The 111,031-nt window shown below is 70.2% G+C and carries 107 protein-coding genes, 1 tRNA gene and 2 pseudogenes (1 of these 110 cut by a window edge); 33 read left to right on the top strand and 77 right to left on the bottom strand.

Features of this window, described 5'->3' with window-relative positions:
* Nucleotides 1-299, top strand: partial view of a D-sedoheptulose-7-phosphate isomerase gene (locus ACFQ11_RS07785; RefSeq protein WP_378297245.1) — the 3' end only. Its footprint begins 352 nt before the window's first position; the window shows 299 of its 651 coding nt (coding positions 353-651); its start codon lies off the left edge, out of view; its stop codon occupies nt 297-299.
* Nucleotides 296-2,830, top strand: coding sequence for a carbamoyltransferase HypF (hypF, locus tag ACFQ11_RS07780; RefSeq protein ID WP_378297244.1), 2,535 nt, complete (start codon nt 296-298; stop codon nt 2,828-2,830). The genes ACFQ11_RS07785 and hypF overlap by 4 nt, the downstream gene beginning before the upstream one ends.
* Before the next feature lie 30 nt (nt 2,831-2,860).
* Here hypF and hypE read toward each other — a convergent pair whose 3' ends face one another.
* From hypE to ACFQ11_RS07715, 13 genes are read right to left on the bottom strand one after another with little or no spacing between them, the layout of a single operon-like run.
* On the bottom strand, nt 2,861-3,955 hold the full coding sequence (gene hypE, locus ACFQ11_RS07775; protein WP_378297243.1) for a hydrogenase expression/formation protein HypE: 1,095 nt from the start codon (nt 3,953-3,955) through the stop codon (nt 2,861-2,863).
* A complete protein-coding gene (gene hypD / locus ACFQ11_RS07770) occupies nt 3,952-5,082 on the bottom strand; it encodes a hydrogenase formation protein HypD (protein WP_378297242.1) in 1,131 nt (376 codons plus the stop codon). Before hypD ends, hypE begins: the two co-directional genes overlap by 4 nt.
* 34 nt (nt 5,083-5,116) lie before the next feature.
* Entirely contained in the window at nt 5,117-5,401 is a 285-nt protein-coding gene (locus ACFQ11_RS07765; RefSeq protein WP_378297240.1) for a HypC/HybG/HupF family hydrogenase formation chaperone, read from the bottom strand.
* A gap of 28 nt (nt 5,402-5,429) precedes the next feature.
* Nucleotides 5,430-5,537 carry a DUF6893 family small protein gene (locus ACFQ11_RS07760; protein WP_378297238.1) on the bottom strand — a complete coding sequence of 36 codons (108 nt, stop codon included), beginning with the start codon at nt 5,535-5,537 and terminating at the stop codon, nt 5,430-5,432.
* A gap of 29 nt (nt 5,538-5,566) precedes the next feature.
* Nucleotides 5,567-5,776 carry a hypothetical protein gene (locus ACFQ11_RS07755; RefSeq protein ID WP_378297236.1) on the bottom strand — a complete coding sequence of 70 codons (210 nt, stop codon included), beginning with the start codon at nt 5,774-5,776 and terminating at the stop codon, nt 5,567-5,569.
* A 2-nt stretch (nt 5,777-5,778) separates the two neighbouring features.
* Nucleotides 5,779-6,468: a DUF5947 family protein gene (locus tag ACFQ11_RS07750; RefSeq protein ID WP_378297235.1), complete on the bottom strand. Its 690-nt coding sequence runs from the start codon at nt 6,466-6,468 to the stop codon at nt 5,779-5,781.
* A complete protein-coding gene (locus tag ACFQ11_RS07745) occupies nt 6,465-7,136 on the bottom strand; it encodes a NifU family protein (protein WP_378297234.1) in 672 nt (223 codons plus the stop codon). Before ACFQ11_RS07745 ends, ACFQ11_RS07750 begins: the two co-directional genes overlap by 4 nt.
* Complete coding sequence (locus ACFQ11_RS07740; protein WP_378297232.1) at nt 7,129-8,934, bottom strand: nickel-dependent hydrogenase large subunit; 1,806 nt, start codon at nt 8,932-8,934, stop codon at nt 7,129-7,131. The genes ACFQ11_RS07745 and ACFQ11_RS07740 overlap by 8 nt, the downstream gene beginning before the upstream one ends.
* Before the next feature lie 32 nt (nt 8,935-8,966).
* Nucleotides 8,967-10,031 carry an NADH-quinone oxidoreductase subunit B family protein gene (locus tag ACFQ11_RS07735; RefSeq protein WP_378297231.1) on the bottom strand — a complete coding sequence of 355 codons (1,065 nt, stop codon included), beginning with the start codon at nt 10,029-10,031 and terminating at the stop codon, nt 8,967-8,969.
* A complete protein-coding gene (locus ACFQ11_RS07730) occupies nt 10,028-10,588 on the bottom strand; it encodes a hemerythrin domain-containing protein (RefSeq protein ID WP_378297230.1) in 561 nt (186 codons plus the stop codon). Before ACFQ11_RS07730 ends, ACFQ11_RS07735 begins: the two co-directional genes overlap by 4 nt.
* Nucleotides 10,588-10,959, bottom strand: coding sequence for a hydrogenase maturation nickel metallochaperone HypA (locus ACFQ11_RS07725; RefSeq protein WP_378297229.1), 372 nt, complete (start codon nt 10,957-10,959; stop codon nt 10,588-10,590). Before ACFQ11_RS07725 ends, ACFQ11_RS07730 begins: the two co-directional genes overlap by 1 nt.
* Before the next feature lie 7 nt (nt 10,960-10,966).
* Nucleotides 10,967-11,539 (bottom strand): hydrogenase maturation protease, encoded by a 573-nt coding sequence (locus ACFQ11_RS07720; RefSeq protein WP_378297228.1) that lies wholly within the window; start codon nt 11,537-11,539, stop codon nt 10,967-10,969.
* Nucleotides 11,536-12,906, bottom strand: coding sequence for a hypothetical protein (locus ACFQ11_RS07715; RefSeq protein ID WP_378297227.1), 1,371 nt, complete (start codon nt 12,904-12,906; stop codon nt 11,536-11,538). The genes ACFQ11_RS07720 and ACFQ11_RS07715 overlap by 4 nt, the downstream gene beginning before the upstream one ends.
* Nucleotides 12,907-13,146: 240 nt before the next feature.
* On the opposite strand from ACFQ11_RS07715, the gene ACFQ11_RS07710 reads away from it, so the two are divergent.
* Nucleotides 13,147-13,587: a hypothetical protein gene (locus tag ACFQ11_RS07710; protein ID WP_378297226.1), complete on the top strand. Its 441-nt coding sequence runs from the start codon at nt 13,147-13,149 to the stop codon at nt 13,585-13,587.
* Here ACFQ11_RS07710 and ACFQ11_RS07705 read toward each other — a convergent pair.
* Together ACFQ11_RS07705 and ACFQ11_RS07700 are read right to left on the bottom strand one after the other, a co-directional pair.
* Nucleotides 13,538-14,119: a hypothetical protein gene (locus ACFQ11_RS07705; RefSeq protein ID WP_378297225.1), complete on the bottom strand. Its 582-nt coding sequence runs from the start codon at nt 14,117-14,119 to the stop codon at nt 13,538-13,540. The genes ACFQ11_RS07710 and ACFQ11_RS07705 overlap by 50 nt on opposite strands.
* A 116-nt stretch (nt 14,120-14,235) precedes the next feature.
* Nucleotides 14,236-14,628: a nuclear transport factor 2 family protein gene (locus ACFQ11_RS07700; RefSeq protein WP_378297224.1), complete on the bottom strand. Its 393-nt coding sequence runs from the start codon at nt 14,626-14,628 to the stop codon at nt 14,236-14,238.
* Between the two features lie 96 nt (nt 14,629-14,724).
* On the opposite strand from ACFQ11_RS07700, the gene ACFQ11_RS07695 reads away from it, so the two are divergent.
* Nucleotides 14,725-15,288, top strand: coding sequence for a PadR family transcriptional regulator (locus tag ACFQ11_RS07695; RefSeq protein WP_378297223.1), 564 nt, complete (start codon nt 14,725-14,727; stop codon nt 15,286-15,288).
* A gap of 138 nt (nt 15,289-15,426) precedes the next feature.
* On the opposite strand, the gene ACFQ11_RS07690 is transcribed toward ACFQ11_RS07695, so the two are convergent.
* Nucleotides 15,427-16,530 (bottom strand): CapA family protein, encoded by a 1,104-nt coding sequence (locus ACFQ11_RS07690; protein ID WP_378297222.1) that lies wholly within the window; start codon nt 16,528-16,530, stop codon nt 15,427-15,429.
* A 225-nt stretch (nt 16,531-16,755) separates the two neighbouring features.
* On the opposite strand from ACFQ11_RS07690, the gene ACFQ11_RS07685 reads away from it, so the two are divergent.
* Together ACFQ11_RS07685 and ACFQ11_RS07680 are read left to right on the top strand one after the other, a co-directional pair.
* Nucleotides 16,756-17,205, top strand: coding sequence for a Fur family transcriptional regulator (locus ACFQ11_RS07685; protein WP_378297221.1), 450 nt, complete (start codon nt 16,756-16,758; stop codon nt 17,203-17,205).
* Between the two features lie 95 nt (nt 17,206-17,300).
* The gene (locus ACFQ11_RS07680; RefSeq protein ID WP_378297220.1) at nt 17,301-18,746 is read left to right on the top strand and encodes a catalase; all 1,446 of its coding nucleotides are present in this window, start codon (nt 17,301-17,303) and stop codon (nt 18,744-18,746) included.
* A gap of 78 nt (nt 18,747-18,824) precedes the next feature.
* Here ACFQ11_RS07680 and ACFQ11_RS07675 read toward each other — a convergent pair whose 3' ends face one another.
* The 3 genes from ACFQ11_RS07675 to ACFQ11_RS07665 form a co-directional block, all read right to left on the bottom strand.
* The gene (locus tag ACFQ11_RS07675; protein ID WP_378297219.1) at nt 18,825-19,844 is read right to left on the bottom strand and encodes a CU044_5270 family protein; all 1,020 of its coding nucleotides are present in this window, start codon (nt 19,842-19,844) and stop codon (nt 18,825-18,827) included.
* A complete protein-coding gene (locus ACFQ11_RS07670; RefSeq protein ID WP_378297218.1) occupies nt 19,841-20,518 on the bottom strand; it encodes an RNA polymerase sigma factor in 678 nt (225 codons plus the stop codon). Before ACFQ11_RS07670 ends, ACFQ11_RS07675 begins: the two co-directional genes overlap by 4 nt.
* A 303-nt stretch (nt 20,519-20,821) precedes the next feature.
* Nucleotides 20,822-21,187 (bottom strand): hypothetical protein, encoded by a 366-nt coding sequence (locus ACFQ11_RS07665; protein WP_378297217.1) that lies wholly within the window; start codon nt 21,185-21,187, stop codon nt 20,822-20,824.
* Nucleotides 21,188-21,822: 635 nt separating this feature from the next.
* Between ACFQ11_RS07665 and ACFQ11_RS07660 the strand changes: the two genes are divergently transcribed.
* Nucleotides 21,823-24,057, top strand: a complete 2,235-nt coding sequence (locus ACFQ11_RS07660) for a molybdopterin oxidoreductase family protein (RefSeq protein WP_378297216.1) — start codon at nt 21,823-21,825, stop codon at nt 24,055-24,057.
* A gap of 6 nt (nt 24,058-24,063) precedes the next feature.
* Here the strand turns inward: ACFQ11_RS07660 and ACFQ11_RS07655 are convergent, their stop codons facing one another.
* Both ACFQ11_RS07655 and ACFQ11_RS07650 read right to left on the bottom strand, forming a co-directional pair.
* Nucleotides 24,064-25,152, bottom strand: coding sequence for an FAD-dependent oxidoreductase (locus ACFQ11_RS07655; RefSeq protein ID WP_378297215.1), 1,089 nt, complete (start codon nt 25,150-25,152; stop codon nt 24,064-24,066).
* Nucleotides 25,153-25,251: 99 nt separating this feature from the next.
* Nucleotides 25,252-26,019 carry a GbsR/MarR family transcriptional regulator gene (locus ACFQ11_RS07650; RefSeq protein ID WP_378297214.1) on the bottom strand — a complete coding sequence of 256 codons (768 nt, stop codon included), beginning with the start codon at nt 26,017-26,019 and terminating at the stop codon, nt 25,252-25,254.
* A gap of 228 nt (nt 26,020-26,247) precedes the next feature.
* Here ACFQ11_RS07650 and ACFQ11_RS07645 point away from each other — a divergent pair, with 228 nt between their 5' ends.
* Both ACFQ11_RS07645 and ACFQ11_RS07640 read left to right on the top strand, forming a co-directional pair.
* Nucleotides 26,248-26,913, top strand: a complete 666-nt coding sequence (locus ACFQ11_RS07645; protein ID WP_378297213.1) for a DUF4097 family beta strand repeat-containing protein — start codon at nt 26,248-26,250, stop codon at nt 26,911-26,913.
* A 353-nt stretch (nt 26,914-27,266) separates the two neighbouring features.
* The gene (locus tag ACFQ11_RS07640; RefSeq protein ID WP_378297212.1) at nt 27,267-28,187 is read left to right on the top strand and encodes a Rieske (2Fe-2S) protein; all 921 of its coding nucleotides are present in this window, start codon (nt 27,267-27,269) and stop codon (nt 28,185-28,187) included.
* A gap of 46 nt (nt 28,188-28,233) precedes the next feature.
* On the opposite strand, the gene ACFQ11_RS07635 is transcribed toward ACFQ11_RS07640, so the two are convergent.
* From ACFQ11_RS07635 to ACFQ11_RS07620, 4 genes are all read right to left on the bottom strand, one after another.
* On the bottom strand, nt 28,234-28,479 hold the full coding sequence (locus ACFQ11_RS07635) for a hypothetical protein (protein ID WP_378297211.1): 246 nt from the start codon (nt 28,477-28,479) through the stop codon (nt 28,234-28,236).
* A 102-nt stretch (nt 28,480-28,581) separates the two neighbouring features.
* On the bottom strand, nt 28,582-29,358 hold the full coding sequence (locus ACFQ11_RS07630; protein WP_378297210.1) for a sulfite exporter TauE/SafE family protein: 777 nt from the start codon (nt 29,356-29,358) through the stop codon (nt 28,582-28,584).
* A gap of 116 nt (nt 29,359-29,474) precedes the next feature.
* Nucleotides 29,475-30,263 (bottom strand): ABC transporter ATP-binding protein, encoded by a 789-nt coding sequence (locus ACFQ11_RS07625; RefSeq protein WP_378297209.1) that lies wholly within the window; start codon nt 30,261-30,263, stop codon nt 29,475-29,477.
* A 118-nt stretch (nt 30,264-30,381) separates the two neighbouring features.
* Nucleotides 30,382-30,885 (bottom strand): hypothetical protein, encoded by a 504-nt coding sequence (locus tag ACFQ11_RS07620; protein ID WP_378297208.1) that lies wholly within the window; start codon nt 30,883-30,885, stop codon nt 30,382-30,384.
* A 246-nt stretch (nt 30,886-31,131) separates the two neighbouring features.
* Between ACFQ11_RS07620 and ACFQ11_RS07615 the strand changes: the two genes are divergently transcribed.
* A complete protein-coding gene (locus ACFQ11_RS07615; RefSeq protein WP_378297207.1) occupies nt 31,132-31,887 on the top strand; it encodes a hypothetical protein in 756 nt (251 codons plus the stop codon).
* Nucleotides 31,888-31,960: 73 nt separating this feature from the next.
* Here the strand turns inward: ACFQ11_RS07615 and ACFQ11_RS07610 are convergent, their stop codons facing one another.
* The 5 genes from ACFQ11_RS07610 to ACFQ11_RS07590 form a co-directional block, all read right to left on the bottom strand.
* Entirely contained in the window at nt 31,961-32,713 is a 753-nt protein-coding gene (locus tag ACFQ11_RS07610) for an RDD family protein (protein WP_378297206.1), read from the bottom strand.
* 88 nt (nt 32,714-32,801) lie between these two features.
* Nucleotides 32,802-33,128: a DUF2752 domain-containing protein gene (locus tag ACFQ11_RS07605; protein ID WP_378297205.1), complete on the bottom strand. Its 327-nt coding sequence runs from the start codon at nt 33,126-33,128 to the stop codon at nt 32,802-32,804.
* 416 nt (nt 33,129-33,544) lie between these two features.
* On the bottom strand, nt 33,545-34,330 hold the full coding sequence (locus ACFQ11_RS07600; RefSeq protein ID WP_378297204.1) for a PP2C family protein-serine/threonine phosphatase: 786 nt from the start codon (nt 34,328-34,330) through the stop codon (nt 33,545-33,547).
* Between the two features lie 36 nt (nt 34,331-34,366).
* On the bottom strand, nt 34,367-35,056 hold the full coding sequence (locus tag ACFQ11_RS07595; protein WP_378297203.1) for a response regulator: 690 nt from the start codon (nt 35,054-35,056) through the stop codon (nt 34,367-34,369).
* Nucleotides 35,053-36,189, bottom strand: coding sequence for a GAF domain-containing sensor histidine kinase (locus ACFQ11_RS07590; protein ID WP_378297202.1), 1,137 nt, complete (start codon nt 36,187-36,189; stop codon nt 35,053-35,055). Before ACFQ11_RS07590 ends, ACFQ11_RS07595 begins: the two co-directional genes overlap by 4 nt.
* A gap of 248 nt (nt 36,190-36,437) precedes the next feature.
* Here ACFQ11_RS07590 and ACFQ11_RS07585 point away from each other — a divergent pair, with 248 nt between their 5' ends.
* The 5 genes from ACFQ11_RS07585 (at nt 36,438) to ACFQ11_RS07565 (ending at nt 43,137) form a co-directional block, all read left to right on the top strand.
* Nucleotides 36,438-37,112, top strand: coding sequence for an SDR family NAD(P)-dependent oxidoreductase (locus ACFQ11_RS07585; protein WP_378297201.1), 675 nt, complete (start codon nt 36,438-36,440; stop codon nt 37,110-37,112).
* The gene (locus ACFQ11_RS07580) at nt 37,109-38,479 is read left to right on the top strand and encodes an MFS transporter (RefSeq protein WP_378297200.1); all 1,371 of its coding nucleotides are present in this window, start codon (nt 37,109-37,111) and stop codon (nt 38,477-38,479) included. The genes ACFQ11_RS07585 and ACFQ11_RS07580 overlap by 4 nt, the downstream gene beginning before the upstream one ends.
* Nucleotides 38,476-39,507, top strand: coding sequence for an S-adenosylmethionine:tRNA ribosyltransferase-isomerase (locus ACFQ11_RS07575; RefSeq protein WP_378297199.1), 1,032 nt, complete (start codon nt 38,476-38,478; stop codon nt 39,505-39,507). Before ACFQ11_RS07580 ends, ACFQ11_RS07575 begins: the two co-directional genes overlap by 4 nt.
* Before the next feature lie 65 nt (nt 39,508-39,572).
* Nucleotides 39,573-40,775, top strand: coding sequence for a phosphoserine phosphatase SerB (gene serB / locus ACFQ11_RS07570; RefSeq protein WP_378297198.1), 1,203 nt, complete (start codon nt 39,573-39,575; stop codon nt 40,773-40,775).
* A gap of 112 nt (nt 40,776-40,887) precedes the next feature.
* Entirely contained in the window at nt 40,888-43,137 is a 2,250-nt protein-coding gene (locus ACFQ11_RS07565) for an FUSC family protein (protein ID WP_378297197.1), read from the top strand.
* Between the two features lie 12 nt (nt 43,138-43,149).
* Here the strand turns inward: ACFQ11_RS07565 and ACFQ11_RS07560 are convergent, their stop codons facing one another.
* The 4 genes from ACFQ11_RS07560 to ACFQ11_RS07545 all read right to left on the bottom strand — a co-directional run bounded on the left by ACFQ11_RS07560 (nt 43,150) and on the right by ACFQ11_RS07545 (nt 47,635).
* Nucleotides 43,150-43,620: a SixA phosphatase family protein gene (locus ACFQ11_RS07560; RefSeq protein ID WP_378297196.1), complete on the bottom strand. Its 471-nt coding sequence runs from the start codon at nt 43,618-43,620 to the stop codon at nt 43,150-43,152.
* A 256-nt stretch (nt 43,621-43,876) separates the two neighbouring features.
* Nucleotides 43,877-46,303, bottom strand: coding sequence for a sodium-translocating pyrophosphatase (locus ACFQ11_RS07555; protein WP_378297194.1), 2,427 nt, complete (start codon nt 46,301-46,303; stop codon nt 43,877-43,879).
* Between the two features lie 529 nt (nt 46,304-46,832).
* Nucleotides 46,833-47,270 (bottom strand): ATP-binding protein, encoded by a 438-nt coding sequence (locus ACFQ11_RS07550; RefSeq protein ID WP_378297192.1) that lies wholly within the window; start codon nt 47,268-47,270, stop codon nt 46,833-46,835.
* A gap of 11 nt (nt 47,271-47,281) precedes the next feature.
* Entirely contained in the window at nt 47,282-47,635 is a 354-nt protein-coding gene (locus ACFQ11_RS07545) for an STAS domain-containing protein (RefSeq protein ID WP_026402937.1), read from the bottom strand.
* Between the two features lie 239 nt (nt 47,636-47,874).
* On the opposite strand from ACFQ11_RS07545, the gene ACFQ11_RS07540 reads away from it, so the two are divergent.
* Nucleotides 47,875-50,160, top strand: coding sequence for a DEAD/DEAH box helicase (locus ACFQ11_RS07540; protein WP_378297189.1), 2,286 nt, complete (start codon nt 47,875-47,877; stop codon nt 50,158-50,160).
* A gap of 227 nt (nt 50,161-50,387) precedes the next feature.
* On the opposite strand, the gene ACFQ11_RS07535 is transcribed toward ACFQ11_RS07540, so the two are convergent.
* From ACFQ11_RS07535 to ACFQ11_RS07480, 12 genes are all read right to left on the bottom strand, one after another.
* The gene (locus tag ACFQ11_RS07535) at nt 50,388-51,242 is read right to left on the bottom strand and encodes a phosphotransferase family protein (protein ID WP_378297188.1); all 855 of its coding nucleotides are present in this window, start codon (nt 51,240-51,242) and stop codon (nt 50,388-50,390) included.
* A gap of 142 nt (nt 51,243-51,384) precedes the next feature.
* Complete coding sequence (locus tag ACFQ11_RS07530; protein ID WP_378297186.1) at nt 51,385-51,753, bottom strand: hypothetical protein; 369 nt, start codon at nt 51,751-51,753, stop codon at nt 51,385-51,387.
* A 78-nt stretch (nt 51,754-51,831) separates the two neighbouring features.
* A complete protein-coding gene (locus tag ACFQ11_RS07525; protein ID WP_378297185.1) occupies nt 51,832-53,091 on the bottom strand; it encodes a hypothetical protein in 1,260 nt (419 codons plus the stop codon).
* Between the two features lie 228 nt (nt 53,092-53,319).
* The gene (locus ACFQ11_RS07520; RefSeq protein ID WP_378297183.1) at nt 53,320-53,793 is read right to left on the bottom strand and encodes an Rv3654c family TadE-like protein; all 474 of its coding nucleotides are present in this window, start codon (nt 53,791-53,793) and stop codon (nt 53,320-53,322) included.
* Between the two features lie 262 nt (nt 53,794-54,055).
* A complete protein-coding gene (locus ACFQ11_RS07515; RefSeq protein WP_378297181.1) occupies nt 54,056-54,442 on the bottom strand; it encodes a TadE family type IV pilus minor pilin in 387 nt (128 codons plus the stop codon).
* 11 nt (nt 54,443-54,453) lie between these two features.
* Entirely contained in the window at nt 54,454-54,630 is a 177-nt protein-coding gene (locus ACFQ11_RS07510) for a DUF4244 domain-containing protein (protein WP_378297179.1), read from the bottom strand.
* Between the two features lie 78 nt (nt 54,631-54,708).
* The gene (locus tag ACFQ11_RS07505; protein ID WP_378297177.1) at nt 54,709-55,440 is read right to left on the bottom strand and encodes a type II secretion system F family protein; all 732 of its coding nucleotides are present in this window, start codon (nt 55,438-55,440) and stop codon (nt 54,709-54,711) included.
* Entirely contained in the window at nt 55,441-56,127 is a 687-nt protein-coding gene (locus ACFQ11_RS07500; RefSeq protein ID WP_378297175.1) for a type II secretion system F family protein, read from the bottom strand.
* The gene (locus ACFQ11_RS07495; protein WP_378297174.1) at nt 56,124-57,275 is read right to left on the bottom strand and encodes a TadA family conjugal transfer-associated ATPase; all 1,152 of its coding nucleotides are present in this window, start codon (nt 57,273-57,275) and stop codon (nt 56,124-56,126) included. Before ACFQ11_RS07495 ends, ACFQ11_RS07500 begins: the two co-directional genes overlap by 4 nt.
* Before the next feature lie 85 nt (nt 57,276-57,360).
* Complete coding sequence (ssd, locus tag ACFQ11_RS07490; RefSeq protein WP_378297173.1) at nt 57,361-58,437, bottom strand: septum site-determining protein Ssd; 1,077 nt, start codon at nt 58,435-58,437, stop codon at nt 57,361-57,363.
* An 888-nt stretch (nt 58,438-59,325) separates the two neighbouring features.
* Nucleotides 59,326-59,940, bottom strand: coding sequence for a pentapeptide repeat-containing protein (locus ACFQ11_RS07485; RefSeq protein ID WP_378297172.1), 615 nt, complete (start codon nt 59,938-59,940; stop codon nt 59,326-59,328).
* A gap of 50 nt (nt 59,941-59,990) precedes the next feature.
* Entirely contained in the window at nt 59,991-60,782 is a 792-nt protein-coding gene (locus ACFQ11_RS07480) for a Fic family protein (protein ID WP_378297171.1), read from the bottom strand.
* A 251-nt stretch (nt 60,783-61,033) separates the two neighbouring features.
* Between ACFQ11_RS07480 and acs the strand changes: the two genes are divergently transcribed.
* The 5 genes from acs to ACFQ11_RS07455 all read left to right on the top strand — a co-directional run bounded on the left by acs (nt 61,034) and on the right by ACFQ11_RS07455 (nt 66,482).
* Nucleotides 61,034-63,001, top strand: coding sequence for an acetate--CoA ligase (acs, locus tag ACFQ11_RS07475; protein ID WP_378297170.1), 1,968 nt, complete (start codon nt 61,034-61,036; stop codon nt 62,999-63,001).
* 275 nt (nt 63,002-63,276) lie between these two features.
* Nucleotides 63,277-64,533 carry a Na+/H+ antiporter NhaA gene (gene nhaA, locus ACFQ11_RS07470; protein ID WP_378297169.1) on the top strand — a complete coding sequence of 419 codons (1,257 nt, stop codon included), beginning with the start codon at nt 63,277-63,279 and terminating at the stop codon, nt 64,531-64,533.
* 94 nt (nt 64,534-64,627) lie between these two features.
* The gene (locus ACFQ11_RS07465) at nt 64,628-65,059 is read left to right on the top strand and encodes a phage holin family protein (RefSeq protein ID WP_378297168.1); all 432 of its coding nucleotides are present in this window, start codon (nt 64,628-64,630) and stop codon (nt 65,057-65,059) included.
* Nucleotides 65,060-65,090: 31 nt separating this feature from the next.
* Nucleotides 65,091-66,014 carry an alpha/beta fold hydrolase gene (locus tag ACFQ11_RS07460; protein ID WP_378297167.1) on the top strand — a complete coding sequence of 308 codons (924 nt, stop codon included), beginning with the start codon at nt 65,091-65,093 and terminating at the stop codon, nt 66,012-66,014.
* An 18-nt stretch (nt 66,015-66,032) separates the two neighbouring features.
* Nucleotides 66,033-66,482 (top strand): DUF309 domain-containing protein, encoded by a 450-nt coding sequence (locus ACFQ11_RS07455; RefSeq protein ID WP_378297166.1) that lies wholly within the window; start codon nt 66,033-66,035, stop codon nt 66,480-66,482.
* Nucleotides 66,483-66,507: 25 nt separating this feature from the next.
* Here the strand turns inward: ACFQ11_RS07455 and ACFQ11_RS07450 are convergent, their stop codons facing one another.
* From ACFQ11_RS07450 to nth, 3 genes are all read right to left on the bottom strand, one after another.
* On the bottom strand, nt 66,508-67,689 hold the full coding sequence (locus ACFQ11_RS07450; RefSeq protein ID WP_378297275.1) for a MarP family serine protease: 1,182 nt from the start codon (nt 67,687-67,689) through the stop codon (nt 66,508-66,510).
* A 197-nt stretch (nt 67,690-67,886) separates the two neighbouring features.
* Complete coding sequence (locus ACFQ11_RS07445) at nt 67,887-68,534, bottom strand: NUDIX hydrolase (RefSeq protein WP_378297274.1); 648 nt, start codon at nt 68,532-68,534, stop codon at nt 67,887-67,889.
* Between the two features lie 76 nt (nt 68,535-68,610).
* The gene (nth, locus tag ACFQ11_RS07440; RefSeq protein WP_378297273.1) at nt 68,611-69,267 is read right to left on the bottom strand and encodes an endonuclease III; all 657 of its coding nucleotides are present in this window, start codon (nt 69,265-69,267) and stop codon (nt 68,611-68,613) included.
* 359 nt (nt 69,268-69,626) lie between these two features.
* Between nth and ACFQ11_RS07435 the strand changes: the two genes are divergently transcribed.
* Complete coding sequence (locus ACFQ11_RS07435) at nt 69,627-70,313, top strand: Crp/Fnr family transcriptional regulator (protein ID WP_026402956.1); 687 nt, start codon at nt 69,627-69,629, stop codon at nt 70,311-70,313.
* A gap of 49 nt (nt 70,314-70,362) precedes the next feature.
* Here ACFQ11_RS07435 and ACFQ11_RS07430 read toward each other — a convergent pair whose 3' ends face one another.
* The 5 genes from ACFQ11_RS07430 to ACFQ11_RS07410 all read right to left on the bottom strand — a co-directional run bounded on the left by ACFQ11_RS07430 (nt 70,363) and on the right by ACFQ11_RS07410 (nt 74,162).
* Entirely contained in the window at nt 70,363-71,148 is a 786-nt protein-coding gene (locus ACFQ11_RS07430; RefSeq protein ID WP_378297272.1) for an MBL fold metallo-hydrolase, read from the bottom strand.
* 193 nt (nt 71,149-71,341) lie between these two features.
* Nucleotides 71,342-72,139 carry an NUDIX hydrolase gene (locus ACFQ11_RS07425; protein ID WP_378297271.1) on the bottom strand — a complete coding sequence of 266 codons (798 nt, stop codon included), beginning with the start codon at nt 72,137-72,139 and terminating at the stop codon, nt 71,342-71,344.
* Nucleotides 72,140-72,306: 167 nt separating this feature from the next.
* On the bottom strand, nt 72,307-72,768 hold the full coding sequence (locus tag ACFQ11_RS07420) for a RidA family protein (RefSeq protein WP_378297165.1): 462 nt from the start codon (nt 72,766-72,768) through the stop codon (nt 72,307-72,309).
* A 34-nt stretch (nt 72,769-72,802) separates the two neighbouring features.
* Nucleotides 72,803-72,961 carry a DUF4177 domain-containing protein gene (locus ACFQ11_RS07415; protein ID WP_021591512.1) on the bottom strand — a complete coding sequence of 53 codons (159 nt, stop codon included), beginning with the start codon at nt 72,959-72,961 and terminating at the stop codon, nt 72,803-72,805.
* A gap of 172 nt (nt 72,962-73,133) precedes the next feature.
* Nucleotides 73,134-74,162: a slipin family protein gene (locus ACFQ11_RS07410; protein WP_378297164.1), complete on the bottom strand. Its 1,029-nt coding sequence runs from the start codon at nt 74,160-74,162 to the stop codon at nt 73,134-73,136.
* Nucleotides 74,163-74,417: 255 nt separating this feature from the next.
* Here ACFQ11_RS07410 and ACFQ11_RS07405 point away from each other — a divergent pair, with 255 nt between their 5' ends.
* Nucleotides 74,418-75,413, top strand: a complete 996-nt coding sequence (locus tag ACFQ11_RS07405) for an ArsA-related P-loop ATPase (RefSeq protein WP_378297163.1) — start codon at nt 74,418-74,420, stop codon at nt 75,411-75,413.
* Nucleotides 75,414-75,429: 16 nt separating this feature from the next.
* Entirely contained in the window at nt 75,430-76,584 is a 1,155-nt protein-coding gene (locus tag ACFQ11_RS07400) for an ArsA family ATPase (protein ID WP_378297162.1), read from the top strand.
* Nucleotides 76,585-77,016: 432 nt separating this feature from the next.
* On the opposite strand, the gene ACFQ11_RS07395 is transcribed toward ACFQ11_RS07400, so the two are convergent.
* Complete coding sequence (locus tag ACFQ11_RS07395; protein ID WP_378297161.1) at nt 77,017-77,328, bottom strand: WhiB family transcriptional regulator; 312 nt, start codon at nt 77,326-77,328, stop codon at nt 77,017-77,019.
* A gap of 318 nt (nt 77,329-77,646) precedes the next feature.
* Between ACFQ11_RS07395 and ACFQ11_RS07390 the strand changes: the two genes are divergently transcribed.
* Nucleotides 77,647-79,920 carry a transglycosylase domain-containing protein gene (locus ACFQ11_RS07390; protein ID WP_378297160.1) on the top strand — a complete coding sequence of 758 codons (2,274 nt, stop codon included), beginning with the start codon at nt 77,647-77,649 and terminating at the stop codon, nt 79,918-79,920.
* A 34-nt stretch (nt 79,921-79,954) separates the two neighbouring features.
* Here the strand turns inward: ACFQ11_RS07390 and ACFQ11_RS07385 are convergent, their stop codons facing one another.
* A complete protein-coding gene (locus ACFQ11_RS07385; protein ID WP_378297159.1) occupies nt 79,955-80,407 on the bottom strand; it encodes a GatB/YqeY domain-containing protein in 453 nt (150 codons plus the stop codon).
* A gap of 69 nt (nt 80,408-80,476) precedes the next feature.
* Between ACFQ11_RS07385 and ACFQ11_RS07380 the strand changes: the two genes are divergently transcribed.
* The 4 genes and pseudogenes from ACFQ11_RS07380 to ACFQ11_RS07365 all read left to right on the top strand — a co-directional run.
* Complete coding sequence (locus ACFQ11_RS07380; protein WP_378297158.1) at nt 80,477-81,397, top strand: metallophosphoesterase; 921 nt, start codon at nt 80,477-80,479, stop codon at nt 81,395-81,397.
* Between the two features lie 80 nt (nt 81,398-81,477).
* Nucleotides 81,478-81,551: transfer RNA gene (locus ACFQ11_RS07375), tRNA-Pro, on the top strand.
* Between the two features lie 620 nt (nt 81,552-82,171).
* Nucleotides 82,172-83,449 carry a DNA sulfur modification protein DndB gene (locus ACFQ11_RS07370; RefSeq protein ID WP_378297157.1) on the top strand — a complete coding sequence of 426 codons (1,278 nt, stop codon included), beginning with the start codon at nt 82,172-82,174 and terminating at the stop codon, nt 83,447-83,449.
* Between the two features lie 120 nt (nt 83,450-83,569).
* A pseudogene (locus tag ACFQ11_RS07365) lies at nt 83,570-83,856 on the top strand (transposase); the annotation flags it as partial.
* Between the two features lie 8 nt (nt 83,857-83,864).
* On the opposite strand, the pseudogene ACFQ11_RS07360 reads toward ACFQ11_RS07365, so the two are convergent.
* The 6 genes and pseudogenes from ACFQ11_RS07360 to dndB form a co-directional block, all read right to left on the bottom strand.
* Nucleotides 83,865-84,249, bottom strand: a pseudogene (locus tag ACFQ11_RS07360) (helix-turn-helix domain-containing protein); the annotation flags it as partial.
* Nucleotides 84,250-84,395: 146 nt separating this feature from the next.
* Entirely contained in the window at nt 84,396-86,105 is a 1,710-nt protein-coding gene (locus ACFQ11_RS07355) for a DUF262 domain-containing protein (protein WP_378297156.1), read from the bottom strand.
* Nucleotides 86,106-87,196: 1,091 nt separating this feature from the next.
* Complete coding sequence (dndE, locus tag ACFQ11_RS07350; RefSeq protein ID WP_378297155.1) at nt 87,197-87,574, bottom strand: DNA sulfur modification protein DndE; 378 nt, start codon at nt 87,572-87,574, stop codon at nt 87,197-87,199.
* Complete coding sequence (gene dndD / locus ACFQ11_RS07345; protein WP_378297154.1) at nt 87,564-89,558, bottom strand: DNA sulfur modification protein DndD; 1,995 nt, start codon at nt 89,556-89,558, stop codon at nt 87,564-87,566. The genes dndE and dndD overlap by 11 nt, the downstream gene beginning before the upstream one ends.
* Entirely contained in the window at nt 89,545-91,068 is a 1,524-nt protein-coding gene (gene dndC / locus ACFQ11_RS07340; RefSeq protein WP_378297153.1) for a DNA phosphorothioation system sulfurtransferase DndC, read from the bottom strand. Before dndC ends, dndD begins: the two co-directional genes overlap by 14 nt.
* Complete coding sequence (gene dndB / locus ACFQ11_RS07335; RefSeq protein WP_378297152.1) at nt 91,065-92,195, bottom strand: DNA sulfur modification protein DndB; 1,131 nt, start codon at nt 92,193-92,195, stop codon at nt 91,065-91,067. Before dndB ends, dndC begins: the two co-directional genes overlap by 4 nt.
* Before the next feature lie 79 nt (nt 92,196-92,274).
* On the opposite strand from dndB, the gene dndA reads away from it, so the two are divergent.
* Nucleotides 92,275-93,426 carry a cysteine desulfurase DndA gene (dndA, locus tag ACFQ11_RS07330; protein ID WP_378297151.1) on the top strand — a complete coding sequence of 384 codons (1,152 nt, stop codon included), beginning with the start codon at nt 92,275-92,277 and terminating at the stop codon, nt 93,424-93,426.
* Here dndA and ACFQ11_RS07325 read toward each other — a convergent pair.
* The 13 genes from ACFQ11_RS07325 to ACFQ11_RS07265 form a co-directional block, all read right to left on the bottom strand.
* Complete coding sequence (locus tag ACFQ11_RS07325; protein ID WP_378297150.1) at nt 93,414-94,865, bottom strand: DNA phosphorothioation-associated putative methyltransferase; 1,452 nt, start codon at nt 94,863-94,865, stop codon at nt 93,414-93,416. The two genes, dndA and ACFQ11_RS07325, sit on opposite strands and share 13 nt — an antisense overlap.
* A gap of 103 nt (nt 94,866-94,968) precedes the next feature.
* A complete protein-coding gene (locus tag ACFQ11_RS07320; RefSeq protein ID WP_378297149.1) occupies nt 94,969-95,457 on the bottom strand; it encodes a DNA phosphorothioation-associated protein 4 in 489 nt (162 codons plus the stop codon).
* Nucleotides 95,457-97,526, bottom strand: a complete 2,070-nt coding sequence (locus tag ACFQ11_RS07315) for an AAA family ATPase (RefSeq protein WP_378297148.1) — start codon at nt 97,524-97,526, stop codon at nt 95,457-95,459. The genes ACFQ11_RS07320 and ACFQ11_RS07315 overlap by 1 nt, the downstream gene beginning before the upstream one ends.
* On the bottom strand, nt 97,526-97,714 hold the full coding sequence (locus tag ACFQ11_RS07310) for a hypothetical protein (RefSeq protein WP_378297147.1): 189 nt from the start codon (nt 97,712-97,714) through the stop codon (nt 97,526-97,528). Before ACFQ11_RS07310 ends, ACFQ11_RS07315 begins: the two co-directional genes overlap by 1 nt.
* A 12-nt stretch (nt 97,715-97,726) precedes the next feature.
* On the bottom strand, nt 97,727-99,850 hold the full coding sequence (locus ACFQ11_RS07305; protein ID WP_378297146.1) for a DEAD/DEAH box helicase family protein: 2,124 nt from the start codon (nt 99,848-99,850) through the stop codon (nt 97,727-97,729).
* A complete protein-coding gene (locus ACFQ11_RS07300) occupies nt 99,847-100,446 on the bottom strand; it encodes a hypothetical protein (protein WP_378297145.1) in 600 nt (199 codons plus the stop codon). The genes ACFQ11_RS07305 and ACFQ11_RS07300 overlap by 4 nt, the downstream gene beginning before the upstream one ends.
* Nucleotides 100,447-100,623: 177 nt before the next feature.
* Entirely contained in the window at nt 100,624-101,427 is an 804-nt protein-coding gene (locus ACFQ11_RS07295) for an Lsr2 family DNA-binding protein (RefSeq protein ID WP_378297144.1), read from the bottom strand.
* 1,419 nt (nt 101,428-102,846) lie between these two features.
* Nucleotides 102,847-103,041, bottom strand: a complete 195-nt coding sequence (locus ACFQ11_RS07290) for a DNA-binding protein (RefSeq protein WP_378297143.1) — start codon at nt 103,039-103,041, stop codon at nt 102,847-102,849.
* Nucleotides 103,042-103,052: 11 nt separating this feature from the next.
* Nucleotides 103,053-103,619, bottom strand: coding sequence for a hypothetical protein (locus tag ACFQ11_RS07285; RefSeq protein ID WP_378297142.1), 567 nt, complete (start codon nt 103,617-103,619; stop codon nt 103,053-103,055).
* Nucleotides 103,620-104,491: 872 nt separating this feature from the next.
* Nucleotides 104,492-104,893, bottom strand: coding sequence for a DUF6879 family protein (locus tag ACFQ11_RS07280; protein ID WP_378297141.1), 402 nt, complete (start codon nt 104,891-104,893; stop codon nt 104,492-104,494).
* 129 nt (nt 104,894-105,022) lie between these two features.
* Nucleotides 105,023-106,390, bottom strand: a complete 1,368-nt coding sequence (gene hisS, locus ACFQ11_RS07275; protein WP_378297140.1) for a histidine--tRNA ligase — start codon at nt 106,388-106,390, stop codon at nt 105,023-105,025.
* Nucleotides 106,391-106,508: 118 nt separating this feature from the next.
* Complete coding sequence (locus ACFQ11_RS07270; protein ID WP_378297139.1) at nt 106,509-106,970, bottom strand: NUDIX domain-containing protein; 462 nt, start codon at nt 106,968-106,970, stop codon at nt 106,509-106,511.
* On the bottom strand, nt 106,967-107,122 hold the full coding sequence (locus tag ACFQ11_RS07265) for a hypothetical protein (protein ID WP_378297138.1): 156 nt from the start codon (nt 107,120-107,122) through the stop codon (nt 106,967-106,969). Before ACFQ11_RS07265 ends, ACFQ11_RS07270 begins: the two co-directional genes overlap by 4 nt.
* A 195-nt stretch (nt 107,123-107,317) precedes the next feature.
* On the opposite strand from ACFQ11_RS07265, the gene ACFQ11_RS07260 reads away from it, so the two are divergent.
* The gene (locus ACFQ11_RS07260; RefSeq protein ID WP_378297137.1) at nt 107,318-107,857 is read left to right on the top strand and encodes a hypothetical protein; all 540 of its coding nucleotides are present in this window, start codon (nt 107,318-107,320) and stop codon (nt 107,855-107,857) included.
* Between the two features lie 85 nt (nt 107,858-107,942).
* Here the strand turns inward: ACFQ11_RS07260 and ACFQ11_RS07255 are convergent, their stop codons facing one another.
* Together ACFQ11_RS07255 and ACFQ11_RS07250 are read right to left on the bottom strand one after the other, a co-directional pair.
* The gene (locus ACFQ11_RS07255; RefSeq protein WP_378297136.1) at nt 107,943-108,521 is read right to left on the bottom strand and encodes a DUF6939 family protein; all 579 of its coding nucleotides are present in this window, start codon (nt 108,519-108,521) and stop codon (nt 107,943-107,945) included.
* A 507-nt stretch (nt 108,522-109,028) separates the two neighbouring features.
* Entirely contained in the window at nt 109,029-109,478 is a 450-nt protein-coding gene (locus ACFQ11_RS07250) for a hypothetical protein (RefSeq protein ID WP_378297135.1), read from the bottom strand.
* 54 nt (nt 109,479-109,532) lie between these two features.
* Between ACFQ11_RS07250 and ACFQ11_RS07245 the strand changes: the two genes are divergently transcribed.
* Nucleotides 109,533-110,183 (top strand): hypothetical protein, encoded by a 651-nt coding sequence (locus ACFQ11_RS07245; protein WP_378297134.1) that lies wholly within the window; start codon nt 109,533-109,535, stop codon nt 110,181-110,183.
* Nucleotides 110,176-110,631 carry a hypothetical protein gene (locus tag ACFQ11_RS07240; protein WP_378297133.1) on the top strand — a complete coding sequence of 152 codons (456 nt, stop codon included), beginning with the start codon at nt 110,176-110,178 and terminating at the stop codon, nt 110,629-110,631. Before ACFQ11_RS07245 ends, ACFQ11_RS07240 begins: the two co-directional genes overlap by 8 nt.
* Nucleotides 110,632-111,031 lie beyond the last annotated feature (400 nt).

Raw genomic sequence — 111,031 nt, 5'->3', positions numbered from 1 at the left:
TCGAGGTGGTGTTCGCGCGGCAGCTAGCCGCGTTCGGGCGTTCGGGGGACGTCGCGGTGGGGTTCTCGACGAGCGGCGGCTCGGCGAACGTGCTGGCGGCGTTCGCGGAGGCGCGCCGCGCGGGCATGGTGACGGTCGGGTTCGCGGGGTACGGCGGGGGTTCGATGGCGGAGGCGGGCACGGTCGACCACCTGTTCACGGTGCCGTCGGCGTCGGTGCATCGGATTCAGGAGGCGCAGACGACCGTGTACCACGTGCTGTGGGAGCTGCTGCAGCGGGCGCTGGACGGCCGGCTGTGAGCCTCCACGAGAAGGCCGCGGACGGGACGGGCCCGGGCGAGAAGGGCGCGGTCGAGAAGGGCGCGGTCGAGAAGGGCTCGGTCGAGAAGGGCGCGGACGGGCGGGGGCGGCTCCGGGTCCGCGTCGAGGGGACCGTGCAGGGTGTCGGGTTCCGGCCGTTCGTGCACGAGCTGGCGGGGACGTACGGGTTGTCGGGGTTCGTGGGCAACGACGCGTCCGGGGTGTTCGCGGAGGTCGAAGGGGACTCGGCGGCGCTGGCCCGGTTCGTCGGCGACCTCGGCGGCGGGGCGGCGCCGCCGCCGCTCGCCGTCGTCGAGCGCGTCGTCACCGAGCCGCTGCCGCCGCTCGGCGACCGGGGTTTCCGGATCGTCCCGAGCGATCGCGGCACCCGTGACGGCGACACGAGCGGCCCCCTCACGGGCGGCCCCCTCACGGGCGGCGGCGACACGGGCGGCGACACGGGCGAGGGGGCCGGTCCGCCCGCCGCGGTCGTCGCGCCGGACACCGCCACCTGCGAAGCGTGCCTCGCGGAGACGTCCGACTCGGACGCGCGGCGGCACGGGTACGCGTTCACGAACTGCACCCGGTGCGGCCCGCGCTTCACGATCGTCCGGAACGTCCCGTACGACCGGTGCAACACGACGATGGACGCGTTCGCGATGTGCGACGCGTGCGCCCGCGAGTACGGGGACGAGCGGGACCGCCGGTTCCACGCCCAGCCGGTGTGCTGCCCGGACTGCGGACCGGCCCTGCGCACGGTCGGCGCGGACGGGCGTCCGGTGCCCGGCGACCCGGTCGAGACGGCGGCACGGTGGCTGCTGGACGGGGTGATCGTCGCGGTGAAGGGCCTCGGCGGGTACCACCTGGCGGCGCTCGCCGACGACGAGGCCGCGGTGGCGCGGCTGCGGGCGGGCAAGCACCGGGAGCGCAAGCCGTTCGCCGTCATGGCGCCCGACCTGGAGGGCGCCCGCGCGCTCGTGCACGCGGACGCCGCCGCGGAGGCGCTGCTCGCCTCCCCGGCGCGGCCGATCGTGCTCGCCCCGCGCCGCCGCGGCGCGCGCGTCGCCGCCGCCGTCGCGCCGGGCAACCGGGAGCTGGGCGTGCTGCTGCCGTACACGCCGCTGCACCATCTGCTCGCCGCGCGCCTCGCCCGTCCGATCGTCCTGACCAGCGGGAACGTGGCGGACGAGCCGATCGTGACGGACGACGGCGAGGCGCTGCGGCGGCTCGCCGGCCTGGCCGGCGGGTTCCTGCTGCACGATCGCCGCATCCACACGCGGGCCGATGACTCGGTCGTCCGGGCGTTCCGTGGACGGACGTTGCCGGTGCGGCGCTCGCGCGGGTTCGTCCCGGCGCCGCTGCGGATGCCGTGGGCGTTCCCGCGACCGGTGCTGGCGTGCGGCGCGGAACTGAAGAACACCTTCTGCGTGGCGCGCGCGCACCACGCTTTCCTCTCGCACCACATCGGCGACCTGGAGAACTACGAGACCCTGGTGTCGTACCAGGACGGCATCGAGCATTTCTGCCGGTTGTTCGGCGTGCGCCCAGAGGTCGTCGCGCACGATCTCCACCCGGAGTACCTGTCGACCAAGTACGCCCTCGGCCGCGCCGCCCTCGATCTGGACGGCGTCGAACTCGTCGGCGTCCAGCACCACCACGCGCACATCGCGTCGTGCCTCGCCGACAACGGGACGGACGGCCCGGTCATCGGGGTCGCGTTCGACGGGCTCGGCTTCGGCGACGACGGGACGCTGTGGGGCGGCGAGCTGCTCGTCGCGGACCTGGCGGGCTACCGGCGCGCCGGGCACCTGGAGGCGGTGCCGATGCCGGGCGGGGCGGCGGCCGTCCGGGAGCCGTGGCGGATGGCGGCGGCCTACCTGACGGCGGCGTTCGGTGAGCACGCGCCGTGGCTCGGCGTCGCCGGGCGCAACCGGGACCGGTGGGCGGACGTCGTCCGGATGGCCCGGTCGGGGACGAACGCGCCCCTGACGTCGAGCGCGGGACGGTTGTTCGACGCGGTCGCGGCGATCGCGGGCGTCCGCGACACGGCCGGGTACGAGGGGCAGGCCGCGATCGAGCTGCAGCAGGCCGCCGACCCGCACGAGCGCGCCGCCTACCGGGCGACCGTGACGGACGACCTGGTCGTCCGGGGCACGGACCTGGTGCGGGCGGCGGTGGACGACGTCCTCGCGGGGGCGGGCCCGGGCGCGATCGCCGCCCGCTTCCACAACGGGCTGGCGTGGGCGGTCGTCCGCGCGGTCCGGGTGCTGCGCGACCGCACGGGCCTCGGCACGGTGGCCCTGTCCGGCGGGGTGTTCCAGAACGTGCTGCTGCTGGAGCGCGTCGTGTCCGGCTTGGAGGACTCGGGGTTCCGGGTGCTGACGCACTCGCGCGTCCCGCCGAACGACGGCGGCGTCGCCCTCGGCCAGGCCGTCGTCGCGGCCGCCAGGGACGCGCAGGGGATCGCCCGGGACGCGCAGGGGATCGCCCGGGACGCGCGGGGGATCGCCCGGGACGCAGCCGCTTCCTGACCGTGTCCCGGGCGAGCGGAGACCGGGGTCTCAGCAGATGCGGGGGAGCGGGTCGCCCACCAGCGTGTCGACGATGCGGGTGCCGCCGAACGCCGTCCGGAGCAGCACCAGGCCGGGCGGGTCGTCGCGGACGGTCCCGGCGATCGCGGCGCCCGCGCCGAGCGGGTGCCCGCGCAGCGCGCGGAGCGCCGCGTCCGCCCGCGCCCCGTCCACGACCGCGACGAACCGGCCCTCGCACGCCACGTACAGCGGCTCGATGCCGAGCAGCTCGCACGCGCCCGCGACCGCCGGGCGCACCGGCACCGCCGCCTCGTCCAGCACGACGCCGCACCCGGACGCGCCCGCGATCTCGTTCAGCACCGTCGCGACCCCGCCGCGCGTCGCGTCCCGCATCATCCGGACGCCGCCCGGCACCGCGTCGAGCAGCGCGGCGGTGAGGCCGTGCAGGGCGGCCGTGTCGGACATGACGTCGGCCTCCAGGTCGAGTTCGCCGCGTGCCAGCATCACGGTGACGCCGTGGTCGCCGATCGGGCCCGACACCAGCACCGCGTCACCCGGACGGACGGCCGACGCACCGAGCTCTGCGCGCGCGCCCGCGCCGTCGAGGACGCCGATACCGGACGTGGTGATGAAGCACCCGTCGGCCTTGCCGCGCTCCACGACCTTGGTGTCCCCGGTGACGACCGAGACGTCCGCGCGCGCCGCCGCGTCCGCCATCGACCGGACGATGCGGCGCAGGTCGTCCACCGGGAAGCCCTCCTCCAGGACGAACCCCGCCGACAGGTACAGGGGCCGCGCCCCGCACACGGCGAGGTCGTTGACCGTCCCGTTCACCGCCAGCTCGCCGATGTCGCCGCCCGGGAAGAACAGGGGCGACACGACGTGCGCGTCGGTCGTGAACACGAGCCGCCCGGCGGCCGGCGGCAGGACGGCGCCGTCGTCGAGCGTCTCCAGCGCGGGGTTGCGGAACGCCTCCACGAACAGGGCCTCGACGAGCGTCTGCGTGGCCTTCCCCCCGGCGCCGTGGGCCAGCGTCACGCGTTCCTCCCGGACGCGAGGACGGCGGCGGCGCGCGCGCTCGATGCGCTCCAGGACCAGCTCTTCACGGGACGTCTCCGCGGTCATGCCCGGCTCGCCTCCCGCACGCGCTCCCGCGTGAACCGGCCGAAGTTGTAGTACGCGGCGCACGCCCCCTCGGACGACACCATGCACGTCCCGATCGGCGTCTCCGGCGTGCAGGCCGTCCCGAACACCTTGCACTCCCACGGTTTCAGGACGCCCTTCAGCACCTCGCCGCACTGGCACGCCTTCGGGTCCGCGACCCGCACCCCCGGCAGGTCGAACAGCCGCTCGGCGTCGAAGCGGGCGTAGGCGTCGCGCATCCGCAGCGCCGAGTGCGAGATGAACCCGAGGCCGCGCCACTCGAAGTACGGGCGCGGCTCCATGACCTTCGCGATCGCCTCGAGCGCGCGGGGATTGCCGTCCCACGGGACGACCCGGGCGTACTGGTTCTCGACCTCGCTGCGGCCCTCGTCGAGCTGCCGCAGCAGCATGTGCACCGACTGCAGGACGTCCAGCGGCTCGAAGCCCGCGCACACGAGCGGCTTGCGGTACTCGCCGGCGATGAACTCGTACGGGCGGCAGCCGATCACCGTCGAGACGTGGCCGGGGCCGAGGAACCCGTCGAGCCGCAGGTCCGGCGAGTCCAGGATCGCCTTGATCCCCGGGATGATCGTCACGTGGTTGCAGAAGACGGAGAAGTTGCGGACGCCGTCCGCCTCCGCGCGCAGCACGGTCATCGCGGTCGACGGCGCGGTCGTCTCGAACCCGATCGCCATGAACACGACCCGCCGCTCCGGGTTCCGCTTCGCGATCTTGAGCGCGTCCAGCGGCGAGTACACCATCCGGATGTCGGCGCCCGCCGCCTTCGCGTCCAGGAACGAGCCCGTGCCGCCCGGGACGCGCATCATGTCCCCGAACGACGTCAGGATCACGTCCGGGTGGTCGCGGGCGATCGCGATGGCGTCGTCCACCCGCCCCATCGGGAGCACGCACACCGGGCACCCGGGCCCGTGCACGAGCCGCACCGTCTCGGGCAGGTAGTCCTCGAGGCCGTGCTTGTAGATGGTGTGGGTGTGTCCCCCGCACACTTCCATGAACTTGTAGAGCCGCCCCGGCTCGCACAGGGCGGTGATGCGCGCGGACAGCATCCGGGCCTGCTCCGCGTCGCGGTACTCGTCGACGAACAGCATTGGTCGCGCCTTCCGTTCGGTTCGTGGTTCCGGTTCAGTTCCGGCCGGGATCGATGTCCGACCCGCGGAGCGCGTCCAGTTCGTCGTCGTAAGCCGCGCCGAGCCCCCGCAGGAGCTCCAGGGTCGCGGCGGCCTCCGCCTCGTCGATCTTCGACATCGCGAAGCCGACGTGCACGAGCACCCAGTCGCCGAGGACGAGCCGCTCGCCGTCGAGCAGCCCGACGTTCACGGCGCGGCGCACCCCGCCGACCTCGACCTTCGCGACGTCCGTCCCGTCCCCCGGCAGCTCGACGAGCTCCCCGGGGATCCCGAGGCACATCAGCCCCGCCCTCCGGTCGCGGCGGCGGTCACATCTTTTCCATCTTGATGTAGCGCTTCATCGCCGGGTACTCCTTCACCAGCATGGCGAGGCAGGCCAGCGCGGCCACGGCCGCGGCGATCTTCCACATTCGCATGTCGTCTCCTTTCCGGGTGGTCCCGGCGGTCAGCCGGGCGGCAGGTTGGGCATGATCGGCAGGATCGCGTCGTGCTTCTTCGGGCTGATCCCGGTCGAGCGCCGCGCGTCCGCCGTGCCGTCCTCGTGGTGGCCCGGCTGCCTGCCGTAGTTGCCCTTCTTGTTGCCCATGCGCACGCCCCTGGTGTGGGACGGCGTGTCGGTCCTGACGTGGGGCTTGCCCACCCTGATCTCGGCCATGGTCAGGTCACTCCCTTCTCGGCCAGGTGTTCCCCGGCGCGGGCGTCCGTCCCCTCACCTGCGCGGACGGCCAGGTCGGCGAAGAAGCGCGCGATCTGCGGGCGCACGTCCCGGCCGCCGGACAGCCCCTTCCACGACAGCCGGACGGCGGCCACGAGGCGGTAGCAGTCGTCGATCGGCACCAGCCAGCGCTCGTCGGCGAGCCCGTCCCGCCCGGTCGCGCCGGTGTGGACGAGCAGGGCCTCGACCCCGGGCGCCATCGACCGCAGCGGCTCGCAGCGCTCGGCGGCCGCGGCCCACGCGGCGGGGTCGACGTCGCACCGGGTGGCGCCCGCCGGGCTCGGGTAGTGCGCGGTGACCCGGCCCTCGTCCGGGCCGTCGCCGTGCCGGACGAAGAACGCCAGGCCGACCGGGACGCCGAGGCCGTCGACGGGCACGCCGGGCAGCCGGATCCGGCGGCCCGGGACGAGCCGGAAGTGGCCGCGGCCCTCGGCGTCCCGGCCCGCCGCGTCCCGCTCGAACAGCAGGGCGCAGGCGCGGCAGGCGCACAGCAGCCCGTCCCCCCGCTCGTCGAGGACGTGCGCGTGCCCGCCGCCGTGGTCGTCCGGGATCGGTTCGGCGCACAGGTCGCAGCGCTCCGCGGCGTCGCGGCGCGCGGCCGCGCGGGCGACGAGTCGTTCGAGTGCGGTCATGCGGGTCCTCCCGGCGGCGGTGCGGTGCGGAACAGCGACTCGACGGGGACGAACGCGCCCGAGCCGGCGGCCGCGGGGCGTCCGGACGGCGCCCGCACCGGCTCGATCGCCGACAGTTCGGGCGCGACGCCGAGCACCGCGTCGCGGACCGCGTCCTCGACGGTTCCGGCGGCGTTCGCGGAGCCGCCGCAGCTCCCGCAGCCGCCGCCCGGCTCGTCCGGCAGCCGCACCCGCGCGACGCCGTCCTCGATCCCGTCGAGTTCCAGTTCGACGTCCGCGCCGTGCGAGCCGAGCTGCTCGCGGATGTCGGCCAGCGCCCGCGCCACCCGTTCCTCGACGGGCGCCGGGTGCACGTCGTGGAGCGCGAGCAGGTGCCCGACGAGGTCGTCGTCGGCGAGCGCGGAGACGACCCGCGCGTCGTGCGCGGCGCGGTCCATGACGCGGGCGAGGGCCTCGCCGTAGACCTCGGCGAGGGTCGCGACCGTGTCGAGGGCGCTTTCCGCCGTCCGGCCCGGCGTCCGCTCCAGCGCGGCGAGCGCCTCCTCGATGCGGGCCAGCCGCTCGGCGACGTCGTCCTCGCCGAGCCGCCGGGCGTCCCGCCGCCCGGCCGGCCGCCCGTCGCCCCGCCGCCCGTCGGCCCGCCGCCCGGCCGGCCGCCGCTCAGCCATGGGTCGCGCCGAACATCGGCGAGTGCAGCTTCTCGAGCTTCTTCCCCTTGCCGAGGTACATGTGGACGCCGCACGGCAGGCACGGGTCGAAGCTGCGGACGGCCCGCATGATGTCGACGCCGCGGAAGTCGTCCGGGCCGTTCTCCTCGAAGATCGGCATGTCCTGGACGGCGTCCTCGTACGGGCCGGGCGTGCCGTAGCTGTCACGCGGGCTGCCGTTCCACGGCGTCGGCGGGTACGGATGGTAGTTCGCGATCTTGCCGTTCTTGATCACCATGTGGTGGGACAGGACGCCGCGGACCGCCTCGTGGAAGCCGCAGCCGATCGCCTCGTCCGGCACGTCGAAGTCCTCGAACACCTTCGTGTCGCCCGCCCGGACACGTTGCAGCGCCTCCTCGACGAACTGCACGGCCATCGCGGCCGCGTACGCCACGAAGTACACGCGCGCCCGGTTCCGCTCGATGGCGTTCGACCACGGCGGGATCCGCCATTCGAGGGTCGTCTCCGGAAGCGCCTCGCCCTTCGGCAGGGAGATCTGCACGCTCCGCCCGGTCGACTTCACGTACGGGGTGTCGACGAGCCCGGCGAGCGCCGTCGTGTAGAGGCGGGCGAACGGGCCGCCGCCGGTGTCGAGCGCGAGATGCTCGCCGGTGTTCTTGTCGAACCAGCGAGGGCTCATCACCCAGCTGTACTTGTCGTCGAAGTCGCGCTTCTGCGGCGCCGGGAGCGTCGTCTGGTTCCAGGGATGCCGCATGTCGACCGGGTTGCCGAGCGGGTCGTGGGTGACGAACGGGTCCTCGTTCACCCAGTCGTCGTAGTAGGAGCTGCCCAGCAGGATGCGGATGCCGAGGTTGATGTCGACGAGGTTCGTGGTCAGCAGCTCGCCGTCCACGACGACGCCGGGCGTCACGTACATCGCGCGGCCCCAGCGCTCCATGTTCTCGTACTTGTAGTCGACGACCTCGGGGTTCTGGAACGCGCCCCAGCAGCCGAGCAGGACGCGGCGGCGGCCGACCTCCTCGTAGCCCGGCAGGGCCTCGTAGAAGAAGTCGAACACGTCGTCGTTCATCGCGACGGCCCGCTTGACGAAGTCGAGGATCCCGATCAGCCGGCTGAGGTAGTCGGTGAAGACGGTCGGTTCCGGCATCGTCCCGACCCCGCCCGGATACACCGTGGACGGGTGCACGTGCCGTCCCTCCATCAGGCAGAACATCTCGCGGGTGACGCGGCTGACCTTGAGGGCCTCCTTGTAGAGGGCGCCCTCGAACGGGTTGAACGCCGCCATGATGTCGCCGATCGTCCGGTACCCGTGGATGCCCGCGTTGGGCGCCTCGGTGTCGCGGGCCCGGCGCAGCACGCTCGGGTTCGTGTCCTTGACCATCGCCTCGCAGTAGTCGACGAAGACGAGGTTGTCCTGGAAGATCGTGTGGTCGAACATGTACTCGGCGGCCTCGCCGAGGTTCAGGATCAGCTCGGCCAGCGGCGGGTTCTTGATGCCGTACGCCATGTTCTGCGCGTACACCGAGCACGTCGTGTGGTTGTCGCCGCAGATCCCGCAGATGCGCGAGGTGATGAACCCGGCGTCGCGCGGGTCCTTGCCCTTCATGAACACCGAGTAGCCGCGGAACAGCGAGGACGTGCTGTGGCACTCGGCCACCCGCCGGTTCGCGAAGTCGATCTTCGTGTAGATGCCGAGGTTCCCGATGATGCGGGTGATCGGATCCCACGACATCTCGACGAGCTGCCCGGAATCCTCCGCCCCGGCCGGTGCCGGCTTCGTCTGCGCGGTGTGCGCCATGGGTCGTTCCCTCTTTCCGGTGTCGCGGGCCCCTACGGGCGGTACCGCGGGTCGTAGCCGCTGGTCAGCACGTCCTTGTTGTGGTGCCACTTCGGTTCCCGGTTCGCGGCGTGGTTGGTGATGCCGCGCATCCGGCGGATGAAGGCCCCGTACGGCTTGATCAGCATCGAGGAGAGGCTGCCGCCGGGCGGCTGGTCCATGAACGGCATGAACTTGTCCGGGAAGCCCGGCATCGTGCAGGCGATGCAGATGCCGCCGACGTTCGGGCAGCCGCCGACCCCGCCCATCCAGCCGCGCTTGGTGACGTTGCAGTTCACCACCGGCCCCCAGCAGCCGATCTTCACCTGGCACTTCGGCGAGTTGTAGTCCCGGCCGAAGTCGGCCTGCTCGTAGTACGCGGCCCGGTCGCAGCCCTCGTGGACCGTCTTGCCGAAGATCCACTGCGGGCGCAGCATCGAGTCCAGCGGGGGCGGCGGCGCGGCGCCCGCCGCGTGGTACAGCACCCAGGTCAGGGTCTCCATGAAGTTCTCCGGCTGCACCGGGCAGCCGGGGACGTTCACGATCGGCAGCGCCCCCGCCGACCGGAAGTCCCAGCCGAGGTAGTCGGCGAGGCCCATGCAGCCGGTCGGGTTCCCCGCCATCGCGTGGATCCCGCCGTACGTCGCGCACGTCCCGGCCGCGACGACCGCCCACGCGCGCGGCGCGAGCATGTCGATCCAGGTGTTCAGCGTCATCGGCTCGCCGGTGTCCGGGTCGTTGCCGAACGACGTCCAGTAGCCGTCCCCGTTGATCTTCTCGTTCGGGATCGACCCCTCGATGACGAGGATGAACGGCTCCAGCTCGCCGCGCGCGGCCGCCCGGAACGCCGCGAGGAACTCCTCGCCGCCGAGCGTCGGCGACAGCACCTTGTTGTGCAGGTTCACCTTGGGCAGGCCCGGGATCAGCCCGTTCACGACGTCCTCGATCGCCGGCTGGGACGAGGCCGTCACCGACACCGTGTCGCCGTCGCAGCTCATCCCCTCGGATATCCACAGGATGTGGATTTCGTCGAAGCCCTCCGGGGCCGTCGTCTCGCCTCGCTCGCGTGTCCGCGTCATGTCCGGGGCCTCCCTTGCATCCGATCGCGCAACCGGTCGTAGACGGCGGCCACCGGGGCCGCCACCGTGAGCGCCGGGGGACGGTCCGGGGCGTGCGGGTGCGGGCGCGTCGGCGCCGTCCCCTTCGCCTTCGCCAGCGCCCGCCCGAGCTCGAGCAGCGCCGTCCCGTCCACCGCCTCGCGGAGGCGCGGCATCAGCTCGCCCTCCTCCTCTTGGACGTGCTCCTCGACGTCGCGGCGCAGCAGCTCGATCAGTTCCTCCGCGCGCCCGCCGGTCCGGCCGTCCGACCGCGCCAGGGCGTCCAGTTCGGCCAGCGCCTCCTTCACCGCCATGTGCTCCGCCAGGTGCCGCCGCACCAGCTCCTCGTCCCGCAGCGCCTTCCCGGCGAACGGGTAGAAGATCAGCTCCTCGGCGGCGGCGTGCTTGGACAGCTCGCGCACGAGGATGTCGACGACGCCGTTGCGCTGCGTCGCGGACGCCGCCGCGTGGAAGTCGCGGAAGAGCTGCTCGACCATCCGGTGGTCGTGCGTGAGCAGGTCGATCGCGTCCATCTCCATCACGCGCTCCCCCGCTCGGGCTCCGGCGCGGGCTCCGGCGCGGCGTCCGGCGCCGCGACGGTGATCGACTCCAGCACCACGTCGTCGCGGCCCCGCGTCTCCACGTCCACGCCCCCGCACACCGGGCAGGCCGCGAGCTGCGCCGCCGACCCGACGGGCGTCGTGCCGCCGCAGTCCCGGCAGTGCACCGACAGCGGCTCCATGACCAGGTCGATGCGCGCGCCCTCGATCTCGGTCCCCTCGGCCGCCAGCCGGAACCCCTGGTCGATGACCTCCGGGTCGACGGGATGGCCGCCGACGCGCACCTTCACGCCGCTCACCGGGCGCCCCTTGGCGCGCCGGCGCGCGGCGTCGACGATCGCGTCGCACATTCCCATTTCATGCACTGGTCGCCTCCGTGTCGGTTCTGCGGATCTGGACGTCGCGGGGCCTCCCGGACACGCGCGCGGCCTCCTCGCGCGCGAGCCGCCCCACCAGCCGGACGGCCTCGTCCAGCGCGGCGGTCACCGGTGCGGACAGCCCCATCCGCTCCCCGACGTCCGCGGGCCGGCACCCGACGACGAGGACGCGCCCCACCCGGCCGCCCAGCCTGTGCAGCAGGCGCAGCACCGCGAGCGGATGCATGCCGTGGCCGTCCACCGGGGGCGCGCCGAACGCGCCGCCGTCGTCCGCGCCGTCCGCGTCCGCCCCGGCGCCGGTCGCGTCGAGGACGGCCAGCTCGCCGGGCCCCGCGCCGTCGAGCGGGACGGCGTCCACCATGATCAGCGTGTCGTGGCGGCCGTCGAGCAGTTCGTAGGCGAGGTGGACGCCGCGGATGCCGTAGTCGGTGACGTCCACGTTCTCCGGCAGGCCCGGCGCGTCCAGCCGCCGGACGACCTCGACTCCGAAGCCGTCGTCGCCCAGGAAGATGTTGCCGATGCCCGCGACGAGCACCCGGCCCGGCCCCGTCACCGCACGCTCCGCTCGTCCGCGAGCGGACCGTCCGGGAGCGGCCCGTCCGGGAGCGGCTCCACCTCGTCGGGCGCGAAGTACCGGAACCGCCCGTACCAGCGGTTCAGCTCGGAGGCCGGGTCGTCCTCGAGGGAGACCGCGAGGTGGCACGCGTCGTCGACGTCGGTCAGGACGGCCTCGACGGTCGCGGCGCGGCCGTCGAGGAACCGGTCCTGCGGATCGGTGCCGTGCGGCCGCGGGCGCAGCCGCACGCGGCTGCCGCGCGTCACCGCGACGCCGTCCACCAGCACCGTGCCGGAGCCGGCCGGGCCGTCCTGCGGCTTCGGCAGCGGACCCCGGGACCGGACGGCGCCGTGCAGCCGCCCGAGCACCTCGTGCGGCATCCCGTCGACCCGGTCGAGGATCTCGGCGGCGCGGGGGTCGGTGGCCCGCGCCTCCCGCTTCTCCGCGTCGGTCAGCGTCATCGTCCGCAGCGACAGGATCTCGTCGATCTCCGTCGCGTCGTGCAGGTCGCCGGGGCTCTCCGGCGCGATCCGCGGGTGGTCGTACAGCAGGATCGGCGCGGACAGGACGAGCCCGCGCTCGCCCTCGGGCCCGGCGAGCACCGGGAACGCGTGCACGTTCGCGCATTCGCGGGTGGCGTGCTCGGCCCACTGCGGCGGGTCCAGCAGCGACACGAAGGCCCCGTCGACGGCGGCGATCATCGTGTGCGCGGCGAGCAGCGACCAGCGCAGCGCCTCGTCCCGGGACGCGGCGGCCCGGTCGGCGGTGTGCCCGTTCTCGACCCGGACCCGCAGCCGGTGCAGCGGGAACGGCGCGTCGCAGCGGGACGCGGACAGCGTCACGACCGCGTCGACGTCGAGACGGCGCCGGACGACCCGGCCGCCCCCGGGGCGCCCGGGCGGCGCGACGTCCTCGTGCTCCTCGCCCGCCGGGGCGCGGACGGCGAACCGCCGCTCGCCCGCGAGCAGGTCGGCCAGCGGCGCCGCGACGTCGAACTCGTGCGGGACCGCCTCGTCGAACGGCACGTGCGGGCCGAGCGCGGCGACGTCCTCGAACGTCCCGTCGGGGCGGCGGCGCTCGACCGTCCGGCGCTGGACCTGCAGGAACCGCAGCCGGCAGGTGATCGCGGCGTCGTCGGACGCCTCCAGCAGGCATTCGGTCTGCTGCCACCACGACTCGGCGGACCCGGCGACGCCCGTGTCGTCGAGCCCGTGCGCGTCCGCCCACGAGCGCGGCGTGAGCACCCCGAACTGCCAGCGGACCCGGTTCTTGCCCGACGAGCGGCGGTACGGGTACAGCAGGTAGCCCTCGTACAGGATCGCGTCGGCAACCGCCCGCACGCTCTCGAAACCGGTCGCCGCCATCGCCTCTCTCCCACTGCCCGGAACGCCCCGCGCGCCCTTTTTCGGGTCTATCAACGGGCCGGCGATCCGCGTAAGTGGCACCCGCCGATAAGTGACGGCGTCACCTACCGGTTCGGCGCGCGGCGTGCTGTAATCGCGTGACGCGGAACTGCGGCAGTCCGGGGGGCCGGGATGGGAAGGCGCAGGCGGCGGCGGTACGGCAGGGTCGTCCGGGCGGGCGCCCGCGGCGGTGTCGCGGCCATGGCGATGACCGGGCTGCGCACGGTCACCGCGGCCACCGTGCCGCGGCAGACGAGCCCGCCGGCGGCCATTGTCGAAGAGAACGCCCCGCAACGGTTGAGGAAATTGCCAAAACGGCAACGCGAAGCATTGACCGAAATCTTTCACTGGATTTACGGGGCGGGCGGCGGCGTGCTTTTCGGACTCCTGCCGGACCGGGTCCGCGGCCGGCGCCTGGCCGGCCCGGCGTACGGGCTGGCGGTCTGGCTCGGCTACGAACTGGTCGTCGGTCCCGCCCTCGGCGTCGAGCACTCCCGGCACCGCCGCGAGACCTGGCGGGCGGCCGTCGCGCTCGACCACCTGCTCTACGGCGTCGTCGTCGCCGGCCGCCTCGCCCCCGAGCCGGCCGCCGTCACGCGGCCCCGCCGGCGCCTTCCCCGTCTTCCCGGACGCGGCGCATGAAGTAGTGGACGGTGACGATCGCCAGCAGCGGCCCCCAGGCGAGGAACGGCGCGTAGGCGAGCGTCATCACCCAGGCCGCGGCGCCCTCCGGGGCCTCCGGCGCCGACATCGCGTCCGACCAGTTCGCGGCCGACGCGAACCCGATCAGCGTCACCGCGACCGCGCCCAGCGACGCCGCGCCGACCGCGAACGCCACCGGCACGCGGCGCCCGCCGACCAGCGGCAGCCACCGGGGGAACACCTCGCCCCACGGCCGCACCAGGCCGAGCGTGAGCAGCGCGAGGCACTCGGCGAGGACGCTCAGCGCGAACACGTACGGGGTGCCGATCGGGTGCGGGAAGTCCACCATGTCACCGCCCTCGGCGAAGCCGAGCGGCACGCCGAGGCCGAGGGCGATCCGCCAGAGCCCGGACGGCAGCACGGTCAGCGGGACGAGGCGCGCGACCCGGTCGGCCCACCGGGGCACGGGCCGCCCGGTGCCGGTAGGGCCCGCGTCGGGCCGGGCGGCGGCGGGCTGTGCGGTGGCGGTCATGACGGCCTCCTGGGGCGCTGCTCGGGACGCCTCCATGCTCGCCACCGCGCCCCTTCGGGCACGTCCCTCGCGGGTACCCGGCGCTCACCCGCGCGGGGGAAACCGGCGGCGACGGCTCAGCCGCCGCGCGCCTCGCGCTCGATGCGGTCGAACTGGGCGCCCATCGCCTCGGCGAGCGCGTTCGCGCCCGACAGCGGCCGCACCATCACCATGAACTCGGTGATCTTCCCGTGCGCGTCGTGCCGGATGAAGTCGCAGCCGTCCAGTTCCCGGTCGCCGACGCGGGTTTTGAACACCAGCGCGTGCTCCCGGCCGTCCGCGCCGTCCAGCTCGCTCACGTAGCGGAAGTCCTCGAACACCCGGAACACGCCCCGCAGGATCGCGGCGGTGATCGCCTTGCCCTCGTAGGGCCGGTGCGCGACCGGGCTGACGAACACGACGTCGTCGGCCAGCAGCGCGATCGCGCCGTCGACGTCGCCCGCCTCCACGGCCTTCCGAAACGCGTGCATGTCCCACCTCCATACTCAATTCGTTTACTAGGTGCGGACGACACTATCTCCTAGTCAACTCATTGAATAGTCAACGCGGTTGGTAGGTTGGCCGGCATGGCACTGCGACACGCGGTCCTGGCCGCGCTGCTGGAGGGCGAGGCGTCCGGCTACGACCTCGCCAAGATCTTCGACTCCTCGGTCGCGAACTTCTGGATGGCCACGCCGCAGCAGCTCTACCGCGAGCTCGACCGCATGGCGGCCGAGGGGCTCGTCGCCGCCCGCGTCGTCCGGCAGGAGCGCAGGCCCGACAAGCGGCTGTTCACGCTCACCGATGCCGGGCGCCGCGCCCTGCACGACTTCACCGCCGCGCCGCCGCGCCCCGGCGCGATGCGCGACGACCTGCTCGTCCAGGTCCAGGCCGTCGACGCGGGCGACGCCGACGCCGTCCGCCGCGCCGTCGCCGAGCGGGCCGAGGGCGCGCGCGCCAAGCTCGCCCGCTACGAACGGCTCCGCACGATCCTGCTCGGCGGACGCACCGAGGAGGAGCACCTCGCGCACGCCGAACGCGTCGGCCCGTACCTGACCCTGCTCGGCGGGATCGCCTTCGAGCAGGAGAACGTCCGGTGGGCCGAACGCGTCCTCGACGTCCTGCGGCGCCGCTCGTCCAGCCGGACCTGACCCGCCGGCTACCGGACGGGGTGGCGCAGGATCGGCAGGAGATCGTTGCTCACGGCTCCAGCCCGGCGTCTCCCCCGGTGGGAGAGTCCACCGGCCGCCGCGACGCGGTTCGGCGGGTCACCGTTCGCGCGCCGCGGTTCAGGGGGTCGCGGTCGGCCGGGCGTTGAGGCCGGTGCACTCGCGCAGGCCGTTCCAGCGCTTCACCTCGGCCTTCGCCGCCGAGCCCTTGAGCGGGATCGGGACGCCGCCCTGGATGCTGACGGGCATCCACTTGTCCTTGGTGACCTTGCCGTCCTCCACCCTCAGCGCCAGGATTCCCGAGCGCGCGCTCTGGCCCCGCGCGGAGGAGAACAGGAAGTTGCCCATGCCGTAGTGGATGTAGGCGCCGTTGTCCATGTAGCCGCCGCCCAGGGGGATGTGGGCGTGGCCGCCGACGATGATGTCGGCGCCCGCGGCGGTGAGCTCCTGGGCGAGCGTCTTCTGGCGCGGCAGCGGGCAGGGGTTGAGCTCCTGCCCCCAGTGCACGTGGACGACGACGAGGTCGGAGCCCTCCGCGGCCTCCTTCACCGCCTGCACCATGCGCGGGACGTCCTTGGCGGACGCGAGCCCGGGCTTGGTGTCGGTGGCCGTCCACTCCTGGATCAGGTGGTCGTCGAGGACCTGGGTGGCGCCGACGATCGCGATCTTGTTGCCCTTCACGGTGACCCGGTACGGCTTGTACGCCTCGGCGGCGTTCATCCCGATCCCGACGGTCGGGAACCTGCTCTTCTTGATCGCCGCCATGGAGTCGCGCAGCCCCGACACCCCGTAGTCCATGCCGTGGTTGTTCGCCATGGACGTCACGTCCACCCCGGCGGCCTTCAGCGCGGTGAACGCCGACGCCGGGGCGCGGAACGCGTACGTCTTCGGGGCCTTCGTCCCGCCCTCGGTGATCGCCGTCTCCAGGTTCACCATGGCGAGGTCGGCCTTGCGCAGGGTCTTCGCGGTCGGCCCGAGCGCGGTCTCGGGCTCCCGCAGACGGGCCCGGAGCTGGTCGTGGAAGTGGGTGTCGCCCGCGAACGCCAGCACGATCGGCTGCTTGGCGGGTTCGGACGGGCTGGGCGGGGCGGCCGGCGGCGCCGAGCTCGCCGGGGAGGTGGCGCCCGCGGCCGGGGGCGTGTCCCCGCCCGTCAGCCCGCACGCCGCCGAGGCGAGCAGCGTCCCCCCGGCCGCGGCGGCCGCCGCGATCCTGCTCCGCCGCATGTTCCCGCGCACCTTGTTCATGTGGACCGGCCTCCGCTCGGGCTCGCGTGACGGGACGAGCATGCCATGCGAGTACCACTGCGATGGCCCGCGACCTGCGCGTTCGGCGAAATGGTGATGCAGGTGAGACCTCCCGCGCACGTCCGGTCCGGCGCCGGGCGCCCCGCTAAGCCTGTACGATTCGTTTTCTTGAATCATTCGTGTTTAGGGGGTACGTTGGGTCGCATGACCGCCACCGAGACGCCGAGCATCGCCGCCGAACTGCGCGGCGCCGGGCTGCGCGTGACGGCGGCCCGGGTCGCCATCCTCGACACCGTCCGCGCCGGGAACCACCTCGGCGTCGACGCCGTCGCCGAAGGGGCCCGCGAGCGCGTCGGCCACGTCTCGCTGCAGGCCGTCTACGACGCCCTGCACGCGATGACCGCGGCGGGACTGGTGCGGCGGATCGAACCGGCCGGCAGCCCCGCCCGGTTCGAGGGCCGCACCGGCGACAACCACCACCACCTCGTCTGCCGCCGCTGCGGAGCGGTCCGGGACGTCGACTGCGCCGTGGGGCACCCGCCCTGCCTGGACCCCGTCGACGACTCCGGATTCCTCGTCGACGAGGCGGACGTCACGTTCTGGGGCCTGTGCCCCGCCTGCCGTCCCGACGCGGCGACCGCGGGCCGCGGATGAGCGCCGTCCGCGCATCCGGGCCCCCGACCGGCACGAACCCGTTCAGCGGAACGTCAACCCCGCGCACCACCATGCACCAGAGAGGAACCGCGCCCATGTCCGAGAGGCCGACCACCACCACCGACGCCGGGATCCCCGCCCCGAGCGACGCGCACTCCCAGTCCGTCGGCCCGAACGGCCCCCTGCTGCTGCAGGACCATTACCTCATCCAGAAGATGGCGCACTTCAACCGCGAGCGCGTCCCCGAGCGCGTCGTCCACGCCAAGGGCGGTGGCGCGTACGGCGTTCTGGAGATCACCGAGGACGTCAGCCAGTTCACCCGGGCGAAGCTGTTCCAGAAGGGCGCCCGCACCGAGTCGCTGGTGCGGTTCAGCTCCGTCGCCGGCGAGCTCGGCTCGGCGGACGCGGGCCGCGACCCGCGCGGCTTCGCGATCAAGTTCTACACCGAGGAGGGCAACTACGACCTCGTCGGCAACAACACCCCGGTCTTCTTCATCCGCGACCCGCAGAAGTTCTCCGACTTCATCCACTCGCAGAAGCGCCGCGCCGACAACCACCTGCGCGACAACAACATGCAGTGGGACTTCTGGACGCTCTCGCCCGAATCGGCCCACCAGGTGTCCTGGCTGATGACCGACCGCGGCACCCCCGCGTCGTGGCGGCACATGAACGGGTACGGCTCCCACACGTTCCTCTGGTACAACGCCGCCGGTGAGAAGTTCTGGGTGAAGTACCACTTCAAGACCGACCAGGGCATCAAGAACTTCACCGCCGAAGAGGCCGACGCCCAGGACCCGGACGTCCACATCCGTGACCTGTACACCGCGATCCAGCGCGGCGACCACCCGTCCTGGACGGTGCAGGTGCAGATCATGCCGTTCGAGGACGCGGCCGACTACCGGTTCAACCCGTTCGACCTCACCAAGGTGTGGCCGCACGGCGACTACCCGCTGATCACCATCGGGAAGTGGACGCTGAACCGGAACCCGGAGAACTACTTCGCCGAGATCGAGCAGGCCGCGTTCGAGCCCGCCAACTTCGTCCCCGGCATCGGCCCCTCCCCGGACAAGATGCTGCAGGGCCGGCTGTTCTCCTACCCGGACGCCCACCGGTACCGGATCGGCGCGAACTACCTGCAGCTTCCGGTGAACCGCCCGCACTCGCCCGTCCACACCTACAACAAGGACGGCGCGATGGCGTACCACAACTCCGGCGACCCGGTGTACGCGCCGAACTCCGTCGGCGGCCCGCAGGCCGACCCGGAGCTGTGGAAGGGCGAGGGCTACGAGGTCGCGGGCGAGATCGTCCGCAGCGCCTACCGGCTGCACAGCGAGGACGACGACTTCGTGCAGCCGCGCGCCCTGTGGGAGAAGGTCCTCGGCGAGACCGACCGCGACCACATGGTGCACAACATCCTGCTGCACGCGAACGCGCCCGAGGTCACGGCCGACATGAAGAAGCGCGTGGCCGAGTACTGGCGCAACGTCCAGAAGGACCTGGGCGACCGCGTCGCGCAGGGCCTCGGCGTCAACGGCTCCTGACCCTCCCCGCGTGACGAGCCAGGGGCGGCCCCGGACGGGGCCGCCCCTTTCCATGTCACCCCGCTTCCCCGCCGCTCCCTACTTCGCGGGGGGGATCTGCCCGGCCCGGTCGGTCACCGCCATGCGGATCTCGGCCGCCGCGTAGAGCACGTCGCCGTGCTCGCCGGGTACGTCCTCCGCGCCCGGCGAGGCGGACGCGCCCGGCGGGCGCCACGTGCCCTTCATGTCGACGATCTCGCGTTCGCCGAGGAACGCGTACGTCTCGGCGTCGAAGATCAGCTCGTGCCGCACCCCCTGCCACGTCTGCCCCACGGCGATGCCCGCCCGGCCGGCCAGGTCCGTCACGTCGCGGATCACGGTGACGCCGGGGATCCCGGCCGCCGCCGCGAAGAGCACCGACAGCGTCTCCGGCTCGACGTAGCGTTCCCTGATCGTGTCCCCGACCGTGATGAAGGCCTGCACGTCCGGCGGGTTGTCGCCGTTGGAATGCCGGTAGAGCCACCGGCGCATCTCCGCGACGCCGGACGGCAGACCGCGCACCCGGACGTCCCCGTTGCCGCAGTCGGCCGGGGCGTCCGCGGGATCGACCGGCAACGGCCGTCCGGTCTCGATCGCGGCGTTCTCCCGCTCCTTCCACGCCGCGTTGCCCGCGCACGTCCACACGCCGTCGTCGGTCTCGGAGTTGCGGATCAGCCCGGCGCGGCTCCCGTCGACCGAGAACCAGGCGCGGCGCAGGTCGGTCCTCCCGTACTGGTACTGCTTCGACTCGAAGTAGAAGAACTGGTCGGGTCGCGGGCGCAGGACGGGGGTCGCGGCGGCGGCGCGGGACGCCCGGTTCAGGACCTCGACCGCGCCGACGTTCAGCGTCGCCGAGGGGGACGGGCCCGCCGGCGGGGAGCCGCCCGGCGCGACGGCGATCGCCACGGCCGTCCCGAAGGCCAGCCCGAACGCCGCGACGGCGACGGCGGCGCGGCGCGGGCGCGGCGACCGGGCGGGCGCGGCCCCGGAGTCCGCGAGCTCGGTGAGCAGGTGGGCGCGGCGGACCTGGTGCCGGCCGGGCGGCAGGTCGCGGCGCGGCGGGGGTGCGAGATCGTTCATGATGCCTCCTCCGTAAGGCTCAGGGTCGGCCGCTCGGCTCCTCCGCCGGTCGCCGGCGGATCCGGCGCTGTGTCCGGTCGCGCTGTGTCCGGTCGCGCTGTGTCCGGTCGCGCGGTGCCCGCGGGGCCGGGGACGTCCCGGAGCCGCGCCCGCGCCCGCGCCAGCCGGGACCGGACGGTGCCGATCGGGACGCCCAGCGCCGCCGCGGCCTCTGCGTAGTCGAGCCCCTCCCACGCGCAGAGGACGAGCACCTCCCGCTGCCTGCGGGGGAGCTTCCGGATCGCGGCCGTGACCTCGCGCATCCGGCGTTCGGCGTCCAGCCGCGCCGCCGCCTCGTCCGCGCCGTCCGGCGGGGAAACGGGCGCGGGGATGCGCGCGAGGGCGTCCCGGTGCCGCCGCAGGCTCCGCCGGTGGTTGTTCAACACGTTGGTCGCCACGCCGTACAGCCAGGGCAGCAGCGAGTCGGACGGCGGGTCCACCTGCGCGCGGCGGCGCCAGGTCTCCAGGAAGACGACCGAGGTCAGGTCCTCCGCCTCCGACCAGCTCGCCGTCCGGCGGAAGCAGTAGTTGTAGACGGTGCGCGCGTGCCGGTCGAACAGCACCGCGAAGGCGTGTTCATCCCCGTCGCGGGCGCGCCGCCACAACTCGGCGTCCGTGGGGGTGTGCGGGTTCATAACCGTGTTGTGTCCGCTCACCGATCGAGGTTCCAGGAACGTCGATTACATCCGGCGTCATGGCGTGCGGCCACCTGTTCGGCGACCCGCCGGCGATCCCGATGCCCGACCTCGACCGCACCGACCACCTGCCGATGCCGGGCGCGAACCCCCTCGAGTCCGACGGCGGCGTCTGCTCGTCCCCCGAATTCCCGGACGGCTCAAAGCGATCAAGGCGTGCGGCGCCCCTTGCAAAAAGCTCACTAACACCAAATACCGCCGCTGAGCGCGACGGTATTGGCGATGACCCCCGAATGGGTTTTCTTAGGTGTAATTGGCGAACTGTGTGTAGTCGTTCCAGATGTAGCCCTTGGTGCCAGTGCAGCAGTCCGAGTGCCACCACAGGTTCCCGTAACTGTTCACGCATCGCTTGTCGACACGGAAAAGCGTACGGTACGACCACCTGTCGATCACTCTGGACGACCCGTAATAACTGGTGTGCACCGCCGCGCCGCCGGGCTCGATGACCCGCCTCATATGCGGCGTCCAGTCCTGGCACCCGGCCGCCAGGGGAGTGGCTGCGGCCTTCTCGCTCGCCGTTGCGCTCGGAATGGCGAACGTAACAGGCGCCCAACCCACGGTGAGCGCCACGGCCGCCATGGACGCGATTCGCTTGCTCTTCGCCCGCATTTCGAACTCCCTTCGGGGGGATCTTGCACTTTGATCATCAGCGTGCCGTGATCGCCTGTCAAGTCCCTAATTGGAGGTTTATTTCGATGACCCGGGGGGCACCCCGTGCATTGTCGCGGTCGACGACAGGCTCCGATCGTCAAGTTGTGCCAGATCACGACGCGTGAGGCCGACAACCGCTGCGCGCGGGCGGACGACCTCCGGCGTGCGGAATCTCGGGCGCCCGGGCGAGATAAATGGCCGTGAAAGCCCGCGAGCGGCTGACGTTTATGAACCGGAATGTGTCGACCGTCCACTCTGGCCGCAAGCGCCGCTCGGTGGTCGACGTAGATGAGAGCGTGCACCCGCACTCGATGACGTCGTCGTGCAGCCGGTAGGCGCTGCGGACGATCTCGCCCGCGACCTCGCAGCCCTCGCCCTTCCACGGCTCCGGGTCGGCCTCCGGCCCGCCGCCGGTGTGCGGCTGTAGCAGGCCCGCTACTCGGCGTCGGTGAGACTGTGCGCGTTCATAGTCGCCTTGTGTCCGCTCACCGATCGAGGTTCCGGGAACGTCGATTACATCCCGGGTCATGGCACTTGGCAGGAACTCGCGGCATCATGAGAAACCGATTCCAGTTCGGTTAGGGGATGTCCAGATGGGCGAACGCACGGCCTTCCGCACCTGTCCGCTCTGCGAGGCCCTCTGCGGCCTGGAGCTCACCCTGGACGGCTCGGGCCGCGTCACCCGGGTCCGCGGCGACGAGCACGACCCGTTCAGCAAGGGGTTCATCTGCCCCAAGGGCGCGACCCTCGGCAGCCTCGACGGCGACCCCGACCGGCTCGCGGAACCGCTCGTCCGCAAGGGCGACGAGCACGCTCCGGCGAGCTGGGACGAGGCGTTCGAGGCGGTCCGCGCCGGGATCGCCGGCGTGGTCGAACGGCACGGCCGCGACGCCGTCGCGGTCTACGTCGGGAACCCGACGGCCCACTCGATCGCCGGGCCGCTCTACGTGGGCGCGCTCGTCAAGGCCCTCGGCACCCGCAACCTCTACACGGCGAGCACCGTCGACCAGATGCCGAAGCACACGTCGTGCGGCCACATGTTCGGCGACCTCCTGGCGATCCCCGTCCCCGACCTGGACCGCACCGACCACCTGCTGATGCTCGGCGCGAACCCGCTGGAGTCGAACGGGAGTCTCTGCTCGGCCCCCGACTTCCCCGGCCGGCTCAAGGCGATCAGGGCGCGCGGCGGCAAGGTCACCGTCGTCGACCCGCGCCGCACCCGCACCGCCGCGCTCGCCGACGAGCACCTGTTCATCCGGCCCGGCACCGACGCGTTCTTCCTCATCGCGCTCGTCCACACCCTGTTCGCCGAGGACCTCGTGTCCGGCCCGCCGGACGGCCCGGACGGCCCCCGCGCCAACGGGCTCGACGACCTGCGCGCCCTCGTCGCCGACTTCGCGCCCGAACGGGTCGCCGACGTCACCGGGGTCCCCGCCGGCGTGATCCGCCGCACCGCCCGGGAACTGGCCGCCGCGCCGCGCGCCGCCGTCTACGGGCGCATGGGCACCACCACCCAGGCGTTCGGGACGGTGAACAGCTGGCTCGTCGACGTCCTCAACGCCCTCACCGGCAACCTCGACCGCCCCGGCGGCGCGATGTTCCCGAAGCCCGCGCACGTCCCCGCGTACCGGCGGCGCAGGCCGTTCACGACGGGACGGTGGCGCAGCCGCGTCCACGGGCTGCCCGAGGTGAACGGCGAACTGCCGGTCGCCACGCTCGCCGACGAGATCGAGACGCCGGGCGACGGGCAGGTCAGGGCGTTGATCACCATCGGCGGGAACCCGGCGCTGTCCGCGCCGAACTCCGCGCGGCTCGACCGCGCGTTCGCCGGGCTCGAGTTCATGGTGTCGGTCGACCCGTACCTGAACGAGACGACCCGGCACGCGAGCGTCGTGCTGCCCCCGCCCCGTCCCGTCCAGACCCCGCACTACGACATCTCCCTCACCGCGCTCGCCGTCCGGAACTACGCCCGCTACTCGCCGCCCGCGGTGCCCCTGGACGGGCGGCCGAGCGAGGCGGAGATCATCGCGCGGCTCGCGTCGCAGGCGTCCGGGACGGACGGCGACCCCGCCGCCCTCGACGACGCGATCATCGCGTCGACGCTGGCGAAGGCCGCCGCGCACGAGGGGTCGCCGGTGCACGGCCGCGACCCCGGGGAGATGCACGCGATGCTCGCCGGGTCCGGTACCCCGGCCGAGCGGCGGCTCGACATGATGCTGCGGCTCGGCCCGTACGGCGACGCGTTCGGCGCCGTCCCGGACGGCCTCACCCTCGGCCGGCTCCGCACCGACCACCCGCACGGCGTCGACCTCGGCGCCCTCGAACCCCGCCTCGGGGAAGTGCTCTGCACGGCGTCCGGCCGGGTCGAACTGTGCCCGCCGCCGCTCGCCGCCGACGTCGACCGCCTCCGCGCCGCGCTGGCGGACGGGCCGCACACCGGGACCGTCCTGATCGGCCGCCGCCACCTGCGGTCCAACAACAGCTGGCTGCACAACGTCCCCGAGCTGGTGCGCGGCTCCAACACGTGCACGCTCCACCTGCACCCCGACGACGCCTCCCGCCTCGGCGTCGCGGCCGGTGACGGCGTCCGGGTGACGTCGCGGGCGGGCTCGGTCGAGGCGGTCGCCGAACCGACCGACACGATCATGCCGGGCGTCGTCAGCCTCCCGCACGGCTGGGGCCACGACCGTCCCGGCACCCGGACGGGCGTCGCGCGGCGGCACCCGGGCGTGAACGTCAACGCCGTCACCGACGAGCGGGACATCGACCCGCCGTCGGGCACCGCGGTGCTCAACGGCGTGCCGGTCACCCTGGAACGCGTGGGCTGACGCCGGTCACGCCGTCCCGAACAGCTCCGCGAACACGTCCGTCATCATCGCGCGCCCCTTGTACTCGCCGACCTGCGCGGCCGGGAGCGGCATCGCCGTCCCGTCCGCGCCGGGCATCTGGCCGACGCCGCCGTCCGGGCCGAGCGGCAGCAGGATCCCCCGGACGGGCGACGGCGTGTAGACCGACGGCGGCGCCTCGCCCCGCACCTGCGCGGCGATGTTCGCCGCGATCACGTCCGCGTGCCGCATCGCGTGCCCCGCCATCTTCGCCTCGGGCACGTCGGTGATGTCGCCGAGTGCGTAGACGTGCCCGTGCCCGTGGACGCCGAGCCGCCCGGTGACCCGCAGCCGCCCGTCCCCGGTCCGCACGTCGCCCAGGCCGCCCCCGAGGTAGTCGCCGTTCGGGCGCACGCCGTGGGCGCGGAACCAGATGTCCGCGGTGATCTCCGCGTCGCCCGCCCGGACGGTGAACGTCCCGGCGACCGCGGGTTCGACCGGCGGCGCCGCGAGGGACGTCCCCGTCCGCAGGTCCACGTCCAGCTCCGCGAGCTGCCGGTGCAGTTCCTCCCGCACCTCCGGCAGCAGGTCGGGGAGGAGTTCGGCGGCCGGGTCGACGATCGTCACGCGTTTCTCCGGCCAGACGGCCTTGATCTCCCCGGCCAGTTCCAGCCCGACCGGCCCGGCGCCGGCGATCAGCACCCGGCCGGCGCCCGCCAGGTCCTTGTGCGTGGCGCGGAGCCGCTCCAGCGCCTCCGCCGAGTCGTCGCTCTCGATCTTCGCCGGGTACGGGTACCCCGAGCCGGTCGCGAGGACGATGTAGTCGGCGTCCACCCGCGTCCCGGACGCCAGCGTCACGCCGCGCGGGTCCACCGCGGCCGCCCGGTCGCGCACCACCCGCCCGCGCCGCAGCAGCCGGTCGTACGGAAAGAAGATGTTCGCGGCCCAGTCCGGCTGGACGAGCGCGCGCAGCGACCCCGCGGCGTGCACGAACGCGTCCCGCGGCTCGATCAGCACGACGTCGGCGTCGGCGTCCAGCGCCTTGGCGACGGCGGCCCCGCCGTACCCGCCGCCGACCACCGCAACGGTGCGACTCATGGTCCTCAACTCCCGCAAATTGATTCGTAGTACGAACTGTACGTGTTGCGAACTTTATTGGTTCGTACTGCGAACGTCAACGGGTGCCGGACGGCGGGCTCAGGACACCGGCCGATCGCCCTCCGGCCCCGCCTCGGCGTCGCCCGAGGCCGTCTCGGTGTTGACGTAGAGGATCTCGCGGGCCTGCTCGGCGGCGCGGAGGATGCTCTCGCCGACGTAGTCGACGAAGCGGGCGATGCTCTCGAGACGGACGGCGGCCGGAGTGTCGGAGCCGAGGACGGCGGGGCCCTGCCGTGCGATCTCCACGAGCGCCGTGAGGGACCGCGCGCTGCCGACCATCGACTGGTACCAGAGCTCGTCGTCGACGGCGTACCGCTCGCGGCGGCCCTCGTCGCGAATCCGGCGGACGAGGTCCTGGCTCTCGAGGTACTTGATCGTCTTGGAGATGGACGCCGGGCTGACCTGCAGGCGCTCGACGAGCTCGGCGGCGGTCAGGCTGCCGGAATCGGTGGTGTAGAGGCAGACCAGCACCCGGGCCATCATCTTGTTGGACAGGCCCGACTGCATGAGGACGTCGGTGAACCTCTCCTCGTACTCGCCGAGGGCCTCAGCGTCGCGCCCGTCCGCCTGCGCGACCGTCCCCGCCCCCTTGCCGGACGCGGGCCTGCGCCGGCGGGTGCGGCGCTCGGTCGCCCGATGGGCCAGGTCGGCGCGGTACCCGGCGGGACCGCCGTTGCGCAACACCTCGCGCGTGATCGTGGAGGTGGGCCGGTCGAGACGCCTGGCGATCTCGGCGTAGGCGAGGCCGTCGGCCAGCCCGAGTGCGATCTGCTGGCGGTCCTGCTGGGTGAGCCTGCCTCCCGGCATCCCGGCCTCCTTCACGTCGTCCGATACCCGCACCCTAGCGTTCACGCACAGTCTATTGCAACGCACGAGGCTTGCACGTTGCATTCCAGCCAATGATCAATGCAACGAAATTCTGAGATTGACCTGCGATGACGCACGTACAATGCAAACTTCTCGTTGCAGAAATCGTGAAGGCAACGTAGCTTTTGCGTTGTCGGAAACAAGGCGAGCCGCACCGAGGAGAGCACGATGAACACGTTCCAGACCCCCGCCCCGATCGCGACCGTGGTGAACGTCCCGGCGGGCCGGGTGCAGATGATCGCGGCCGACCGCGACGACACGCAGGTCGAGGTCCGCCCGGCCGACCCCTCCCGGGGGCGGGACGTCAAGGCGGCCGAGCAGACCACGGTCGACTACGCGGACGGCGTCCTGCGGGTGGAGGCCCCGGCGGCCGGCAACCAGTACTTCGGCCGCTCCGGTTCGGTCGAGGTCACGGTGAAGCTGCCCGCCGGTTCGCGGGTCGAGGCCCGCGCCGCGAGCGCGGAGTTCCGCGCGGTGGGCCGGCTGGGCGACGTCGCCTTCGACGGCGCGCACGGCCGGGCCAAGATCGACGAGGCCGCCGGCGTCCGCCTCACCGCGCTCGACGGCGATGTGGAGGTCGTCCGGCTGACGGGTCCGGCGGAGATCAGCACCCAGCGCGGCGACATCCGGATCGCCGAGGCCGGTGGCGGCTCGGTGGTGCTGTCGACGCAGTCCGGTGACATCTCGGTGGGTGCGGCGGCGGGTGTGTCGGCCACCCTGGACGCCCAGACGGGACACGGTCGCGTCAGCAACGCCCTGAAGAACGACGGCACCGCCGGCCTCACCATCAAGGCCACCACCTCCCACGGTGACATCACCGCCCGCAGCCTCTGAACGGCGCCGGCAAGACCACCACCGTGCAGATCCTGTCCACCCTGACCCGCGCCATCGCCGCCGCCTGGTGCACCGCCATCGCCATCGCCTCCTACCTCCGGGTTCGCAACACCTACAACAAGGCCCGACCGTGAAACCGGCCGACAGGGCCGCCAGACCCCACCGGTCTGACGGCCCTGAACCCTTTCCGGCCGCCGCATCGATCCGGCCACGGTTTAGCGGTTCGCGCGCCAGGTAGGTAGTTCTCACCACGGGGCAACGGCACGGACATCCCACCGCCCCCGGTTGGCCGCATGAGAACGTGACAACTAACCTCAGGGCGAGCGTCCCGATCACAGGCCGCGAGGAGGGACATGAACCGACGGGCGGGGAACATCTTCCGGCGCGCGTCCCGGCAGCGGGCGGCGGGGCGGCTCACCGACGTCACCGACGGGATCGAGCACGCACACGCGCTCGACCGCACGATCCGTGTTCTGTCCACCGGCGTGAAGCGGGTGCTGCGCCCGGGCCCGGTCAAGGACGCCCTGCACGGGGTCCCGCTCGGGCATCCGGCGCATCCGCCGCTGACCGACGTGCCGATGGGGTGCTGGATGTCGGCGGCCGTGCTGGACCTGCTGCCGGGTACCCGGCGGGCGTCCGAGGCGCTGGTCGCGGCCGGTCTCGCGGGCGCGGTCCCGACCGTGCTCACCGGCGTCGCCGACTGGTCGGCGCTGCACCGCGGGCAGCAGCGGGTCGGGCTGGTCCACGCGGGCGGGATGGCGGTCGCGACGGTGCTGTACTCGGCGTCGTACGCGGCCCGCTACCGGGGACGGGACGACGCGGGCCGCGCGCTCGGGTTCGCGGGGCTGGGGGCGCTGCTCGCGGGCAGCTACCTCGGCGGCCACCTGGCCTTCCGGCAGGCCGCCGGCGCGAGCCACGCCGACCAGGTCGCGCACCTGGTGACGCTCGGCTGGCACGACCTGTGCAAGGCCGACGAGCTGCCCGACGGCTGGCCCGTCCACCGCAGCCTCGGCTACATCAGCCTGTTCGTGCTGCGGACCGGTGACGAGGTGCACGTCCTCGCCGACCGCTGCAGCCACCTCGCGGGGCCGCTGCACCAGGGCCGCATCGTCAGCGACGACAACGCCGACCTGTGCGTCGTCTGCCCCTGGCACGGCAGCACGTTCCGCGTGCGGGACGGCTCGGTCGTCCACGGCCCGGCCACCGGACGGCAGCCGTCGTTCGAGTCGCGCGTCACCGAGAACGGCACCCTGCAGGTCCGCCCGCTCGGCTGACCCGCACCACCCGGCCCTGGGGCGCCGCAGGGCGGGTCGCGGCGGGTCAGGACGGGTCGTTGTCGGCGGGGGACTCGTCGGCGATCGGGTACTCGACGAGGGCCAGCACGCGGCTGGACATGAACCGGGCCGTGCGGACGGGCGTGCCGGTGCGGGTGACCTCGCTGACCTCGACGACGCCGCGCCGCGTCTCGATCTCGACGCGGCGCCCGGCGCGGGTCGCCGTGACCTCGTAGGTCCGCGTTCCCTCGCCGCCGGCGTCGATCACGATCTCCACCCTGTCGCCCTTCATCGGCGCCCACCTCCGCGATCGTCGAACGTATATTCGACTTATACCCGCGACGGGCGCCCGCGAACCCTCCCGAAGGTCGCCTGAGCGCCAGAAAACCGCAGGTCAGCGGACGAGGTTGACGACCGCGACGAGTCCGACGGCGACGATGACGGCGCGCAGCGCCGGGGGCGGGATGCGGCGCCCGACCTTCGCGCCCAGCAGCCCGCCGACGGTGGAGCCGAGCGCGATCATCAACACCGCCCACCAGTCGATGACGGTGTCGGAGACGATCGACAGCGTGATGAACAGGACGGCCGCCGTCCCGTTCACGACCGCCGACAGGACGTTCTTGGCCGCGTTGACGCGCTGCAGGTCGTCGGCCAGCGCGATGCCGAGGAGCGCGATCAGGATGATGCCCTGCGCCGCGCCGAAGTAGCCGCCGTACACGCCCGCGAGCAGCACCGCGCCCCACAGCAGCGGCCCGCCGTGCGGCCTGTGGTCGCCGTCGTCGGCGCGGCGCCGCCTCACCCACGCCTGGAGCCGGGGCTGCACCACCACCAGGACGAGCGCGACGGCGATCAGCGCGACCACGATGACCCGGAACGCCTCGGCGGGCAGGCCGAGCAGCAGCAGCCCGCCGATCACGGAGCCGGTGAGGGACGCGCTGCCCAGCCGCAGCAGCCGTCCGCGCTGCCCCTTCAGCTCCGCGCGGTACCCGTAGGCGCCCGTCGCCGAGCCCGGCACGAGACCGATGTTGTTGGAGACGTTCGCGACCACCGGCGGGAACCCGAGCGTCACCAGCGTCGGGAAGGTGATCAGCGACCCCGACCCGACGACCGTGTTGATGCCCCCGGCGGCGACGCCGGCCGCGAACACCGCGGCCGCCTCCAGCAGGTTCAAATCCGTCCCATCCCCGAGCCCGACGATCCCACGAGGCCCCGATCGTAGGGACACGCCCGCTCAGCACCCCGCACCGGGTCCCCCATACCGGGACGCACCCGGACGGACGAGACGGCTCAGTGCGCCGCCCGCGCGTACCAGCGGCCGTCGCGGCGCTCCACGGCGAGCGGCAGCCCGAAGCAGTGCGACAGGTGCTCGCCCGTGAACACCTCGTCGACCTTGCCGCGTGCCACGATCTCCCCCTCGCGGAGCAGCAGCGCGTGCGTGAACCCGTCGGGGACCTCCTCGAGGTGGTGCGTCACCATCACCATCGTGGGCGCCGCCGGGTCGTCGGCGAGCCCGCCGAGCCGGGCGACGAGGTCCTCGCGGCCGCCGAGGTCGAGGCCCGCGGCGGGCTCGTCCAGCAGCAGCAGTTCCGGGTCGGGCATCAGGGCGCGGGCGATCTGCACGCGCTTGCGCTCGCCCTCCGACAGGGTGTCGAACCGGCGCCGCAGCAGCCCGGCGCAGCCGAGCGCCTCCAGCAGCGCGACGGCCCGGCTGACGTCGGTGGTGTCGTACTCCTCCTGCCAGCGCCCGAGGATCGCGTACGAGGCCGTCAGCACCAGGTCGACGACCGTCTCGCCGGACGGCACCTTCTCCGCCAGCGCGGTGCTCGCGAACCCGATCCGGGTGCGCAGCTCGAACACGTCGGTGCGGCCGAGCCGCTCCTCGAGGACGTCGGCGGTGCCCTCACTCGGATGCAGCAGCGCCGCCGCGATCTGCAGCAGCGTCGTCTTCCCCGCGCCGTTCGGACCGAGGATCACCCACCGTTCGCCCTCGCCCACGTTCCACGTCACATCGCGAAGGAGGGTCGCCCCTTCGCGCCTGACCCCGACTCCTCGGAGTTGAAGTACCTCGCCGGTCATCGCGCGCCTTCGTCCCCAATCCGGTGATCCCGTTTCCCGCACAAGAACCTATGCGATCCGCCGGGCCGGCGTGGCCCCGGGTTTCCACGGATCCGCCGCGGGACGGCGCGCCCCGCCGTCACCCGCCGTCGCGTCTGCCCTGCCGCCGCGCCCCCTTCGCCCGGCTCGCCGCGGCCTGCTGCCGCCCCGCCGCGTCCCGGCTCGTCGGGCGCCGCCGCGCGGTGGTCTGCGCGGTCATGCGCCGGACGTCCGGGGGCGCGGTGCCGGGGGCGGCCGCGCGGGCGGGGTTCGCGTCGGCGATCCGCCGCGCCTTCAGCTCGCCCGCGCTGCGCCGGGCGGCGCGCGCCAGGTGCCAGCTCACGCGGGCGAGCGCGTCCTCGAACACCTCGGCGCGCTGCGCGTTCCGCCGGTTCTTCGGGCGCGCGACGCCGCGCCCGCCGTGCTCCTCCACGCGCGCGCTCGCCGTGCGCCGGTACAGCTTCGCGTACTTGTTCCGCGCGCGCCGGATGCGTTCGTGCAGGTCGACGAGCCCGTCCTCGTCCATCGCCGCGAGTTCGCCGCCGTCGGCCTCGCGGACGAGCGCCAGTTCGTCCTCGTTCAGCGAGTTCAGCAGGGCCCGCATGGGCGACCTCCTTCGATCACGTGCGAGGTGTCTGCCCGAGATGCCCGCGCGACAATGCCGTCAAGACGGATATATGCCCATCTTCATTCGTGGGTTTGACCCGCGGTCGGCCGGGCGCGCCCCGCCCCGGCGCGGCTCCCGAAACGATGGCAGCCGCGACGAGAGACCTGCCTTACGTCCGGTGGCGCGGGCCGGGCGAACGCTTATGGTGGATCGCATGCCCATTGGGACGTGTTGGGAACGGCGATGATCAAGGACGTATCGACCGCACTGGTGGCGTGGGGCAACGCCTGGCTGACCGGCAACGTCGGCCTCGACGAGGCGGTGGACGCGGTGGAGAAGGCCGCGGGGCCGCAGATCCTCGGCGGCGAACCGGCCGAGGTGACGCTCCGCCGCGGCCTCGGCGACCTGCGCATCGGCGGCCTGACCGCGCTCCGGCTGGCGCTGCCCGCCCCCGGCGACCCGCTCGGCCTCACCGGCCCGGCCGAGTTCAACCGCGCCGCGATCGACGCGGAGGCCGCCGTCGTCGCCGTGCTCGGCGACCGCGCGATCGGGCTCGTCCCCGCCGAGGACCGGCGCGGCTCCTCCTACGTCGGCGTGCGCTGGACCACCCTCGACGCGTCGCCGAGCCTGCCGGACGTCCCGTCCCTCGCGGAGGCCGACCGGCGGCTCACCCTCGCGATGCGCGACGCGACCGAGGCGCTGCTGACCGTGGACGACTTCGCGGGCGTCCCCCCGGAGATCGCCGACGCGCTCGTCGACCTGCGCGACCCCGGGCGCGGCGACCACCTGCTCGCCCCCGGCTACCCGCAGCGCGCGCACCGGGTCGCCGCCCTCGCCGGGCGGCTGTCCCTCGTCGTCGACCTGGCCCGCCGGATGGACGAGCGGGGCCTCACCGCCGACCAGATGCACCGCCGCGGGGACGCGCTCCGGCTGCTGGACGGCGCCGTCCGGCGGGCGCTCGTGGCCGCGTGCAACAGCGCGTTCGACCCCGTCCCGTAGTCCCCGGAACGGAAGCGGGACGCCCCCGGCGGGGACGTCCCGTTCGTGCGGCCTCGGCCTCTGGCCGGAAGGCTCAGTGGCGGACGACGACGGTGTTGCAGATCTTGTCGGCGAACGTCTGCTTGCGGTCGTCCCACAGCGGCCACAGCCAGCCGACGTAGCACGCGATGTTGTCGAGGAAGTGGCAGATCTTCCGCAGGAACGCCATGCCGAAGCCGATCGGCTGCCCGGTCTGCGCGCTGACGAGGCGGATGTTCATCTGCCGCTTGCCGATCGTCTGCCCGGTCGTGCCCTCCTGGTAGATGAGCCACAGGCTGGCCGCGAACGCCGCGACGTAGCCGAGGATCATCAGCAGCGCGCCGATCGCCACGCCGGCGTCGCCCGCGGCGCTGAGGATCGCGCCCAGGATGTAGAGCACCAGCAGCGGGGCACCGATGATCAGGCCGTCGATGATGTAGCCGCCGGCACGCGAGCCCCACTCGGCGAGCTGGCCGCCGCCGGGGGTGCCGTAGTGGTGGTGATGCACCTCGGCCGCGGGCTGCCCGTAGCCGGGCTGCCCGGCGGGCTGGCCGTAACCGGGCTGCGGCTGCCCGTATCCCGGCTGCGCGGCGGGCTGGCCGTAGCCGGGCTGGGCGGCGGGCTGGGCGGGCTGCTGGCCGTAGCCCGGCTGCTGTGCCGGGGGCTGGCCGTACCCGGGCTGGGCGGGGGGCTGGCCGTATCCCGGCTGCGCCGGGGGCTGGCCGTACCCGGGCTGCGGCTGCTGGCCGTATCCCGGCTGCTGACCGTAGCCCGGCTGCTGACCGTACGGGTCGTAGGGGTTACCCACACTTGCTCCTTATTGATTGACCCTGTGGTTATGTGACGCCCGCCGGACCCGGTGGGCTCCGCAAGTCTGACCGAGGAAGCACCCCGGCTCAAACCGGCAGGACACCGACTCGCACGAGCTGCCACAGCTCCGACCCCACGAGGGCGATTCCGAGGACCCACGTGCGGGTTCTCGGCGCGAGTGCCCACCACCGTCGTCCCGCCCCCAGCGGCGCGACGGCGAAGCCGATCACGCCCGCGAGGACCACCGGGTTCGCGAGCACCGCGCGGACCGGCCGGCCCGCTCCAAGCTCGATGAACACGGTCGTCCCTCCGCAGAAGGGGCACGGAATGCCGGTGAGCGCCCGCAAGGGGCAGAGCACGCCGGGGTCGTTGACACGGTGGATCCATGACGCGCCGACGGCCGCGACGGCCATCGCCGCAACACGCAGCAGCGTCCCCGCGGGGCCGTGCCGCGCAGCGGTGAGGCTCCGGCTGACGAGTCCCCCGAGTGCACCTTGCGATGCGCCGGTGACCGCCGCCGCGGGCGCTCCCCCCAACGGATCCTCCGTGTCGATGACGAAAGGTGAGTGACCCGTATACAGGGTGCACCCAGAGGCCGGTCAAGCCCCGACCACGTTCCGCGATGGGACCGTTACGCGGACCGTGCTCTCGACAGCCTCCGGGCAAGAGTAGGACAAAACGCCGACCACGTGCTCGCTCTTTGGGGTTCCGCCGCGACATCGGGCCGCGGGTCCGCGCCGCGACATCGGCGTACGACCCCCGCCACGGGTGTTCATTGCGGCGTCTTGGCGTCAGGCCCGCCGCGGGGCCTGACGCCAAGACGCCGCAATCACGCGCTCCCCGCGGCGCCGACCGTGCGGGGCGCGTCCGGCTCGGTGACGTGCTCGGCCTCGATGACGTCGGCGACGACCGCGGTGATGTTGTCGGGGCCGCCGTTCTCGCGGGCGAGCTCGATCAGCCGGTCGACGGCGCGCTGCGGGTCGGCCTCGGCCGACAGCACCTCGTAGATCGTCTGCGCGTCCACGGGGCCGCTGAGGCCGTCCGAGCACAGCAGGTACCGGTCGCCGAGCCGGGCCTCGCGCAGCCGCAGATCCGGCTCGCGGTCGTCCCGGCCGTCCAGCACCCGGTACAGGACGTGCGAGAGCCGCGACGTCTCGGCCGGGTCGGGCGTCTGCCCCGACTGTTCGGCCTCCGCCTTCAGCAGCTCGTCCATGGTGTGGTCCTGCGTCATCTGGAACAGCTCGCCGTCGCGCAGGAGATAACCGCGCGAATCGCCGATGTGCGCCAGGGCGACCGACGAACCCGACCAGAGCATCGCGGTGAGCGTCGTGCCCATCCGGCTCAGATCCGGGCGTTCCTCGCGGACGATGCGGAGTTTCTCGTTGGCCTCGGCGACGGCGCGTCCCAGCATGTCGACAAGGTCGTCACCGCGCGCATCGGCGTCCAGCGAGCGCAGCGACCCGATGACGGTCGAGCTGGCGACCTCGCCGCCGGCGTAACCGCCCATTCCGTCCGCGACCGCGATCAACCGCGCACCGGCGTAACCCGAGTCTTCGTTGTTCTCCCGGTTGCACCCGATGTCGCTGCCTGCTGCGTACCTGATTGCTACGTTCATACCAGTTTCGATGACGATCCTGTCAGAGGAGTTGTATCAGTCACGAGCGCCCTCCCCAACCGTTCCGACACCATGCCGGACCGCGTAAAGAGCCGCCTGCGTCCGATCCTGCACTCCCAGTTTCATGAGCAGATTACTGACGTGCGTCTTGACCGTCTTCTCCGAGACCACGAGCGCGCGGGCGATCTCCCTGTTGGACCTTCCCCGCGCGATGTGCACGAGCACCTCCCGTTCCCGATCGGTCAGCGCGGCCAGGCCGCGGTCGTCCACCGACACCGGCTCCGCCAGCATCGCCTCGGCGGCGTCGGGCGCGAACAGGACGTGCCCGTCGTGCACCGCCCGGATCGCCTGGACGAGCGCCTGCGGGTCGACGTCCTTGTAGAGGTACCCGGCGGCGCCCGCCTGTACAGCGGGCAGCACGTGCCCGCGCTCCGTGACGCTCGTCAGGATCAGGACCCGTGCGGAGACCCCGCGTGCCCGCAGCTCCGTCAGCGCGGTCAGCCCGTCGGCGCCCGGCATCTTGAGGTCCATCAGCACGATATCGGGCCCGAGGGATTCGGCCAGTGACACGGCCGACGCGCCGTCGGCGGCCTCGCCGACGACCTCGATGTCGTCCTGGATGCCGAGGAACGTGCGCAGCCCCTGCCGGACGACCGGATGATCGTCGGCGATCAGCACCCGGATCGGCGCCCGTCCCGCCCCGCCCGTTCCCGCCGCAGCCGTCACAGCGGCACCTCCAGCCGGACGGTCGTGCCCGCGCCGGCCGCCGAGGCGACCGTCAGCTCCCCGCCGATCGTCACCGCCCGCTCCCGCATCGACGCGAGCCCGAGCCCGTTCTGCGGGTCGCCGGACGGGTCGAACCCCGAACCGTCGTCCGCCACCTCCAGCACCGCCCGTCCGCACTCCGTGCCCAGCCGGACGCGCACCTCACGGGCGTCCGCGTGCCGGAGGGCGTTGTAGAGCGCCTCCTGCGTGATGCGGAACGCGACCGCCTCGTGCTCCTCCGGCAGGACGACCGCCTCGTCGCCGCTGAACCGGACGGACGTCTCGTACGCCCGGTCGAGCACCTCCACGTGCTTGCGCAGCGACGGGACGAGCCCGTCCGCGAGGTCCGCCGGGCGCAGCTCGTTGATCACCGCGCGCAGCTCGGCGAGCGCCTCCGCCGCGAGCCGCTCCACCCGCTCCAGCTCCCGGACGGTCCGCGCCGCGTCCCGCTCGGCGAGCGCGGACGCCGTCCGGGCCGTCAGCCGCAGCGAGAACAGCTTCTGCGCCACCGCGTCGTGCAGCTCGCGCGCGAGCCGGTTGCGTTCCGCGACGACCGTCAGCTCCCGGTTGTGCTCGTACAGCCGGGCGTTCGTCATCGCGATGGCGGCGTGCGCGGCGAACAGCGTCAGCAGTTCCTCGTCGTCCCGGGTGAAGCCGCCCGGGCTCCGCCTGTTGGCGAGGAAGACGATGCCGAGCACGTCCTCGCCGTCGCGGATCGGGACGCCGAGGAAGTCCTTCAGCACCGGGTGCGCGTGCGGCCAGCCCTCGAACTCCGGCTCGCGGCGGATGTCGTCGAGCCGCTTCGGCGCGCCGTCGCGCAGCATCGCGGCGAGCATGCCGTGCTGGCGCGGCAGCGGCCCGATGCGCTCCCAGTCGTCGTCGGAGACGCCCTCGACGACGAACTCCGCGAACGAGCCCTCGTCGTCGGGCACCCCGAGCGCCGCGTAACGGGCGTCCAGCAACTGCGCCGCCGCCCGGACGATCACCTGCAGCACCTCGTGGACCGACAGGTGACGGGTCACCGCGAGCACGGCGGAACTGACGGCGTGCAGGGTCGCGCCCTGCTCGCCGCGGCGCCCGTCCTCGTCGCCCATCCCGCCCTCTCGTCCGGCCGTCTCCGGCGGCCCGGCCCGCGTCCGCGCGGGCGCCCGCCGCCCGCCTGACAAGCACCGTACTCGCACGCGCGGTCATCGCGAATCAGCCGCCGGGAGGAGGAGCGGCCGTGTCCGGACGCCCGCGCCCCGGCGGGGTCCCGGGACCGGGGACCTACGACCATGTGCCGAGCCCCCTCCGGGCCCGCGCCCGATGCCCCTGACATGCGCCGATACCTAGGTTTCCGGGTATGAAGACCGCACTGATCACCGGAGCCTCCCGGGGGCTCGGCCGGGCCCTCGCCGACGAACTCGCCCGGGACGGCTGGAGCCTCGTCGTCGACGCGCGGGACCCGGACGCGCTGCGGGCCGCGGCCGCCGGGCTCGGCCCGTCCGTCACCGCGATCGCGGGCGACGTCGCCGACCCCGCGCACCGCGCGGCCCTCGCCCGCGCCGCCGGCGGCGGGCTCGACCTGCTCGTCAACAACGCGTCCGCGCTCGGCACGACGCCGCTGCCCCGGCTCGCCGACCAGCCGATCGGCGACCTCGCCGCCGCCTACGCGACGAACGTCCTCGCCCCGCTCGCGCTGATCCAGGCCGTCCTGCCCGCCCTGCGGGAGCGCCGCGGCGCGATCCTGAACATCACCTCGGACGCCGCCGTCGAGAACTACCCGACGTGGGGCGGCTACGGGTCGTCGAAGGCCGCGCTGGAGCAGTTGTCGAACGTCCTGGCGGCCGAGGAGCCCGACCTGGCCGTGTGGTGGGCCGACCCGGGCGAGATGCGCACGGACATGCTGCGGGCCGCCGGGGAGGACGCCGACGCCGCCCCGCCGCCCGAGGAGGCCGCCGCCGCCCTGCGCCGCCTGATCGGCGACCGCCGCCCCAGCGGCCGGTACCGCGCCTTCGACCTGGCGGGCCCGCGATGACGACCGCCCTGCACCCCGGCGACCGGAAGGCGCGGGACGAACCGCGCGTGCTCGGCCCCGGCTACCGCGGGCCCACGTTCGGGATCGTCTTCGTCGTCACGCTGCTGGCGTTCGAGGCCATGGCCGTCGCGACCGTCATGCCCGTCGTCGCCGCCGACCTGAACGGCCTCGGCCTCTACGCGTGGGGGTTCAGCGCCACGCTGATCGCCGGGCTGCTGTCGACGGTCCTCGCCGGCGGCTGGGTCGACCGGTCCGGCCCGATGCGCCCCTTCCTGATCGGACTCGGGACGTTCGTCACCGGGCTCGCCGTCGCGGGCGCCGCGCCCGCCATGTGGGTGTTCGTCGCTGGACGCGCCGTCCAGGGCATCGGCACCGGACTGGCGATGGTCGCGATGTACGTCGTGGTCGCTCGCATCTATCCCGAATCGCTGCGGCCCCGGGTGTTCGCGGCCGAGTCGGCGGCGTGGGTGCTGCCCTCGCTGCTCGGCCCCGCCGTCGGCGGCGTCCTCGCCGAGCACCTCGGCTGGCGCTGGGTGTTCCTCGCCCTCATCCCCCTGGTGATCCCGCCGACCCTGCTGCTGGTCCGCGCGCTGCGCGGCACCGAACCCGCCGAACGGGCCCCCGCGGCGCCCGCGGGGGGCGGCCGGGCCGTCGCGGCCGTCGCCGTCGCCGTCGGCGCCGCCGTCTTCCTCTACGGCCTCGACGCGCCCCGCTGGGCGCTCGTCCCCGCCGTCGCCGCCGGGCTCGCCGGCCTCGCGTTCGGGCTGCCCCGCCTCCTGCCCGCCGGAACGTTCCGGCTGCGCCGCGGCCTGCCCAGCGTCGTCCTCACCCGCGGGCTGCTCGCCGGCGCGTTCATGGGCACGGACGTCTTCATCCCGCTCGCCCTCACGTCCCTGCACGGCTTCGGCCCGGCCGAGGCCGGGATCGTCCTCACCGTGGCCGCCCTCGGCTGGTCCGCGGCGTCCCAATACCAGGGACGGTCCAAGCGGCCCCGCGCGTTCTTCGTGCGGCTCGGCGCCGTGTGCGTCACCGCCGGGATCGCCGCCGTCACCGTCGCGCTCCAGCTCTCCGGCTGGGCCGCCGCGCCCGCCTGGCTCCTCGGCGGCGCCGGGATGGGCTTCGCGGTCGGCAGCCTCAGCGTCCTCCTGCTGGACAACTCCAGTGAGGAGGAGCAGGGCGTCAACTCCTCCGCGCTCCAGATCGGCGACATGCTCGGCACCTCCATCGTCGTCGGGACCGCGGGCGCCCTCGTCGCCGCGTTCGGCACCGACCGCCTCGAACTCGGCCTCGCCGCCGCCGGGACACTGCTCGCCGCCATCGCCGCCCTCGGCGTCATCGCCGCACTCCGACTGGAGGCCCGCACATGACCATCGACCACGAGATCATCGACTTCGCCCTGCCCGCCGACCTCGAAGCCCACGAACCCCCCGAGGCGCGCGGCCGCGCCCGCGACGGCGTCCGCCTCCTCGTCGGCCGCCGCGCGACCGGCGAGGTGACCCACCACGCGTTCCGCGACCTGCCCGACCTCCTGCGGCCCGGCGACCTCCTCGTCGTCAACACCTCCGCGACCCTGCCCGCCGCCGTCCGCCTCGACCGCATCGGCGTCCACTTCTCCACGCCCGTCCCGGACGCCGACGACCGGCTCTGGCTCGTCGAACTGCGCCGCCTCGCCGGCAGGACCACCCGCCCCTACGGCGGCGGGACCCCCGGCGAATGGATCCCCATGCCCGGCGGCGCCACCCTCACCCTCGTCGACCGCCGCACCGAACGCCTCTGGCGCGCCCGCCTCAGCACCGACGTCGTCCCGTACCTGCGCCGCCACGGCGTCCCCATCCGGTACGGGTACGTCCCCCGGGACTGGCCCGCCGCCGCCTACCAGACCGTCTTCGCGCACGACCGCGCGTCCGGCGGCGCCGAGATGCCGAGCGCCGCCCGCCCCTTCACCCCCGAACTCGTCACCCGCCTCGTGTCCCGCGGCGTCCTGATCGCCCCGATCACCCTGCACACCGGCGTCGCGTCCCCCGAAGCCCACGAACCCCCGTACGCCGAGCGCTACGACGTCCCCGGCCCGACCGCCGCGCTCGTCCGGCACGTCCGCGCCGAGGGCGGGCGGGTGATCGCCGTCGGCACCACGGCCGTCCGCGCGCTCGAGACGGCGGCCGCGTCCGGGCGCGTCGAGGCGTCCACGGGATGGACGAACCACATCGTCACCCCCGAATCGGGCGTCCGCGCGGTCGACGGGCTCCTCACCGGCCTGCACGAGCCGCGCTCGTCCCACCTGATGATGCTCACCGCCGTCGCAGGTCACGGCCTCCTGAATGCCGTGTACCGCGCCGCGCTCGACGAGCGGTACCTGTGGCACGAGTTCGGCGACGTCAACCTTCTCCTGCCCTGACCCGTCTCACATGGCGGACGTCACACCCGGGTGCGGCGCCGCGAGCCGGTAGCGTGGACCACACGATGGACGGGTCAGCCGAGCGCACGCTGCTCATCACACTCACCGGACGCGACCGCCCCGGCGTGACGTCGCGCCTGTTCAGGACGCTGTCGGACTTCCCGGTCAGCGTCGTCGACGTCGAACAGGTCGTGATCCGCGGCCGGCTCGTCCTCGGCGTGCTGGTCGCCTACTCCGCCGACGCCGACATCGGCAGCGTGTGGAACGCCGCCGAGCGCGTCGCGGCCGACCTCGACATGGAGGTCGAACTGTCCACCGGCCGCGAGTCGCGCACCCCGAAGCGGCGCGGGCGGCTGCACGTCACCGTCCTCGGCGCGCCGCTGAGCCCCGCCGCGATGGCCGGCATCGCGGGCCGCATCTCCGCGCACGGCGCCAACATCGACCGCATGGAGCGCCTCGCCAGCACCCCCGTCACCTGCATCGAGATGGACGTCTCCGGCGCCGACCCCGACGCCCTGCGGGCCGGGCTCGCCGCCGAGGCGGCCGAACGCCAGGTCGACGTCGCCGTCCAGCCCGGCGGGCTGGCCCGGCGCGCCAAGCGCCTCATCGTCATGGACGTCGACTCCACCCTCATCCAGGGCGAGGTCATCGAGCTGCTCGCCGAGCACGCCGGCTGCCTCGCCGAGGTCGCCAAGGTCACCGAGGCCGCCATGCGCGGCGAACTCGACTTCGAGGGCTCCCTCCGCGAGCGCGTCGCGCTCCTCGCCGGACTGGACGCCGCCGCCATCGACCGGGTCCGCGACCGGCTCAAGCTCGCCGCCGGGGCCCGCACCATGGTGCGCACCCTCAAACGCCTCGACTACAAGTTCGCGATCGTCAGCGGCGGATTCACCCAGGTCACCGACGCCCTCGTCGACGACCTCGGGATCGACTACTCGGCCGCGAACACCCTCGAGATCGAGAACGGCAAGCTCACCGGCCGCGTCGTCGGCCGCGTCATCGACCGTCCCGGCAAGGCCGCCGCCCTCGAACGCTTCGCCCGCGAGGCCGGCGTGCCCCTGGCCCAGACCGTCGCGATCGGGGACGGCGCCAACGACCTCGACATGCTGCAGGCCGCCGGGCTCGGCATCGCCTACAACGCCAAGCCCGTCGTCCGCGAGGCCGCGGACACCGCCGTCAACGTCCCCTACCTCGACACGATCGTCTTCCTCCTGGGCATCTCCCGCGAAGAAGTGGAAGCCGCCGACGCCGCCGACGCCCTGCGCTAGCACCGCCCGGCGGGCGCCCGGAATGAAACGGGGCCGCCGCACCGTTCCCCGTTCGTACCGTTGATCACCAGGGTAGGCCGGTGGTGCGGTCGGTGATCTTGGAGGGGCAACGGTGTGGGAGCGTGCGCGGAAAGCGTACGCGCAGGCGAACGGGAGCGCGGCGCCCTGGTACGGGGTCGCGGCCGCGCTCGGCATCGCCGTGCCGTTGCTCGCCGGCGCGCTCACCGGGCACGCCGCGCAGGGCGCGATGGTCGCGCTCGGCGCGTACCTGGTCGCCCTGCGGACGCCCGAAGGCCCGTACGGCGCGCGCGCCCGCGACCTGGGCGTCGGCGTCGTCGTCGTGGCGGTCGGCTCCACGGTCGGGGGGTTGCTGGCCGAGAACGCGTGGCTCGCGGCCGGGGTCGTCCCGCCGCTGATCGCGCTCGGCGTCGCCGTCCCGCGGATCGGGCCGACCGCCGGGCTCGCCGTGCTGCTCGCCGCGGTCCGGCCGCGGCAGCCGGACGTCGTCCTGGACGTCGGGCTGCTGGAGCTGATCGGCGGGGCGTTCGTCACCGCGCTGCTGCTCGCGCCGTGGCCCGCGCGGCGGCTCCGTCCGCTGAACACCGCGCTGTGCGACGCCGCCGACGCGGTCGCCGAGGCCCTCGACGCCGTCGCCGAGCACGTCGACGCGCCCGACCCCGCACCGCTGGACGCCGTCGAGCTGACGAACCCCGACCTGCTGGCCGTCACCCGGCTCCCCGACTGGGAGCAGCGGCGGCGGGCCGCGTCGGAGGCGCTCACCGCCGCCCGCACCACGTTCGGGCTGTACCGGTCCGACCGGGGACGGGACGACCCGACGCGGCCGGAGCGGCTCATCGACGCGCTCGCCCGCGTCCTGCACGAGACGGTCACGCTCCAGGCCGTCGTGGAGGCCGCGCGGAACTACCCGCCGGACCGCGAGTGGAAGATGGAGGCGCAGACCGCGATCTCCGCGCTCGCCGCCCGGCTGCGGCTGCTCGCGGGCGCCGTCGCGACGTCCGGGGAGGCGCCGCTCGGCGGGGAGGAGTCCGCGGCCGTCCGCCGGATGGGACGCGCCGCCGAGGGCGTCCGCCGCGCCGGGCTCGCGGGCGAGGAGGACCTCGTCGCGGTCGCGCTCATCGGGCAGGTGCGCCGGTCCATCGACCGCATCGCGGGCGAGGTCGCGTCGGCGCGGCGCATCACCGCGGGCGGGCTGCGGCTCGGGTTCGGGCCGCCCCGCCTCCCCGAGCCGCACCCGGCGACCGCGTGGCCGCGGATCCGCGACGCCGTCGCCACCCGGTCGCCGCGGTTCCGGCAGGTGTCCCGCGTCTTCGTGACGGCCGTCGTGTCGATGGCGCTCGCCGCCGCGCTCGGGCTGTCGCACGGCCACTGGATGACGCTGACCGCGATGCTCAGCCTCCGCGCCACCTACGGCGAGACGGTCGAGCGGCTCGTGCAGCGGGTGGGCGGGACCGCCGCGGGCTCGATCGTCGCGGCGGTGCTGCTGACGCTCGCGCCCGGCCAGTTCACCGTCGCGGCGATCGTCCTGTTGTTCGCGTTCGCCGGGTTCGCGATGCGCTCGGTCAACTTCTCGTACTGGGCCCTGTTCGGGACGCCGCTCGCGATGATGCTGCTCGACTTCTCCGTCCCGTCCGACTGGCGCACCGCGGGGGAGCGCGTCGGCCTCACCGTCGCCGGGGCCCTGCTCGCCTACCTCTCCGTCCGGCTGCTGTGGCCCGCCGGTCACCTCGAACGGCTCCCCGTGCAGCTCGGCAGGCTCACCGGCACGCACGCCGCGCTCGTCCGGTCCACGGCGGACGTCCTCGCGGGCGAGCACGTGCGGCTGCCGCACGACGTGATCGTCACCGCGGAGCGGGCCGCGGAGGCCGTCGCCGAGACCCGCGACCGGCTGGCGCAGGAACGGGTGCCCGACACCGAGCTGATCGCCCGGCTCCGCACCGCCGTCCGCGCCGCCCACCGCGTCCGCGACCACCTCATCGCGGTGTCGCGGATGTCGCGGGAGGCCGCCGTCGACACCGGCCCGATCCCCGAGATCCTCGACCGGATCGCCGACGAGCTCGAGGAGGCCGGGGCGGTGCTGGAGGACCCGCCGGACCGGCGGGACGAGGGGGACGCCGCGGCCGTCGAGGAACTCCGCGAGCAGCTCGCCGACCTCGACGACCACCTCTCGACGATCACCCGGCGGCGCCGCGCGGAGATCAAGTCGGGCGTCGGGCGGGACGAGTTCACGCCGCTGCGGCACGCGCTGCTGCAGGTGTCGGGCACCCGCTACGCGATCCGGTCGCTGCGCCGCGACGCCGGACGGGTCGTCGAGGCGTCGTTCGCGGCGGCCGGACGCCGCTGACGCCCGTCCCGCTCAGTCCTTCGGCGTGCGCACGGTGACGAGCGTGCCCGCGCCCGCACGGACGTCCGTCCAGGCGCCGGGGACGTCGATGACGGCGAGCGCGCACGTCGGGAACGCGTCCGGCGATTCCCCGGCGAGGTCGTGGACGAACAGGTGCACGGACGGGTTGTGCCCGACCAGCAGGACCGTCGCGACGTCCTCGGGCGCCTCCCGCACGAGGTCGAACAGCGTCCCCGGGTGGTTGTCGTAGATGCGCGACTCGAAGGACGTCTCCGCGGCGTCGAACGCCAGGTGCCGCAGGGTCTCGCGTGTGCGCGCGGCCGTGGAGCAGAGGACGTACCCGGGGACGAGTCCGCGGGCGCGCAACCATTCGCCGGTGGCCGCGGCGTCGCGGCGTCCCCGGTCGGCGAGCGCGCGGTCGATGTCGGCCTTGTCCAGCCCGGACTCGGCTTTGGCGTGCCGGAGCACGATCAGGGTCGGCATGCCCGCACCCTACGGGAGGGGCCCGGGTCAGGGGGCGACGAGCGCGGCGAGCCCCCACAGCACGGCCATGATCCCGAGCATCCCGGCGAGCACAAGGGCGAACCCCTTGGGCCCTGACATCGTCGACTTGCCCCCGGCCACCACGCCTCCCGGTCTCTTCGCGGTCCACGTACAGCGTACGACCGGTCACCCGTGCTCCCGACACCGCCCGCGCGGAAGGGGACCGGCCGTCCGGCCGGTCCCCGCCCGCATGCGGTCACGCCTTGTTGACCTCCGACTCCTCGCCCTCCGCGCGCGGCGCGGCCTCGACCGGCGCCTCCCCGGGCGCCGGCCCCTCGACCGCCTCGGCGCCGCCGCCGCCGACGGACGGGCCGGGGCCCGCCAGGGCCGGTTCGGCGATCGGGTCGACCCGGCGCTTGGAGATCACGATCGCGGCGACCACGACGATGACCGCTCCGAGCGTCACGCCGACGCGCAGCGGGACGTTGCCCGCGTACGTCACGACGGCGTCCGCGATGAGCAGCGCCACCAGGTTCATCACCTTGATCAGCGGGTTGATGGCGGGGCCCGCGGTGTCCTTGAACGGGTCCCCGACGGTGTCGCCGATGATCGTCGCCTCGTGCGCCTCGCTGCCCTTGCCGCCGAGCTCGCCCTCCTCGACCAGCTTCTTCGCGTTGTCCCAGGCGCCGCCCGAGTTCGCGAGGAACACCGCCATCAGCACCCCGGCGGCGATCGCGCCGCCCAGGAACGCGCCCAGCGGCGCGTACCCCAGCGCGAACCCGACCGCGATCGGCGTCATGATCGCCAGCAGGCCGGGGGTGGCCAGTTCCCGCTGCGCGTCCCGGGTGCAGATGTCCACGACCCGGTCGTAGTCGGGCTTCTCGGTGTAGTCCATGATGCCGGGCTTGGTACGGAACTGTTCGCGCACCTCCACGACCACCCGGCCCGCCGCCCGTCCGACCGCCATGATCGCGAGGCCGGAGAACAGGAACACCACCGCCGCACCGATGATCAGCCCGATCAGGACGTTCGGGTTGTCGATCGACAGGCCGAACGTCTGGAAGTCGCCCAGCGCGTTCCGGGCGTCCTGCGACGCGTCGTTCAGCGCCGACACCACCGTCTCGCGGTACGAGCCGAACAGGGCCGTCGCCGCCAGCACCGCCGTCGCGATCGCGATGCCCTTCGTGATCGCCTTGGTGGTGTTGCCGACCGCGTCCAGCCGCTCGAGGATCGCCGCCCCCTCGCCCTGGACGTCCCCGGACATCTCCGCGATGCCCTGCGCGTTGTCCGACACCGGCCCGAACGTGTCCATCGAGACGATCACGCCGACCGTCGTCAGCAGGCCCGTCCCGGCCATCGCCACCGCGAACAGCGCGACCGTCGTGTTGCCGAAGCCGAGCAGGAACGCCCCGTACACCGCGCCGCCGATCACCAGCGCCGTGTAGACGGCCGACTCCAGCCCCAGCGAGATCCCCGACAGGATGACCGTGGCCGGGCCCGTCCGGGCGCTGCCGGTCACCTCCTTGACGGGCTTGCGGTTCGTCTCCGTGAAGTAGCCGGTCAGTAGCTGGATCGCGCTTGCCAGCACGATCCCGATGAGGACGCCGCCGAGCGCGATCCACCGCGGATCGGCGTCCATGTTCGCGATCTCGGCGTTGGTGACGCCGTCCAGCTCGGCGAACGACCCCGGCAGGTACGTGAACGCGGCGATCGCGACCAGCACCGCCGAAAACAGCGCCGAGATGAAGAAGCCCCGGTTGATCGCCGTCATCCCCGACCGGTCGCCCGCCCGCGGCATCACCGCGAAGATCCCGATCACCGCCGTGATCACCCCGATCATCGGGACGATCAGCGGGAACACCAGCCCCTGCGTGCCGAACGCCGTCGTGCCGAGGATCAGCGCCGCGACCAGCATCACCGCGTACGACTCGAACAGGTCCGCCGCCATGCCCGCGCAGTCCCCGACGTTGTCGCCGACGTTGTCGGCGATCGTCGCCGCGTTGCGCGGATCGTCCTCCGGGATGCCCTGCTCGACCTTCCCCACCAGGTCCGCGCCCACGTCGGCGGCCTTGGTGAAGATGCCGCCGCCGACCCGCATGAACATCGCCAGCAGCGCCGCGCCGAACCCGAACCCCTCCAGCACCCGCGGCGCGTCGCCCTGGTAGGCGAGCACGACGACGGCCGCGCCGAACAGCCCCAGCCCGACGGTGAACATCCCGGCGACGCCGCCCGTCCGGAAGGCGATCCGCATCGCCGTCCGCTCGCCGCCCTCCTCCCGCGCGGCCGCCGCCACCCGCACGTTGCCGCGCACCGCGAGCCACATGCCGGTGAAGCCGGTCACGGCCGAGAACAGCGCCCCGATGACGAAGAACACCGACCGCCCGATGCGCTCGCCCGTCCCGTCCGCGGGAAGGAGCAGCAGCACCAGCGGGATCAGCACCACGAAGATCGCGACGGTGCGGAACTGGCGTTTCAGGTAGGCGCCCGCGCCCACCTGCACCGCCTTCGCGATGTCCTGCATCTTCTCGGTGCCCTGGCCCGCGGCCAGCACATCGCGTACCAGACCCGCGGCGACGGCCAGTGCCAGCAGCGCGATCACCGCGACGACGACGACCAGGGACAGGTCGCCGCCGCCGAGATCCACTTCAGCGCCGGCCGGGCTTGACACGGAAAGCCCAGACATCCGTCCTCCTCGACAGGGGCGTTGCGATCTCGACCGTCAAAGTCGATCTTTACCGCTTACCCCGCAAGTCGTGATTTCGAACGCCTCTCACGGCAACGCGCGTGCCGCGAGTCTACGCACGCGACCCGTGATCAAGAAGGGCACAAGAGCCTTAACGGGAACGTCACCATCGCGCAATGGAATTTACTCTCGAATTTGACCTCGACGGGAAATCGCCCGGCATCTCCGCAGGTCAACCCAGGCAAGCATCCTCTTACCTCAAAGCAACCTTGACACCGGACAACCGGCACACCCCGCACACGAATCACTCGCGCCACCCAGTTCAAGGCGAACTAGAACCCCGATTAAGATCAGCCCGAAAATGCCGGCGATCCGTGATCTTCCGGCAGAACGATCTCATACCAAGATCCCCGAGCGACACCCGCCCCCGCCATTACCGAGATCATCGAAGCCCCGCCCGGCCGCGGCGAGGGGACGCACATGGCGAAGGCCCCGCCGGCGGCGGGGCCTTCGGGTACGCCGAGGGCGGTCAGACGTTCGCTTCGGCCTCGGCCGGCCAGCTCATCCGGATCTGGACGCCCTTGGGCGTCGCGGAGATGTCCACGTCGTCGGCGAGCCCGGCGATGACCGCCAGCCCCAGCTCCGCCGCGTCCTCACCGAAGCCGTACTCGAGGTCGTCGGCGTCCGGCGCCGCCGGAAACCCGCCCGGGTCGTCCCCGGGCACCGTGTCGCTCACCGTGACCTCGAAACGCCGGTCGCCGCCGGTGAGCTCCAGCCGGATCGGTTCGTCCGGGCAGTACCGGACGTGCGCCTCCACGGCCCGCGAGAACGCCTCGCCGACCGCCAGCCTGACCTCGTCCAGGATGTCCTCGCCGACCCCGTTCAGGCGCGCCACGGAGGTCACGATCAAGCGGACGGTCCGGACGTGGACGGGCCGCGCGTTGATGGACAGTTCAACGGTCTCCACTGCCGCTTCGCCTACTTGGCGCCCTTGCGCTTTTCCTCGGCGTCGGCGATCGAGTCGTGGATGCCGAAGACCTTGGTCAGCCCCGTGATCCGGAAGATCTTGAGGATGCGCTCCTGGGTGCACACCAGTTCCAGGGAGCCGTCGTGCGCCCGCACCCGCTTCAGCCCGCCGACCAGGACGCCGAGGCCCGTCGAGTCGAGGAACTCGACCTTCTCCATGTCCACGAGCAGGTGGAACTTCCCCTTGTTGACCAGATCGATGAGCTTCTCGCGAAGCTTCGGCGCCGTGTAGACGTCGATCTCGCCCTCCACGTTGATGACGGTGAGGCCATCGTCGGTGGTGTAGTCGTTCACCTTCAGGTCCACAGATCCTCCAGCGCCGTGCAGCACAATCCGGTCCCGCCATCCCCGACCGGGGGCCGGTCCTGCGGGACATCGCCGTGATTCAACCACGCTCCGGCGCGGTGTACGCACGTTATCGCCCACTCGGGCGAAAGTCAGCGCCTCCCGTCTGACCTGCTGATCCGCTGCGAAGGCAGGGGGGATCGGCCACCGGCGCCGGGGCGTTCCCGTAGTTTTGCCCAGGCTGGCAAACTGAAAACCTGATGGGCGCGCACAGATCTCCCCTGGACCGGCTGCTGGCCGACCCCACGCGCCGGGACCGCATCACCCACGTCGAGCGCGTCCCCGCACGTGAGGGCCGCCGCGCGCCCTGGCCTTCCTGGGCGCCGCCCCTCCTGGTGGAACGCCTCGCCGCCGCCGGCATCGACGCCCCTTGGGAGCACCAGGCCGCCGCCGCCGAGCACGCCCGCGCCGGACGGTCTGTGATCATCGCCACAGGGACGGCGTCCGGAAAGTCCCTGGCCTACCTCCTGCCCGCCGTCGCCGCCGTCTACGACGAGGACCGCGAAGGCACGGTCCTCTACCTCTCTCCCACCAAGGCCCTCGCCGCCGACCAGCTCCGCGCCCTGCGCGCCCTGCGGCTCACCCGCGTCCGCGCCGCCGCCTACGACGGCGACACCCCCCGCGAGGACCGCGCCTGGGTCCGCCGGCACGCGAACTACGTGCTGACGAACCCGGACATGCTGCACCGGTCGATCCTCCCGTCGCACTCCCGCTGGTCGTCGTTCCTGCGCCGCCTCCGGTACGTCGTCATCGACGAGGCCCACGGCTACCGCGGCGTGTTCGGCTCCCACGTCGCGCAGATCCTCCGCCGCCTCCGCCGCGTCTGCGCCCGCTACCACGCGTCCCCCACGTTCGTCCTCGCGTCCGCCACCACCTCCGAACCCGCCACCACCGCGTCCCGCCTCACCGGCCTGGACGTCGTCGCCGTGCAGGACGACGCGTCCCCCCGGGGGCCCGCGACGTTCGCGCTGTGGGAACCGCCGTTCACCGACCTGCGCGGCGAGCGCGGCGCGCCCGTCCGCCGCACCGCCACCGCCGAGGCCGGCGACCTCCTCGCCGACCTCGTCGTCGAAGGCGTGCAGACCCTCGCGTTCGTCCGGTCCCGCCGCGGCGCCGAATCCGTCGCGCTCGGCGCCAAGCGCGCGCTCGCCGACGTGTCCCCCGACCTCCCCGCCCAGATCGCCGCCTACCGCGCCGGCTACCTCCCCGAGGAGCGGCGCGCCCTCGAAGCGGCCCTGCGCTCCCGCGACCTGATCGGCCTCGCCAGCACCAACGCCCTCGAACTCGGCGTGGACGTCTCCGGGCTCGACGCCGTCATCGTGTGCGGCTGGCCCGGCACCCGCGCGTCCCTCTGGCAGCAGGCCGGACGCGCGGGACGCACCGGCCAGGCGTCCCTCTCGATCCTCGTCGCCCGCGACGACCCCCTCGACACGTTCCTCGTGCACCACCCCGAGGCGATCTTCGGCACCCCCGTCGAGGCGACCGTCCTCGACCCCGACAACCCCTACGTCCTCGAACCCCACCTGTGCTCCGCGGCCGCCGAACTCCCCCTCACCGAGGCCGACACCGAACTGTTCGGCCCCGCCACCGCCGACCTCCTCCCCGACCTCGTGCGCCGCGGGTTCCTCCGCCGCCGCCCCGCCGGGTGGTACTGGACGCGCCGCGACAAGGCCGTCGAGCTCGCCGACATCCGCGGCGCAGGCGGCGCGCCCGTCCAGGTCGTCGAGTCGTCCACCGGGCGCCTCCTCGGCACCGTCGACGAGGCGTCCGCGCACACGACCGTCCACGACGGCGCCGTCTACGTCCACCAGGGCGAGTCCTTCATCGTGCAGACCCTCGACCTCGACGATTCCGTCGCGCTCGTCGAACCCGCGGAACCCGACTACTCCACGACCGCCCGCGACGTCACCGACATCGGCATCGTCGAACGTCTCCGCTCGTCCGCGTGGGGGGAGGCGACCCTCGGCTTCGGCACCGTCGACGTCACCCGCCAGGTCGTCGCCTACCAGATGCGCCGCATGCAGACCGGCGAGATGCTCGGCGAGAAACCCCTCGACCTCCCCCCGCGCACCCTCCGCACCCGCGCCGTCTGGTGGACGCTCTCCGCGGACGTCACCGAACGCCTCGACCTCGACCTCGCGGGCGCCGCGCACGCCGCGGAGCACGCGTCCATCGGCCTGCTGCCGCTGTTCGCCACCTGCGACCGCTGGGACATCGGCGGCGTCTCCACCGCCCTGCACCCCGACACGGGCCTGCTCACCGTGTTCGTCTACGACGGCCACGAGGGCGGCGCGGGCTTCGCCGAACGCGGCTACGCCGACGCCGCGTCCTGGCTCCGCGCCACCCGCGACGCGATCGGCTCCTGCGAGTGCGCCACCGGCTGCCCGTCCTGCATCCAGTCCCCCAAGTGCGGCAACGGCAACGACCCCCTCGACAAGGAAGGCGCCCTGGTCCTCCTGGACGCCCTCCTCGAACGAGCCCCCTGACCACCCGCGAGGCGCGGTGTCCGTCCATGGCCCCGCCCGGCGGCGCCAGGAGGGCGTCCAGGGCGGCCCGCCAACGGCGCCGTCACCACCTGCTGACCGCCCCCGCCCGCAGCACGGTCCCTGGGCCGTTCCGACACCCCCGCCCCGTGAGACTCCGCGCGGGCGCGTCCAGCCCCGGCGTCCGCATCGTCCTCGGGCGCGCGGGAGACCCGTACGAGGCGGATGTGCTAGCGGTACTCGCTCAGCCCGTCCGCCAGTTCCTCCTCGTCTCCGTCGCGGACGGCGGCGAGGGCCTGCTGGAGGGCGAAGGTCGCACGGATCGCGGCGATGCGGTCGGCGATGCCCGCCTCCCGGCCGGGGCCGCGGGCGAGCACCCGCCCCAGCAGGTCGTCGCCGTACCCGGCGGCGAGCGCCGCGAGGTCCTCCGCGGGGTCGCCGAGCGCGACGTCGTCCCAGTCGAGCACTCCGGCGAGGCGCGGCGAGCCGTCCCGCCACTCCCACAGGACGTTCTCGGCGCCGAGATCGCCGTGCACCACCGCCCCGGCGAGGTGCGGCAGGCCGCCGAGCGCCGCGAGTTCCCGTTCGGCCCGCCGGCGCCCGTCGCCGGACATGAAACGGAACAGCTCCGCGCGCACGCCGTCCGCGAACCGGCGCCACCGGTCCGCCGGCTCCCGGGGCAGCGCGGCGCGCACCGCCTCGTCGGCGGCGGCACGGCGCAGCCCGGCCAGCAGCGCGGCGCACTGCGCCGCCACGGCGTCGGCCACGCGGGCATCGCGCAGCGCGTCATCCTCCAGCGGCTCCCCGGGGAGCCGGTCGAGCACCAGGAACGGCACCTCCCCGGCGCCGCCTTCGCGCAGCGGTACGGGCGTGCGGAACCCCAGGTCGAGCCGGGCGAGGGCGCGGAGGACGGCCGCCCGGCCCGGCAGCCGATCGGCCGCCGCCGCAGTGCGGGGCAGGCACACGACGCGGTCCGAGCCGATGGCGACATGGTGGAACTGCCCCCGCCGCACGGGGACGACCGCGGGATCGTCCTCGGGCAGCAGGGCGCTCAGCAGAGCGCGATGCGCAGTCCGGACGTCCACGTCCCACTCCTCGATGACACGGGCATCCCGGCTCGGCGCCCCCTCGGCGACACCGGCCGCACCGCACGTCGAGGACGTCCGGACAGCGCCGGCCTCATGGGCGGCGTTGGCGCCGGGCGGGGCCGGGCGCCCGCCGCGCCTGTCAGGGGGCGACGCGCTGGGCGGGGACGGACGGTTCCTCGCCCATGCCGCGGCGGGCCTGGGCCAGCGCCTGCTGCAGCTTCCGCCGCTCCATCTCGAGGGTCTGCAGGGACTCCTCGTGCTCGTCCCGGAGATCCCGCAGTTCCCTGCGCATCTCGATCGCGCGCTTGAACCCGAACGCCGCCACCGTCACGCCGGACATGAACACCACGGCGACCACGGCACCGGCCATGAACACGTGCCATTCCTCGGTCACCCCGGGCACCGCGTCACCGAACGCCGTCAGCCCGGCCTCGCCCGTGTTGTCCAGCACCACCGCCACCGCCGCGAGCACGGCGGCCAGCACCAGGACCAGCCCCAGGAAGATCATGCGGGAGGTTCTCCTCTCCGGCAGTCCGACTGGCACCGCAGCCTAGACCGCGGACATTTCGGTCGCCACCCCTGACGATCACTTGCGTCGCGAGCGCGCCACCTTCACGTCGACGCCCGCCGGCCGGCGCCGCCCGGCCGCGTCGCCGCCCTTGCGGGACGGCGCCCGCCTGGCTCCGCCCCTCGCCGGCATCGTGGCCGTCGCCCCCTTCGCGGCGGGCGCCTTGGCGGAGCCGGGCCTCGTGGCGGCCTTCGCGGGGGCGGCCTTCGCGCCGGCCGGCTCGGCGGAGTCGGGCTTCGGTGTCTTCGGCTTCACGTGGCCGGTCTTCGCGACGGCCTCGGCGCGCGCGATGTGCTCGCGCATCCTGGTGACCCGCTTGCGCCCGGTCCCGCCGCGGGCGATCCGCGCCGCCCTGCCCCGCGAGCTCGTCGCGGCGCCGGCGACGCGCAGGCTCCGCGTCCACGTGCCCAGGTGCGCCGCGACGACCAGCAGCACGAGCGCGATCCCGATGCTCTTGCCCCACTGCAACCGGTCGGTGGCCGCGACGTTCTGCGCGACGGGCGCGTCGCCCGCGATCTCCGGCGCCGGATAGACCAGGCCCGGGGTCGCGCCGTCGGGCTGGACGGACGGCAGCGTGATCGGCGACTGCTCGTTGAACGGGGTCAGCGCCGTGGACGCGCTCGGTGCCGAGGAACCCCCCGCGGGCAGCGACGTCGACCCGCCGCCGGACGGGGCGTTCGCCGCCGCGACGACGTCGCTCGCGTTCGCGGCGTCCGAGTACACCGAGCCGCCGGCGCCGTCCGACCGCTTGGCGCGGACTTCGACCGAGAAGGTGCCGCTGTCCTGGGTCAGCGGCAGGCTCGCGGAGCAGGCGCCGCCGCTGCAGAAGGTGCCCACCGACCCGGCCGCGGGCTTCACCCCCGACCCGCTGAGCGTGTAGCCCTCCAGGTCCGCTTCCTTGCCCATGCCCCACTTCACGACGAGCTTCTCGCCGGACACGGCGGCGGACACGCCCGAGGGGGTCGCCGGGGGCACCTTCACGGTGAAGTTGCTGGCCGCGACCTCGTTCCAGAGTTCGTGATCCACGTAGAGCTTGTAAGCGCCGTTGTGCGTGATCGGGAACGTCCCGGTGAGCTCGCCCGACGCGAACCTCTGCTCGTCCAGGAGCTTGTCGCCGACGCCGGGCCCGCTGATCCGCAGCTCCACCTTGGCCGCGTAGAAGTCCGCGTTCGCCTTGGCGGTGAGCTGGGACCCGCTGGTGATGACCGCGCCGTCCTTGGGGCTGAGGATCGTCGTCTCGGCCGACGCGGGCGGCGCGGCGATGACCGGGATGCTCATCGCAAGAGGGGTCGCGAGCGCGATCGCACCGATCCTGCGAATGATGGTCACGGCGTCAATCCCTTCGACTGCGTCCGGGTCGCGGGGCTCACTGTGCCGAGTGCTGAGCGGGGGCTTACGGCAGCGTAACGTACCAACCGGTAACGTAAGTCACAGATGGGTGACAAATGAGGTGACAGTGGCTCCGGTCGCGACCTATTGACGTTCAGTTCAACGAACTGGGTCGCGTCAGGTTACGCCCATATCTCCCACAGGACCAGCCCTGGCCCGGGAAACGATCCGAAGATCACCGATCTCCCCGGGCCCCTTCACTCGCACGATCACCCGCACCTCCACGACGTCCCCGCGTACCGCGCATCCCTCCAGCCGCGCCCCCGACGCGGCCGCGATCTCCCGCGCCCGCCCGCAGGCGGCCTCGCGCCCGTCCGCCGCATGGGCCGCTCCCGCGAGCGCCGCGAGATCGGCCGCCGCATCCCCCCGATGCCGCGCCGCCCGCACCCCGCCCACCGCCATCGCGGCCACTCCGCCCATCCAGATCACCGCCATGAACGCCACCACCCACAACGTCCCCGCCCCCCGCTCACCACGCCCCCCGCTCACCACGCCCCCTGGCCCGCACCTTGCCGCCCCCCAAGAAACGAGCCCGGCGCCCCACCCTTTCGACCAACGACCACACCTGGCAGAGCCGCCGAATACAAACATCCGCCCACCCCTCACCCGTCCGCCCGTCCTCCACCCGTCCACTTGTCCTCTGCCCGGCCCCGGCCGCCTGCCCGTCCGTGGCGCGCACGCTTCGCATGCAGCCCCTCCAGCAACCGGCACCCATCTCCAATCCACAGCCGGGCCCCCTTCGGCCACCACCGCACCCCTCAATCACCGCTACGACGCCCGCTCGACCGTCGTGGCGCAGCACGCGTCCCGCCCGCACGCGACGTCCGGCTTCTTCGTGCCTGCGGCGCCCGGTTCAACCGTCGCTACGCTGCCCGGCTCCTTCGTGGCCGGGGGGTCGGAGTGGGGCGGTTGTGGTGCCGGGCTCGGTGGCGGCTGCGGCGTGGGCGTGGACGACCAGGGCGGGGAGGCGGGCCGCCGCCGGGGGTGCGACGGGGGCCGTCACCTCGACGAGGACGGTGCCCTCGTCGCGGGTGACCTTCACCGTGGCGCCTTCGGGGACGGCCCTGGCGACCAGGTCCCGTACGGCGGTCAGGGATTCGCCTCTGGCCGCGGCGCGCGCGCCCGTTCGGGCGGCGTCGTTGCACGCGAGCTGGGTCGAGACGGCCGTCATCCCCCACAGCACGATCGCGGTGACCAGGACCAGGGCCGGGAGGGCCACGGCGATCTCCGCCGTGGCCATGCCCCGGTCCCTCAGTCGGCGAGCTGGAGGGCCCGCTCCACGATCGCTAACAACATGTCCTGTACCTGCGAGCTCGTCACGATTTTGAAGAGCAGGCCCGCGAATGCCGCGGCGGCGATCGTGCCGACGGCGTACTCGGCGGTGGACATGCCCGCGTCCTTGTTCTTCCAGCGCTGCATCGGGTTCATGGGTCCTCCCGTGTCGGTTGGCTCCAGGTTCTGGCATGGGGATCGAGGACGTCGGCGGAACGCCGGGCTGTGGATAACTCATGGCGCGGGGACGAGGATCGTCGAGGCGATGCCGGCCACGGCCGGGACGACGCCGAGCAGGACGAACGCGGGCAGGAAGCACAGGCCCAGCGGGGCGAGGACCCTGATGCCGGCGGCCCGCGCGCGGCCCGCCGCCGCGGCGCGGGACGTCCGCCGCTGGTCCCGGGCGAGCCGCGCGAGGGACGGCGCGAGCGCGGCGCCGTGCGAGGTCGCGCGGACGGCGGCCCGGGCGAGGGGCGCGAGCGTCGGTTCCGCGGTGAGCGCGAGCCAGGCGGTGGCAGGGTCGGCGCCGAGGCGGATCTGCACCGACACCCGGTCGAGTTCCTCGCCCAGGGGGCCGCCGATCGCGTCCGCCACTGCGTCCACCGCGTCCTGCCAGGGCGTGCCGCCGCGCAGGCAGGCGGCGAGCAGGTCCACGGCCACGGGGAGGTCGGCGATGAGCCGCGCCCGGCGGCGGGCCCGCTCCGCGCCGCCCAGGCGGGGGAACGCGTACCAGACGGCCGCGGCGGCGGGGGCGCCCAGCGGGGGGCCGAAGGGGAGGCCGAACAGGAGGGTGGGAAGGACGGCCGCGGCCGCCGTCGCGGCGCGGCGGAGCAGTGCGTCTCTCGGGGGGCCGTTCTTCCGTCGTGGGGTTCTGAAGCATCGGGCGAGCCTCCGGCCGGAGTTGCGTCTCGTGCGGATGTGGACGGCCGTCGCCGCGCAGAGGACGGCCGCGAGGGCTGTGATCACTCAGCGTCCCGGTGGTCGGGGCGACTCGGCGTTCCTCGCCAGGCGCGCCGTCCAGCAGAGGCCGGCGGCGTTGAGGGCGGCCCCGGCGAGCAGGCAGGCGAGGCCGGGGAGCGAGCCGCAGAGGAAGGACAGGGGGCGCGCGCCGAGCGCCGCCGCCATGGCGATGCCGAGGAGGGGCAGCACGGCGAGCAGGCGGGCCGTGGCCCGGGGGCCCGCGAGCTGGACCGAGACGTCCTGGCGCTGGGCCTCCTCGTCGCGGAGTGCGGCGGCCAGGCCGTCCAGGACGGTCGCGAGCGTGCCGCCGCGTTCGGCGCCGACGCGCCAGCAGGCGTCCAGGAGGCGCAGGCCCTCGGCGCCCGGGGTCTTCGCGAGGTCCGTGAGGTCGCGGCATTCGAGCAGCTCCTTCGCGATGTGCGGGTCGAGGACGGCGGCGGACGAGGCGAAGGCGTCCTCGGGGGCTCTGCCGGCGGCCAGTTCGGCGGCCATCCCGTCGCAGAGCTCGATGACCGAGGTGCGCCATCGGCGGGTGCGGGTGCGGCGTTCACGGAGGGTGCGCAGGTGGGTCGTGAGGGCGGTTCGCGGGTCGCGGGGGGACAGGACGCCGTGGAGACGCCGGGACGCTCGTGGCGGCGCCGCCAGCGTCCAGACCGCCGCGGACACGCACAGGGCCGCCAGTTCGGCCGTCATGTCCAGTGCGGGTGCAGCCGGGCCGCCAGGGCGGCGGCGCCGGGATGGCGAACCGTCTCGCCGGCGGGGGTGAACGTGACGGCGGGGTGGACGGCCACCAGCCCGTCGGGCGCGCGCTGCAGGAGGCTCACCTCCGCGACCCGGCGGGCGCCCGAGGGCGCCCGGGCGAGGTGGACGACGACGTCGAGGGCGGCGGCGAGCTGGCTGTGGACGGCCTCGCGGGTGAGCCCGGCGGCGCACGCGAGCGCCTCGAGGCGCGCGGGGACGTCGGCCGGGGTGTTGGCGTGCAGGGTGCCGCAGCCGCCCTCGTGCCCGGTGTTGAGCGCCTGCAGGAGGACGACCACCTCCGCGCCCCGGACCTCCCCCACGACGAGCCGGTCGGGGCGCATGCGGAGGGCTTGGCGGACCAGGTCGTTCAGGGTGATGCCGCCCGCGCCCTCCATGTTGGGCGGGCGGGCCTCCAGCCGGACGACGTGCGGGTGGTCGGGACGCAGCTCGGCGGAGTCTTCCACCAGGAGGAGCCGCTCGGACGGGTGGGCGGAGCCGAGCAGCGTGCTCAGCAGCGTCGTCTTGCCGGTGCCCGTGCCGCCCGTGACGAGGAACGCGGCGCGGGCCGCGACCACGGCGGCCAGGAGGGCGGCGCCCTCGGCCGGGACGGTCGCGGTGGCGACGAGCTCGTCGAGGGTGAACGCCCGGCGGCGGGGGAGCCGCAGGGACAGGCAGGTGCCGCCGGGCGCGATGGGCGGCAGGACGGCGTGCAGCCGGACGCCGCCGGGCAGCCGGGCGTCGGCGTAGGGCGCGGCGTCGTCGAGGCGGCGCCCGGCCGCCGCGGTGAGCCGCTGCGCGAGGCGGCGGAGCGCGGGCTCGCCGGGGAACCGGACGTCGGTGCGGACGAGCCCGCCGCCCGCGTCGGCCCAGACCTCGTCGGGCCCGTTGACGAGGACGTCGGTGACGTCCGGCGATCGCAGGAGCGGTTCGAGGGGACCGGCGCCGACGAACTCCGCGCGCAGCTCGTCGGTGAGGGCGAGGACCTCCCTGTCGCCGAGGAGGCGCTCCTCGGCCCGGAGGGCGGCGGCCACCCGCCCGGCCGTCGGCTCGGCCCCCGTGTCCGCCAGCCGCCCGCGCACCGCGTCCGAAAGCCGCGTCATGCCCCCTCCTCGATGTCTGTCGCCGGCCCGGCGTCCGCGGCCCGGCTCTGCCCCCGTGCGGGCGGAGCGGTGTGCGATGGACGCGTCATGCCGCTTCCTCGCGGTAGGCGTAGGGCTGGAGGGAGAGGTCGTCGAGGAGGTCGCGGCAGAAGTCGGTGAGGGGGCCCCGGCGGGTGACGGCGGCGAGTTCGCCCTCGTCGATGGCGGCGGGGAGGCGGCGGTCGCGGTCGAAGGCGCCGGCGGACGGGAGGTCGAGGGCCTTGGCGACGGCGTCGGCGGTCAGGCCGCCGGGGGACGGGCCCTGCACGACGAGGCGCAGGTCGGCGGTCTCGCGGCGGAGGGCGGCGGCGAGGCCGTCGGCGGCCACCGTGGCGCGGACCTCGGCCGGGACGAGCAGGAACGTGACGTCGGCGGCGCGCAGCGCCGCCCGGCCGAGGTCGCCGGGGTAGCGGGGGACGTCGGCCACGACGAGGTCGAAGCCGCGGACCGCCGCCTCCAGGAGGGACGACACCGCCTCGCCGGTGAGCGGGACGGGTTCGCCGCGCCGCCAGGAGAGGACGGACAGGTCGCCGTCGCCGGGGAGGGTGTCGCGGAGGGCGGCGGGTCCGAGCCGGCCGCGCCGCTCGGCGAGGTCGGGCCAGCGGACGCCCTCGTGCTCCTCGAGGCCGAGGAGGAGGTCGACGCCGCCGCCGAGGGGGTCGGCGTCGGCGAGGAGGGTGCGCAGGCCGGCCCCGGCGGCGGTGACCGCGAGGGTGGCGGCGAGGACGCTGGCGCCCGCGCCGCCGCGGGCGCCGACGACGCAGACGACGGCGGCGCGGTTCGCGTCGGGTTCGGCGGCGGTGGCGAACGCGGCGATCAGCCAGTCGTCGTGGTCGGGGAGGACGGCGACGTCCTGGGCGCCGGCCTGGACGGCCATCCGGTAGGCGTCGGCGGTGGCGGCGGAGGCGACGAGCACGACGCCCGCTCTGCGGGGCAGGCCGCTCGCCGCGACGTCGGCGGCCGCGTCGGCGCCGACGAGGACGAGCGCGGGCCACGTCCAGGCGGGTCGGGCCTCGCCGACGTCGTGGGCGACCTCGGCGTGGGCGTCGGCCGCGGCGGCGAGCCGGAGCAGGGCGTCGGCGGTGCCGCGATCGCCGGTGACGATCAGTGCCGCGAGGTTCATGGAGGCTCCTTCGGGTCGGAGGTCTCCACCTTGCGGCGGCGCGGGCGGGCACCGCGTGGGATCGCGGGACTGTGGATAACTTCGCGGGCGGGCGGCGGCCGAGGGGTGCCGCGCGCCCGCCCGCGTGAGATTGGGCGACCCCCGCCGGGGGGGGAGAGCGGGGGTCGCCGAACGGATCCGGCTCCGGGGGGGTAGAGCCGGTCCGCTTTCCCAAGAAAGACTCAGGGGAGATCAGGCTAAACCGGACGTAAGCCCGTCCTATAGGACGGGCAAAGTCGCTGCATCACCAGTCTAGGCGAATACAACATATGCTGCCCGACCGTCGAGAGTTCCGTCGAGTCGCAAACTCACCCGGCGGATCAGGTTTTTCTCGTCCGGTCAGAACGATCACGGCCTCCGGGCGGCCTGCCGAGACCGCGCGGACCCGCACCGTTTCGCGTGCACGGCACGCAACGGGGCGGGAGTGGGAGCGTACCGGAACGGCAAAGATCCTTCGGGTATCGCAACCAAAAAGCAATCATCACCGTACGTGATCGATTTCGGTTCTAGGTGATAGTTGCGGTTAGCCCGGAATGGCGGCCATCGAGGGAGAGGCGTCGGCCGAGGGAGTCCCGCCGCCCTGTCGGCGCGCGATCCCCACTTTCCCGAATGGGGCTTGCCAACTGGGCAAATGAGGCGTACACAGGGAGTACGGACATCTGTCCGGGCACGGCAGCCGGGCACCCACGCGCGACCAGCCGCGGGAGGCGCGTCGAGACGGGCTTGACCCGATCCGACGGATTGAGGTGCACGCTTGGTAACCCGGTGTGACGTGCCAGACGGCGGCGTCTCGCGATGAGGCGCCGCTCGTCGCGTCCGGGGGCCGCGCGGACGAGCGTTCCGGAACCTTCAGCGGACGTCGAGGCCGAGCGATTCGGCGATCACGACGGCCTGGTGCGGGTCGATCCGCGCGCCCGTCAACTCGACCGTCCGAGGGTCGATGGTCGAAATGTCGCTTCCACGGAGATCGCACCCGGACAGGTCCGCCGCCCGGAGCCATGCGCCGGAAAGATCGACTCCGCGAAGGGCCGCGCCGGCGCAGCGCGCGCCGGTGAGATCGGCCTCGCGCAGCCGCACGTCCGTGAAGGACGCGCGCCGCAGGTCGGCACCCGGCAGGCCGGTGAACGACCAGTCGCCGCCCCGCACCTTCATGAGGTCGTACGTACAGCCGTCGAACATGCTGCCGAGAAGTTTGCAGCCGTCGAACGTCGAGTCGAAGAAACCGCAACGGACGAACGTGCAGTTGATGAACGCGGTGTCCGTGTGAACGGAGACATTGAAGCGGACGCCCCGGAATGTGCAGTCGACGAAACTCGCGCCCGTGCCGTGGGCTTCGGTCATGTCCACGTCCGAGAACAGGACGCGTTCGTGTTCCTCGCCCGTCAGGTCGCGCGAGTCCCAGTCGGCGCCGGTGACGGTGCTCTCCGTGGGCGCGGCCGGACGTCCGTTCTTGCGATCCGCCATGCCGCCAGGCTCACACACCCCTCCGACAGGCCGCGCCCCGCGGGAGGACGTCAGCCGCGCATCAGGGCTTCGCAGATCGCCTGGGAGTCGCGGGCGGCGGCGGCCACGGCGGCCGAGCAGTGCCGGATCCACACGGTGAGGCCCTCCGGGGTCCCGGACGCGTAGGCGCGCAGGGCGTCCGCGTAGTCGGCCCCGAGCTCCAGGTGGCCGACCTCGGGCGCGGCGAGCGACTTGGGGTCGAGGCCGCGCGCGACGAGCGTGAGCCGCTGGGCGGCGCGGGCGACGATGCCGTCGCCCCAGCCGAACGGCCGCAGCGTGAGCAGCTCCCCGTGGACGATCGCCGCGACGACGAGCGCCGGCGCCTTCGTCGTCCCGGTGAGCAGCCCGCTGAGCGCGTCGAGGCGGGCCGCGACCTCGGCGGCGGGCGGCGGGTCGCCGAGCTCGAGAACGTCCTCGACGGGACGGCCGTCGGGGCGCGGGCGGCCGAGGTCGGCGGCGTCCACGGCGTCGGCGGCGGCCAGGACGTGCAGGCGCGCGAGGACCTGCCGGGGCGCGTGCCGCCACGTCTCGGCGAGCGAGCCCAGTTCGGCGGACACGCGCAGGGCGCCGTGGACGATCGGGTCGCCGGGGTCGTCGGTGGTGCGCAGGACCTCGAGGTCGACGGCGGCGCCCTCGAGGACGGCCGTCGCGCGCGCCCCGCGCAGCGCGGACTCGGTGGAGACGTCGGCGCTGCGGCGGCGCAGGATCCGGTGACCGAGCAGCCGGTCGACGGCGGTGCGCGCGTCGGCCACGGCGTCGGCCACGCCGGGGAGGTTCGCTACGTGTGCGAGGGCATCGGTCACGGCCCGACCTTATGCGGTGGCCGCGGGTGCCGGGACGGCGCCCCGACGCGGGCCCGCGGGAGGCGGGGACGCACGGTTCCGGGGCGGCCGGCCTGGGAAGGTGGGGTGTGTCGGTCGTCACTGTGAGCATCGGGGCGGGCGCGCCCGGGGCCCGCGCCCTCGACACACGGGAGCACGGCTTGTGAGAGCGGGACCTTCCTGGTGGAGTGGGCATACCGGGCGACCCGTCTCAGCAAGCGAGGAGTACTGCGTTGAGCCAGAGCCAAGAGACACTGTCGAACCTGTTGCAGGAGACGCGGCGCTTCGCCCCCCCGGCCGATCTCGCCGAGTCGGCGAACGTCAAGGCCGACGCCTACGAGGAGGCGGCCGCCGACCGGCTGGGCTTCTGGGCCCGGCAGGCGGAGCGGCTGTCGTGGTCCAAGCCGTGGGACCAGGTCCTCGACTGGAGCAACCCGCCGTTCGCGAAGTGGTTCGTGGGCGGCGAGCTGAACGTCGCGCACAACTGCGTCGACCGGCACGTCGAGGCGGGGAACGGCGACAAGGTCGCGTACCACTGGGAGGGCGAGCCGGGCGACACCCGCACCCTCACCTACGCGGACCTGCGGCGCGAGGTGAGCAAGGCCGCGAACGCGCTGCTGGAGCTCGGCGTCCGCAAGGGCGACCGGGTCGCGATCTACCTGCCGATGATCCCCGAGCTGCCGATCTCGATGCTGGCGTGCGCGCGGATCGGCGCGACGCACTCGGTCGTCTTCGGCGGGTTCTCGGCGGACGCGCTGCGCACCCGCATCGACGACGCGCAGGCGAAGATCGTCATCACGTCGGACGGCGGGTACCGGCGCGGCAAGCCGTCCGCGCTGAAGGCGACGGTGGACGAGGCCGTCGACGGCGCGCCGTCGATCGAGCACGTCCTCGTCGTCCGGCGGACGGGCGAGGAGGTCGCGGCCCACGAGCGGGACGTGTGGTGGCACGACGTCGTGGAGCGGCAGAGCGAGGAGCACACGCCGGAGCCGGTGGACGCCGAGCACCCGCTGTACATCCTCTACACGTCGGGGACGACGGGTAAGCCGAAGGGGATCCTGCACACCACGGGCGGGTACCTGACGCAGACGGCGTACACGCATCACGCCGTGTTCGACCTGAAGCCGGAGACGGACGTGTACTGGTGCTCGGCCGACATCGGCTGGGTGACCGGGCACTCGTACATCGTGTACGGGCCGCTCGCGAACGGCGCGACGAGCGTCCTGTACGAGGGGACGCCGGACACGCCGCACAAGGGCCGGTGGTGGGAGATCATCGCCAAGTACGGGGTGTCGCTGTTCTACACGGCGCCGACGGCGATCCGGACGTTCATGAAGTGGGGCGACGACATCCCGGCGGCGCACGACCTGTCGTCGCTGCGGGTGATCGGCAGCGTGGGCGAGCCGATCAACCCGGAGGCGTACGTCTGGTACCGGGAGCACATCGGCGCGGGCGGGGCGCCGGTCGTGGACACGTGGTGGCAGACCGAGACCGGCAGCATCATGATCAGCCCGCTGCCGGGGGTCACTGAGGGCAAGCCGGGCGCGGCGATGCGGCCGCTGCCGGGGATCGTCGCGGACGTCGTGGACGACCGGGGCGAGCCCGTCCCGAACGGCGGCGGGGGCTTCCTGGTGGTGAAGGAGCCGTGGCCGTCGATGCTCCGCACGATCTGGGGCGACGACGAGGGGTACGTGAAGACGTACTGGTCGCGGTTCGAGGGCCTGTACTTCGCGGGCGACGGCGCCAAGAAGGACGAGGACGGCGACCTGTGGCTGCTCGGCCGGGTCGACGACGTGATGCTGGTGTCGGGGCACAACATCTCGACGACCGAGGTGGAGTCGGCGCTGGTGTCGCACCCGAAGGTCGCGGAGGCGGCGGTCGTCGGCGCGACCGACCCGGTGACGGGGCAGGCGATCGTGTCGTTCGTGATCCCGCGGGGCAGCGCGGGCGGCGACGTCGAGGGCGAGGAGTTCCTGAAGGAGCTCCGCGACCATGTGGCGAAGACGCTCGGGCCGATCGCCAAGCCGCGCCAGATCATGATCGTTCCGGAGCTGCCGAAGACGCGGTCCGGGAAGATCATGCGGCGGCTGCTGCGGGACGTCGCCGAGAACCGCAGCATCGGGGACGTGTCGACGCTCGCCGACGGCACGGTGATGGACCTGATCTCCGAGAAGCTGCCGAGCGCGAAGCCGGAGGACTGACCGGGATCTGAGCCGGACGGACGGGCGTGGCGCGGGCTCCCGCGCCGCGCTCGTCCGTCCGCCGTCCCGGTTCGTCACGGCGGCGCACCGGTTCGTCGCCCGAACCCGTCGAAGGTCAACTGTGGGCGATTTCGCATGATTTGGTGGCGAGTGGCCAGAGATCTTGCGGGTAAGGTGCAAGAAGGTGCGCCGGGAAGTCTGGTCGGCAGAGTCCGGCCCGTGACGTTTGCGGGGCGGCTCTTCGCCGTGCCGTCCATCGCCCCGGGGGGGTCCTCTTGCCGCGCCCGTCCAGCCGCACCGATAGCTCGCGCCGTCCCGTCGCCGCCGTCTGGCCGTTCCGCCCCACCGTCCGCTACAGCCAGCAGGTCGCCAAGGCGCTGCGCCTGGAGACGGTCGGCGGCATCATCATGCTGCTGGCGGCCGTGGCCGCGCTCATCTGGGCGAACACCCCCTGGTCGGACGCGTACTACGACCTGCAGAAGTTCGAGATCAGCCCGCACTGGCTGCACATCGGGCACATGGACGTGGCGCACTGGGCGTCCGGCGGGCTGCTGGCGGTCTTCTTCTACCTCGCCGGCCTGGAACTCCGCGAGGAGCTCACGCACGGCGAGCTGCGCAACCCGCGCGACGCGGCGCTGCCGGTGCTCGCCGCGACCGCGGGCGTGGTGCTGCCCGCGGCCATCTTCCTCGCGGTCAGCTTCGGGACGCCCGGCGCCTCGCAGGGCTGGGCGATCCCCACGGCGACCGACATCGCGTTCGCCCTCGCCGTGCTCGCGGTGACGTTCTCCGCGTGCCCGGCGCCGCTGCGCGCGTTCCTGCTGACCCTCGCCGTCGTGGACGACCTGATCGCCATCGCGATCATCGCGCTGTTCTACTCGAGCGCGCTGGACTGGAACTGGCTCGGCCTCGGCGTCGCGCTGATCGCCGTGTTCGGGTTCCTGCAGTTCCGGGGCGTCCGCTCCCCGTGGCTGTACGCGCCGCTGGCCGTTCTCGCCTGGTACTGCGTCCTGCGGAGCGGCGTGCACGCGACGGTCGCCGGCGTGGCGCTCGGGATGCTCACCAGCCCGCGGCAGGCCCCGGACGGACGTCCGACGAACGCCGAGCGCGCCGACCACTTCCTGCGCCCGTTCTCGGCGGGTTTCGCCGTGCCGGTGTTCGCGTTCCTGTCGGCGGGCGTCACGCTCAGCGTCTCCGCGCTCGGGGACGTGTTCACCGATCGGATCGCCCTGGGCGTGATCGCCGGTCTGGTGATCGGTAAGTTCGTCGGTGTCTTCGGCGGGGCCTGGCTGGCGGTGCGGATCGGTCTGGCCACGCTGGGGGCGGAACTGCAGTGGCGGGAGATCGCGGGCGTCGCGATGCTCGCCGGGGTGGGATTCACCGTTTCACTGCTGATCGGCGGTTTGGCCTATACCGACCCGGCACAATTGGAGAGAGTGACGACTGCGGTCCTGATCGCGAGCGTGCTCGCCTCGGCGGCCGCCACCGTGGTCTTCCGGATGAGGACGCGCACCCGCGCGCGGCTTTCCGACTGACGGGCCGACGCGGTGCCACCGGGTGGCCGGACGAGCCGTCCGGCTGCCAGGCTGGGACGCCGTGGTGGTCGGGGCTCTGGAAGGAGAGAGCGATATGTCCGAGGCAACGCCGGGCGAGCGCGTCGAGGACAAGTCCCTCGGCGAGCTCGTCGCGCTGGCGTCCAGCAACGTCTCCGACCTGGTCAGGGCGGAGATGGAACTGGCCAAGATGGAGCTCAAGTCCGACGCGAGGAAGGGCGCGATCAGCGGCGTGATGCTCGTCATCGCCGCGGTGATGGGCGGGATCATCGTGATCCTGCTGTCGATCTCGCTGGCGTTCGGGCTGATCGAGCTGGGCATCTGGCCGTGGCTGGCGTTCCTGATCGTCGCGGTCCTGTACGGCCTGCTCGCCGTCGTGCTGGGACTCATCGCCAAGCGCCTCATCGGCAAGATCGAGGGAGCGAAGCGGACGCGCCGGACACTGAAGGACACACCGGGCGCACTGCGGCATCGCGGCGGCGCCGACACCCCCGCGCTGACGGACTGAGCGGGGCACACAGGCAGGCAGGGGGCGGGCCATGTCCGGGCACGACGCGTCGCTGATCGAGGTCGACGGTCCGTGGACCCACCGCGCGATCAGCGCGGGCGGGACGCGCTTCCACGTCGCCGAGGCGGGGGAGGGGCCGCTGGTCCTCCTGCTGCACGGCTTCCCCGAGTTCTGGTGGTCGTGGCGCGAACAGCTCGTGTCGCTGCCCGCGGCCGGCTACCGGGCGGCCGCGATCGACCTGCGCGGCTACGGCGGCAGCGACAAGCCGCCGCGCGGGTACGACCTGGTGACGCTGGCCGGGGACGCCGCCGGGCTGGTCCGCGCGCTCGGCGAGGCCGGCGCGATCGTGGTGGGGCACGACTGGGGCGGGCTGCTGGCCTGGACGATGGCCGTCTACCACCCGAAGATCGTGCAGCGGCTCGCGGTCGTCGGCGCCCCGCATCCGCTGCGGCTGCGGCGGTCGGTCCGGGAGAGCCCGCGCGAGCAGGGGTGGGCGGCGCGGCACACGTTCGGTTTCCAGGTCCCGGTCCTGCCGGAACGCCGCCTGGTGCGGGACGACGCCGCGCTCGTGGGCCGGCTCCTGCACGAGTGGTCGGGCCCGAACTGGCCCGACGAGGAGACGGAGCGGCTCGTCCGGCGCGCCGTGCAGATCCCGGGGGTGGCGCACAGCGCGCTGGAGTACCACCGGTGGTTCCTCCGGTCGCAGGCCCGTCCGGACGGCATCCGCTACGCGCACCGTATGCGCGCCCCGGTACAGGCGCCGACGCTTCAACTGCACGGCGCCCTGGACAAGTGCATCCTCCCGGAGAGCGCACAGGGGTCCGGCCAGTACGTGGCCGCGCCCTACAGGTGGCGGCTCATCGAAGGGACGGGGCACTTCCCCCACCAGGAACGGCCCGAAGAGTTCGACTCGCATCTGCTCGGCTGGCTCGCCGACCCGGAACCCGACCGCTGAACGCGTACGGTGGGAGGCATGCGGGATCGGGACGAGTCGGGACGCCCGCGCAACGCGCGGCCCCGCGACGCGTACGGGCGTCCGCTGCCGCACGGCGCCACCGGCATCCCCACCATGCCGGACGACCTCCGCATGCGGCCGTCCGAGGCCCTGCGGGAGGCGCAGCGGCTCCTGGACGCCGACCGGCCCTTCCACGCCCACGAGGTGCTGGAGGCCGCCTGGAAGGACGCTCCGGACCCGGAACGGGAGCTGTGGCGGGGGCTGGCCCAGATCGCCGTGGGCGTCACCCACCTGCGCCGCGGCAACACGCGGGGCGCGCGGGCCCTGCTGAGCCGCGCCGCGGACCGTCTGGAGCCGTACGGCGCCGATCCGCCGCACGCGATCGACGTCCACGGCGTCGTACGGCGTGCCCGTGAACTCGCGGGCACGCCCGAAGACGGCCCGGTCGAACTCAAGCTCACCCTGTAAGGCCCCCAGTGGGGCGCTCACGGGTTCAGTCAGAGCAGCTCTGCGTGGAGACCGGCTCGGTGGCGCGCGCGCCCGCGCGCGCGTCCTCGGAGACCTCCTCGGCGGTCAGCGCGTAGCCGGTGGAGGGGGTGTCGAGCGCCGCCGCGAAGATGACGCCGAAGACGCGTCCGTCCGGGGACAGCAGCGGGCCGCCCGAGTTGCCCGGCTCGACCTTGCCGCGGATCGCGTAGATCTCCCGGGCGACCTGGCCGGTGTGGTAGATGTCGGGCCCCTTGGCGGTCTGCCGGGCCCGGATCCGGGCGGCGCTCGCGCTGAACGGCTCGTTCTTCGGGAAGCCCGCGATGATCGCGTTGTCGCGCACCTCGGCCTCCATCTCGAAGTCGAGCGGCCGCGCGTCCAGGCCCGGCACGTACAGCACCGCGATATCGCGGCTGGGGTTGTACAGGACGACCTCGCCCTTCGCCGTCTCGCCCGTGCGGTTGGCCACGGTGGACGGCCCCTGCGCGCCCGCGACGACGTGCGCGTTCGTCATGACGTGGCCGGGCGCGAACACGAACCCGGTGCCCTCGATGCGCCGCTGGCACTGCGGCGCCGTGCTGACGATCTTGACGATGCTGTTGCGCGCGTCCCGCAGCCCGCCGGTCGCCAGCACCGAGTCGTCCGGCGGCGGCACCTCGACCACCGACTCGCCGCCGAGCCCGTTGAAGACCTGCGGGAACTCGCTGCTCTTCACGAACCCCTGGAACGAGGTGAACCAGGTGTGCGCCTGGGTCGGCATCACCTCGTCGATCCCGTTGATGACCGTCGAGCCCTTGACCTGGGTGCGGAGCCACTGGAACTGGGAGTTCGCGAACATGCTGCCGAAGAACCAGGCGACGATCAGCAGCGACAGCGCGCTGACGAACGTGCCGCCGACCGCGTCCGCCGTCCGCGCGTTCAGCCCGGTGACCCGGTTGCGGATCAGCGCGCCCGCCGAGGAGGCGATGAGCTGACCGAACGTCGCGGACAGGAACGCGATGACGATCGCCAGCAGCACCCGCTGGGCGTCGCCGTCCACCGTCGCCTCGGCGATCGGCGGGGCGATCAGCACCCCGGCGACGCCGCCGCCGACGAAGCCCGCGAAGCTCAGCAGGCTCACGATGAAACCCTGCCGGTAACCCGAGACGCCGAACAGCACGACGAGCCCTAGGAGGATCAGATCGAGCATATGGTCGTCCAGCACCGCTTCACCGTATAGCGCGAGGTCGCCTTCTCACGTCCCCTCGCCGGACCAGATTCCCCCGCCCCGGATGGCCACGTGGGGCGATACGGAACGATCACCGACCGTGCCTCTCCCGGCCGCGGCCCGCTGACCTGCGGTTCGGCGGACGGACGGCGCCGCGTGCGGCGCGCGGCGGGCGCCGGTCAGCCGCGGGAGGCGAGATCGAGGACGTCCTGCGGCAGGTCCTCGACGTGATCGGCGTCCCACGGGCGGTCCCAGCCGCCCGCGGCCAGCACCTCGCAGAGCAGCCCGGCCGTGAAGCCCCACACGAGCATGCCGCCGACCTTGAACGCGGGCCCGAGCTTCAGCCCGGACGGGTGCCGGACGGTCAGCCGGTTCGCCGGGTCGACCAGTTCGGCGATCGGCACGCGGGCGACGGTGGCGACCTCGCCGGGATGCCCGGGGGCGATCTGGGACGGTTCGCGCCACCAGCCGGCGACGGGCGTGACGCGGTGCCGGCTGCGCGACAGGTACAGCTCCGGCAGGGTGCAGAGCACGTCCACGCCGGACGGTTCGACGCCCGCCTCCTCCCACGCCTCGCGCAGCGCCGCCGCGACCGGGCCGTCGTCCTCGGGGTCGATGCGGCCGCCGGGGAACGCGGGCTGCCCGGCGTGCTTGTTGAGGGTCGCGGCCCGCTCGGTGAGCAGCACGTCCGGACCGTCCGGTCCCTCGCCGAACAGGATCAGCACGGCCGCGGCGCGCGCGTTTGGGGCCGGCCCGAACTGCGGCGGCACCTGCATCCGCGACGCGTGCGCGCGGAAACGGTCGAGCCATGCGGGGCAGGAGGCGATCTCGGTCACGTTGATCTCAACTCCGTGACGGCCGTTTTGCTTCCCGGCCCCGCCTCGCCCGGCCGGACGGTCGCGGTCACGAGAACGGCCCCGGCTTCACGAGCGCCTCGGCCGTCTCCGGGTCCGTCGGGCCCTCCCCGAACGCCGGGCACAGGGCCGCGAGGGGGCAGGCGCCGCAGGCGGGACGGCGCGCGTGGCAGATGCGGCGCCCGTGCCAGATCAGCCGGTGCGACAGCATCGTCCAGTCCTTGCGCGGGAACAGCTCGCCGATCGCCCGCTCGACCTTGTCGGGGTCGGTCTCGTCCGTCCACGCGAACCTGCGGACGAGCCGCCCGAAGTGCGTGTCGACGGTGATGCCCGGGACGTCGAACGCGTTGCCGAGCACGACGTTCGCGGTCTTGCGGCCGACGCCGGGGAGCGTGACGAGGTCGTTCAGGCGTCCGGGCACCTCGCCGCCGAACCGCTCGACCAGCGCGGCCGACAGGCCCATCACCGACTTGGTCTTGGCGCGGAAGAACCCGGTGGGCTTCAGCAGCGCCTCGACGTCCTCGGGGTCGGCGGCGGCGAGGTCCTCGGGCGTCGGGTACTTCGCGAAGAGCGCCGGGGTGGTCAGGTTGACCCGCTTGTCGGTGGTCTGCGCGGACAGCACCGTGGCGACCAGGAGCTGGAAGGGTGTCCCGAAGTTCAGCTCACAGTGCGCGTCCGGGTAGGTTTCCGTGAGGATCCTGTTCATCCGCCGCGCCCGGCGCACCAGCCCGAGGCGGGTCTCCGTCCCGCGCCGCCCGGCGCGCCGGGCCCGCGGCCGCGCGGAACCGGCGGAGCCGGCGGAACCGTCCGAGGGGGCCGCTTTCGTCGCCATGTCGCCAGGGTAGGCCCCGGACGGCGGGACGGGCGGCACCCGCACGCCCGTTTAAGTGGGAAGAGACCGGTGTGACGGCATTCACCCCGGTGTCCGTACACTGGGCGAACAGGGTCGTGGCGACGATCCCGCGAAGTGACGACCCCGCGTTACGGCGCGCCGTGGCCCTGCCTTCACGTACGCGGTGGGACGTACGTCACACTATGCATGTTGGTGTTTCGAGGAGGAGAAGCGTGACCGACCGCGACGTGGACGTTCTGAGCAGAGCCCCGCTCTTCGAGGCACTCGATGAGCAGGGGGCCAAGGCGCTGCGCGCCAACGTGACCGAGGTGCGGCTCGCCCGCGGTCAGACGCTGTTCAACGAGGGCGAGACGGGCGACCGCCTGTACGTCGTCGTGGAGGGGAAGATCAAGCTGACCCGCACGGCGCCGGACGGCCGGGAGAACCTGCTGAGCGTCCTCGGCCCCAGCGAGATGTTCGGCGAGCTCTCGCTGTTCGACCCCCGGCCGCGCACCGCCAGCGCCATAGCGGTGACCGAGTGCCGGCTGGCCGGGCTCGGCCACGACCAGCTCCGCCCCTGGCTGACCGGGCACGCCGAGGTCGCCGTGCAGCTGCTGCGCGCACTGGCGCAGCGGCTCCGCAAGACCAACGACGTCATGGCCGACCTGGTGTTCACCGACGTCCCCGGCCGCGTCGCCAAGGCCCTGCTGGACCTCGCCGAGCGCTTCGGGCAGCCGTCCGAGGCCGGCCTGCACGTCCACCACGACCTCACGCAGGAGGAGCTGGCGCAGCTCGTCGGCGCGTCCCGCGAGACCGTCAACAAGGCGCTCGCCGACTTCGCGCAGCGCAACTGGCTGCGGATCGAGGCCCGCGCGGTCGTCATCCTCGACATCGAGCGGCTGCGCAAGCGCTCCAAGTGAGCGGGCCGGCCGGTCCGCGACGACCGGCCGGTCACCGTCGGGCCGCCCGTCAGGACCGTTCGTTCAGGTAGTCGAGCTGCGCCTGCACGGACCATTCCGCCGCGGGCCACAGCGACCTGTCGACGTCCGCGTACACGACCTCCACGACCTCGCGCGCCGTCCGGGCGCCCCCCGCCACGGCCGCCTCGACCTGCGCGAGCCGCTCGCGCCGATGGTCGATGTAGTGGTCGAGGGCCGCCAGCGGGTCGTCCAGCTTCGGGCCGTGCCCCGGCAGGATCGTCGCCGCCTCCCGGTCCGCGCAGAACGCCCGGAGCCGGTCGAGGGAGCCCAGGTAGTCGCCGAGCCGCCCCTCCACGACGGTCGTCCCGTAGCCGAGGACGGTGTCGCCGGTCAGGACGGCCCCGTCCGCGGGCAGCCAGAACGTCAGCGAGTCGTCGCTGTGCCCCGGCGTCTCCAGCACGTGGAGCTCCAGCCCGCCGGCCGTGATGACGTCCCCCTCGACGATCCCCTCGTCGCCGAGGCGGTGCCGCGGGTCGAGCGCCCGCACGTGCACGCCGCCGCCGACCAGGTCCACGAACCGTCCGGCCCCGGCGGAGTGGTCCGGGTGCCCGTGCGTGAGGACGACCAGCGCGACCCTGGCCCCCCACGACCCGACCGTGTCCGCGACGCGCCGCAGGTGCACGTCGTCCTTCGGCCCGGGGTCGATCACGACGACGTCGGACGAGTCCGGCTCGCGGACGAGCCACGTGTTCGTCCCGTCGAGGGTCATCGCGGACGGATTCGGCGCGAGCACGCAGTACGCGCGATCGGTTCCCATACCGTCGATCTCGGTCATGGCGCCCATCCTGCCCGAGGCGGGAGGGGGCCGACCGGCCGGGTGCCACCCGAGCCGGTCGAGGCGCCGCAGCGCGGACGTCCCCGCGAGCCGCAGCAGGACGGCCCGCGACAGCCGCGCGCGGGCGCCGCCCGTCCACGGCGCGCGCGTCCGAGCCCGGCCCGTCCACGGCCCGCCGCCCACGACGGCGCCCTCACCCGGTCGGGTAGAAGTGCGCGACGTCCTCGGGCAGCACCAGGAACGCCTCCCCGTCCACGACCTCGGCCGTCGGCTCGTACACGGTGATCGCGCGCTCCGCCGCCAGGACGTCCGCGACCGTCTCGTACTCGGCCAGTTCGGTCAGCGTCGCCAGGGTCGGCGGCAGCATCATCCACTCGCCGGCCCAGCCGCGCTCCACGGCCTCCGCCGGACGCACCCACGCCACCTGGTCGGCCTCCGTGCTGACGTCTCGCGCGCGCTGGCCCTCCGGGATCGCCGCCACGAAGAACCGGGTGTCGTACCGCTTCGGCTCGATCTTCGGGGTGATCCAGTGCGCCCACGGGCGCAGCAGATCGGACCGCAGCACCAGCCCGCGCTTGTCGAGGAACCCGCCGAACGACTGGGAGCGGTCCAGCAGTGCCCGCCGGTCCGCCTCCCACGCGTCCCCGCGGACGTCGTCGACGACCGAGTCCGGCGCCGGGCCCGCGAGCAGCACCAGCGTCTCCTCGAACGTCTCGCGGACGGCCGCGCACACCAGCTCGCGCGCCACCGTCTCGCTCGCGCCGAACGCCGCCGCCCACTCGGCCGGCGACGGGCCCGACCACCCGAGCGACGCCTCGCCGTCGCGCGGGTCGACCGCCCCGCCGGGGAACACGTAGGCGCCGGGCGCGAACGCCATGGACCGCGCCCGGCGCAGCAGGAACGCCTGCAGGCCGTGCCGGTCGTGGTCGCGCAGCACCACGACCGTCGCCGCGTCGCGCGCGGGCGGCGGCGCCAGCCGTCCGGCGTCCATGTCCTCGATGCGCGCCACGAACTCCGCGGGCAGCTTCAGCCCGTTCACCCTCGCCTCGCCGGCCGTGTGGTCCTCATGGCGGCCAATTCGGGCATACCGAATGGCGTTCCGTCAACCCCGAGTCAGCATCCGGGTGAGGAGAGCGACGTTCTCCGCCCGGACGGCCGTCAGCCGACCTCGGCGATCAGCTCGACCTCGACGGGCACGTTGCGGGGCAGGGCCGCGACCCCGACCGCGCTGCGCGCGTGCCGCCCGGCCTCGCCGAACACCTCGCTCAGCAGGTCGCTCGCACCGTTCACGACGTCCGGCTGGCCGTAGAAATCGGGCGCGCTCGCCACGAACCCGACGACCTTCACGATCCGCGTGACGCGCGACAGCTCGCCCACCTCGGCCTTGAGCGCCGCGATCGCGTTCAGCGCGCAGATCCGCGCCTGCGCCTTCGCCTCCTCGGCGCTCACCTCCGCGCCGACCTTCCCGGTGGCGCCCAGCTCCCCCTTCACCAGCGGGATCTGGCCCGCCGTGTAGACGAGCGAGCCCGTCCGCGCCGTCGGCACGTACGACGCGACCGGCGGCACGACGTCCGGCAGCTCCAGGCCGAGCTCGACGATCCGCTCCTCGGGTGTGCTCATCGCCACTCCCTCCTCGACTCGCCCGCGAACGGGCCTAGGACTGCACTTCCCGCTTGAAGTAGGCCACCAGGTTCTCCGGGTTCGGCCCCGGCAGCACGGTGACGAGCTCCCACCCGTCCTGCCCCCAGTTGTCGAGAATCTGCTTGGTGGCGTGCACCAGCAGCGGAACGGTCGCGTACTCCCACTTCTTCATGTGCCTCACCCTAGCGATCGGCCCGCGCCGCGACCCCGCGAACCCACCGCCGCACCGGACCACCCGGCCGCGGTCCAGCGCGCCGCGAGGATCCCGCCGCGGCGGCCGTCCCGGCCCGGGAGCAGAACGGGCCGGGACGGAGGCCGCCAACGGGGTCGAACGCCCGGGCGGCTCAGTCGAGCGGCGGTTCGCGCCGCTCGTCCGCCCGCGTTTCCGGCTCGGCGCCCGCGATGCCCTGCTGCTCGCCCGTGCGCGCGCGTCCCGGCTCGTCCAGGCCGATCACCGGCGGAACGTCGTCGGGCGACGCGAGCGCGGGCGACGCCTCGGCGGCCTTCGCCAGCTCCTGCTCCGCCTTCGCGAGCCGCTCGCCGAGGTCCGGCTTCTCCTCCGGCGCCGCCTCGGCGGCCTTCTTCGCGTCGCTCGTCACCCGGTCGAAGAACCGCAGGATCTCCACCGGGAGCGGCATGACCAGCGTGCTGTTCTTCTCGGCCGACACCTCGACGACCGTCTGCAGCAGCCGAAGCTGGAGGGCCGCCGGGTCCTGCGACATGATCTCCGCGGCGGCGGCGAGGCGCTTGGACGCCTGGAACTCGCCGTCCGCGGTGATGATCCGGGCCCGGCGCTCCCGCTCCGCCTCGGCCTGCCGCGCCATCGACCGCTTCATGCCCTCCGGCAGCGACACGTCCTTGATCTCGACCCGCTCGATCAGGATCCCCCACGGATCCTGAGTGATCTCGTCGATGATCGTCCGCAGCTTGGCGTTGATCTTCTGGCGCTCGCCGAGCAGCTCCTGCATGTCCGCCTGCCCGATGACCGACCGCAGCGACGTCTGCGCCACCTGCGAGACCGCGTACCCGTAGTTCTGCACGTTCACGATCGCCTTCACCGGGTCGACGACCCGGAAGTAGACGACCGCGTCCACGCGGACGCTCACGTTGTCCTCGGTGATGCCCTCCTGCGCGGGCACGTCCATCGTGATCGTCTGCCGGCTGACCTTCTGCATCCGTTCGATCACCGGGACGATCGCCGTCAGTCCCGGCGCCCGCACCGCCCCGGGCCGCAACTGCCCGCCGCGCTGCACCTGGCCGAACCTGAACACGATGCCGTGCTCGAACTGCTGCACCACCCGGATCGCCGAGCCCGCGACCATCAGCCCGACCACGGCGATGCCCAGCAGCACAACGAGGATGATCGCTTCCATACTCGGACACCTCTCTCCCGCGGGACCGTCCCCCAGGTACCCGGCGACGCCGCCCCGGCGCCGGATGCGTGCGCACCCGGCCGGACGAGCCGGCCCTGGAGCCGGTGTCACGTTTCCCAGCTAACCCCGTGGGCAAGCCCGAACACAATGGTTCGCACGCGAATCCCGAGCGGGGGCGCCATCGTGTCAGGGATCACTTGCATGAGACGCGACGGCCTCTAAAGCTCGCGCCGGGTGGACGATATGGTCGATCGGGTGAGCGCGAGAGACACCGACTGGGACGGCGTGCGCCTGCACGTGGTCACCGGCAAGGGCGGCACCGGCAAGACGACGGTGGCCGCCGCACTCGCCCTGGCGCTGGCCGCCGGGGGTCGCCGGGTCCTGCTCGTGGAGGTCGAGGGACGGCAGGGCATCGCCCAGCTCTTCGACTGCCCGCCCCTCCCCTACGAGGAGCGCAGGGTCGCCGTCGCCCCGGGCGGCGGGGACGTCTACGCGCTCGCCATCGACACCGAAGAGGCGCTCATCGAGTACCTCGAGATGTTCTACAACCTCAAGCGCGCCGGGAAGGCCATGACCCGGCTCGGCATCGTCGACTTCGTCACCACGATCGCCCCCGGCCTGCGCGACGTCATCCTCACCGGCAAGACGAGCGAGTCCGTGCGCCGCCGCAAGAAGGACGGCTCGTTCATCTACGACGCCGTCGTCATGGACGCCCCGCCCACCGGCCGCATCACCAAGTTCCTCAACGTCAACGACGAGGTGTCCGGGCTGGCGAAGGTCGGGCCCGTCCGCAACCACGCCGACACCGTCATGAAGGTCGTGCGCAGCCCCGAAACGGCCGTCCACTTCGTCACCCTCCTGGAGGAGATGCCCGTCCAGGAGACGATGGACGGCATCCACGACCTCGCCGAGGTCGGCCTCCCGGTCGGCGCGGTGATCGTGAACATGGAGCACGCGCCCGTCCTGTCCGAGGACGACCGCGCCCGCGCCGCCGCCGGCGAGCTCGACGTCGACGAGATCGTCCGCGGCGTGAAGGCCGCCGGGCTCGAACGCGACGCCGAACCCGTCGCCGGCGTCCTGGCCGCCGAGGCCGGCGAGCACGCCCGCCGCACCGCCCTGCAGCGCCGCGAGAAGGAGCGCCTGGAGTCGATCGACCGGCCCCGCTACACGCTCCCGCTGCTGTCCGACGGCATGGACCTGGCCGGCCTGTACGACCTGGCGGCCGCCCTGCGCGACCAGGGCGCGGCATGAGGGAGACGAGCAGACGATGAGCCCGACCGCCAAGACCCCGCCGGCGCTGGACGTCGACCGGATGCTGGACGACCCCCGCACCAAGATCATCGTGTGCTGCGGCTCCGGCGGCGTCGGCAAGACCACGACGGCCGCGGCCCTCGGTGTCCGCGCCGCCGAGCGGGGACGCGACGTCGTCGTCCTCACCGTCGACCCGGCGCGGCGGCTCGCCCAGTCGATGGGCCTCAGCGAGCTCGACAACAACCCGCGCAAGATCGAGATCGACGGCGACGGCGAGCTGCACGCCATGATGCTCGACATGAAGCGGACGTTCGACGAGATCGTCGAGGCGCACGCCGACCCCGACCGCGCGAAGCAGATCCTCGCGAACCCCTTCTACCAGTCGCTGTCCTCGAGCCTGTCGGGCACGCAGGAGTACATGGCGATGGAGAAGCTCGGCCAGCTGCACCGGTCCGGCGCCTGGGACCTGATCATCGTCGACACCCCGCCGTCGCGGAACGCGCTCGACTTCCTCGACGCGCCCGAGCGGATGGGCCGGTTCCTCGACGGCCGGTTCATGAAGATGCTCGCGGCGCCCGCCAAGACCGGCGGCCGCTTCGGCGTCAAGGTGATCAGCGCGGGGTTCGGCATGTTCACCGGGGTCGTCAACAAGGTCATCGGCGTCCAGCTCCTCCGTGACGTCCAGACGTTCGTCGCCGCGTTCGACACGGTGTTCGGCGGCTTCCAGGAACGCGCCGAGAAGACGTTCCGCCTGCTGCAGACCCCGGGGACCGCGTTCCTCGTCGTGGCCGCACCGGAGCCGGACGCGCTGCGCGAGGCGTCCTACTTCATCGAGCGGCTCGCCGAGGAACGGATGCCGCTCGCGGGCCTCGTCGTCAACCGCGTGCACGAGTCCGCCGCGGACGGCCTGTCGGCCGCCCGCAGCCTGGCGGCCGCCGAGACGCTGGAGGAGCGCGGCGACCACGCGCTCACGGCCGCGCTGCTGCGGCTGCACTCCGACCGCATGCAGCTCGCGGCCCGCGAGGAGCGCCTCCGCGACAACTTCGCGTCCACGCACCCGACCGTCCCGGTGACCGCGGTCCCCGCGCAGGCCGAGGACGTCCACGACCTGGACGGCCTGCGCCGCGTCGGCGAGGACCTGGCGGCCCGCGACGACCGCCCCGCCGCCTGACCGGGAACCGGACGCAGAAAGGCGTCCCGTTCGTCTGATGCGGCAGGTCCACGCCGCGCACCCGGCCGCCGCGCCGGTACCCGCACTGACGAACGAAACGTTCGTCCGCAATGGACATCGGCGACCGAAAAGGCGCCGACGGACGGACGACTCGGCCGTTCACCGCACGCAGGGGAGGCAATCCCGCAAACGCCACGACATGCGCGAACACCGCCGGGGCGGGCGATCACCCGTTCGCGTTCGCCCACCGTTCACGACCGCCCGGTTTCGGTCGTCCGAAATCACGCCGTGATGCGCCGGGCGGGGACGACTCCGACCTTGGCCGGACATGACTGTGGGCCCGTACCCACCTGGTACGGGCCCACAGCCGTGTCCGTTGCAATGCCGCATCGCCCGAATCCGCACCCGGATTCGGGGCCGCCCGAAGGGACGTCAGCTGGCGACGAGCTCTTCCTCGTCGGCGTCCGACGACCGCTCGTACTCCTCCTTGGCGGTCTCCAGCAGGTCGCGCCACGACCGCACGTCCGGCCGCCGCCGCAGCAGCGCCCGTCGCTCACGCTCGGTCATCCCACCCCAGACACCGAACTCGATCCGGTTGTCCAGCGCGTCCGCGAGACATTCCGTCCGCACCGGGCAACCGCGACAGATGAGCTTGGCCCGGTTCTGCGCCGCACCCTGCACGAACAGAGCGTCCGGGTCCGCGTTACGGCAGGCGGCGCGGGCGGTCCAATCCGTGATCCACATCTTGGCCCCACTCCCCTAGGGTCTGTGTCGATTTGCGCTCCATGGCCGGACGGGCGCGGACGTCAGGCCGCCAAACGAAAGCCGTGGGGAAGAACTTACGGAAGCGAGGGACGTTTCAACAGTCCCCGATGGGCCCATTCTCGATATAGCCCTCCAGGGCCATACCGCCGGAACGGACTAGTTACCTCTAGTTGACGCGCGAGACACCGCGCAGGTTGTCACGATGACCACAGAACGGGCGGAACTTCTCGTGCCGGACGTCGAACCCGGGGCGGACGTGTCCCGTATGCACCTCTCGTCCCGCGTACCCTAGGGCGTGTGCGCGTTGCGAATTCGGATCGGGGCAAGGCCCTCACCACGCTGATCAAGCTGCTGGGAACGGGCATCGTCGCGGGCGTGCTGGTCGCCCTGGTCGCCCTGCCGGGCGTCGGGAGCGCGGGCATCACCGCCCGCGACGCCGCGAACAACTTCCAGGAGATGGACAGCGAGCTCAACACCTCGCCGCCGTCCGAGAAGACGGTGCTCTACGACACCGACGGCAAGCAGTTCGCCACCTTCTTCGACAAGTACCGCGAGTCCGTCCGGCTCGACCAGATCGCGCCCATCATGCGGCAGGCGATGATCGACATCGAGGACTCGCGGTTCTACGAGCACGGCGCCATGGACATCGAGGGCACGCTGCGCGCACTGGCCTCGAACGTCGGCTCCACCACCACGCAGGGCGGCTCCACCCTCACCCAGCAGTACGTGAAGAACCTGCTGGTCGACAGCGCCCAGACGCAGGAGGAGTACAAGGAGGTCACCGCCCCCACCGTCGGCCGCAAGATCCGCGAGCTGCGCTACGCGCTCGAGGTCGAGAAGACGATGTCGAAGGACCAGATCCTCGAGGGCTACCTCAACATCGCGTACTTCGGCGGCGGCGCCTACGGCGTGCAGGCCGCGGCCAAGCGCTACTTCAGCAAGCCCGCGTCCAAGCTGACCCTCGGCGAGGCCGCGCTGCTCGCCGGCATCACCCAGAACCCCACCGCGTACGAGCCGCACCGCAACCCGAAGGACGCCCGCGCCCGCCGCGACGTCGTCCTCTACCGGATGGCCGAGCTGGGGCACATCACCAAGGCCCAGGCCGACCGGGCGGCCGCCAAGCCGGTCGAGCTGAACCCCACCGAACCCGTCGGCGGCTGCCAGACGAGCCAGGCCCCGTACTTCTGCGAATACGTGAAGTACGACGTCCTCAACATCCTCGCCGACGGCAAGTACTGGCAGATGGACGCGAAGGAACAGCAGGCCGTCGTCAACAAGCTCAACCGCGGCGGCTACACCGTCCGCACCACCCTCGACATGGACAAGCAGCAGGCCGTCGACAAGGCCCTGCGGAGCATCGTCGACCCCGAGGGCAACCGCGTCGGCGCCGAGGCCATGGTCGAACCCGGCACCGGCAAGGTCCGCGCCATCGGCCTGAGCAAGCACTTCGGCCCCGGCGACGGCAAGACCACCATCAACCTCCCCGCCGACACCCGGCACGGCGGCGGCACCGGCGTCTCCGCCGGATCGACCTTCAAGGTCTTCACCCTCGCCACCGCCCTCGAACAGGGCATCCCGGTCAACACCAGCATCAAGTCGCCCGAGACGATGTCCGTCAGCGGCTTCAAGGCGTGCCCCTACTACGGGACGTACCAGGGCAAGAAGTACAACGGCGAGCTCCTCGGCGGCGGCAACTGGCCCTCCGTCTCCAACGCGGGCGACAGCCAGTCCGGCACGTTCAACCTCAAGACCGGCACCTGGGGCTCCGTCAACACCTTCTACGCCCAGCTCGAGAAGCGCGTCGGCCTCTGCAACTCGGTCAAGATGGCCGAGCGGTTCGGCATGAAGCAGGGCAACGGGCAGCCGCTCCTGCCCGTCCCGTCCCAGGTCCTCGGCGTCAACGACGTCGACATGGTCCACCTGGCCGCCGCGTACGCCGGGTTCGCCGCCCGCGGCAAGTACTGCGCGCCGCTCGCCGTCACCGAGATCGTCGACCACACCGGCAAGCGCGTCGAACTGCCGAAGCACGACTGCAAGCAGGTCGTCGAGCAGGACGTCGCGGACAAGGTCAACTCGATCCTGCACGCGAACATGAGCCAGGGCACCCCGAAGGGCCGCAACATCGGACGTCCGGCCGCCGCGAAGACCGGCACCTGCGAGGCCCACACCTGCGCCGACTTCGCCGGCTACACCCCGAACCTCGCCGCCGCCGTCGCCTACTGGGACTTCCGCGGCCCCTGGCAGTACAAGGTCTACGGCGTCTACGGCGCCGACACCCCCGGCGCCATCTGGCAGCGGAGCATGCGCGAGGCCCTGCAGGGCGAGCCCGCCCCCGGCTTCCGCACCCCCGCCCGGAACTTCGGCGACACCACCCGGGTGCCGAACGTCGCGAACCAGCCGCTGAACAACGCCCGGAAGGCCATCGAGGACGCGGGCTTCAAGGTCCAGGTCGCGCCCGCGGCGTCGGACCGTCCCCGCAACACGGTCGTCTCCTCGTCGCCCGCCGCCGACACCGAGGCCGCCCCCGGCAGCACGGTGATCCTCTACGTGAGCACCGGCAGACGCGACTGACGGGAAAGGGGCCCGGCGCACGCCGGGCCCCTGGTCACTCGGCGAGCTGCCGCTTCACCTCGGCGGCGACCCGCCCGCCCTCGGCGCGCCCCGCCACCTTCGGGTTCACGATCTTCATGACCTGCCCCATCGCCCGCGGCCCCGCGGCCCCCGACTCGGCGATCGCGTCCGCGACCAGCGCCGCCAGCTCCTCGTCCCCCAGTTGAGCGGGCAGGTACTCCTCCAGGACGACCCCCTCGTCCCGCTCGGCCTGCGCGGACTCCGTCCGCCCCGCCTCGTCGAACGCGGCCGCCGCCTCCCGGCGCTTCTTCGCCTCCCGCGTGAGCACCTTGACGACGTCGTCGTCCGACAGCACCCGCACCTGCTTGCCGGCGACCTCCTCGTTCTTCACCGCCGTGAGTGCCATCCGCAGCGTGCGCGTACGCACATCGTCGCGCCCCTTGATCGCGGCGGACAGGTCGGTCTCCAGCTTCTCCTTCAGGGTCATGGTCACATTCTGCCCGCATCGCACCGACCTCCTCATCGGGATTACCGCGCGCTGCCCATGTCTGGAAGCATGGAAACCAGAGAAGGGAGAGCCGTGCAAAAGAAGTACTCCGTGCCCCTCACCCTCGCGGGCGCGGGCGCCGCGACCTTCGGGTACGCCTCGGTGATCGAGCGGAACTGGTTCCGCCTGCGCCGCTTCGACGTCCCCGTCCTCGCCCCCGGCCGCCCCCCGGTGAAGATCCTGCACATCTCCGACGCGCATCTCACCCCGGGCCGCTCCCGTCTCATCCGCTGGGTCCGCTCCCTCGAGGCCCTCGAACCCGACCTCGTCGTCAACACCGGCGACACCCTCTCCCACCGCGACGCGATCCCCGCGTTCCTCGACGCACTCGGCCCCCTCCTCGAACGCCCCGGCGTCTTCGTCTACGGCTCGAACGACCTCTTCTCCCCGGTCCTCAAGAACCCCCTCCGCTACGTGTGGCGCACGAGCAAGTCCGACTACGCGAAGACGAAGCGCGAGCCCGACCTCCCGTACCGCGAACTCGGCTCGTCCCTCCAGGCCGCCGGCTGGCTCGACCTCAACAACCGCATCGGCCGCCTCAAAGTGGGCGAACTCGACATCGAGTTCGGCGGCATCAACGACTCCCACATCGACCTCGACCGCTACGACAAGATCGCCGGCCCCGTCGACCCCCAGGCCGACGTCCACCTCGGCGTCATGCACTCCCCCGAGCCCCGCAACCTCGACCGCTTCACCGCCGACGGCTACGACCTCCTCCTCGCCGGCCACACCCACGGCGGCCAGGTCTGCGTCCCCTTCTACGGGGCCCTCGCCACCAACTGCGGCATCGACCGCCCCCGCGTCAAGGGCCTGCACCGCCACCGCGGCTCCTGGCTCCACGTCTCCGCCGGCCTCGGCACGTCCCCGAAAGCCCCCATCCGCTTCTGCTGCCCTCCCGAAGCCTCCCTCCTCACGCTCGTCCCCCGCTAAAAGCGGACGCACCACCCTCCGGCATCCGCTACAGTGGTCTAGGCGCCGGGAGAACGTACGACTCCCGGGCAGCCACCAACCGGGGTGTAGCGCAGCTTGGCAGCGCGCTTCGTTCGGGACGAAGAGGTCGTGGGTTCAAATCCCGCCACCCCGACAGAAAACGCCAGGTCAGAGGCCGGATCTCCAGAGCGGAGACCGGCCTCAAGATCTTTTGTCCGTCATTTGTCCGCGAGACTTACCTCCCACTCGCCGACACGGTCCGTCCCGGACCAGCACCGACAGATATTTTCATCGCTCGCCCAACGTTCAAACGGCGACCATCCGTCCAGCGCCAAACCGGTCGAAGGCTCCCAATGCTGGCAGCGCCTCCACCACATGACCCCGATGATGTAGCCGACCCAACACGGCTACCTCACCCTGGCTAAGGTCGCGTTCCCCGACGGGCATAACTCTCCCGAGCTCGTTCCTCTCATCACGGGGGCCGCCATGAGCCCGAGCCGCGGAGATTGAACGCTCCGCCCCCGTCGCCCACGGCTGGACGCAACGCGACCTGGCCAACCGCCCCCACTGCTCCCCGCATGTTCCAACGGGGTTGCAGCCAGGCCAACTGTGGAGGTACCGCGACAGGTTCGCAGGCCGACACGGGCTCCCACCTCGTGTCGCCACACCAGCCTCCTCTGCCGACTTGTGCTGACTGTTTGCAAAAACTCTTTATGTGTGGTTACATACTGTATGTCCAAACAGGATCGGAGTATGTGACCACAAGGAGGCCACATGGCCACCGTACACACGGCGATCCGCTCCAAGATGGGATCGACGCTCTACTACGTGACCACGATGAAAGTCGGGGACCTGGTACAGCTCGCGAGGCCGGCAAGCGAACAGGATGAGTGGGCGACTAGCGGCCTGACCGAGCGGCTTCAGCGGGAACTGAACGACACCCGAGTGCGCACCGAAATCGCGCCCTACCTTGCCAAGTCCCCCGACCGGTTCTTCGGAGCGATGATCCTTCTCCTCGACGCGGACGAGGAGCCGCAGTTCGAGCCCCTGAGCGACCTGGCCAAGGGACTGCCACACGCGTACAAGGCCGCGATGTCGAAGGGACTCGGCTTCCTGACCATCGAGAGCGGTGATCGGATCATCCTCGACGGCCAGCACCGATTCGCTGCGATGCGGGAGGTCGTCATCACCCGGATGGTGAATGGCGAGTACGCCAAGGACGTCGCCGACGACGAAGTAACCGTCATCATCGTGCCGAACATCAACATGCAACACACTCGGAAGATCTTTAACAAGGTCAACCGCTATGCCAAGACCACCAGTCGTGGAGACAACATTCTCACCAGCGAAGATGACGGATTCGCGATCATCACGCGTCGGCTGGCGGACGATGATGGGCCGCTTGCCGGAAAGAACCACAAGGGCGAAGCGCTGGTGAACTACAGGAACAACACCATTGCCGAGCGCAGCGTTCAGCTAACCACTCTCAGTGCGGTATACGAGACCGTTCAGCTCGTCGCCAAGCACTACAACATCGACGACACCCTGAACGAGAAGAAGACCCACGTCCGCCCTGACGAGGAGATTCTTGACGAGGGGTATGAGCATGCCCAGGGGTGGTGGACAACCGTATTCGAAGGCATGCCTGTCCTCAGCCATGGGCGGGACAACACGAAGATTCTCCCAGAGCTTCGCGCTAAGGACGGCGACCATGGTCTTCTCTTCAAGCCGGCTACGCATATCGTCCTGTTTCAGGCGCTGTCTCAGATCCTCAAGAACGACCGCAAGCTCACCCTCAAGGACGCCGTGGCACGTGCGTATCAGGTTGACTGGAAGATCACGAGCCCGCTCTGGCGTGACGTTCTGATCAATTCGGCGCACAACATCCTCACCAAGAGGGAACACTACAACCTGGCAGCTGACCTGCTCACCTACTTGGTCGTGGGAGGCAGGATGCCCACCAACGACGTCGAGCAGCTCCGCGTACGCGTGGCCACCGCCCGTGGAGAGGCGGTAGAGTCGTTCGAGCTTCCAGCTCCCCTCGTTCACTAACCTCCCGCTTTCATGGCGGGTTGATTTCGGCTAGTCGTTGACATGAGAAAGTGCTCCTGAACTAGGAGGATAGGGCTTGCTGAAGGTCCTGTCCGCGCCGAGTTCAGGAGCACTTTCCAAGTGAAGACTACTGGCCACAAGGCCAAGATCGTGGTGTCCGGGGACGGTGCGGGAATCGTCTCCCAGGCGGGGGTGGCCTGCTGCTGGGTGAGGCGCTGCGGGTGACGGGCCTGGACCGGGGGTTATCGCTGGCGCGGTGGCGGACGTCGCGGGCGGTGCATGATCCGGGGAAGATCGTGACGGATCTGGCGGTGGCGCTGGCGCTGGGCGGGGACTGCCTGGCCGACGTGGCGGTGCTGCGGTCTTCGCCGGAGTTGTTCGGGCCGGTGGCCTCGGATCCGACCGTGCCGACCTACATGTTCACCGAGTACCGGCAGTTCTTGGACGGCGCGGCCACGTTCCGGTCGTGAGTGGGCACCAGCGTGCCGTCCACGATCAGCACCGTCTCCAGGCCATGCTCGGGTGACCGGGGCCAATACAAGCAGCGGCGCCAGGTGATCCACCACCCGGGGCGCGGCAGACTTCGACACCCCGAACAGCAGCGCGACCTGCCTGAGGGTCAGATTGGTGCGGTAGTACACCGCGATCAGCCCCCGATCCGCCAGCGGCAGACTCCACCGCCAGCCCGTGCCGGTCTGCTAATCGCCCCGACCTGCGACGATGCGCACCAGGTTGCGGAACTGCCGTACCGACAAGCCGGTGAACACCGGAACCCACTCGACCCGGTCAGCACTGATCACCGCTCCACGACAAGATCATCGACCCGGACTGTCAACCGTTACGGGACAGCCTTTAGGCGGTGTACGCCGACGTCGGATAGCACGGGCTAGCCCCTAGCCCTCATAAGCCCCTCTCACATACCCTAGGAAATCTTGCAAATCAAGGGCTACCGAGGCCACACCTTTACTGCAAGTTCGGCCAGTTGCTTCTGCCTCTCGTTAATAGCCTCTGGATTCCACTCCTGAAGTTCACCGACCGCCTTCGTTAGAGCGAATTTGGATTCGATGAGGGTCTGTCGTTTTGAGGCAAACGGACGATTGCCTATCTTGCTATTTTTGGTCTTCTGCAATAGCACCATGTTACCCAGCAGATAGGCCCAGGTATCGATATCGTCAAACGCCAGCCACTCTTCGGGTTTGGCATTACGAGGAAGTACGTGCTCTAGATTGATCTGATTCTCGTCCGGATTCGGCACCAGCTCGGGTTCCGGCTCACCCGCATGACCACGCTCAAGCGCACGAAGATAGTAGCGCGCCGTCTTGTTTCGCTTCACTTGAGCTATTTCGAAAGCCGACTTAAATTCTCTGTCCGAAGGAAGAACTTTATCTAGTTCAAAACGAACATCTTCCATAGTCGAGATACGGCCGTTCCGGATCTCAACAGCTGCCCGACAGTATTCCTTTTCGACTGAGCCTGCGTTTATGGTATTCATAATCACGCCACGCACCGACCAGCTGACCAGGGCGCGCAGTAGCTTGCGGGTTTCTTCCACAGAGAAGTGCTTCAGTGCCGCAAGCATAAGTGGCTTGTTCGGGGAAAGATCGAAATCCGCTAGAAGGGCCACGTTGTCCTGCCCAGCACTGCCCAGTTGCGTTCCCCAGGAATCGTGTGCCGGATTGTCGAGCGCAGCATAGTAGGATGCGGCCTCAACAAGCTGTTCACTAAGCTTCACCGCTTTGGTCGCGTTACTTACATCGTCGCGGATCGCCTTGTAAAGGTCCTTTTCCCGAGTGAGTCCGTGGTAAGAACTCCAGTAACTGCGAAGGAAGGCGGTGAATTTCCGGTCGGCTGCAGTCAGCTCGAGAGAACTGAGTGCCTGGATCCAGCGATGCCGTACCGCGTCAAGCTTGCTTCCGGCCCGACCATAAAGATAATTTTTCAGGAGATCGGCGGTAGTGAGATCTGCCCCTCTGTTATTAAGCGTCTCAAAGATAACATATGCGTCGGCCTCGGAGGCGACCTCAATGACTCCGATCCGTGCCCTATTATGCAAGAACAGAACCCACTTAGCCAAACGTTCTACGGCCGCATCCCCGGCACCATCTGCATTCTTGCTAACCTTGTCGGCAAGGTACTTATATGCCTCGTGAAGCAACTTGTGAGACGTGCGTACGGACTGTGACTTGCCGACCTGGACAGGCGGTTCCACATCCTCGCCTGTAATGAATCTATTGAAATACTCATCGTCGTCAGGGTTCAACTCCAGGCGCGGCTCCGGCCCATCGGAAGTCAGCGTCCTCTTGGCAAGGTAGTCGTTCTGGATAACAGCCTGATTATCATTGCCGCGCTTTTTGAACTCGTCACGGATCGCTGCGAGAAGAAGAGAGACGGTGGCCAAGCGTTGCTGTCCATCAATTATCGTTCTCTTGCCTTCGTCGCCATCTTTAGCGAGGACGACAGTGCCAAGAAAATATTCTCCATTGGAGTCGAAGGAGCGCTCTAGATCTGACCAGAAGTCGGCCACTTGGCCATCCTTCTGCCATGAGTATGATCGCTGATAGACTGGAACCCGAAGCTCATATTCGGCGAGCAATTTGACGATTCCCGGCAAACTGAAATTGATCGACGACGCGTCAGAGACCCGAGCTGAAGACATACGGCTAGTGTAACCCCGGCACGGTCGATCGGAAACATCTTTGGAACAGCACTGTGTGCTTACGTCGCCCCTCATCAATATTTCGGTAATCGGCCAGCCATATATGACTTTTTCGGATAGACCAAAATTTACCTTATTGTTCTTGGGGATGGCTCCAATGGGAAAGCGCTAGGCCTCGACGCATTGATTCGGTATCCGGTTTGGGGTGTTTGGGGTGGCTGAGATGCGTGCAGGCACGGTTCCCCAAGATCATGGAGTTGCTGACGCCCCGTGATCTCGATGGAAACCCTGCCTGCCGACATAACATCTCCGGTTCCGCCTGATTTGACCAACTGTGCGACCAGAGCGAAGTCGTCCCCGCCGAACTGCCCGGGCTGCTGGAACGGCTCGGAGTCTGCTATGACCCGCTGACCAGGCGGTACACGCCGCCCGGCGGGGCTACTGTTCGCCGGGCGCTGGCCGGTGTCGACGATCCGGTGTCGACGATGACGTACTCGATGGCGCGGTCGGCCAGTGGCTGCGCGACTGCAGGAGGTCCGGCCGCCAGCGGGAAGCTTGTGCGGTCTGGCCGTGGACGGCAAGAGTCTGCGCGGTGCCGCCCGGGCCCCAGGGCCGAGCGGGTGGACTTACGTCCACCCGCTCGCGGCACTGGACCACGCCGACTGCCTCCTGGGCCGCGCCGCCCACTACATCGCAGTCCTCAAGGCCAGCCAGCCAACCCTGGGCAAGCAGCTGAAGAAGGCGCCCTGGGCCAGATGCCACTGCAGGGCCGCAACCCGCGGCATCGGCCACCGCCGTAGCGAGATCCGCCGGATCAGGTCTGCACCGTCACTGGCCTGCTGTTCCCCGATGCTTGCCAGGCCATCCGGCTCGAACGCCGCCAGCTGCACCGCAGAACCGGGAAGATCACCATCAAGACCGTTTACACGATCACCAGCCTGACCCCCGAATAGGCCCCTGCCGCCCAGCTCGCTCGCGGGTCACCTGGCGTCTCCTTGATCATCGGATCCGCCGTTAATTAGACACTCCCACCCTCATCTGAAACGGAGATCAGTCGACTTTGCCGAGGCCCTGCGGAAGCGTGCCGCCAGTTATGGAGCAGCGAGCGAGATGAGGTCACCGATGTTTTTGAGACCTTGACGGCCCGCTAGGTGGCCTATGCCTCGGTGGATGTGGATGGTCAGGGTGTGCGAAATGTGCGCCTCTGTGGGCTCCTGGCCGTCGGTCAGGCAGCGTTGCCTGAGGAGGGCCAGGTAGATGTCGCCGTAGGGGCCGGCAAAGGTCTTCCAGGTCATCTCGACGTTGGAGTCGGTGTTGATGTCGCGGACCAAGGGTTGAGATGGGTCCTGGAGGGAGATCGCGAGCGCCCAGCGACACAAGGTGTTCCAGTTCTTGATGCCGGTGATGCGCTTGAGCTTGACCAGCTGGTCTTTAGCGGGCTGAGACAGGCGGACGTTGTCAAGCGACATGAGCTGTGCCTCCAGTCCACCAGTAGCCCGGTTCGATCGAAGTGGTAAACGCCTGGTCGTCGTGGACGAGCGTGTAGGTGTGCGCGATCGACGGCTTGAGTTTGCTGAGTAGGTGCTCGTCGATCTCTTCGTCGGTGGACAGAAGGAGCACCTGGTGACTGGCGTGCGGAAAGTAGCGGTCTACGAGGTGTTCGCGATGACGGCTGTCCAGGCGACCCAAGGGGGTGTCGATCACACTGGGCAGGCGGTTGCCCGCTACCTTCGCCAAGCCCCACAGGAGTGATACGGCCAGGAGTTGCCGCTCGCCCGCGCTCAGGCGGGAAGGGTCGAGTTGCTGGTCATCCGGACCGACCAAGGTGATGGTGAACTTCTCGGGGTCGATGTGCAGATCGGTTACGAGCGTTGACTTGCGCATGAGGTGCTGGAAGCTCTTCAGAACCGCTACCTCTAGCTTGCTGATGTGCCGCTGCAGCAACGCGGCGCCGAACTTCTCCATGGTCGCTCGGACCTTGTCGGCGTACGCGACAATCCGCTCCGCGTCCTCTACCTTGGCCAGTTTCGCTGCGCGTCCCTTGTAGGCGCGCTCCCGGTCGAGCATTAGTCGCTCCCGGCGGCGGCGTGTGATGGCCAGCTCTTCCTTACATCCGTCGAGCTCGGCCCTGAGGCGGCTCACTTTATCTCGTTGAGCATCCCGCTCCTTCAGGAGGGCGGCGATCACCTCGTGGTCGGGTACGCCAGCGAGCTGACGCTCAAGGACGCTGAGTCGTTCCCGGTGCTGCTGCGCCTCTTCGACGAGTTCACGTGCTCGCGAGGCTTCCTGGCACAGGATTTCGTCCAGAGAGTTGAGCTTCGGCAGGGACTCGGACGGAAAGTTGAGCGCGTGGGGTATCTCTGTGACGATCGACGCGCGCTGCTCCCTGTCGGCTGCAAGGTGCTTTTCGGCGATTGCCAGGCTGTCCGCGGGGACGACGTCTTTGAGTAGCGCCAGGAGCTCCCGGTCCCGCTCGCTCAACACGTCGATGACCTGTGCTGCCTCGGTGGCTCGCCGCTCCTTCTCCACCTGGTCACGGATACCCGAGAGCTGCGGAGCCAGCAGCAGTAGCGGGAGGGGCCCAGCAGCGAGGGTGCTAGCCAGCACCTCGTTGACGCTGTTGAGCTGGGATGTGATCTGAGACCGTTCGGCTTCGAGTTCTGAGCGGCGGAGATAGAGGTCGCCACCTTCCTTGGCGGAGGCCTCTTCGATGCTCTTGAGGCGTCGCTCGGCCGCTTCTAGCTCAGAAGTCTTCGACGCAACGCGTTGGTTTATTTCGTCACAAAGTTCGTCGGTCACCCTAATCTGATTTTCAATATTATGGATTTCATCTAGCGCGCGCTGATCTTCCTTTGAGACTTTCTGTCTACGCTGAACGGCGAGCAGGTCGGTGCGTAGGCGTTCCACCGAACTTAGCCCGAGCAGCGACTGAACGGCGGACGCGATTACCGAGGCCGCTCGCTCGGGGTTGGCAAGAGACTCGATCTTCTCTCCGTCGAAGAAGAAGAGCGAAGACGCCTCGAGGGGCAGGAGATCCTCAACATAATCCGCCCATTGCTCGCTGACAACAAGGTCCAGTTCGCCGTCGATGAGTACGTTGAGGAATTCGCGAACGGACTTGCCTTTGACCTCCCACGAGCGGACGACCTTGTAGCGCCGCTCCTGCCCTTCCACCGTCGTGGAGAACTCGACGACCACTCTGGCGTGCTTTGGATTGGCCTGACGGTTCACGCTGTCACGAAGGTAGTCATCATAGGAGCGGGCGCCGCGGCCGCTGGTACGGGAACGTGCACCGTACAACGCCAGTTGAATCGCATCCAGGAGGGTGGTCTTACCGCAACCGTTGAGACCGCCGATCAGGATGACTGGCCGACCAGGACGGGTGGCCAGTTCGAGCGACTGCTTGCCCTTATAGGCGCCGAAATTTTCGAGGGTGACATTAAGAAGAAGCATTGGTGGTTTCTTCGTCGAAGAGCGGCAGTTCAGGCGCGGTCTTTTCTCGCTGGCGCCGCAGCGCACTCTGTTCGGCGTCTTCCTTGCTGTCGTAGTAACCGCGCCGGATCGTCTTCTCCAGTTCCTCGAATAGACCGGACCGACGGGTCATCGTACGGAACCTCCGCTCCACGGCAAGCAGCTCACGGGCGGTGGTGAAGTGCAGTCCGTCGTCCCCGCAAACCTCACGAAGCAAGTCCATCTCGTCGCCGGCAAGCGTGAGCTGTTCGTCGAGGGGTCCCCCCGGGAACTTCGTTCCGGTCTCCTCCTCATAGATTTGCGGCAGGAGGTCCTCTACCTCATGCTTTTCGAAGACCCAGAGGCGGCGGATCTCATGAAGTTCGTCCATGGTGATCAGCTCGATTTCACGGACGCTTTCGGGACCGTTCTGCCGAACCCAGGTCTGAGCGTTGAGGAGCTCTCTCAGCCAGTTGGCACGCGATTCCTGGGTGTACGGGCCGTGGACAACCTGGTCGTTGAACAGCTGGATTGAGCCGTTCATCTTGCGCCAATCCCGTAGGTGCTTGTCGTCTCGGCGTCCCTCCTCGTTGCGAACGTCGAGCTTGTTACGCAGCTCAAGGAGTGGCTGCATCCACTCCTTCTCCTCGTCGTTCTGGATCATCGCCGACATGGACTTGTCCTGGTCGACGAGGGTGCAGGTCCAGCAACCGAAGCGGCTGTCGCCACATGAAGGGGTGGTGTTGTCCACGACTAGGGGGCATTCGCCGTCGCTAGACGCCCCCTGGTACATGGTCAGCAGATCCTTGTTGTTGTGCCCCCAGGGGTTGGGGCGTTGCATAAGGAACGTCCAGACCTCATCGTTGGTCCAGGCCTCGATCGGGCTGTAGACGAGCGAGTTGGGCAGGTTGCCGTTCGGAGAGAGCCGGTCGCGGACGCGATGCTTCTCGTGTCGAGTCATGGCTCGCGCCCGAGCCTGGCTCTCCGCCTTGCGGATACCGAGAACGAGGATCGTCTCGCCGTGATCGCGAACGACCTCTCGGATGAACTTGTTGGACGGCCGGATCTTCAAGCGCTCGGTGCACCAGCGGAACTTGGGGCGTGGTGCCGGATATCCCTTGCCGATCAGGCCCACCCAGAAGGTATCCCTGACCTCGGGTGTGAGACGGTGCGGCTTGATCGGGAGATTCTCCTCCTCGGCCGCCTTCTCCATGGTGATCAGGGACTGCGTAACCCAGCTGGCAACGATTGGGTTCTCAACCAGGGTGTCGGTGGATATGACATGCACCGGCTTGGTGCGCTTCTCCTCAGGTAGTTTCTGCAGCGCGTACCAGACCAGCTGAAGTACAGACGTGGAGTCCTTGCCTCCGCTGTAGCCGACTACCCAGGGAACCCTGTCAGCTAGGTAGAGCTCTTGAATCTCTTCGATGAGCTGATTAACAACGTTGGCGAGACCCCCATGATCCTTGAACGGGGTGGCTCGACGCGCCGGCATGCCCAGGGGGACGGTCATCGCTCTCCTCGCAGGTGTGTCGCCTCGGTGTGGGCTTCTTCGGGGCTGAGCTCCAAGCCGAGCTTCTGTCGCAGGTAGTTGACCGTCAGCACGACGTTGGAGTGATTCTTCGATACACGACCGCCGACGATGGCTCTGCCCTCCCAGTCTCGATTGGTCCGTGACCAGTCAATCTTGGCCAGTGGCTCCAGCTGAGGTCTCCAAGAAGTGGGGGTTGTGGATATCTGCAGCATGGTGTTGCCGAGACGCCCTAGGGCGTGCAGCGCGATGCCGTGACTGTGCAGGTACTGGCGCCGGACCTCCGCCGCCGTCATCTTGCGGTTCCGGACCAGCTCCCACTCCGGGATCAGCGAGTCGACGGCCGTCCAGTATTCATCTGCCAGCTTGGCAGCCTGCTCGGCGTCGTCCAGCTCAAGACCCTGCAGGAGAGAGCTGGTCGCGTAGTAGAGGGCGCTGAGCGTGAAGAGTTTGCGCGACCTCGCCGACAGCGTGCTGGTCTCCATCTCCACGAAGTTGCGGAAGACAGACGACCTCAGTGCCAGCAACCTCGCGATCTTGGCACGTTCGTCACGGTGGTCGTACAGGACTCCGATGGAGCGGGCCGGACGTACTGCATGCCGGTTGAGGTCAGCGAACATCTGCTGGCTGCGGCTCAGCCCCGCATCGTGGAAGAAGACGACCGCGATGGTCTCGTCACCCAGTTCGGGGTTCTCGGTGAGCGCCGTCTCGATCGCAGCTCGCCGGTGCTGGCCATCGTTGATGAGGAAGCGAGCGGCCATCGGGATGTGGAGCTGCCCGATCCGCATACCGGGTCCTTCGTCGGCGATCCCGACAAATCTCATCTCCCCGTCCACCGACGCGGTCAGAGCCGAGAACACGTAGTCGGCAGGGTTGTCGATGATGTACGAGGCGAGGGCAGGTACACGCGCCTTGTTGAGCACACGCTGTGCCCGTACCTCGGGCGCCAGCTCGTCCTCGTCGAACAGGAAGATCTTGGGGATGAGCCGCAACGGGCACATCGAGACATAGAACTCGCGCTGTGCCTGCACGCCCCGGATCGCCGGGAAGACGTACTCGAACCCTGCTGTTGTTCGACTCGCCGGAGGCGATGACAAGAGTGACCCCACTGGCTAGACGGTACCGGATGTACGTTTAGCTTTTCACGTGCTTACGTGAGAGTCGAGGAGCCAGAGGGGTGCAGGGAGCATGACCGTGTACTTGGACTCAGCAGCGACCACCCGAGTCGACCCTCGTGTGGCCGAGGTGGTTCTCTACTGGATGACCACCGAGTTCGGCAACGCCGGCAGTCGCACTCATGACTGGGGGACGAGAGCCAAGCGAGCTGTCCAGGAGGCGCGGGAGCAGCTCGCTGGCCAGCTCAACGCCGGGCCCTCTGAGCTGATCTTTACGTCAGGCGCGACGGAGAGCAACAACATCGCGCTACTTGGTCTCGCTCCACACGGCGAGAGCCAGGGTCGTAGACACGTCATCAGCTCTGCAATCGAGCACAAGGCCGTCCTCGAACCCTTGGAGCAGTTGGCCACCCGCGGGTTCGAGATCGAGCTGATCTCGCCGGGTCCGTCCGGACGGGTGAGTGTCGAAGCCGTGCGCGAGCGTCTGCGTGATGACACCTTGCTTGTATCCCTCATGCACGTGAACAACGAGACCGGCGTCATACAGCCTGTCGCGGAGCTAGCAGAGCACCTGCGTGGTACGCCTACCTACTTGCACGTCGACGCTGCTCAGGGGTTCGGCAAGCTCACCGATGACCTCAAGGCGCCGATCGACATGATCAGCGTGAGCGGACACAAGATCGGAGCGCCGAAGGGCGTCGGAACACTGCTCATGCGGCGACGTGGTCGAGACACCATTCCGTTGACCCCTCTCATGTACGGCGGTGGGCAGGAGCGCAAGCTCCGACCAGGGACGCTGCCGGTTCCGCTCATCGTTGGGCTCGCCAAGGCGGCCGAGATTTTTGAAACCGAGCATGAGCAATGGTGGAGCCAAGCTGCAACGATCCGCGCCCGCCTGGTGGATGCCCTCAGCAAGGCAAAGGTCCACTTCAACGGCGACCAGGATCATGTGATTCCCCACATCCTCAATCTCTCCTTTGACGGTGTGGACGCCGAGGCTCTGATCGTGCAGCTCAAGGAGCTTGTAGCGGTCTCCACCGGCTCGGCCTGCACAAGCGCGTCCTATACCCCGAGCCATGTCCTGCGTGGCATGGGTCTGCCGGACGAAGTCGCCCACAATGGCCTGCGGCTGTCCTGGGTCCCCGACCAGGTAGAGGACTTGGACGTCGACGAGGTGGTGAGTGAAATCTTGGAGTTTCAGGCGGGGGCTTCCTACTTGGCCTGATCGGCCTCTTTGCGGCGGACCAGGCGGTGGCCGCGAAGTTCCCGACCACAGCGGAGGAGCTCTGCCTCCCAGCCGGCTTCCGTCCCTATGAGGTGCGGGTTCCGGTAAAGCCCGGCCCGTACCTCAGACTGCGTCAGCCGTCGATACTTGGGAACATCCGCGTCATCAAGAGCCAAGAACTCATGCTTACGGTGAAGCAGCGGCCGGTTCGCGGCCTCCTCGTAGGACTTGAACGAGGTCTTCAGTGTGGTTAGGTCCACCATGTAGGACGAGTGCAGCTTTGGATGCGGATCGTCATCGAACTCCGGATAATCGAGCCAGCTCGCCGCCCGGCCCTGGTGGCGTAGCTTAATCAGCGTCCAGGACGGTGGTCGGCCAGCAGCGATGGATGCGCAGTGCTCGTATAGGCGCAGCACTGTGGGCATCTGGTTGATCGCGCGCCTGTGCACGTAAAGCGCCGTTGGTGTCAGCTTCCCGACCTTCGACGCCTGCATCGCTCCTCTGACGTAGGTGTCGTCGCGTAGCTTCAGGAGTAGACGGTCGGCTCTCTTGCAAGCCTCTTTGTAGGAGGAGAAGAACGCCCTGACGTCCAGTTGCAGCGACAGGGGCAGGCTGCGGTAGGGGCCACGCCCGTTGAACAGCTCGACCGCGAGGAACAGCAGCGTGGACAAGGTCGATGCCCTGACCCCGGCCTCGACCTTCTCAGGGTCAGCCGACTTCTTCACGATGCGCTGGAGTTCGTTCGGCTGAAGGTGGCCAAGCAGCTTAGCCATCTCCGTCGGCATCTCTTCCAACCTTGGTAGACGACCACGTCGCTCGTTGTAGTCCACCACAGCGGCAACCGCTGAGCTGGTGTCGTCAGAGCCCAGCCAGTCGGCGTGCGGAACGATCTTCCGGGCCAGGTAGCGAAGGCGCGCATCGTCCTTTTTGAACGCATAGACAATGCCGGGGGCCGCGGAGACACATCGGACAGCGGTTGTCTGCTCGACGTAAGAACGAAGCTCCGCCGGGCTGAACAGATGCTGGAATGTCCGTCTGCCTGTCAGAATACCGTCCTCGTACTGCTCACCTCGGACTTTCGAGCGATCCCAAGTGAGTCGCGTCGTGACGACTAGTAGAGACTCTGCAAGCTCCCAGGCACGCCGCAGCGCTTCACGTCGCTCGTCGGGATCCTCGATGACGTTGAGAACATAGGTCAGGAGGACGACGTCCGCTGAGCGGGGTGCCTCGTCAGGCGCGTAGAAGGGGTCCCAGCCCTGGACTTGAATCCGCATCTCGTGCAGGCCCCGGACATCGTCGCCACGGCCACTCCCATAGTCCAGGACGCTTGTGGACGCGTGGACCTCACCATCAACGACGGCCTGGCGAGCTGCCACCGACAGCGTGGCACGGCCGATCGCTGTTAGGCGGCGATCGCTCTCCCAGTACAACCCGGACATGGAAGCTCCCGTCGGTTTCGTCGGCGGCGCCTCCACTCATACCGCGACCTACCGGGGCCTCGCTCGCCGATCGCACAACGAGGGCCCCCAGCCAAGTAGTCGATCAGGTGTCGAAGTCCGGCGTTCCGAAGCCGACGACCCGCGGACCGAAGATGTCCTGCACCCTGCTTTCGGCGTGGGTCATTCCCCGTCGGCAGAGGTTCAGGATGACATCCATCGGACGGACGTGTGCGCCGCTGTTTAGCTCGCCCTGGATGATGGAAAGCCCACCGTTGGCGTACTCCTCGAACACCGTGACCCGCTCCTGGAGCCGACCCTCTCCCATGATCGTCGCGTCGTTCGGATGGGCGAGTACGCCCATCGAGTCGACCAGTGCCGAGACAGTGGGGGAATTACTAAACAATCCGTAGCGGACCGGCTCACCGGCCTTCTCGAACGGTTCCCGCCTGCCTCGCGACCAGCCTAGTGCCGCAGCGAAGACGAGAACGTGCCAGTAGGCGGGGAAGGGTCCTCCTTCTTTGGTGAGCAGCCGGCCTATGAGCTCGTCATGCTCCGCGGGCCGACGGACACGAACATCGCTGTTGTGCACCATCAGTTCCGAACCTCCGTGAGCTCGGCACCGGTCCGATCGGAACCGACGACCTGGTACGGGTAGGTGTTGCCGTTCAGTGTCAGCGTCTCGGTCACGCTACTTACATCTGTCTTGGTGGTATGCGTAGTGATCACATACTGCTTACCGAGGCGGGCACGCAACTCCTGCTCGACGATCTCTCCCGCCTGGGCCTTGCTGGTCAGTATCATCACCTGAGAGGCGAGCTTGGGTAGGAAGTCAGCGACGGCCTTGCGATAGTCGTCGTCGAGGTTGCCAAAAACCGCGTCCATCACCACCGGGAAGTCGCCACCGATGCCCTGGATAAATGTACGACCGTGTTCCTGGGCCTCTCGTGCCTCCCCGATCAGAGAACCAACGAACGCGAGCGACAGCAACATGTTCTCGCCGGTGGACTTAGGTGCCGGGATACGTTCGCTGCCACTGAGATCCCACAGCTCCAGCTCGAAGTCCGGCGTGAGCTCGGGCTCATAGTTCTTGAGCGACACCAGGTGATAGAGCTCCTGGATTCGGGCGTCAAGCCGACGCCGAACTCCCTGAGAGAGGATCTCCAGAATCTGGGTCAGGGCGCTGCTCGCCTCGTCAACGGCCATGATCCGGTTCGTGATCCGGCGACTACGAGCGTCCTTGACCTCAAGCTTCTCGATCTGCTTCTTCAGGTCCTCCCTGACGTTGTCCAGCCGCTTGACCTCGGCTTCGGCAGCACCGATGGCCGCGACTTTCTCGTCGCGGGCGAGCTTAGCCGCCTCTAGATTCTCTTCGGTCTTCACGACCTCTTCGGACGGGAGCCGCTTAAGCTTGTTCCCGACCTCGTCGATTCCGTGCTCGACCTGCCGCTCTTCCTCCTGCAACTCGGCGATCCGCTCATCGAAACCCCGTAGTGCGTCGTGCATCTGTATCCGGGGCTCCTCGAAGCCCTCCACAGCGCCACGGAGTTGGTTCCAAGCCGCCTCGACCTCGGCGAGGCCAGCATGAGCGCGCCAGTGCTCCAAGGATGCACGGTGCGAACTACCCTCTGTAAGAGACGTCCCGCAGATGCATTCACCACGTTCCAGAAGGTCGTCAATGAAGGCACGTTTTAGCGGTGCGGGAAGCTCACCGCGTTCACGTAGTTCCTCACAGGTCGCCAGGATCTTGCCCGGTAGGGCAGGGAGGAAGGCGAGGAACCCTCTGGTCCCGACCAGTTTGGCGCGCTCCCCCTCCTGATCCTGTCGCGCTGTTTGAGCCCTCTTCAGTTGGTTTTCCAGCCGGTACCGGTTCTGCTGGAGTTCCTTTGCTTCGGCGAGCTGCGTCATCTTGAGATTGAGTGCCTCGATCTCAGAGTCAAAGTGCTTCTTCTCCTTCGCGGCAGAGCTGGCACGCCGCTGCTGCTCCAAGATCATGCGCTCGGCGTCTTCCTTCTGCTCCAGAAGATCATTCAATCTCTGCTGGGACGCATCCTCAGCCTTTAGACCTCGACGCAGCTTCTGCGCGACCTTGGGCAGATGTGCGACCGCACGTTCCACTGCCTCCAGGCCAAGAAGAGTTTTAACTGCCTCACGCACTTCGTCGCCGCCCTCGTGTTTTACGAGGGCTTCGATGCGCTCACCGTTCACGAAGAAGAAGCGACTTAGCCGCTCGGGCAACATCTGGTCGAGGTGCCCGCTCGGGTTGAGCAGTGGCTTGAGGTTGCCGTCTCTCTCCCGCTGCCAGAGTTGCAGCTCGGGCTTCGGTCGCGGCTGGGTCGCGCCGTGTTTAGCTACGGAGACGGACCTTTTTACGATGTAGGTATGGTCACCATGCTCGAACTCAATGGCGACCGAGGCGGTTAGCGGTGTTCCCTCGGCCGCTTCGTTCCAGACGGTGGTGTTGACCAGCTGGTCACGGTTTTCGACGTCCTGACTCATCTCGCCGTAGAGAGCCCATGTGAAGGCGTTCAGCAGCGTCGTCTTGCCTCCGCCATTGGTTCCCCACAGGACGGTGACGTTTGTATCGGAGTCCTGCGCGAAGTTGATCTTCTGAACGCCCTGATAGGGGCGAAAGTTTTCCAGCTCGACCGAGATGAACTTCATTACGCAATCCCCTCGACCTTCTTAACCATCTCGTCTCGTACCGTACTCCGGGCCAACGCCTCGGACTTGTGAAGGTTCTCCCATTCGAGTGCGATCGCCATCTTGATGATCTCGTACGCGTTCATGCTGATGCCACTGAGAACCTCCTGAACCTGATCGATTTCCTGCTGGTCCATCTTGTCGGTCATTGCGGTTCCTCTCTAGACATCCATCAGCTCGTAATACTCGCGCAAGTCACGCAACTCGCTAAGGGCATCGCCATAGTTCTCTGAATATTTGGCAAACTCGACGAAGCGGCGCATCTCTCGCCGAAAAAGCTTCCTCTCCGTCTGGTATAGATCCCTGTCCTGCGGCGGAACCGCGATGAAGTCGATGACTTCGGCCTCCGTCTTTCCGGGTGCTCGGCGCAGGATTCGTCCGCGGCGCTGGATGAACTGCCGAGGATTGCTGCTGCTGGCCAGCATGTATGCGATCCGGGCGTCCGGAAGGTCGACTCCCTCGTCCAAGCACCGCATGGAAACTAGTGCCTCCAGATCACCGGATCCGAACGCTTCAAGGAGTTCGCGTCGCTCCTGCTTGGACTCTTGCGAGGTGTAGGTATGAACGCGCATGCCCAGGCTGTTGCCGAGGAGCGCCAGTGCCTGATCCACCTGGCGCTCGCCTCCCGCTGGTTCGTCCTCCTGCGGGCGACCACCTTCGGCGCAGTAGACCAGTTGGAACGACTGGTAGCGCCGCTTGTTGAGCTCGTACCGCAACGCGGCGATCTTCCCTTCGGCATGACCAAGTACCTTGGCCCGCCTGCTAAGCAATTGACCGAGCTGTGCCTCGGCCTCATCGCGTGACTTTCCCTTGGCACCCTTGATTTGACCGTAGATAGTGCCGATTTTGCTGGTGAGGACGGTGTAGTATGCCGCCTCTTCGTCAGTAAGGGGGACTAGCACCGGTCGATACCGGTACCTGGTCAGGGCGCCGAATTCGATCGCTTCCTTAAGACCGAGGCTGATTAGGGTATCTCCAAAGTAGCCTCGAATCGCTGCCGTGCCCTCATCATCGAACCAGCGCTCTGGGGTGGCCGACAAGGCCAATCGCCATGACGCATGATTCGGCAGCCTAGTGCGGTAATGTTCAGCCCCTAGGTGGTGGGCTTCGTCGGCAATGATCAAAAGTTCGTTCCCGGCAGACGAAAGAACATCCTGGAAAGCCGGCGAACCGAAGGTCTTATTAGTGACTACCAAGGCCACTGCACGCCCCGGTTGCCGACCCGCGATCGCATCGTTCGCTTGAGCCCACCAACTCGCAACCGCGTCACGGCACTGAACTGGGACAATTCCAAAGCGGTTGAGTTCTTGAGACCACTGGTCAACGAGGTCGAGCAACGGCACCACGATCACGGTCACGAGAGAGCTGCCACGTGCCCGCAACTGGCGGCCAATCTGGTCGAGTGCCGCCAGTGCGGTAATGGTCTTCCCCGTACCGGTAGCCATCTCGAAGATCCCGCGTGCACCGGCCTGAAGCCACTTTGTGATGGCTTCTTTCTGGTAATCACGCAGCTCGATTTCCTCGGGCGTAGCAGCCCAGCCGTGTTTGTTCGCCGCTTCGTGGCGACGCCGACTCTTACCCCGTGCGACGGTCTCCGCATTAGCTTTCGAAGCCTTGACAGCCAGTTCACGCAGGTGTTCTTCAGCTTCCTTCGGAAACTCCAAGACCTCCAGGAGCTCGGTCTTTCCTTCCCAGAGAGCATCGAAATTCCTCTGGGTACGGAGGGCTCGGCGCGCATCAGCTTGAGTCCATGAGGTAAACACCTCGATGGACTCAAAGTTGTTCTCCATCGCGGCGCGCGTCTCATTCAGCGAGCCGGTAAAGGCGACTGCATTTCCCTCAGCGTCAGCGATGACGCCGATTTTCTCGTGGTAGATGCCGAGCCCGTTAGTGCCCGCCATCACCGCAATCTTGATCTCGAGGGCACCTTCAGCGATAAGCTTGCCGAGAATCCCAAGCCTTTCGACCATCTGCGCTTCAACCTTTTCGGGCGCGACTTCGCGGGCTACAGCCCGCGCGATGATCTCGCGGTACTCGTAGCCTTGGCGGATATCCTCAATATCCTCCTTTGAGAGCCGCGGACCGGCGACCAAACGAATCTTGCCGCCCTTCGTACGTAGCTCCTGGATGCCGCTCGCCACCAGCCCTAGCGAAGTACTGGTGAAGTAACCGACGGCACGGTCGTACCGAACCGCCTCTGCGAGCACCGGAACATAGAAGTCGCGGGCGACGTCACTGGTGTCGCTCCTGTAGAAGTCTTTGATCGATACGCTGCGCAGGCTCACGCCCTGCTCCCATTGATCAACTCGAGGAAATCATCGATAGTATTGTGCGGCGTCTTTCCTTCGTCCAACGTGAGCTCTGGCTCGATCGGTAGATCGTGATCGCACCCACTATCGAGATACGCACCCACCAAAGTCGTGAGCTGGGTGTCGCCACGTTCACTGAGCCGGCACACCACGTCGTCCCACTTACTAGACTGAGGGAGATCCAGGACGCTGATTAGCGCATCGCACAGTTGGTCGCTGGTTGATGGCTGTAGGAAGTATGCACCGCTTCGTCGTGCGATCTCCTCAGCCACGCCGAGTTCAGGGCGCCGACGAATGCGCCGCACCCTGAGCACCGGCGGCTCGTCGTCATCCCAACGCTTGTTCAACCAGATGTGATCGCCGCCCCGAATCTCACGCTGGTGGGCCTGAAGGACATCCACGAGGCCAGTGATGTACGGCTCTGGCGCACCTACAAGAGAGAGCATGCACGCGGCTCCGCCTGCTTCCGTCATGGCCGATGTCGTCTTCCAGGGAACACCTCCCAAGACGACAAGTCCACCAGGAGGCAAGATAATCTTGCTTGCCCAGGTGGTCGGGTACTGGATGCACATCCACCAGGCACCCTCAAGGCGGAAGCACCCAGGAGTGGCTCGTGGATGGACGCCATTGTTGTCGTCTGCGCCAAGCGGGTCAAACACGGCACGCCTTCCGTAGTGAACCGGCTTTTAGGGTAAGCCGAAATTCTTCGATGGCAGTGAGGCGACACATCCCCCGTCCTCCGGATCGGCTCAACCATTGTGGGAATCGCCACGCAGGACTCTGAGGAAATCGTCGATCGAGGCATCGGTCTGGCCGAGATGAGAGGCTTCGTCGGCGAGCCCCTGGGGCACAACTGCTGGGTCGAGGTCATCCGCGTCGAGGCGGTCGGCCGCGGTGACCTCTGCAGGCCCGGCAACCTCGCCGGACTCAGCGTTGACCAGACGGACGATCACCGGTCGCCGCCCGCCAGTGCTTTCCCCCTTGAACACCTGGGCGTTCGGCAGAGACTCGACTGCTTGGTCGATCTTCGACGAGGGCTTATTGCGTCCGACGATGTCCCACAACTCGGTCTTGGTCAGCTCGCCGTGCTGTTCTAGTGCTTCCTGAATCTTGGAGGCCAGTGAACTCTCCGACTCGGCAGCGTGCTCGGCGTGGTAGCGCTTGATGACCCACATCGGAATCCGGCCACGATCACTGACGGAGATGCCCCTCTGGTGCGCCCAAGCACGGATCACGGACGGCGGCACATCGTCCAAGTTGTGGTTGTAGCGCGTGGCATCACTGGCCTGGCCGGCAGCAGCACCGTTCGATCTACCCTCGCTCCCCAGGTCACCATGGTCCGGTGTCGAGGCACGTTCATCTACTAGGGAGAGCAGCACGGCTGCGATCGTGTCACGGTAGGCGGCCCGCATGTAGATGGGCATTTTTCCCGCTCCATGTCGGCTCGCAAGATCGTTGGCCCACTGTTTGGCGTGAACGTCTTGTTCGAGCCGGGACATCTCGGAAAGCCTCCGAAGCCGCTCCCACGGTGTGATCTCGCCCTGGGTCGTCATGGCTGTCCTCCTGGTTCACGTTGAAGGGCGAAGGTGGCACCCGGTTGCCGCCCGTCCAAGTAGGGCGTCACGGAAGATCCCATCTCTTGGCGAGTGTGTGGGACCCGCCTCCCGTGGATCTGGTCTGCCCGCGAGTGATGCTCTAGAGGAAGCTTCGGTACACCCCGGATGAACAGGTATGCCAGCAACCCCCGCCCCTCCAACCGCGATATACCGGAGGCAGTCGGCGACCATGGAGATAAACCATAGGAGATCATCGGCTTGGCGGTCACCCCTCTCTCCATCTCCTGGCAATGTTTCAGCTGCGCCAAAGACACCTCCTGCATGCGAAGCAGCAGCTGAGGTGCACACCAGCACCACAGCCGCAGCCACAAGAGCCGAACCTCTTGACATGTGACCGCCGAACTTAGCGAACACCTCAAAGACGACATGCCAGCCAAAGTATGGAGCTGACCGCATGAGCGCCAGAGTGGAAGCCATCTAAGCAAGCCACCCACGCCCGGCGCAACACCATCGATCCCCTCATTGGGCAACTCTTCCCCCGAAGCTGGATCCGCGGAGCTGAGCCGCAAGATCATAGATACTTTTTTCTATCTCAAGGAGTGACGAGCACGCCTTAGTTGATCACACACAGTGACACAGGCGACGGATACAAGGACTGTCACCTGAGCTCCCACGGAGGATGGAACGGCACCAACGGACGCTCGTCGATTGCGCCACGCCTGCCGCTGATGCGGTTCGGGCACCACACCAGAATCTTTAATGTCAAATCGACAATATTGAAAGAAGTAGGTCGCAAGATATGACTAGGGGCATGTGGTCAAATTGCTAGCCAGCGAGCAGCTTTTCCGCTGACATTTCTTCAGATTCGCCATGGAAATCACGGATGTATTTCCGTCGCAGCGTGAGGATTTGAATTCGAGAGACCGATTGGGGCGGCGGAGACAACGTAGAAGCGCCGGTCGAGCCGGAGCCCAGCGCGAGAGCGGTTCGTATCGTAAAGTAAACCTGCAAGGCTGCCAGGTCGCGCGTGATCTGAGCGCGCAACCGTCACTTGTGCATCCAGGTGGTGAACATGTCGTTTAGCCGCCAGCGATACGCCCGGTACGATCCAGGCTTGACACCAAGCACGGCCCTTGACCAGCTCGCCGAGCTCCAACCCTCCCCAGTCAGCCGCGACTGCCCGCGGCCTCGTCGCTGGAACGTTCGACCAGCAGGTCCAGTCGGCCAGCACCTCGCTGCTCAGCGGCCCCGAAATCAGCGCATCGCGTCCCTGCCGACAGCGGCACCATCCCAAAACCGCACCCCGCGCCACCGGGCTGGGCGACGCTCCAATTCTGTCGATCTCGGCTACGGCGAGATAGATAGCTCCGCAGAGCCCCCTCGCAATGGCGCGAGGGAGCTCGTGGTGAAAGTGGGTTAGGCTTCGTCCCGTTTTGCCAGGAGGCGCCGGAGGTCGGCGGTGACGACTCGGTAGCTGGTGCCGATTCGGATGACCTTGCAGGGGAAGCAGTTCTCGCGGGCCAGTTGGTACGCACGGGTTCGGCCGAGGGCGCGAGCGGCGGTCTCGATGGTGGTTGTGGTGGGAAGGGCGGCGAGTTCCTCGCGGCTCATCGGTTCCATGCTTAGGCCTCCGGGGTGTTCGCGCGACGGGAGCGGATCGGGCTGTGCCGTTCGTTGGCGGGAGGCCATTCGATGAGCGTGGGATCGCCGATCGGTCTCGGAAAGTCTTCGGCCGCCGCGGCTACGCCAGCATCTTGATCGCTTGCCCAGCGTTGGGTTGTGGGGGCCAGCTCTCGTTCTGGGGCGGGGCGAGAGTGGACGGCGTTGATGGCGGCGTGTGTCTCGTTGAGGGCCGTGCAGAGCGATTGGGTGTGGTGCCTTGCATGGGCCAGGGCTTGGCCGTGGCGGCTCAGGACGTCGGTGAGGTCTTCGCCGTGGTCGTGGCCGAGACGGTCGGCTTGAAGTTCGCGCAGGAAGAAGCGGTTGATCTGGTCGAGAAGCTGATCGAGACCGTAGGTGGCTGCGCTGAGGTTGCCGAGGACGGCGTACACGGTGGAGGGATGGGTGAGGCTGGGTGGGCCAGCCGTGGCGTAGTTGAGCTGGCGGACGTGTTCGTACAGGGCAGCTGCGAGTTGGATGGTCTCGTCGTCATTACCAGCGGCGGCGGGGGCCGGCGTGTAGTCGGTCATGTGGGTGTGTCCTCGTGAATGTGGATCCCGTGTTCGGGCTGTGGTCGGTCATGGCTTCGCCTTTCTCGTGCGGCGGGGAAGATGTGGCTCAGGTTCGCGGTCTCGGACGCTGCGCCCGTGTACTACTTGCACATCGTTGAGACTGTTTACGCTCCGTTAGTATGCGCCTAGGTTGATCATTACGCCACAACTGCGTGCGGCGTGGCGTCCGGTTTTGCGGTCGGGCTACCGCGATGGACCGCGGCGGCGGTGCGAGCCAGGTTGCGGGGGCGTGGGACTGACGGGTTGGCTCTGGTAATCGCTCAACTGACTGCCGAGGGGTATCGGGAAGCCGGTGGCGGCGAGACGCGCAGCGTTCTGCTCGGCCGTGGGATTCGGCGGCGTCCTTGGAAACGTCGGGGACGGCGGTCGTGGCGTGTGCCGGCCGAGGCTGGTGAGCTGGGCGGCAGCTTTTCGGGCGGTAGCGGCTTGGGCGTCACGCTGCTGCAGCTGCCGGAACTCCGCGACCGCCTCGATGAGGGCTGCCACCTGCACGATGAGATGGAGCAGGACGCCAGCGAGGCTCGGGCGGGGACCGCGTCGTCCTCGGATCTCGGATAGGGCCAGTGCGCGGGCAACCGTGCGGAGGTTTGTTCCGTAGGGCGTGTGGGGTGGCTGGTATCCGTAGGGTTCGCGAGCTGCGCGGTCGTAGAAGTCGGCGACGTCCGCGAGTTCTCGGTTGCCGGTGATGGCGGCGGTGACGTTGAGGACGTCGGCAGCTGCGACGGCCACGTCGGCGCGGACTCTCGGATCTTGGATGTGGCGCATCTGCCAGGTGGCTGTCGCGGCGGCTCGGGCAGCCTGCTAGTAGGCCGCGGATCGTTCCTCGTGGGTCAGCTCCCCCCTGTAGAAGGTGTGTTGGTAGGACGGGCTCCTTCCCTGTGGGCTGACCAGCGGTGACGGAGTTTGGGGAGCGTGAGGTTGGCGGCGAGTCTGCCTCCGGAGAACCAGACCGGTTGGCCTTCTTGGTTGGTGTGGTGCGGAAGTGCGCCTTCTCCCAGCCGGCTCCGCACCTCATAGTTAATCATTTCGTAATGCAGGTAGTCGGTGAGCGGGTAGGAGAGCAGCCGCACGCGGGTGAACTGCAGGTTCCGGGACCTCACCTCATCGCGAAGAGGCTGGTCCCCCAGCGCCTCTTCTTCCAGAAGGCGGCGGACCAGCGCGGTGTCGCCCGCCTGGAAGGCCTCCTGCGATCGGACACCGTCGGCCTCACGGTATGACTGCCAACACTCCAACTTGAGGAAACGCGCTCAGTGCGTGCCCAGGCCTCACCGAACGACTCCAGGAAGCCCTCCAGGGTGAGTCGCTCGCTGCCGTCCAATGCCCACGCAGGCGGTTGATGCATCACTCGTCCAGGATGTCTTTCATTGCGCCGAGGGAGGTAGTCGCCGTACGGCTACCCCACTGGTGCGCACTCCGGCCAGATGGGCGGCAAGCTCACTGGCCGGGGCGCGGGTCTGCTCCCCTGAGTCCATGTCGCGCACTGTGATCACCCGCGCCTCCTTGTCGGACGCTCCGTAGATCAGCGCGAAGCGCGCCTTGCGGTCGGCGGCCCACTTGAGTTGCTTGGCCAGTTTGCGGCTGGCGGCCAGGTAGATCTCGGTGCGCAGGCCGGCGTCCCGTAGTTGTGCGGCGAAGCCCATGAGTTCGGAGGCGGTGTCTTCGGCGATCATCGTGACCGCGACGTCGATTCTGTGTGCGTCGCCCCCGCCGTCGCCGAGGAGGCCGATGATTCGTTCGACGCCGAGGGAGCCGCCGCAGGCCGGGACGTCTGGTCCTCCAAGAAAAGAGATCAGGCCGTCGTAGCGGCCACCGCTGGCGATCGATCCTGGCATTCCCTCGGCGACCACTTCGAAGATCACGCCGGTGTAGTAGTCAAGGCCCCGAACCAGGCCGGGGGTGAACACGAGTCGGTCTTCGCCGATTCTCGGGGATGCCAGTTCGAGTAGCCGGTTGATCTCGTCCAGGCCTGCGCTTCCGGCCTCGCTGTCCTTCAGCGCGGTCTGCATTCGCTCAACAGCGTCAGCGGCCGTCAGGTCGCCGACCAGGGCTTCGGCGATGTCGGGCGCCAACGATCGGGCGTCCGCCAGCTTGGCCGCGACTTTGTCTGGGGAGAGTTTGTCGAGCTTGTCCAGGGTGACGAGCACACCGCCGCCGAGTTCGACTGGAACGCCATAGACCTCCAGCAGCCCCGACAACGCCCGCCGTGAGTTCACCGGTACCCGGTAGTCACGCACGCCGACCTCGTCCAGCGCATCAGTCAGTGCGCAGACCACCTCGGCATCAGCGAGTGGCGACGCCGAGCCGACCACGTCCACATCGCATTGCGCGAACTCGCGGAACCGGCCCCTGCCTGGACAGTCAGCCCTCCACACCGGCCCCATGGCGTACCGCTTGTAAGGCGTAGGGAGTTGTGAACCGTAGGCGGCGACGACTCGGGCAAGCGGGACGGTCATGTCGTAGCGGAGAGCGAGGTCGGCTTCGCCGGTCGCTTCGTGCTCACCGCGCCGCAGGATTTTGAAGATCAGCTTGTCGCCCTCGTCGCCGTACTTGCCGGTCAGGGTCTCCAGCCGCTCGAAGGCCAGCGTCTGCAACGGCTCGAACCCGTACCCCTCGAACACCCCACGGATCTGTGCGAAGACGTGCTCGCGGGTACGCAGGGCGCTGGCGAGAAGTCCCTGGTGCCCGAGGGTGGCTCGAACTGTTGTGACGCCACGGGAGCTCCTGATCAATGCGACGGCTCATCGCTATAGGTGTGTCAGAGGCCCGGCCCGGCATCCGGACGTGGAGCGAATCATGGGACCGAACCTCTCCGAGATTATCGACGGTTTCCTCACCGCGCTGTCGAGATTATGAGGCGGCCCAGTCCCGGATTGCCTGCGCGGTCTCGTCAGTAACGTCGGAGTCGGGCAGGTCGGCGGGGTGGAGCCATCGGTGGGCGGTGTGTTCGGTGCTCAGGACGATGGGCCGACCGTGGTGGGCGAGGCCGAAAGTGTATTGGCGAGCTTTGCGGCCGGACCCGGAGATGTAGTCGAAATGGGTGACAAAGCCCGAATCAAGGGTGAGTGGTCTGGTCCAGCCGATTTCTTCGGCGAGTTCGCGTTCCAGTGCGGTGAGCAGGTCCTCGCCTGGCTCGACGCCGCCTGAGGGCAACTCTTCGATACCGGCCATGAACGCGTCCTCGGTGGAGCGGCGCAGGATGAGCACGTGGCCATCGGTGTGGACGATGGCGCCGACCACGAGTTTGGTTATGCCGTCGCGGCTGGCGTCGGCGTGCAACTGCTGGATGTTGAGGCCCGATGCGGTGGTCACGCTGGCAGGGTAGTGCGGCCGGACGATGAGACGAGGGCATTGAGGGCTTGGTCGAGGTTGTTTATCGCGGTGTCGATGTAGGCGCGTCCGTCCGGTCCGTCGTCGGCGGGAACGCTGATTCGCAGCGATGTGGCGGCCAGATGCTCGGCCACACGTGGTTTGCACCGAGGACACGACGTCTCGTAGAGGGTGACCAGTGATCAGGGGCGGGATGGCCCGCAAGACCTACCAGGACTACCAGCGCATCACTACTTCGGATCAACGCGGTCGGATCCAGCCCGCGGTCGACGACCGAGTGTGTTCACCCTCGATGGTCGACTTTGGCGTCGCAATGGGAAGGTAGTGTTATGGGAGATGACAAGCTTGGACGGATTGCGGAACTTCTGGTTGGCCGTAATGCCATTGATGGGGAGATTGCCGCGATCATCCAGCGGCCGATGACGGCGGGGCATCTCGGGGAGTGGATCGCGTCCCGGGTTTTCGATATCGAGCTGGAAGAGTCGGCCACCAACACCGCCTTCGATGGCCGCTTCCGCGTCGGGCCGCTTCAGGGCCGGACGGTGAACGTCAAGTGGTACCTCAAACAGGAAGGCGTCCTGGACATTAGCTCGTCCGCAACGCTCGACTACTACCTGGTCCTTACCGGTCCGCGATCAGCGGCAGGTTCCTCACGAGCCGACACTCGACCCTGGTGTGTTCGGGCAGCGTACCTCTTCGACGCCGAACGCCTTCGCCACGAGCAGGACGCGCGTGGAGTCAGGACAGGCGTCGCCTCTAGCGTGCTCCGGCGGCAGTGGGACGAAGCCGAGATCTACCCCCACGACCGCAACCCTCTACTCCGGGTCAGCCCCCACCAGGTCGAACTACTCCAACTCCTTGCGGGCTGACCAGTGGCCCACCCGATCGGCAACCCGGCGATACGGGCGGCTTAGCCGTAGTAGGAATGATGACCGCTCTCGAAGACGTGGGCCATCAACTGGCCTTTGAACACTCGCTGCGCCAGCCACTCGCCGAGCCTTCGGTGTATTGATGGATGAGAGCGGCGTGGGACAGCGGTTTGGTGACGTTGGTCAGGTCGCCGTTGGTGGTGTAGTCGAGCAGCACGACCTCTGCCTGATCGCTGAGTTGCCGGAGGCGCTCGAGCAGGTCTGTTACGCGGTGGTCCAGGACCCACTGGTAGGACGGTAGATAGATGAGGCGGCGGGCTGTGACGTAGTCGAGCAGGCGAGCACCGTCGAGCCCGGCGCGGTGGCCCCGCACGGGACCATACCGGCGCACGGTGCGCTTCAAGCCCCGCATGGTGGTGACCTGGAGTTTGGCGGGGTCGATATCGGCGTGTTCGAAGACCTTCAGCGCTTGCCAGATCCCCTCGACCGACTGGGCGGTCACGCCCTCGCAGAAAGGAACCGGAATACCGGCGTGCGGGTAGAACGGGCTGAGCCGTACCCACGGCTCCATTGCCTTGGACGTCGCATCGATGATCTGCGCACCGGGGAACTCGGCGGTCAGCGACGCCACGGTACGACGGCGGCTCGCGAGATGGATGGGCACGGAAGATCCCCCTCACTGACGACCTTCCCAGCATCGACGACGGCTCTGACATTCTCCGCAGCCGACCCCGGACGAACAGTCAGGGAACCACCAGAGACCCGAACCTGCATGCTGATGGCCAGCACTCGCAGCCGGCCGACGTCGGCCCGGCCGTCGGTCCGGCCGTTGTCGCGACCACGCCGAGGACCCACCTGACGTGCCACATGTGCAGTCCGGGCGTCTCGGCTCGGATTGGCTTGGCGTCGACGGCGAGGGCGAGGGCGAGGGCGACAGCACAGTTGATCGCGTGGAGGGTGGGCCGCGGCGGCTCGTCTGGGCCCGTGCCCAGGCGCGTCTCCGATGTCGCCTCCTGATTCGCAACCGCGAAGAGTTCATATATCGGGGTCCGCTCGCCGGCAGGTCATGGACGAGATTGAGGAGCGCGGCCGGCCGCCCTGCCAGCGGCAGTTGCGGGCGTTTCTGGCGACAGCTGTCGGCGGCTTGACGTGAGGGCTCAGCCTCAGGCGTTCACCGCGGCGGTGCTACCGCTGTGCAGAGGCCGCCAGCAGGATGTTGAACAGGAGCGAAGCGCTCAACCATCAGCCATTCGAGTGACCAGGCGATACTATTCGCGTGCCAGGCGAACGGGGACTGGCGCATCGCCTTGCAGTCCCCAAGGAGGTGCCGACGGTGGTCTTGCCGCCAGTCCCGCTCGTCATCATCATCGGCAGCGGTATCGCGGGAGGCGGCGGCGTGGTGGCGGGCGCCGTCGGTGGCGTGCAGCGCAAGCGCGCTCGAACGCAAATGCGACATCACACAACACGCTACGAGAATCGCCACACCACTCACCTCGCCAAGGTCGACCGAGCGAACGCAGCGCTTCAGGCGCTCGGTCGAACGCAGGAGCGAGCACAGCGCGACGTCATCTTCCGGATGCGAGACTTCCTTGAGCGCCATGCCAAGCAGGTTCGAGCGCATGAGCACCTCATCCTCGACGGAGTCAACGACTCAAACACCACCCAAGTCGTAGGGATGGCGAAGCTCGATCCAGATGTCGCGGGTTGGGTCCGAGGCGTCGTCCGCTCAGTCTTAGTCGGCGGCGCAACTCCGGCAGTCCTTCGCAAGGCCGTAACCCAACTGGCAAGGGCCAGCACTGGGACGCCGATCTCGGACCTCCGCGGAGCAGCGGCAGAGCGTGCAACGCTTGCATTCCTCGGCGGCGGGAGCCTCGCTTCTGGTGGGGGTGGGATGGCGCTCGGAGCGACGGTCCTCAAGGCCGCAGCCGCTGGCCCCAGCGTCCTCATCGCAGGCCTCACGATGAAAAATCGAGGAACCAAGGCACGAACTGAGGCTGAAAACTGCCGGACAGCAGTCAACGTCGCCATCGCGCAACTCGACGTTCGCGAACAACGCCTCCGTGGAGTGAGGGAGCGAGCGCATGAACTGGACGACATCCTCATTCGGCTGGTTTCACAGGCAACGAATGCCCTCGACCTGCTCGAATCCGAGCCTTTCGACATCGACGCTCACGGCAAACGTCTCCAAGCGGCTCTGGTTCTGGTCAAGTCGGTGCGGGATGTAGCCACAGCGCCCGTCGCTGACGAAGACTGCAACCTCGACACGAACACCGAGCAACTCATCTTCAACTACCGCAACGCGCGCAAGGAGACGGCGGATGCCTGATCAGAAGGGCTTGCCCAAGGGCGCCCCGCTGCCGGAAAAGGCAACCGAACCAGTGGCCAGAGAGGCAGGAAGGCTCAGCGCGACAGACGTACTCAACGCACTCAACCAACTCGTCAGTGTTACGCGGGAACTGATACATATCCGCGAAACGGAGAGGACGAAGCGAGAAAAGCTCAGAGTGTACCGGGAGACTGAGGTCGCGCGAATTAAGGCGTCTGAAAAGACTTTGCGGGACTACTTCGGCCTCGTCATCGAAGAGCGGCGCGAGACGCACAGGAGACTATTTGACGGCCTTGATCGGGCACTTGAATCTGGCGACGTCGCAGCGATGCAGACCGTCGTCGGGGGAATCGTCGAAGTAGCACGCACATCGCCTCTCGCCTTGATCGGCAACCTCGGCGAGCTGAGGCGGGCCATGGACGACCCCAACACGGTGTTCGAGTTCTAACGCGGTTTGCCCACAACCCGAAACGCCCGCTCATCGGCATGTCAGTGCGTTGATGCAAAGAGTGCGTGATCGAAGCTGCACACTATGACCGGGCCTCGGCGCCGATCAGGATGTGCCAGGGGTATCTCTCTTGGAGCGAGAGAGATACCCCCGTGGCTCTGGAACGCGCGAGTCCTGGCGTGCAGGTGTCGCCGCTATCGAGTGCCTGACCTGCTCCGAGTTTTGGCTAGGGCTTCGAGGGCTGTTTCGTCGGCGTCGGGGAGGGTGTGTAGGTAGCGCTCTGTGGTGGCGATGGAGGCGTGGCCTACCCAGGGTTAATTGGTGATGGCGGGTGTGGTGTTGAGGGTGAGGCCTGTGGGGGCGAGGCAGCCGTCGATCACGCCGGGGTGGTGCTGGATGA

It is taken from the genome of Actinomadura sediminis, assembly GCF_042675525.1.
GTDB lineage: Bacteria > Actinomycetota > Actinomycetes > Streptosporangiales > Streptosporangiaceae > Spirillospora > Spirillospora sediminis.
Note: the sequence above shows the minus strand (reverse complement) of the source record. Positions and strands in the feature narration are given on the sequence as shown.

What these genes read in the sequence shown, in the direction of transcription:
- hypE (WP_378297243.1), bottom strand. Translation starts at nt 3,955, where the DNA reads ATGACCGCGGAGACGTCCCGTGAAGAGCTGGTCCTGGAGCGCATCGAG.
- hypD (WP_378297242.1), bottom strand. Translation starts at nt 5,082, where the DNA reads ATGCTGTTCGTCGACGAGTACCGCGACGCGGAGCAGGCCCGGATGCTG.
- ACFQ11_RS07765 (WP_378297240.1), bottom strand. Translation starts at nt 5,401, where the DNA reads ATGTGCCTCGGGATCCCCGGGGAGCTCGTCGAGCTGCCGGGGGACGGG.
- ACFQ11_RS07760 (WP_378297238.1), bottom strand. Translation starts at nt 5,537, where the DNA reads ATGCGAATGTGGAAGATCGCCGCGGCCGTGGCCGCGCTGGCCTGCCTC.
- ACFQ11_RS07755 (WP_378297236.1), bottom strand. Translation starts at nt 5,776, where the DNA reads ATGGCCGAGATCAGGGTGGGCAAGCCCCACGTCAGGACCGACACGCCG.
- ACFQ11_RS07750 (WP_378297235.1), bottom strand. Translation starts at nt 6,468, where the DNA reads ATGACCGCACTCGAACGACTCGTCGCCCGCGCGGCCGCGCGCCGCGAC.
- ACFQ11_RS07745 (WP_378297234.1), bottom strand. Translation starts at nt 7,136, where the DNA reads ATGGCTGAGCGGCGGCCGGCCGGGCGGCGGGCCGACGGGCGGCGGGGC.
- ACFQ11_RS07740 (WP_378297232.1), bottom strand. Translation starts at nt 8,934, where the DNA reads ATGGCGCACACCGCGCAGACGAAGCCGGCACCGGCCGGGGCGGAGGAT.
- ACFQ11_RS07735 (WP_378297231.1), bottom strand. Translation starts at nt 10,031, where the DNA reads ATGACGCGGACACGCGAGCGAGGCGAGACGACGGCCCCGGAGGGCTTC.
- ACFQ11_RS07730 (WP_378297230.1), bottom strand. Translation starts at nt 10,588, where the DNA reads ATGGAGATGGACGCGATCGACCTGCTCACGCACGACCACCGGATGGTC.
- ACFQ11_RS07725 (WP_378297229.1), bottom strand. Translation starts at nt 10,959, where the DNA reads ATGTGCGACGCGATCGTCGACGCCGCGCGCCGGCGCGCCAAGGGGCGC.
- ACFQ11_RS07715 (WP_378297227.1), bottom strand. Translation starts at nt 12,906, where the DNA reads ATGGCGGCGACCGGTTTCGAGAGCGTGCGGGCGGTTGCCGACGCGATC.
- ACFQ11_RS07710 (WP_378297226.1), top strand. Translation starts at nt 13,147, where the DNA reads ATGGCGATGACCGGGCTGCGCACGGTCACCGCGGCCACCGTGCCGCGG.
- ACFQ11_RS07705 (WP_378297225.1), bottom strand. Translation starts at nt 14,119, where the DNA reads ATGACCGCCACCGCACAGCCCGCCGCCGCCCGGCCCGACGCGGGCCCT.
- ACFQ11_RS07700 (WP_378297224.1), bottom strand. Translation starts at nt 14,628, where the DNA reads ATGCACGCGTTTCGGAAGGCCGTGGAGGCGGGCGACGTCGACGGCGCG.
- ACFQ11_RS07695 (WP_378297223.1), top strand. Translation starts at nt 14,725, where the DNA reads ATGGCACTGCGACACGCGGTCCTGGCCGCGCTGCTGGAGGGCGAGGCG.
- ACFQ11_RS07690 (WP_378297222.1), bottom strand. Translation starts at nt 16,530, where the DNA reads ATGCGGCGGAGCAGGATCGCGGCGGCCGCCGCGGCCGGGGGGACGCTG.
- ACFQ11_RS07685 (WP_378297221.1), top strand. Translation starts at nt 16,756, where the DNA reads ATGACCGCCACCGAGACGCCGAGCATCGCCGCCGAACTGCGCGGCGCC.
- ACFQ11_RS07680 (WP_378297220.1), top strand. Translation starts at nt 17,301, where the DNA reads ATGTCCGAGAGGCCGACCACCACCACCGACGCCGGGATCCCCGCCCCG.
- ACFQ11_RS07675 (WP_378297219.1), bottom strand. Translation starts at nt 19,844, where the DNA reads ATGAACGATCTCGCACCCCCGCCGCGCCGCGACCTGCCGCCCGGCCGG.
- ACFQ11_RS07670 (WP_378297218.1), bottom strand. Translation starts at nt 20,518, where the DNA reads ATGAACCCGCACACCCCCACGGACGCCGAGTTGTGGCGGCGCGCCCGC.
- ACFQ11_RS07665 (WP_378297217.1), bottom strand. Translation starts at nt 21,187, where the DNA reads ATGCGGGCGAAGAGCAAGCGAATCGCGTCCATGGCGGCCGTGGCGCTC.
- ACFQ11_RS07660 (WP_378297216.1), top strand. Translation starts at nt 21,823, where the DNA reads ATGGGCGAACGCACGGCCTTCCGCACCTGTCCGCTCTGCGAGGCCCTC.
- ACFQ11_RS07655 (WP_378297215.1), bottom strand. Translation starts at nt 25,152, where the DNA reads ATGAGTCGCACCGTTGCGGTGGTCGGCGGCGGGTACGGCGGGGCCGCC.
- ACFQ11_RS07650 (WP_378297214.1), bottom strand. Translation starts at nt 26,019, where the DNA reads ATGCCGGGAGGCAGGCTCACCCAGCAGGACCGCCAGCAGATCGCACTC.
- ACFQ11_RS07645 (WP_378297213.1), top strand. Translation starts at nt 26,248, where the DNA reads ATGAACACGTTCCAGACCCCCGCCCCGATCGCGACCGTGGTGAACGTC.
- ACFQ11_RS07640 (WP_378297212.1), top strand. Translation starts at nt 27,267, where the DNA reads ATGAACCGACGGGCGGGGAACATCTTCCGGCGCGCGTCCCGGCAGCGG.
- ACFQ11_RS07635 (WP_378297211.1), bottom strand. Translation starts at nt 28,479, where the DNA reads ATGAAGGGCGACAGGGTGGAGATCGTGATCGACGCCGGCGGCGAGGGA.
- ACFQ11_RS07625 (WP_378297209.1), bottom strand. Translation starts at nt 30,263, where the DNA reads ATGACCGGCGAGGTACTTCAACTCCGAGGAGTCGGGGTCAGGCGCGAA.
- ACFQ11_RS07620 (WP_378297208.1), bottom strand. Translation starts at nt 30,885, where the DNA reads ATGCGGGCCCTGCTGAACTCGCTGAACGAGGACGAACTGGCGCTCGTC.
- ACFQ11_RS07615 (WP_378297207.1), top strand. Translation starts at nt 31,132, where the DNA reads ATGATCAAGGACGTATCGACCGCACTGGTGGCGTGGGGCAACGCCTGG.
- ACFQ11_RS07605 (WP_378297205.1), bottom strand. Translation starts at nt 33,128, where the DNA reads ATGGCCGTCGCGGCCGTCGGCGCGTCATGGATCCACCGTGTCAACGAC.
- ACFQ11_RS07600 (WP_378297204.1), bottom strand. Translation starts at nt 34,330, where the DNA reads ATGAACGTAGCAATCAGGTACGCAGCAGGCAGCGACATCGGGTGCAAC.
- ACFQ11_RS07590 (WP_378297202.1), bottom strand. Translation starts at nt 36,189, where the DNA reads ATGGGCGACGAGGACGGGCGCCGCGGCGAGCAGGGCGCGACCCTGCAC.
- ACFQ11_RS07585 (WP_378297201.1), top strand. Translation starts at nt 36,438, where the DNA reads ATGAAGACCGCACTGATCACCGGAGCCTCCCGGGGGCTCGGCCGGGCC.
- ACFQ11_RS07580 (WP_378297200.1), top strand. Translation starts at nt 37,109, where the DNA reads ATGACGACCGCCCTGCACCCCGGCGACCGGAAGGCGCGGGACGAACCG.
- ACFQ11_RS07575 (WP_378297199.1), top strand. Translation starts at nt 38,476, where the DNA reads ATGACCATCGACCACGAGATCATCGACTTCGCCCTGCCCGCCGACCTC.
- serB (WP_378297198.1), top strand. Translation starts at nt 39,573, where the DNA reads ATGGACGGGTCAGCCGAGCGCACGCTGCTCATCACACTCACCGGACGC.
- ACFQ11_RS07560 (WP_378297196.1), bottom strand. Translation starts at nt 43,620, where the DNA reads ATGCCGACCCTGATCGTGCTCCGGCACGCCAAAGCCGAGTCCGGGCTG.
- ACFQ11_RS07555 (WP_378297194.1), bottom strand. Translation starts at nt 46,303, where the DNA reads ATGTCTGGGCTTTCCGTGTCAAGCCCGGCCGGCGCTGAAGTGGATCTC.
- ACFQ11_RS07540 (WP_378297189.1), top strand. Translation starts at nt 47,875, where the DNA reads ATGGGCGCGCACAGATCTCCCCTGGACCGGCTGCTGGCCGACCCCACG.
- ACFQ11_RS07530 (WP_378297186.1), bottom strand. Translation starts at nt 51,753, where the DNA reads ATGATCTTCCTGGGGCTGGTCCTGGTGCTGGCCGCCGTGCTCGCGGCG.
- ACFQ11_RS07525 (WP_378297185.1), bottom strand. Translation starts at nt 53,091, where the DNA reads ATGAGCATCCCGGTCATCGCCGCGCCGCCCGCGTCGGCCGAGACGACG.
- ACFQ11_RS07520 (WP_378297183.1), bottom strand. Translation starts at nt 53,793, where the DNA reads ATGTTTGTATTCGGCGGCTCTGCCAGGTGTGGTCGTTGGTCGAAAGGG.
- ACFQ11_RS07515 (WP_378297181.1), bottom strand. Translation starts at nt 54,442, where the DNA reads ATGGCCACGGCGGAGATCGCCGTGGCCCTCCCGGCCCTGGTCCTGGTC.
- ACFQ11_RS07510 (WP_378297179.1), bottom strand. Translation starts at nt 54,630, where the DNA reads ATGAACCCGATGCAGCGCTGGAAGAACAAGGACGCGGGCATGTCCACC.
- ACFQ11_RS07500 (WP_378297175.1), bottom strand. Translation starts at nt 56,127, where the DNA reads ATGACGGCCGAACTGGCGGCCCTGTGCGTGTCCGCGGCGGTCTGGACG.
- ACFQ11_RS07495 (WP_378297174.1), bottom strand. Translation starts at nt 57,275, where the DNA reads ATGACGCGGCTTTCGGACGCGGTGCGCGGGCGGCTGGCGGACACGGGG.
- ssd (WP_378297173.1), bottom strand. Translation starts at nt 58,437, where the DNA reads ATGAACCTCGCGGCACTGATCGTCACCGGCGATCGCGGCACCGCCGAC.
- ACFQ11_RS07485 (WP_378297172.1), bottom strand. Translation starts at nt 59,940, where the DNA reads ATGGCGGATCGCAAGAACGGACGTCCGGCCGCGCCCACGGAGAGCACC.
- ACFQ11_RS07465 (WP_378297168.1), top strand. Translation starts at nt 64,628, where the DNA reads ATGTCCGAGGCAACGCCGGGCGAGCGCGTCGAGGACAAGTCCCTCGGC.
- ACFQ11_RS07460 (WP_378297167.1), top strand. Translation starts at nt 65,091, where the DNA reads ATGTCCGGGCACGACGCGTCGCTGATCGAGGTCGACGGTCCGTGGACC.
- ACFQ11_RS07455 (WP_378297166.1), top strand. Translation starts at nt 66,033, where the DNA reads ATGCGGGATCGGGACGAGTCGGGACGCCCGCGCAACGCGCGGCCCCGC.
- ACFQ11_RS07450 (WP_378297275.1), bottom strand. Translation starts at nt 67,689, where the DNA reads ATGCTCGATCTGATCCTCCTAGGGCTCGTCGTGCTGTTCGGCGTCTCG.
- nth (WP_378297273.1), bottom strand. Translation starts at nt 69,267, where the DNA reads ATGAACAGGATCCTCACGGAAACCTACCCGGACGCGCACTGTGAGCTG.
- ACFQ11_RS07430 (WP_378297272.1), bottom strand. Translation starts at nt 71,148, where the DNA reads ATGACCGAGATCGACGGTATGGGAACCGATCGCGCGTACTGCGTGCTC.
- ACFQ11_RS07425 (WP_378297271.1), bottom strand. Translation starts at nt 72,139, where the DNA reads ATGGACGCCGGACGGCTGGCGCCGCCGCCCGCGCGCGACGCGGCGACG.
- ACFQ11_RS07420 (WP_378297165.1), bottom strand. Translation starts at nt 72,768, where the DNA reads ATGAGCACACCCGAGGAGCGGATCGTCGAGCTCGGCCTGGAGCTGCCG.
- ACFQ11_RS07415 (WP_021591512.1), bottom strand. Translation starts at nt 72,961, where the DNA reads ATGAAGAAGTGGGAGTACGCGACCGTTCCGCTGCTGGTGCACGCCACC.
- ACFQ11_RS07410 (WP_378297164.1), bottom strand. Translation starts at nt 74,162, where the DNA reads ATGGAAGCGATCATCCTCGTTGTGCTGCTGGGCATCGCCGTGGTCGGG.
- ACFQ11_RS07400 (WP_378297162.1), top strand. Translation starts at nt 75,430, where the DNA reads ATGAGCCCGACCGCCAAGACCCCGCCGGCGCTGGACGTCGACCGGATG.
- ACFQ11_RS07395 (WP_378297161.1), bottom strand. Translation starts at nt 77,328, where the DNA reads ATGTGGATCACGGATTGGACCGCCCGCGCCGCCTGCCGTAACGCGGAC.
- ACFQ11_RS07385 (WP_378297159.1), bottom strand. Translation starts at nt 80,407, where the DNA reads ATGACCCTGAAGGAGAAGCTGGAGACCGACCTGTCCGCCGCGATCAAG.
- ACFQ11_RS07380 (WP_378297158.1), top strand. Translation starts at nt 80,477, where the DNA reads ATGGAAACCAGAGAAGGGAGAGCCGTGCAAAAGAAGTACTCCGTGCCC.
- ACFQ11_RS07370 (WP_378297157.1), top strand. Translation starts at nt 82,172, where the DNA reads ATGGCCACCGTACACACGGCGATCCGCTCCAAGATGGGATCGACGCTC.
- ACFQ11_RS07355 (WP_378297156.1), bottom strand. Translation starts at nt 86,105, where the DNA reads ATGTCTTCAGCTCGGGTCTCTGACGCGTCGTCGATCAATTTCAGTTTG.
- dndE (WP_378297155.1), bottom strand. Translation starts at nt 87,574, where the DNA reads ATGTCGCTTGACAACGTCCGCCTGTCTCAGCCCGCTAAAGACCAGCTG.
- dndD (WP_378297154.1), bottom strand. Translation starts at nt 89,558, where the DNA reads ATGCTTCTTCTTAATGTCACCCTCGAAAATTTCGGCGCCTATAAGGGC.
- dndC (WP_378297153.1), bottom strand. Translation starts at nt 91,068, where the DNA reads ATGACCGTCCCCCTGGGCATGCCGGCGCGTCGAGCCACCCCGTTCAAG.
- dndA (WP_378297151.1), top strand. Translation starts at nt 92,275, where the DNA reads ATGACCGTGTACTTGGACTCAGCAGCGACCACCCGAGTCGACCCTCGT.
- ACFQ11_RS07325 (WP_378297150.1), bottom strand. Translation starts at nt 94,865, where the DNA reads ATGTCCGGGTTGTACTGGGAGAGCGATCGCCGCCTAACAGCGATCGGC.
- ACFQ11_RS07320 (WP_378297149.1), bottom strand. Translation starts at nt 95,457, where the DNA reads ATGGTGCACAACAGCGATGTTCGTGTCCGTCGGCCCGCGGAGCATGAC.
- ACFQ11_RS07315 (WP_378297148.1), bottom strand. Translation starts at nt 97,526, where the DNA reads ATGAAGTTCATCTCGGTCGAGCTGGAAAACTTTCGCCCCTATCAGGGC.
- ACFQ11_RS07310 (WP_378297147.1), bottom strand. Translation starts at nt 97,714, where the DNA reads ATGACCGACAAGATGGACCAGCAGGAAATCGATCAGGTTCAGGAGGTT.
- ACFQ11_RS07300 (WP_378297145.1), bottom strand. Translation starts at nt 100,446, where the DNA reads ATGTGCATCCAGTACCCGACCACCTGGGCAAGCAAGATTATCTTGCCT.
- ACFQ11_RS07295 (WP_378297144.1), bottom strand. Translation starts at nt 101,427, where the DNA reads ATGACGACCCAGGGCGAGATCACACCGTGGGAGCGGCTTCGGAGGCTT.
- ACFQ11_RS07290 (WP_378297143.1), bottom strand. Translation starts at nt 103,041, where the DNA reads ATGAGCCGCGAGGAACTCGCCGCCCTTCCCACCACAACCACCATCGAG.
- ACFQ11_RS07285 (WP_378297142.1), bottom strand. Translation starts at nt 103,619, where the DNA reads ATGACCGACTACACGCCGGCCCCCGCCGCCGCTGGTAATGACGACGAG.
- ACFQ11_RS07260 (WP_378297137.1), top strand. Translation starts at nt 107,318, where the DNA reads ATGGGAGATGACAAGCTTGGACGGATTGCGGAACTTCTGGTTGGCCGT.
- ACFQ11_RS07250 (WP_378297135.1), bottom strand. Translation starts at nt 109,478, where the DNA reads ATGCGCTCGAACCTGCTTGGCATGGCGCTCAAGGAAGTCTCGCATCCG.
- ACFQ11_RS07245 (WP_378297134.1), top strand. Translation starts at nt 109,533, where the DNA reads ATGGCGAAGCTCGATCCAGATGTCGCGGGTTGGGTCCGAGGCGTCGTC.
- ACFQ11_RS07240 (WP_378297133.1), top strand. Translation starts at nt 110,176, where the DNA reads ATGCCTGATCAGAAGGGCTTGCCCAAGGGCGCCCCGCTGCCGGAAAAG.